116 protein-coding genes and 2 pseudogenes (2 of these 118 running past the window's edge) are annotated in these 110,589 nt (G+C 62.1%); 44 read left to right on the top strand and 74 right to left on the bottom strand.

Annotation, left to right across the window (positions count from 1 at the left end; genetic code table 11):
• From BA011_RS02690 to BA011_RS02680, 3 genes are all read right to left on the bottom strand, one after another.
• On the bottom strand, positions 1–862 hold the 5' portion of the coding sequence (locus BA011_RS02690) for a methyl-accepting chemotaxis protein (protein ID WP_065279354.1). The gene continues 587 nt to the left of window position 1, outside the view; only the first 862 of its 1,449 coding nucleotides appear in the window; its start codon is at positions 860–862; its stop codon lies beyond the left edge, outside the window.
• Between the two features lie 120 nt (positions 863–982).
• Positions 983–1,903 (bottom strand): peptidoglycan-binding protein, encoded by a 921-nt coding sequence (locus tag BA011_RS02685; protein WP_065279353.1) that lies wholly within the window; start codon positions 1,901–1,903, stop codon positions 983–985.
• Positions 1,875–3,455 carry a sensor histidine kinase gene (locus BA011_RS02680; protein WP_237352562.1) on the bottom strand — a complete coding sequence of 527 codons (1,581 nt, stop codon included), beginning with the start codon at positions 3,453–3,455 and terminating at the stop codon, positions 1,875–1,877. The genes BA011_RS02685 and BA011_RS02680 overlap by 29 nt, the downstream gene beginning before the upstream one ends.
• 413 nt (positions 3,456–3,868) lie before the next feature.
• On the opposite strand from BA011_RS02680, the gene BA011_RS02675 reads away from it, so the two are divergent.
• Positions 3,869–4,363: a DUF5330 domain-containing protein gene (locus tag BA011_RS02675; RefSeq protein ID WP_065279351.1), complete on the top strand. Its 495-nt coding sequence runs from the start codon at positions 3,869–3,871 to the stop codon at positions 4,361–4,363.
• Positions 4,364–4,610: 247 nt separating this feature from the next.
• Entirely contained in the window at positions 4,611–5,033 is a 423-nt protein-coding gene (locus BA011_RS02670; protein WP_017959631.1) for a SufE family protein, read from the top strand.
• A 332-nt stretch (positions 5,034–5,365) separates the two neighbouring features.
• Here the strand turns inward: BA011_RS02670 and BA011_RS02665 are convergent, their stop codons facing one another.
• The 9 genes from BA011_RS02665 to BA011_RS02625 all read right to left on the bottom strand — a co-directional run bounded on the left by BA011_RS02665 (position 5,366) and on the right by BA011_RS02625 (position 12,942).
• Positions 5,366–5,797, bottom strand: a complete 432-nt coding sequence (locus tag BA011_RS02665; RefSeq protein WP_003557810.1) for a MucR family transcriptional regulator — start codon at positions 5,795–5,797, stop codon at positions 5,366–5,368.
• Between the two features lie 440 nt (positions 5,798–6,237).
• Positions 6,238–6,570 carry a monovalent cation/H(+) antiporter subunit G gene (gene mnhG / locus BA011_RS02660; protein WP_017959630.1) on the bottom strand — a complete coding sequence of 111 codons (333 nt, stop codon included), beginning with the start codon at positions 6,568–6,570 and terminating at the stop codon, positions 6,238–6,240.
• Positions 6,567–6,920, bottom strand: a complete 354-nt coding sequence (locus BA011_RS02655) for a cation:proton antiporter (protein WP_065279350.1) — start codon at positions 6,918–6,920, stop codon at positions 6,567–6,569. Before BA011_RS02655 ends, mnhG begins: the two co-directional genes overlap by 4 nt.
• On the bottom strand, positions 6,917–7,390 hold the full coding sequence (locus BA011_RS02650) for a Na+/H+ antiporter subunit E (RefSeq protein WP_029875303.1): 474 nt from the start codon (positions 7,388–7,390) through the stop codon (positions 6,917–6,919). Before BA011_RS02650 ends, BA011_RS02655 begins: the two co-directional genes overlap by 4 nt.
• Positions 7,387–8,955: a Na+/H+ antiporter subunit D gene (locus BA011_RS02645; protein WP_065279349.1), complete on the bottom strand. Its 1,569-nt coding sequence runs from the start codon at positions 8,953–8,955 to the stop codon at positions 7,387–7,389. Before BA011_RS02645 ends, BA011_RS02650 begins: the two co-directional genes overlap by 4 nt.
• A 383-nt stretch (positions 8,956–9,338) precedes the next feature.
• Positions 9,339–9,719 carry a Na+/H+ antiporter subunit C gene (locus BA011_RS02640; RefSeq protein ID WP_420493421.1) on the bottom strand — a complete coding sequence of 127 codons (381 nt, stop codon included), beginning with the start codon at positions 9,717–9,719 and terminating at the stop codon, positions 9,339–9,341.
• Complete coding sequence (locus BA011_RS02635; protein ID WP_065279348.1) at positions 9,716–10,135, bottom strand: Na(+)/H(+) antiporter subunit B; 420 nt, start codon at positions 10,133–10,135, stop codon at positions 9,716–9,718. Before BA011_RS02635 ends, BA011_RS02640 begins: the two co-directional genes overlap by 4 nt.
• 4 nt (positions 10,136–10,139) lie before the next feature.
• Positions 10,140–12,497 carry a putative monovalent cation/H+ antiporter subunit A gene (locus BA011_RS02630; protein WP_065279347.1) on the bottom strand — a complete coding sequence of 786 codons (2,358 nt, stop codon included), beginning with the start codon at positions 12,495–12,497 and terminating at the stop codon, positions 10,140–10,142.
• 229 nt (positions 12,498–12,726) lie between these two features.
• Entirely contained in the window at positions 12,727–12,942 is a 216-nt protein-coding gene (locus BA011_RS02625; protein ID WP_065279346.1) for a hypothetical protein, read from the bottom strand.
• 189 nt (positions 12,943–13,131) lie between these two features.
• On the opposite strand from BA011_RS02625, the gene msrB reads away from it, so the two are divergent.
• Complete coding sequence (gene msrB / locus BA011_RS02620) at positions 13,132–13,545, top strand: peptide-methionine (R)-S-oxide reductase MsrB (protein WP_017959622.1); 414 nt, start codon at positions 13,132–13,134, stop codon at positions 13,543–13,545.
• 131 nt (positions 13,546–13,676) lie between these two features.
• Here the strand turns inward: msrB and BA011_RS02615 are convergent.
• Both BA011_RS02615 and BA011_RS02610 read right to left on the bottom strand, forming a co-directional pair.
• A pseudogene (locus BA011_RS02615) lies at positions 13,677–14,183 on the bottom strand (Hsp20/alpha crystallin family protein).
• Positions 14,184–14,224: 41 nt separating this feature from the next.
• A complete protein-coding gene (locus tag BA011_RS02610) occupies positions 14,225–14,701 on the bottom strand; it encodes an Hsp20 family protein (RefSeq protein WP_065279345.1) in 477 nt (158 codons plus the stop codon).
• Positions 14,702–14,910: 209 nt separating this feature from the next.
• Here BA011_RS02610 and BA011_RS02605 point away from each other — a divergent pair, with 209 nt between their 5' ends.
• Complete coding sequence (locus BA011_RS02605; RefSeq protein WP_017959619.1) at positions 14,911–15,132, top strand: hypothetical protein; 222 nt, start codon at positions 14,911–14,913, stop codon at positions 15,130–15,132.
• A 332-nt stretch (positions 15,133–15,464) separates the two neighbouring features.
• On the opposite strand, the gene BA011_RS02600 is transcribed toward BA011_RS02605, so the two are convergent.
• From BA011_RS02600 to BA011_RS02585, 4 genes are all read right to left on the bottom strand, one after another.
• Positions 15,465–16,166, bottom strand: coding sequence for a pentapeptide repeat-containing protein (locus BA011_RS02600; RefSeq protein WP_065279344.1), 702 nt, complete (start codon positions 16,164–16,166; stop codon positions 15,465–15,467).
• A gap of 169 nt (positions 16,167–16,335) precedes the next feature.
• Positions 16,336–16,887 (bottom strand): GNAT family N-acetyltransferase, encoded by a 552-nt coding sequence (locus BA011_RS02595; protein WP_065279343.1) that lies wholly within the window; start codon positions 16,885–16,887, stop codon positions 16,336–16,338.
• A 66-nt stretch (positions 16,888–16,953) separates the two neighbouring features.
• Complete coding sequence (trhA, locus tag BA011_RS02590) at positions 16,954–17,622, bottom strand: PAQR family membrane homeostasis protein TrhA (protein WP_027665105.1); 669 nt, start codon at positions 17,620–17,622, stop codon at positions 16,954–16,956.
• A 186-nt stretch (positions 17,623–17,808) separates the two neighbouring features.
• Positions 17,809–18,228: a universal stress protein gene (locus tag BA011_RS02585; RefSeq protein WP_065279342.1), complete on the bottom strand. Its 420-nt coding sequence runs from the start codon at positions 18,226–18,228 to the stop codon at positions 17,809–17,811.
• Between the two features lie 191 nt (positions 18,229–18,419).
• Here BA011_RS02585 and BA011_RS02580 point away from each other — a divergent pair, with 191 nt between their 5' ends.
• Positions 18,420–19,385: a VOC family protein gene (locus tag BA011_RS02580; protein WP_186806493.1), complete on the top strand. Its 966-nt coding sequence runs from the start codon at positions 18,420–18,422 to the stop codon at positions 19,383–19,385.
• A 10-nt stretch (positions 19,386–19,395) separates the two neighbouring features.
• Here BA011_RS02580 and BA011_RS02575 read toward each other — a convergent pair whose 3' ends face one another.
• Complete coding sequence (locus tag BA011_RS02575; RefSeq protein WP_065282382.1) at positions 19,396–19,779, bottom strand: hypothetical protein; 384 nt, start codon at positions 19,777–19,779, stop codon at positions 19,396–19,398.
• A 251-nt stretch (positions 19,780–20,030) separates the two neighbouring features.
• On the opposite strand from BA011_RS02575, the gene BA011_RS02570 reads away from it, so the two are divergent.
• Positions 20,031–21,197, top strand: coding sequence for an AI-2E family transporter (locus tag BA011_RS02570; protein WP_065279340.1), 1,167 nt, complete (start codon positions 20,031–20,033; stop codon positions 21,195–21,197).
• A 16-nt stretch (positions 21,198–21,213) separates the two neighbouring features.
• A complete protein-coding gene (locus BA011_RS02565) occupies positions 21,214–22,512 on the top strand; it encodes an NAD(P)/FAD-dependent oxidoreductase (RefSeq protein WP_065279339.1) in 1,299 nt (432 codons plus the stop codon).
• Positions 22,513–22,524: 12 nt separating this feature from the next.
• Here the strand turns inward: BA011_RS02565 and BA011_RS02560 are convergent, their stop codons facing one another.
• The 3 genes from BA011_RS02560 to BA011_RS02550 all read right to left on the bottom strand — a co-directional run bounded on the left by BA011_RS02560 (position 22,525) and on the right by BA011_RS02550 (position 24,446).
• Positions 22,525–23,079 (bottom strand): hypothetical protein, encoded by a 555-nt coding sequence (locus BA011_RS02560; protein ID WP_065279338.1) that lies wholly within the window; start codon positions 23,077–23,079, stop codon positions 22,525–22,527.
• A gap of 84 nt (positions 23,080–23,163) precedes the next feature.
• The gene (locus BA011_RS02555) at positions 23,164–23,955 is read right to left on the bottom strand and encodes a polysaccharide deacetylase family protein (protein ID WP_065279337.1); all 792 of its coding nucleotides are present in this window, start codon (positions 23,953–23,955) and stop codon (positions 23,164–23,166) included.
• A gap of 101 nt (positions 23,956–24,056) precedes the next feature.
• Positions 24,057–24,446: a DUF930 domain-containing protein gene (locus tag BA011_RS02550; RefSeq protein ID WP_065279336.1), complete on the bottom strand. Its 390-nt coding sequence runs from the start codon at positions 24,444–24,446 to the stop codon at positions 24,057–24,059.
• 250 nt (positions 24,447–24,696) lie between these two features.
• On the opposite strand from BA011_RS02550, the gene BA011_RS02545 reads away from it, so the two are divergent.
• Positions 24,697–26,805, top strand: coding sequence for a S9 family peptidase (locus tag BA011_RS02545; RefSeq protein ID WP_065279335.1), 2,109 nt, complete (start codon positions 24,697–24,699; stop codon positions 26,803–26,805).
• 88 nt (positions 26,806–26,893) lie between these two features.
• Here BA011_RS02545 and BA011_RS02540 read toward each other — a convergent pair whose 3' ends face one another.
• On the bottom strand, positions 26,894–28,102 hold the full coding sequence (locus BA011_RS02540) for a helix-turn-helix domain-containing protein (RefSeq protein ID WP_065278963.1): 1,209 nt from the start codon (positions 28,100–28,102) through the stop codon (positions 26,894–26,896).
• Between the two features lie 270 nt (positions 28,103–28,372).
• Here BA011_RS02540 and BA011_RS02535 point away from each other — a divergent pair, with 270 nt between their 5' ends.
• Complete coding sequence (locus BA011_RS02535) at positions 28,373–28,897, top strand: DUF1697 domain-containing protein (protein ID WP_065279334.1); 525 nt, start codon at positions 28,373–28,375, stop codon at positions 28,895–28,897.
• A 55-nt stretch (positions 28,898–28,952) separates the two neighbouring features.
• Here the strand turns inward: BA011_RS02535 and BA011_RS02530 are convergent, their stop codons facing one another.
• From BA011_RS02530 to BA011_RS02520, 3 genes are all read right to left on the bottom strand, one after another.
• Positions 28,953–29,582 (bottom strand): TetR/AcrR family transcriptional regulator, encoded by a 630-nt coding sequence (locus BA011_RS02530; protein WP_065279333.1) that lies wholly within the window; start codon positions 29,580–29,582, stop codon positions 28,953–28,955.
• A gap of 305 nt (positions 29,583–29,887) precedes the next feature.
• Positions 29,888–31,315, bottom strand: a complete 1,428-nt coding sequence (locus BA011_RS02525) for an ISNCY family transposase (protein WP_065279332.1) — start codon at positions 31,313–31,315, stop codon at positions 29,888–29,890.
• Positions 31,316–31,479: 164 nt separating this feature from the next.
• A protein-coding gene (locus BA011_RS02520) for an IS630 family transposase (protein WP_420493420.1) occupies positions 31,480–32,594 on the bottom strand; the annotation gives its coding sequence in 2 pieces (ribosomal slippage) (positions 31,480–32,534 and positions 32,534–32,594; 1,116 coding nt in all).
• A 28-nt stretch (positions 32,595–32,622) separates the two neighbouring features.
• Between BA011_RS02520 and BA011_RS02515 the strand changes: the two genes are divergently transcribed.
• The 3 genes from BA011_RS02515 (at position 32,623) to BA011_RS02505 (ending at position 34,225) form a co-directional block, all read left to right on the top strand.
• The gene (locus tag BA011_RS02515) at positions 32,623–32,907 is read left to right on the top strand and encodes a LexA family protein (RefSeq protein ID WP_420493416.1); all 285 of its coding nucleotides are present in this window, start codon (positions 32,623–32,625) and stop codon (positions 32,905–32,907) included.
• A 112-nt stretch (positions 32,908–33,019) separates the two neighbouring features.
• Positions 33,020–33,967, top strand: a complete 948-nt coding sequence (locus tag BA011_RS02510; protein WP_065279331.1) for a homocysteine S-methyltransferase family protein — start codon at positions 33,020–33,022, stop codon at positions 33,965–33,967.
• Positions 33,968–33,991: 24 nt separating this feature from the next.
• Entirely contained in the window at positions 33,992–34,225 is a 234-nt protein-coding gene (locus BA011_RS02505; RefSeq protein ID WP_065279330.1) for a hypothetical protein, read from the top strand.
• A gap of 260 nt (positions 34,226–34,485) precedes the next feature.
• Here the strand turns inward: BA011_RS02505 and BA011_RS02500 are convergent, their stop codons facing one another.
• Positions 34,486–35,937: an MFS transporter gene (locus BA011_RS02500; RefSeq protein ID WP_065279329.1), complete on the bottom strand. Its 1,452-nt coding sequence runs from the start codon at positions 35,935–35,937 to the stop codon at positions 34,486–34,488.
• Between the two features lie 248 nt (positions 35,938–36,185).
• On the opposite strand from BA011_RS02500, the gene BA011_RS02495 reads away from it, so the two are divergent.
• Both BA011_RS02495 and BA011_RS02490 read left to right on the top strand, forming a co-directional pair.
• Positions 36,186–37,688, top strand: a complete 1,503-nt coding sequence (locus BA011_RS02495; RefSeq protein ID WP_065279328.1) for a protein adenylyltransferase SelO — start codon at positions 36,186–36,188, stop codon at positions 37,686–37,688.
• A 197-nt stretch (positions 37,689–37,885) separates the two neighbouring features.
• Positions 37,886–40,225, top strand: coding sequence for a glucose/quinate/shikimate family membrane-bound PQQ-dependent dehydrogenase (locus BA011_RS02490; protein WP_065279327.1), 2,340 nt, complete (start codon positions 37,886–37,888; stop codon positions 40,223–40,225).
• Between the two features lie 221 nt (positions 40,226–40,446).
• Here BA011_RS02490 and bla read toward each other — a convergent pair whose 3' ends face one another.
• The 3 genes from bla to dmeR all read right to left on the bottom strand — a co-directional run bounded on the left by bla (position 40,447) and on the right by dmeR (position 42,881).
• Positions 40,447–41,337: a class A beta-lactamase gene (bla, locus tag BA011_RS02485; RefSeq protein ID WP_065279326.1), complete on the bottom strand. Its 891-nt coding sequence runs from the start codon at positions 41,335–41,337 to the stop codon at positions 40,447–40,449.
• Positions 41,338–41,461: 124 nt separating this feature from the next.
• Entirely contained in the window at positions 41,462–42,460 is a 999-nt protein-coding gene (gene dmeF / locus BA011_RS02480; protein ID WP_065279325.1) for a CDF family Co(II)/Ni(II) efflux transporter DmeF, read from the bottom strand.
• A gap of 148 nt (positions 42,461–42,608) precedes the next feature.
• The gene (dmeR, locus tag BA011_RS02475) at positions 42,609–42,881 is read right to left on the bottom strand and encodes a Ni(II)/Co(II)-sensing transcriptional repressor DmeR (RefSeq protein ID WP_065279324.1); all 273 of its coding nucleotides are present in this window, start codon (positions 42,879–42,881) and stop codon (positions 42,609–42,611) included.
• A gap of 267 nt (positions 42,882–43,148) precedes the next feature.
• On the opposite strand from dmeR, the gene BA011_RS02470 reads away from it, so the two are divergent.
• Complete coding sequence (locus BA011_RS02470; RefSeq protein ID WP_065279323.1) at positions 43,149–43,643, top strand: GNAT family N-acetyltransferase; 495 nt, start codon at positions 43,149–43,151, stop codon at positions 43,641–43,643.
• A 168-nt stretch (positions 43,644–43,811) separates the two neighbouring features.
• On the top strand, positions 43,812–44,441 hold the full coding sequence (locus BA011_RS02465) for a glutathione S-transferase family protein (RefSeq protein WP_065279322.1): 630 nt from the start codon (positions 43,812–43,814) through the stop codon (positions 44,439–44,441).
• A 79-nt stretch (positions 44,442–44,520) separates the two neighbouring features.
• On the opposite strand, the gene BA011_RS02460 is transcribed toward BA011_RS02465, so the two are convergent.
• The 3 genes from BA011_RS02460 to BA011_RS02450 all read right to left on the bottom strand — a co-directional run bounded on the left by BA011_RS02460 (position 44,521) and on the right by BA011_RS02450 (position 46,839).
• Complete coding sequence (locus tag BA011_RS02460; protein WP_065279321.1) at positions 44,521–45,435, bottom strand: cytochrome c; 915 nt, start codon at positions 45,433–45,435, stop codon at positions 44,521–44,523.
• A gap of 136 nt (positions 45,436–45,571) precedes the next feature.
• Positions 45,572–46,012 carry a c-type cytochrome gene (locus tag BA011_RS02455; RefSeq protein WP_017959595.1) on the bottom strand — a complete coding sequence of 147 codons (441 nt, stop codon included), beginning with the start codon at positions 46,010–46,012 and terminating at the stop codon, positions 45,572–45,574.
• 191 nt (positions 46,013–46,203) lie between these two features.
• Complete coding sequence (locus tag BA011_RS02450) at positions 46,204–46,839, bottom strand: LysE family translocator (RefSeq protein ID WP_065279320.1); 636 nt, start codon at positions 46,837–46,839, stop codon at positions 46,204–46,206.
• Positions 46,840–46,967: 128 nt separating this feature from the next.
• Between BA011_RS02450 and BA011_RS02445 the strand changes: the two genes are divergently transcribed.
• A complete protein-coding gene (locus tag BA011_RS02445; RefSeq protein WP_065279319.1) occupies positions 46,968–47,660 on the top strand; it encodes a helix-turn-helix transcriptional regulator in 693 nt (230 codons plus the stop codon).
• Positions 47,661–47,977: 317 nt separating this feature from the next.
• Here the strand turns inward: BA011_RS02445 and BA011_RS02440 are convergent, their stop codons facing one another.
• Together BA011_RS02440 and BA011_RS02435 are read right to left on the bottom strand one after the other, a co-directional pair.
• Positions 47,978–48,577, bottom strand: a complete 600-nt coding sequence (locus BA011_RS02440; protein WP_065279318.1) for a c-type cytochrome — start codon at positions 48,575–48,577, stop codon at positions 47,978–47,980.
• Between the two features lie 159 nt (positions 48,578–48,736).
• On the bottom strand, positions 48,737–49,021 hold the full coding sequence (locus BA011_RS02435; protein WP_420493416.1) for a LexA family protein: 285 nt from the start codon (positions 49,019–49,021) through the stop codon (positions 48,737–48,739).
• 28 nt (positions 49,022–49,049) lie between these two features.
• Here BA011_RS02435 and BA011_RS02430 point away from each other — a divergent pair, with 28 nt between their 5' ends.
• Positions 49,050–50,165, top strand: coding sequence for an IS630 family transposase (locus BA011_RS02430; protein WP_065282351.1), 1,116 nt, complete (start codon positions 49,050–49,052; stop codon positions 50,163–50,165).
• A 297-nt stretch (positions 50,166–50,462) separates the two neighbouring features.
• On the opposite strand, the gene BA011_RS02425 is transcribed toward BA011_RS02430, so the two are convergent.
• Together BA011_RS02425 and BA011_RS02420 are read right to left on the bottom strand one after the other, a co-directional pair.
• Positions 50,463–51,308 (bottom strand): metallophosphoesterase, encoded by an 846-nt coding sequence (locus tag BA011_RS02425; protein ID WP_065279317.1) that lies wholly within the window; start codon positions 51,306–51,308, stop codon positions 50,463–50,465.
• Positions 51,309–51,418: 110 nt separating this feature from the next.
• Positions 51,419–52,021: a superoxide dismutase gene (locus BA011_RS02420; protein WP_008528928.1), complete on the bottom strand. Its 603-nt coding sequence runs from the start codon at positions 52,019–52,021 to the stop codon at positions 51,419–51,421.
• A 225-nt stretch (positions 52,022–52,246) separates the two neighbouring features.
• On the opposite strand from BA011_RS02420, the pseudogene BA011_RS02415 reads away from it, so the two are divergent.
• The 3 genes and pseudogenes from BA011_RS02415 (at position 52,247) to BA011_RS02405 (ending at position 54,249) form a co-directional block, all read left to right on the top strand.
• A pseudogene (locus BA011_RS02415) lies at positions 52,247–52,573 on the top strand (hypothetical protein).
• 229 nt (positions 52,574–52,802) lie between these two features.
• The gene (locus BA011_RS02410) at positions 52,803–53,456 is read left to right on the top strand and encodes a class I SAM-dependent methyltransferase (protein WP_065279316.1); all 654 of its coding nucleotides are present in this window, start codon (positions 52,803–52,805) and stop codon (positions 53,454–53,456) included.
• A gap of 61 nt (positions 53,457–53,517) precedes the next feature.
• Positions 53,518–54,249 (top strand): sulfite exporter TauE/SafE family protein, encoded by a 732-nt coding sequence (locus BA011_RS02405; protein ID WP_065279315.1) that lies wholly within the window; start codon positions 53,518–53,520, stop codon positions 54,247–54,249.
• Between the two features lie 70 nt (positions 54,250–54,319).
• On the opposite strand, the gene BA011_RS02400 is transcribed toward BA011_RS02405, so the two are convergent.
• Positions 54,320–54,664, bottom strand: a complete 345-nt coding sequence (locus BA011_RS02400) for a nuclear transport factor 2 family protein (protein ID WP_065279314.1) — start codon at positions 54,662–54,664, stop codon at positions 54,320–54,322.
• 430 nt (positions 54,665–55,094) lie between these two features.
• Here BA011_RS02400 and BA011_RS02395 point away from each other — a divergent pair, with 430 nt between their 5' ends.
• Positions 55,095–56,327: a multidrug efflux MFS transporter gene (locus BA011_RS02395; RefSeq protein WP_065279313.1), complete on the top strand. Its 1,233-nt coding sequence runs from the start codon at positions 55,095–55,097 to the stop codon at positions 56,325–56,327.
• Here BA011_RS02395 and BA011_RS02390 read toward each other — a convergent pair.
• Positions 56,324–56,938 (bottom strand): TetR/AcrR family transcriptional regulator, encoded by a 615-nt coding sequence (locus tag BA011_RS02390; RefSeq protein WP_065279312.1) that lies wholly within the window; start codon positions 56,936–56,938, stop codon positions 56,324–56,326. The genes BA011_RS02395 and BA011_RS02390 overlap by 4 nt on opposite strands.
• A gap of 115 nt (positions 56,939–57,053) precedes the next feature.
• Between BA011_RS02390 and gstA the strand changes: the two genes are divergently transcribed.
• Positions 57,054–57,737: a glutathione transferase GstA gene (gstA, locus tag BA011_RS02385; RefSeq protein ID WP_065279311.1), complete on the top strand. Its 684-nt coding sequence runs from the start codon at positions 57,054–57,056 to the stop codon at positions 57,735–57,737.
• A gap of 39 nt (positions 57,738–57,776) precedes the next feature.
• Here gstA and nadE read toward each other — a convergent pair whose 3' ends face one another.
• Positions 57,777–58,610 carry an ammonia-dependent NAD(+) synthetase gene (gene nadE, locus BA011_RS02380; RefSeq protein ID WP_065279310.1) on the bottom strand — a complete coding sequence of 278 codons (834 nt, stop codon included), beginning with the start codon at positions 58,608–58,610 and terminating at the stop codon, positions 57,777–57,779.
• A 428-nt stretch (positions 58,611–59,038) separates the two neighbouring features.
• Positions 59,039–59,926 (bottom strand): branched-chain amino acid aminotransferase, encoded by an 888-nt coding sequence (locus BA011_RS02375; protein WP_065279309.1) that lies wholly within the window; start codon positions 59,924–59,926, stop codon positions 59,039–59,041.
• Between the two features lie 247 nt (positions 59,927–60,173).
• On the opposite strand from BA011_RS02375, the gene BA011_RS02370 reads away from it, so the two are divergent.
• Complete coding sequence (locus BA011_RS02370; protein WP_065279308.1) at positions 60,174–61,217, top strand: zinc-dependent alcohol dehydrogenase family protein; 1,044 nt, start codon at positions 60,174–60,176, stop codon at positions 61,215–61,217.
• Between the two features lie 249 nt (positions 61,218–61,466).
• Here BA011_RS02370 and BA011_RS02365 read toward each other — a convergent pair whose 3' ends face one another.
• Complete coding sequence (locus tag BA011_RS02365; protein WP_065279307.1) at positions 61,467–62,285, bottom strand: sugar phosphate isomerase/epimerase family protein; 819 nt, start codon at positions 62,283–62,285, stop codon at positions 61,467–61,469.
• Between the two features lie 446 nt (positions 62,286–62,731).
• Between BA011_RS02365 and BA011_RS02360 the strand changes: the two genes are divergently transcribed.
• Positions 62,732–63,199 carry a cupin domain-containing protein gene (locus tag BA011_RS02360; RefSeq protein ID WP_065279306.1) on the top strand — a complete coding sequence of 156 codons (468 nt, stop codon included), beginning with the start codon at positions 62,732–62,734 and terminating at the stop codon, positions 63,197–63,199.
• Between the two features lie 59 nt (positions 63,200–63,258).
• On the opposite strand, the gene BA011_RS02355 is transcribed toward BA011_RS02360, so the two are convergent.
• From BA011_RS02355 to BA011_RS02340, 4 genes are all read right to left on the bottom strand, one after another.
• Entirely contained in the window at positions 63,259–63,768 is a 510-nt protein-coding gene (locus BA011_RS02355; RefSeq protein WP_065282381.1) for an AAA family ATPase, read from the bottom strand.
• 74 nt (positions 63,769–63,842) lie between these two features.
• Complete coding sequence (locus tag BA011_RS02350) at positions 63,843–64,313, bottom strand: GNAT family N-acetyltransferase (RefSeq protein WP_065279305.1); 471 nt, start codon at positions 64,311–64,313, stop codon at positions 63,843–63,845.
• Positions 64,288–64,851 carry an AAA family ATPase gene (locus BA011_RS02345; protein WP_065279304.1) on the bottom strand — a complete coding sequence of 188 codons (564 nt, stop codon included), beginning with the start codon at positions 64,849–64,851 and terminating at the stop codon, positions 64,288–64,290. Before BA011_RS02345 ends, BA011_RS02350 begins: the two co-directional genes overlap by 26 nt.
• Positions 64,852–65,008: 157 nt before the next feature.
• On the bottom strand, positions 65,009–67,390 hold the full coding sequence (locus tag BA011_RS02340; protein WP_065279303.1) for a methyl-accepting chemotaxis protein: 2,382 nt from the start codon (positions 67,388–67,390) through the stop codon (positions 65,009–65,011).
• 677 nt (positions 67,391–68,067) lie between these two features.
• Here BA011_RS02340 and BA011_RS02335 point away from each other — a divergent pair.
• The 3 genes from BA011_RS02335 to zwf all read left to right on the top strand — a co-directional run bounded on the left by BA011_RS02335 (position 68,068) and on the right by zwf (position 71,846).
• Positions 68,068–69,348, top strand: coding sequence for a hemolysin family protein (locus tag BA011_RS02335; protein WP_065279302.1), 1,281 nt, complete (start codon positions 68,068–68,070; stop codon positions 69,346–69,348).
• A gap of 87 nt (positions 69,349–69,435) precedes the next feature.
• Complete coding sequence (tam, locus tag BA011_RS02330; protein ID WP_065279301.1) at positions 69,436–70,206, top strand: trans-aconitate 2-methyltransferase; 771 nt, start codon at positions 69,436–69,438, stop codon at positions 70,204–70,206.
• A 131-nt stretch (positions 70,207–70,337) separates the two neighbouring features.
• Complete coding sequence (gene zwf / locus BA011_RS02325; RefSeq protein WP_065279300.1) at positions 70,338–71,846, top strand: glucose-6-phosphate dehydrogenase; 1,509 nt, start codon at positions 70,338–70,340, stop codon at positions 71,844–71,846.
• 32 nt (positions 71,847–71,878) lie between these two features.
• Here the strand turns inward: zwf and BA011_RS02320 are convergent, their stop codons facing one another.
• Positions 71,879–72,220, bottom strand: a complete 342-nt coding sequence (locus BA011_RS02320; RefSeq protein WP_065279299.1) for a hypothetical protein — start codon at positions 72,218–72,220, stop codon at positions 71,879–71,881.
• 77 nt (positions 72,221–72,297) lie between these two features.
• On the bottom strand, positions 72,298–72,753 hold the full coding sequence (locus BA011_RS02315) for an NUDIX hydrolase (protein ID WP_065279298.1): 456 nt from the start codon (positions 72,751–72,753) through the stop codon (positions 72,298–72,300).
• A 195-nt stretch (positions 72,754–72,948) separates the two neighbouring features.
• On the opposite strand from BA011_RS02315, the gene BA011_RS02310 reads away from it, so the two are divergent.
• Together BA011_RS02310 and BA011_RS02305 are read left to right on the top strand one after the other, a co-directional pair.
• Positions 72,949–73,215, top strand: coding sequence for a type II toxin-antitoxin system ParD family antitoxin (locus BA011_RS02310; RefSeq protein WP_017959568.1), 267 nt, complete (start codon positions 72,949–72,951; stop codon positions 73,213–73,215).
• Positions 73,216–73,218: 3 nt separating this feature from the next.
• Entirely contained in the window at positions 73,219–73,533 is a 315-nt protein-coding gene (locus BA011_RS02305) for a type II toxin-antitoxin system RelE/ParE family toxin (protein ID WP_065279297.1), read from the top strand.
• Positions 73,534–73,685: 152 nt separating this feature from the next.
• Here BA011_RS02305 and BA011_RS02300 read toward each other — a convergent pair whose 3' ends face one another.
• Positions 73,686–74,078 (bottom strand): hypothetical protein, encoded by a 393-nt coding sequence (locus tag BA011_RS02300; protein WP_017959566.1) that lies wholly within the window; start codon positions 74,076–74,078, stop codon positions 73,686–73,688.
• 223 nt (positions 74,079–74,301) lie between these two features.
• On the opposite strand from BA011_RS02300, the gene BA011_RS02295 reads away from it, so the two are divergent.
• From BA011_RS02295 to BA011_RS02285, 3 genes are all read left to right on the top strand, one after another.
• Positions 74,302–75,867 carry a helicase HerA-like C-terminal domain-containing protein gene (locus BA011_RS02295; protein ID WP_065279296.1) on the top strand — a complete coding sequence of 522 codons (1,566 nt, stop codon included), beginning with the start codon at positions 74,302–74,304 and terminating at the stop codon, positions 75,865–75,867.
• A 327-nt stretch (positions 75,868–76,194) separates the two neighbouring features.
• A complete protein-coding gene (locus tag BA011_RS02290) occupies positions 76,195–77,787 on the top strand; it encodes an ABC-F family ATP-binding cassette domain-containing protein (protein WP_065279295.1) in 1,593 nt (530 codons plus the stop codon).
• A gap of 697 nt (positions 77,788–78,484) precedes the next feature.
• Positions 78,485–80,011 carry an ABC-F family ATP-binding cassette domain-containing protein gene (locus BA011_RS02285; protein WP_065279294.1) on the top strand — a complete coding sequence of 509 codons (1,527 nt, stop codon included), beginning with the start codon at positions 78,485–78,487 and terminating at the stop codon, positions 80,009–80,011.
• A gap of 208 nt (positions 80,012–80,219) precedes the next feature.
• Here BA011_RS02285 and BA011_RS02280 read toward each other — a convergent pair whose 3' ends face one another.
• The 3 genes from BA011_RS02280 to BA011_RS02270 form a co-directional block, all read right to left on the bottom strand.
• Positions 80,220–80,999 carry a VOC family protein gene (locus BA011_RS02280; protein WP_065282380.1) on the bottom strand — a complete coding sequence of 260 codons (780 nt, stop codon included), beginning with the start codon at positions 80,997–80,999 and terminating at the stop codon, positions 80,220–80,222.
• Positions 81,000–81,067: 68 nt separating this feature from the next.
• Positions 81,068–81,535, bottom strand: coding sequence for a DUF1579 domain-containing protein (locus BA011_RS02275; RefSeq protein ID WP_065279293.1), 468 nt, complete (start codon positions 81,533–81,535; stop codon positions 81,068–81,070).
• A 108-nt stretch (positions 81,536–81,643) separates the two neighbouring features.
• Entirely contained in the window at positions 81,644–82,372 is a 729-nt protein-coding gene (locus BA011_RS02270; protein ID WP_065279292.1) for a DUF899 domain-containing protein, read from the bottom strand.
• Positions 82,373–82,460: 88 nt separating this feature from the next.
• On the opposite strand from BA011_RS02270, the gene BA011_RS02265 reads away from it, so the two are divergent.
• Positions 82,461–82,907, top strand: a complete 447-nt coding sequence (locus BA011_RS02265) for a MarR family winged helix-turn-helix transcriptional regulator (protein WP_065279291.1) — start codon at positions 82,461–82,463, stop codon at positions 82,905–82,907.
• A 94-nt stretch (positions 82,908–83,001) separates the two neighbouring features.
• Here the strand turns inward: BA011_RS02265 and BA011_RS02260 are convergent, their stop codons facing one another.
• The gene (locus tag BA011_RS02260) at positions 83,002–83,424 is read right to left on the bottom strand and encodes an organic hydroperoxide resistance protein (protein WP_003546481.1); all 423 of its coding nucleotides are present in this window, start codon (positions 83,422–83,424) and stop codon (positions 83,002–83,004) included.
• A 237-nt stretch (positions 83,425–83,661) separates the two neighbouring features.
• Between BA011_RS02260 and BA011_RS02255 the strand changes: the two genes are divergently transcribed.
• On the top strand, positions 83,662–84,147 hold the full coding sequence (locus BA011_RS02255) for a MarR family winged helix-turn-helix transcriptional regulator (protein WP_065279290.1): 486 nt from the start codon (positions 83,662–83,664) through the stop codon (positions 84,145–84,147).
• 55 nt (positions 84,148–84,202) lie between these two features.
• Here BA011_RS02255 and BA011_RS02250 read toward each other — a convergent pair whose 3' ends face one another.
• The 10 genes from BA011_RS02250 to BA011_RS02205 all read right to left on the bottom strand — a co-directional run bounded on the left by BA011_RS02250 (position 84,203) and on the right by BA011_RS02205 (position 92,626).
• Positions 84,203–84,427, bottom strand: coding sequence for a hypothetical protein (locus tag BA011_RS02250; protein WP_011651017.1), 225 nt, complete (start codon positions 84,425–84,427; stop codon positions 84,203–84,205).
• Between the two features lie 207 nt (positions 84,428–84,634).
• Positions 84,635–84,874: a 30S ribosomal protein S21 gene (gene rpsU / locus BA011_RS02245; RefSeq protein ID WP_003546477.1), complete on the bottom strand. Its 240-nt coding sequence runs from the start codon at positions 84,872–84,874 to the stop codon at positions 84,635–84,637.
• 74 nt (positions 84,875–84,948) lie between these two features.
• The gene (locus tag BA011_RS02240; protein ID WP_027665034.1) at positions 84,949–85,233 is read right to left on the bottom strand and encodes a hypothetical protein; all 285 of its coding nucleotides are present in this window, start codon (positions 85,231–85,233) and stop codon (positions 84,949–84,951) included.
• 206 nt (positions 85,234–85,439) lie between these two features.
• Positions 85,440–85,649: a cold-shock protein gene (locus tag BA011_RS02235; protein ID WP_003546468.1), complete on the bottom strand. Its 210-nt coding sequence runs from the start codon at positions 85,647–85,649 to the stop codon at positions 85,440–85,442.
• Positions 85,650–85,953: 304 nt separating this feature from the next.
• Positions 85,954–86,688: a L,D-transpeptidase gene (locus tag BA011_RS02230; protein WP_003557650.1), complete on the bottom strand. Its 735-nt coding sequence runs from the start codon at positions 86,686–86,688 to the stop codon at positions 85,954–85,956.
• 177 nt (positions 86,689–86,865) lie between these two features.
• Positions 86,866–87,672, bottom strand: a complete 807-nt coding sequence (locus BA011_RS02225; protein WP_065279289.1) for a L,D-transpeptidase — start codon at positions 87,670–87,672, stop codon at positions 86,866–86,868.
• Between the two features lie 106 nt (positions 87,673–87,778).
• Positions 87,779–88,699 carry an alpha/beta hydrolase family protein gene (locus tag BA011_RS02220; protein ID WP_065279288.1) on the bottom strand — a complete coding sequence of 307 codons (921 nt, stop codon included), beginning with the start codon at positions 88,697–88,699 and terminating at the stop codon, positions 87,779–87,781.
• Positions 88,700–88,815: 116 nt separating this feature from the next.
• Entirely contained in the window at positions 88,816–90,441 is a 1,626-nt protein-coding gene (locus tag BA011_RS02215; protein WP_065279287.1) for a cisplatin damage response ATP-dependent DNA ligase, read from the bottom strand.
• 280 nt (positions 90,442–90,721) lie between these two features.
• Entirely contained in the window at positions 90,722–91,732 is a 1,011-nt protein-coding gene (locus BA011_RS02210; protein ID WP_065279286.1) for a ligase-associated DNA damage response exonuclease, read from the bottom strand.
• A gap of 87 nt (positions 91,733–91,819) precedes the next feature.
• A complete protein-coding gene (locus tag BA011_RS02205; RefSeq protein ID WP_065282379.1) occupies positions 91,820–92,626 on the bottom strand; it encodes an alpha/beta fold hydrolase in 807 nt (268 codons plus the stop codon).
• 111 nt (positions 92,627–92,737) lie between these two features.
• Between BA011_RS02205 and BA011_RS02200 the strand changes: the two genes are divergently transcribed.
• Positions 92,738–93,709, top strand: coding sequence for a glycerophosphodiester phosphodiesterase family protein (locus BA011_RS02200; protein WP_065279285.1), 972 nt, complete (start codon positions 92,738–92,740; stop codon positions 93,707–93,709).
• Between the two features lie 3 nt (positions 93,710–93,712).
• On the opposite strand, the gene BA011_RS02195 is transcribed toward BA011_RS02200, so the two are convergent.
• Complete coding sequence (locus BA011_RS02195) at positions 93,713–96,010, bottom strand: EAL domain-containing protein (RefSeq protein WP_065279284.1); 2,298 nt, start codon at positions 96,008–96,010, stop codon at positions 93,713–93,715.
• Between the two features lie 254 nt (positions 96,011–96,264).
• On the opposite strand from BA011_RS02195, the gene BA011_RS02190 reads away from it, so the two are divergent.
• The gene (locus BA011_RS02190; RefSeq protein WP_065279283.1) at positions 96,265–97,632 is read left to right on the top strand and encodes a TIGR03808 family TAT-translocated repetitive protein; all 1,368 of its coding nucleotides are present in this window, start codon (positions 96,265–96,267) and stop codon (positions 97,630–97,632) included.
• A gap of 35 nt (positions 97,633–97,667) precedes the next feature.
• On the opposite strand, the gene BA011_RS02185 is transcribed toward BA011_RS02190, so the two are convergent.
• Positions 97,668–98,132 carry a YbhB/YbcL family Raf kinase inhibitor-like protein gene (locus tag BA011_RS02185; RefSeq protein WP_065279282.1) on the bottom strand — a complete coding sequence of 155 codons (465 nt, stop codon included), beginning with the start codon at positions 98,130–98,132 and terminating at the stop codon, positions 97,668–97,670.
• Between the two features lie 17 nt (positions 98,133–98,149).
• Positions 98,150–98,389 carry a hypothetical protein gene (locus tag BA011_RS02180; protein WP_065279281.1) on the bottom strand — a complete coding sequence of 80 codons (240 nt, stop codon included), beginning with the start codon at positions 98,387–98,389 and terminating at the stop codon, positions 98,150–98,152.
• A gap of 287 nt (positions 98,390–98,676) precedes the next feature.
• Between BA011_RS02180 and BA011_RS02175 the strand changes: the two genes are divergently transcribed.
• Positions 98,677–99,342, top strand: coding sequence for a glutathione S-transferase family protein (locus BA011_RS02175; protein ID WP_065279280.1), 666 nt, complete (start codon positions 98,677–98,679; stop codon positions 99,340–99,342).
• Between the two features lie 3 nt (positions 99,343–99,345).
• Here the strand turns inward: BA011_RS02175 and BA011_RS02170 are convergent, their stop codons facing one another.
• The gene (locus BA011_RS02170; protein WP_065279279.1) at positions 99,346–100,242 is read right to left on the bottom strand and encodes a LysR substrate-binding domain-containing protein; all 897 of its coding nucleotides are present in this window, start codon (positions 100,240–100,242) and stop codon (positions 99,346–99,348) included.
• A gap of 161 nt (positions 100,243–100,403) precedes the next feature.
• Here BA011_RS02170 and BA011_RS02165 point away from each other — a divergent pair, with 161 nt between their 5' ends.
• Together BA011_RS02165 and BA011_RS02160 are read left to right on the top strand one after the other, a co-directional pair.
• Positions 100,404–100,604, top strand: coding sequence for a hypothetical protein (locus tag BA011_RS02165; RefSeq protein ID WP_065279278.1), 201 nt, complete (start codon positions 100,404–100,406; stop codon positions 100,602–100,604).
• Positions 100,605–100,642: 38 nt separating this feature from the next.
• Positions 100,643–101,008: an MmcQ/YjbR family DNA-binding protein gene (locus BA011_RS02160; RefSeq protein ID WP_065279277.1), complete on the top strand. Its 366-nt coding sequence runs from the start codon at positions 100,643–100,645 to the stop codon at positions 101,006–101,008.
• Here the strand turns inward: BA011_RS02160 and BA011_RS02155 are convergent.
• Together BA011_RS02155 and BA011_RS02150 are read right to left on the bottom strand one after the other, a co-directional pair.
• Positions 100,993–101,613 carry a glutathione S-transferase family protein gene (locus BA011_RS02155; protein WP_065279276.1) on the bottom strand — a complete coding sequence of 207 codons (621 nt, stop codon included), beginning with the start codon at positions 101,611–101,613 and terminating at the stop codon, positions 100,993–100,995. The two genes, BA011_RS02160 and BA011_RS02155, sit on opposite strands and share 16 nt — an antisense overlap.
• Before the next feature lie 364 nt (positions 101,614–101,977).
• Positions 101,978–102,334, bottom strand: a complete 357-nt coding sequence (locus tag BA011_RS02150; protein ID WP_003546432.1) for a hypothetical protein — start codon at positions 102,332–102,334, stop codon at positions 101,978–101,980.
• Between the two features lie 143 nt (positions 102,335–102,477).
• Between BA011_RS02150 and BA011_RS02145 the strand changes: the two genes are divergently transcribed.
• A complete protein-coding gene (locus BA011_RS02145) occupies positions 102,478–103,233 on the top strand; it encodes a DeoR/GlpR family DNA-binding transcription regulator (protein ID WP_065279275.1) in 756 nt (251 codons plus the stop codon).
• On the opposite strand, the gene BA011_RS02140 is transcribed toward BA011_RS02145, so the two are convergent.
• Positions 103,208–103,948 (bottom strand): hypothetical protein, encoded by a 741-nt coding sequence (locus BA011_RS02140; RefSeq protein ID WP_065279274.1) that lies wholly within the window; start codon positions 103,946–103,948, stop codon positions 103,208–103,210. The two genes, BA011_RS02145 and BA011_RS02140, sit on opposite strands and share 26 nt — an antisense overlap.
• A 129-nt stretch (positions 103,949–104,077) precedes the next feature.
• Complete coding sequence (locus tag BA011_RS02135) at positions 104,078–105,085, bottom strand: asparaginase (RefSeq protein ID WP_065282378.1); 1,008 nt, start codon at positions 105,083–105,085, stop codon at positions 104,078–104,080.
• 408 nt (positions 105,086–105,493) lie between these two features.
• Between BA011_RS02135 and BA011_RS02130 the strand changes: the two genes are divergently transcribed.
• Both BA011_RS02130 and BA011_RS02125 read left to right on the top strand, forming a co-directional pair.
• Entirely contained in the window at positions 105,494–105,715 is a 222-nt protein-coding gene (locus BA011_RS02130) for a hypothetical protein (protein ID WP_237352554.1), read from the top strand.
• Positions 105,716–105,859: 144 nt separating this feature from the next.
• Complete coding sequence (locus tag BA011_RS02125) at positions 105,860–107,071, top strand: MFS transporter (protein ID WP_065279273.1); 1,212 nt, start codon at positions 105,860–105,862, stop codon at positions 107,069–107,071.
• Between the two features lie 20 nt (positions 107,072–107,091).
• Here BA011_RS02125 and BA011_RS02120 read toward each other — a convergent pair whose 3' ends face one another.
• The gene (locus BA011_RS02120) at positions 107,092–107,715 is read right to left on the bottom strand and encodes a helix-turn-helix transcriptional regulator (RefSeq protein ID WP_065282376.1); all 624 of its coding nucleotides are present in this window, start codon (positions 107,713–107,715) and stop codon (positions 107,092–107,094) included.
• A gap of 101 nt (positions 107,716–107,816) precedes the next feature.
• Here BA011_RS02120 and BA011_RS02115 point away from each other — a divergent pair, with 101 nt between their 5' ends.
• Positions 107,817–109,256, top strand: a complete 1,440-nt coding sequence (locus BA011_RS02115) for an MFS transporter (protein WP_065279272.1) — start codon at positions 107,817–107,819, stop codon at positions 109,254–109,256.
• Positions 109,257–109,349: 93 nt separating this feature from the next.
• On the opposite strand, the gene BA011_RS02110 is transcribed toward BA011_RS02115, so the two are convergent.
• Positions 109,350–110,348 carry an NAD(P)H-quinone oxidoreductase gene (locus BA011_RS02110; protein ID WP_065279271.1) on the bottom strand — a complete coding sequence of 333 codons (999 nt, stop codon included), beginning with the start codon at positions 110,346–110,348 and terminating at the stop codon, positions 109,350–109,352.
• 78 nt (positions 110,349–110,426) lie between these two features.
• Positions 110,427–110,589, bottom strand: the final stretch of a protein-coding gene (locus tag BA011_RS02105) for a GGDEF domain-containing protein (protein WP_065279270.1). Its footprint extends 1,715 nt past the window's final position; the window shows 163 of its 1,878 coding nt (coding positions 1,716–1,878); its start codon lies off the right edge, out of view; its stop codon occupies positions 110,427–110,429.

Here is a 110,589-nt window from a genome sequence, read left to right as displayed (position 1 = left end):
GTTTTGCCGCCTGCTGCAGCCTGACATTCGAGCCGGCGACCTCGGCCGACATCTCGCCGAGTTTCTCGACGAAGCCGGCGCATTGCTGGTCGACCGCCTCGGTGGTGTTGGCCATGACAGTCGAACTGTCGAGGATGCGGGTGATGACATGTTCCATGCTTTCGAAGGCGCCGCGCATCGCCTCCGACTTGTCACGCACGCCGGCGGCGCTTTCGCGCGCATCGCTGCCGACGGCCGACAGACGGTCGATCTTCACGCGCAGTTCGTCCAGCGTCTGCTGGATGGAGCCGGTCGCCTTCGAGGTCTGCAGCGAAAGCGCCCGGACCTCGGTGGCGACGACCGCAAAACCCTTGCCCGCATCGCCGGCGCGCGCCGCCTCGATCGCGGCGTTCAGCGCCAGCAGGTTGGTCTGGCGGGCGATGGTGCTGATCTCCTCGGCGATATTATCGACGTCGGCAAGCGACTTCGAGAAGCCGGCGATCTCAGCGCCGATTTCGTTGGAGGACTGGACCATGTGGCCGATCTCGGCGACGGAGCCCGTCAGACGGTCGGCCGATTCTTTCAGCATGTGGCGGGCCTCGGCCGCCGTGCGGTCGGTCTCGCGCAGCGACATGGCGACCGAGCGGTTGGTCTCGGCAATCGAAAGCGCGGTGCGGGTAACATGATCGAAGGCGGAGGCATGCCGGGCCGACATTCCCGCCATGTCCTGGATGGCGCCGGCGATATCGACGAGATCGATGCCAAGGGTGGAGGCTTCTTCGGCAAGACGCAGCAGGATGTGGCGCAGCGCCTCGCGATCAGGCCCTCCCGCTTCGACCGCCGGTTCTCCGGCCAGATCGTCTATCGCCTTCAGCGCATGCATGTCCGACGCTCCTCCGCCCAATCAGAAAAGCTTCCGTCAACATGGTTAATAAGTTGCAAACAACAGCCGCGCCTTAGACTTAGGTTGTAGGGCGAAGCCAACCGTGCGGCATCATGGCGGCTAGATCGCGCCGATTTCCTTGAGTTTCTTCAGCACCGCCTGGTTCGGCTCGCCGTCTTCGGGCAGGTTGTAGTGCTTCTGAAAATGGCGGATGGCCGCGCGGGTCTGCTCGCCGGCGACGCCGTCGACGCCGACATTGGCATAGGCCATGTTGGAAAGACCCTTCTGGATCTTCAACACCAGGTCGACATTGGTGATTTGGCTTGATGGAACCTGCTTTGCCGCCGATGGAACCGTTTTGACGGTCTTCTCGGCGCTGCGGATCGCCGCTGCCACCGGGTCTTCCGCCGCCGCCTTCGAGCTGACATCCTCGGGCGGCTTTTCGGCGGGCACGGTCGAGGGGCCGGCGGCATCGGTCTTCAGCGCCACCAGCACCTCCGGCGTCGGATCGCCGGTCTGGGTCATACCGACGGTCTCCTCGAAGAAAAGAATGGCCGCACTGGTTCGGGGGCCGATGATGCCGTCGGGTATGCCGTTATAGAGGCCGCGGCGCACCAGCTGCTGCTGGATGTCCATGACGAGCTGGCTCGGCTGCTGGCCGGGTGCGGCAGGCGCCGGTGTCGCGTTCGTGGTGGCGGTATCCTCCGGCCGTTCGATCCGGAAGGTGGTGACGTCGCCCTGTTGCTCCTCGGCCGGGCGGCGGGCGCCGATCACGGTCGGAGACTGCGGATCGCGGGTGCGGAAAATCGGATGCGGATGCAGGCCCGGCTGATACCAGAGCGCATTGGCGGCGACGAAGGAGAAGATGACGGCGAAGGTGATCGTGCCGCCGGCGACCGACGGATTGCGGCCGATGACGCCGCCGAGCACTGATGCGCCTTGCAGGCCGAGACCGCCGAGGGCGGCAGCGCCTGACATCAGAAGGCCCGGCTGCTGCCGTCCTCTTTTTCCCTTAGGCGATTTTCGCTTGCGCGCGGCCATCGAAACGCCCCTCTTCCAATACTGCACCACTACTGACCGCGCCCTTCAGCCGCGGCGGAAACTCGACAGTCGCGCCATGACCGGCGTCTTCGGCGTGCTGTGCACCCGAGCCGTCCGTCGCAATCTCGATGGTGATAATCGTGCCTTCGCCCGGCTGGCTGGCGATGGCGAAATACCCGCCATGCAGCGCCACTAGCCCCTTGACCAGGGAGAGACCGAGGCCGGAGCCTTCGAACCGGCGGGTGTAATCGTTCTGGATCTGGACGAAGGGCTGGCCGAGCAATGCCAGCTTGTCGGCCGGGATGCCGATGCCGGTGTCGCTGACCGTCAGCTTGAGGATGCCGTCACGCGCTGCCGCATCGACCGAGACGACGCCGCCGGCCTCGGTGAACTTTATGGCATTGCCGACGAGGTTGATGAGGATCTGCTGGATGGCGCGCTGATCGGCGACGACCTCGCCGAGGCCGCGCTGGATACGGCTGGTCAGGGTGAGGCCCTTGGTCTTCGCCTGCAATGCCAGCATCGATTCGCAGGATTTGACGGAGCTCGATATGTCGAAGGCTTCGAGGATCAGCTCGTAACGGCCGGCTTCGATCTTGCTCATGTCGAGCATGGTGTTGACGACGGACAGCAGATGCGCCCCGGATTCGCGGACCAGGCCGACATATTCGCGCTGGCGGTCGTTTTCAAACTTGCCGAAATATTCGCCGATCAGGATGTCGGAAAAACCGAGAATGGCGTTCAGCGGCGTGCGCAGCTCATGGCTGACGGCGGCGAGGAAGCGCGATTTGGCATCATTTGCGGATTCGGCATCGGCCGCGCGGTTCTGGGCTTCGTCACGCAGCTGCTGCTCGACGGAGACATCGCGCAGCTGGGCAATGATGGCGGCAAGCTCGCCGTCGGCATCGCGCCGGGCCGTCATGTCCATTCTCAGATAAGCGAACTGGCGCTGATCGCGCGAGACCGAAGGCCGGTCGAGGCGCAGGTCGACGCTCTGAGCATCCTCGCCCCGGCGCAGGCCATCGAGCGCCTGCAGGAAAAGAATGCGGTCGGAGACATGCACCTGCTCGAGGAAGCCCCTGCCCTTCGGATCGCGCATCCAGGCAAGGAAATCGCGCCGGTCGCGACCACCAACGGTCGCCACACTGCCATGCGGGTCGAGGAAGAAGACGATGCCCGGGGTGGCGGCAAGGAAGAAATCCTCGGCCGCCTGCGTGGCGATACCGGCGGACGAACCCTGACGGGCGAGCGCGATGCTGCCGACGGCGGAAAAGAGAAAGGCGGCGCAGACCATGGCGACACCTGCCGGCAGCGCCACGGCCGGACTGGTGACCGCCGAAAGGCCGATAGGAGCGGCAACGAGAGCGGCCGACGAGAACAGCACGAGGCGGCGCAGGATCGCGAGCTCGCGTTGGCGCACGGCCTCACCGCCGCCCGTCCGGGAGAGCCAGCTTGTCGCTGCCCGGTCTACGAGGGCCGTCATCCAGCCGCCAATGTTACTCAATACACGCACGCAATACCCGCCCGAAAGGCTGTCTATCGATCCGGACAATAGGCCTTGGCGACTTAAAGAAAGGATAAGGCAAAAGCGCTGTTCACAGCCTGAAACGGCCGAAATTCTCGTTTTGAAGCATCTGGAAGGCTCTTTGCCTTTTGTGGTTAATAGGGGGTAAGCGACGGATTTTCTTCATATTTCAGCATTGCGTTAACTCCTGTGGCAAGGCGAGCCGGCAAAAGTCCTGCAATTGCAAGCAGGTGCTGCCCTGATGCTTAACGGGGATCGGTCGCATTCGACTAAAATACGGCTCAAATGCCGTTCGCTAAAATTTGAACTAAATTTGCCGCAAATGCGCGTGAGTTTCGAAAAGCGGCATTCGCAACTTGGCGGTAGGGTGAAAACACACCGGACAACCGGCCTGATTCGGCGACAAGAACCGGACAGGGAAAACAGGATGGGCAACGACAATGTGGTTTCTGATCAAAGGATCCTTCTGGTTTGGCCTCGTGCTCGTGCTTCTTTCCGTCTTCAGCACGGAAAGTTCCGACAAGCTCGCCGGCGGTCCGCAATTGCAGCTTTCCGACGCATTCACGGCGGCAAGCGGCGCCTATGACTATCTGACAGGAATGTGCTCGGAAAAGCCCGAGGTCTGCGCCAAGGGCGCCGAGACCTTGACGGCACTCGGTTACCGGGCCCGCGAGGGCGCCCACGTCGCCTACGAACTTCTCGACAGCCAGTTCAAGGATGAGGCGCCGGCAACCGCAAGGCTTGCCGAACCGCAGATGCCGGTGGCGCTCAACATGCCTTCCCTGACCACGCCTGCCATCCAGGAAAAGGTGCGCGAGGCCAAGGCCGCGCTCAACCAGCCGATGCCTTACCGTCCGCCGGTCGAGGATGATGCCTCGCCTGAGGCGGTGGTGACCGGCGCCATTCCGCTGCCGACGCCGAAGCCGGCGACCTGACCCTTAACCAGCTTGCATCGGTGGTCCGCGTGACGCGGAGATGCCCCATGCCTGACGTGCCTGCCCTGTTTAATTCAGCATGTTGCTGCGCCGTGAGGATGCCCATCCCTCACGGCGTTTCTTTTTAACGGTTCAAATCTGCCGGTCTTTCACCTATATGCAGTCTTAGAGCACTTCCTGACGCATTCCGGACGCAAAACCGCTGCGCACTTTTGCTGGAACTGCTTTAATAGTGAAAGGCTTCCGCATGGCATCCCTCGACCAGATCATCGACGACTTCGCTTTCCTCGACGATTGGGAAGACCGCTACCGCTATGTCATCGAACTCGGCAAGGCGCTGCCCGACTTGGCGGAGGAGAAGCGTACCTCCGAGAATAAGGTGATGGGTTGCGCCAGCCAGGTGTGGCTGGTGAGCCATACGGCAGGCGATCCCGACAATCCCGTCATGAGCTTCGAGGGTGATTCCGACGCCCATATCGTGCGCGGCCTCGTCGCCATCGTGCTTGCCACCTATTCCGGCAAGACGGCCTCCGAGATCGCCGGGCTCGATGCCTTCGAGATATTCTCGAAGATCGGCCTGGTGGAGAACCTGTCATCGCAGCGTTCGAACGGACTGCGGTCGATGGTGAACAGGATCCGCGAAGAGGCAAGGGTCCGCGCTGCGGCTTGACCGTGCTCGTGGCTGGCCTGCTTTGAGGGCCACAGGACGGGCGAGCGGGTCGGTGCCGGCTCTGCAATCGAGTATATTAACACTTGCTCATAGTATAGGAATACATTCTAAGCCTGTCGGCAAAGCATAAGATGGGACCGCTTACGCTGGCGTGGCATCCGGCCGAAACGGGCCGGCCGGTCGACCATCCGACTCCGTTTGAGCCAACAGAATGCTGCAATCTAACCCGGAAAGGCTCTAAATACCGGAAAGAGTATTTCTTCGTCTTGAAAAGGCACACAAAAAAGCCGGGCACAAGACCCGGCTTTTGTCGTCGGTGCTTTCGAAAAAGCTCAGCCGCGGCCGCGCTTGCGGCGCTGCCCGAGACCCATTTCCTTTGCCAGGCGCGAACGCGCTTCGGCATAAGCGGGCGCTACCATCGGGTAATCGGTCGGCAGGTCCCACTTCTCGCGGTATTCTTCCGGCGAGAGGCTGTGATGCGTCATCAGGTGACGCTTGAGGGACTTGAAGTTGCCGCCGCATTCCAAACACGTGATCTGCTCGTCCTGTACGGACTTGCGGACAGAAACTGCAGGCTTCTGCTTTTCGACGATCGCCGCAGCAGGCTGCGGTACGGACGTGTTGCTCAGTGCCGAATGCACGTCGGAAATCAGATTGGCCAGGTCGCTGACCGGTACAACATGGTTGCTGACATAGGCCGCGACGATGTCGGCCGTCAGTTCCACAAGCAGCTCCGGCGCATTGCCGGTCGCTATATCCGTCATATTCTTTCTCCTGTTAGCATGCTCAAACGGTCTTTGACTGACACGCCAAAGACCCGCCTCGTAGAAGCGAACAGCAAAAGCACAGGAAGCGACCTTCTGTTTCGAAAAACGCGAAATCCACCCCTAGATTCCGAAGAGCGTGACCTGTTCTTATACTGCCTGACTGGAAACCACTACGTCATGCCCCAGGCGATGGCCTCAGTTTAGACATTAAAAATCAAAACTGAGGGACTTGGGAGCAGTACGATTGCAATCCACAATCAGAACTCTACTTGCATTTTCAAATACCATCGTTTGGTCGAAAGGCCAATTATTATTTGTCGTTTTTCTTGAGAAAAAATGACAGATGAAGAATTGAGGGGCTCTTCGGCAAGCTTTACTCACAGCTTCCTGTGCATAAGTTTTGCATAAATCTGGTAAAGTCGCCGAACAGCATAGGCTCAACGATCCCTGATATCGTCACGGACCGAGAGTGCACCGAGATCATATCCCGAACGATGGGCAGCTCTGGCAAGCAGATGGGCAGACACCGGCGCCGTCAGCAGGAAGAAGACGAAACCGGCAATGGCGCGGGCGAGAATCGCCGGGTCCTCTGAATAGAGGCCGGCGGCAAGGAGCAGCAGCCCGGAGCCGACAGTCCCCGCCTTCGAGGCCGAATGCATGCGCGTATAGAGATCGGGCAGCCTGACCAGGCCGATCGCCGCCGCAAGCGCAAAGAAAGCACCGGCAATCAGCAGCAGGGCGGTGACGGCAGCCACGATATAATCGATCATCGCTTCTTCCCCCCTGCCCGGCGCTTCTGCGTATTGCCGTTTGCCGCAGTGGCGGGCGGCTTCGATTTGATGTTGCCGCGCGACAGCACGAATCGGGCGAAGGCGACGGTCGCCAGGAAACCGACGAGGCCGAGCGAAATGGCGATATCGATATAAAGCGAAAAACCGGTCTTGACCGCGATGACGGCGATGAAGCCGATGGCGATGCCGGTCAGCATGTCGAGGGCGAGGATGCGGTCCGGCAATGTCGGGCCGGCAACGACGCGCCAGACGGTCAGAATCAGCGCCAGGCCGAGGATGACGAGTGCGGCCGAGGATGCGACCGCGACGATGGCAGCAGGCGTAATCACCGGAAGGCCTCCATGATCTTGCGTTCGAAACCGTTGGCGATATCACGCTTGGTCGTCTCGGGATCGGAACAATCGAGCGCGTGCACATAGAGCGTGCGGCGATCGGGCGAGACGTCGACCGAAAGCGTGCCGGGTGTCAGCGTGATGAGGTTTGCGAGCAAAGTGATCTCGAAATCGCTTGTCACCGTCAGCGGGAAGGCGAAGATGCCGGGCTTCAGCTTCATATCGGGCGAGAGGACGGTGACCGTGACCTTCCAGGCCGACAGCGACAATTCCTTCAGGAACAGAGCGGCGAGCGAGAGCACCGGGAGGACGCGGGGGATATGCCCCTTGCCGCCGAATGACTCGCGGATGATGACCAGCGCCAAGGCCCCGAGCAGCAAGCCGAGGACGAGATTGTGCAGCGAGGCGCTGCCGGTAACAGCGACCCAGGCAATGGCAAGCAACAGGTTGAAGAGGAAGAAGATCACGGCGCGCGCCCTTCCGGGAAGACCGAATGAAGATAGGCCCGGGGATCGGCCAGGCCGGCAGCGGCCGATTGCGACAGCGCCAGCAACTGTTCCGGCAGGATGCCAAAACCGACGACCAGCGCTGTCAGTGCCGCGAGCGGCAGGTCAGTGCGCCACCTGGCCCCGGGCGGTCTCAGGGCTATCGGCGTCGGGGCTATCGGCGCCGGGCGCCAATAGGCGAGCAGGAAGAGACGGCCGAAGGCGATCGTCGTCAGAAAACCGCCGAGGAGGATCGAGGCCGCCAGCCACCAGACACCGAGATCGAGCGAGGCCTTGACGAGAATGACCTTCGGCCAGAAGCCGGAAAAGGGCGGCAGGCCGCAGGCGGCAAGGAAGAGCGCGAGGGAGAGCGCGGTGAAGCCGCCGCTCTGCCTGTAGAGCCCGCCGAGGGCCGACAGCGAAAAGCCGCCGCCGCGCCGGGCGATCTCGCCGGCGGCAAGATAAAGCGCCGTCATCAGCACCATGGAATGGAGCGCATAGAAGACCGCACCGCTGATGCCGCCAAGGCCGCCGAGTGCGACGCCCGCCAGCATGTTGCCGATGCCCGATATGACGACATAGCCGAACAGCCTGCGGATATCGTTTTCGGCAAGCGCGCCGAGAGCGCCGACGACAATGGTCGCGGCGGCGGCGAGCGCGATCACCAGGCTCAATTCCTGGCGCTCCATCGGCAACAGCATGACCATCACCCGGATCAGCGCGTAGATGCCGACCTTGGTGAGCAGGCCGGCAAATAGCGCGGAGACCACGATGCGCGGCGTATGGTAGGCGGCGGGCAACCAGAAATTGACGGGGAAGGCTGCCGCCTTCATGCCGAAGGCAAGCAGGAAGAGACTTGCCAGCGTCATCAGCGGCGCCGTGCCGCGCAAATCCCCAGCTTTGGCAGCGATATCGGCCATATTGAGCGTGCCGAAGGCGGCGTAGAGGATGCCGACGCCGACCAGGAACAGGGTTGTGGCGATGAGATTGAGCACCGCATATTTCAGTGCGCCGTCGATCTGCTCACGTTCGGAACCAAGGATGATCAGCCCGAAAGAGGAGATCAGCAGCACCTCGAACCAGACATAAAGATTGAAGATATCGCCGGTGAGAAAGGCGCCGGTGACGCCGGCCATCAGCAGCATGAGCAGCGGAAAGAAACCGTATCGCCGGCCGCTTTCGCCGATATCGGCCAGCGCATAGATGCCGCCGGCGAGCGCGGCAAGGGCTGCGGTGAAGGCCATCAGCGCACCGAGGAGATCGACGGTGAAGGCGATGCCGAAAGGCGGCAGCCAGCGGCCCATGACCATGGTCAGCGGCCCGTCGGCCGCGACCTTGGCAAGCAGGGCGGCATCGATCAGCGCCAGCGCCGCAAGACCCGGAATAGCAAGCCAGGCCTGCAGGCGGGGATAGGCGCGCAGCATCAGCAGGACGGCGCCGAGCGTGATGCAATGGGCGACCGGCAGGATGGCAAGCCAATGACCGATCGGCACCGGAGCGGTGATCAGGGCGGCGGAGAGATCGACGGTGGCGGTGGGGGCGGCCATCAGATGGCGCCTCCGCTATCGCGAGAGAGGGTTTGCCGTGTGATACCCCCCTCTGCCCTGCCGGGCATCTCCCCCACAAGGGGGAGATCGATATGCCGCGAGGGCCTTCCCCAACATCGGCATCGACGCCCGTAGCTCTGTGGCGCCTGTCATTACCCTGCCAACTGATCAAGGCCAATCGGTGTCGACGGAGCTTAGCAACTTGCCGATCTCTCCCCTTGTGGGGGAGATGCCCGGCAGGGCAGAGGGGGGTGTGCATCCGCACAGCGGTGGTGGTCCGGGCAGCGGAGAGATCGATGGAAGAGGTGGGGGCAGCCATCAGATGGTACCTCCGCTATCGCGAGAGAGGGCTTGCCGTGGGGTGAGAATCCGCACCAACATCCTCAATACCCCAATGGTGGCAGCGGCCGGTCGTCGGGCTCGGCGGCGCGCATGTCGCTGGTGTCGTCGGTGCCGAGGTCCTGATAGGCGCGGTAGGTCAGCACCAGCAGGAAGGCGAGAAAGGAGAAGGAGATGACGATCGCCGTCAGGATGAGCGCCTGCGGCAGCGGGTTGGCCGTGTCTGCGGGCAAGCTGTCGAGACCCACCGGGATGATCGGCGGCACTTCGCGCGTCAGCCGGCCGCCGGTAAAGAGCAGCAGATTGACGGCGTTGCCGAGGATGGCGATGCCGAGCATGATACGGATCGAGAATTTCGACAGCATCAGATAGATGGCGGCGGCAAAGAACAGGCCGACGAGGATCGCGAGAAGCGGCTCCATCATTCCACCTCCTTTTCCTCGAGCGCCAGTGCGATCGAGGTGATGGCGCCGAGCACGACGAGATAGACGCCGACATCGAAAAGCAGGACGCTGGACAGCGGCACCTCGGCGCCGAAAAGCGTCGGATAGATCCAGAGGCCGGTCATGAAGGGAACGGCAAACAGGATGGAGAGAAGACCGGCTGCCGTCGACAGGAGCAGGCCGAAGCCGGCAATCGACAGCGGATGGAAAAACAGTGCCCGGCGAACGGCGCCAACGCCGCGGGCAATGCCGTAGATCGCCAGTCCCGAGGCGGCGATCAGCCCGCCGATGAAGCCGCCGCCCGGCTCGTTATGGCCGCGCAGCAGCACGAAGACGGAAAAGAGCAGCATCAGTGCGGTGAGGAACGGGGCAACGGTGCGGAAGATGAGGGTGTTCACGCGATTAGCCCTCCGTCGCGGGATCATTAGCGGCAAGCTTGCGCTCGCTGCCGGCGCGAATGCGGATCAGCGCCAGGATGGCAAGGCCGGTGACCGCAACAACGGCGATCTCGCCGAGTGTGTCGGTGCCGCGAAAATCGACGATGATGACGTTGACGACATTGGCGCCGTGGGCGATCGATTTGGAATAGGCGTTGAAGAAGGCCGTCAGCGCGTCGTTGAACGGCGCCTGCGTCGCCCGCATCAGCAGAAGCGTGAAGCCGAGGCCGCAGGCAAGCGCCAGCGCGCCGTCGAAGAGCCTGCGGCCGAGCGGCCGCCGATCGGCGGGAGAAAGACGAAGCCTGGTCATGACCAGGGCAAGGATGACCACCGAAAGGGTTTCGACCATGAACTGGGTGAAGGACAGATCCGGCGCGCCGAACAGCAAGAAGATGATGGCGACGGCGAAGCCCTGGATGCCGAGCGAGACGATCGCCGTCAGCCGAGCACGGGCAACCAGCACGGCGGCAAGGCCGAAGGCGGCGATCAGGAAGACTGCCCATTCATAGAGCCTGACATCGGCCGGCCAGGCCGGAAGGCGCGGCAGTTCACCATAGACGACGAGCGGGACGATGAGGATGGCGGCAACGCAGAGGAAGGTGCAGGTGACATAGATCTCCAGCCGCCCCGGCTGGAGCACACGCATGAGGCGGCCGGAAAAGCGGACAAGACCCGATATAGCGACATCAAAGCCATGGTCCGGCCCAGGTCCGATCGAACGCAGGAAGACGGCCATCAGGAAACGGGCGCGATCGAGCTGCCAGTAGACGCCGATGCCGAGCAGCACGGTCAGGGCGGAGAGCGCCAAGGGCAGGCCGATATGCGGCGTCAGCGAAATGTCGATGTCGGCAGGTGTCTGGCGGATGGCCGACGCAATCGGCGAGGACAGGACGGTATGCGTGAAGGTCGAAAAGATCGCCGCGAGCAGGCCGAGAACAGCAAGAACGGCCGGACCAAGCCAGAGCAGAACCGGCGCTTCGTGCGGAAGTTTCGGTGTCTCCACCGGCAGGCCGAGAAAGGGTTTCAGCGCCACCGCGAAGGCGACGGCGAACATCAGCGCATTGCCGAAGACGGCGATCGACGTAAAAGTTATCGCGCGGACGCCGCCGCCGAGGAGTGCAGTATAGATCTCCTCCTTGGCGAGAAAGCCGAAGAAGGGCGGCAGGCCAGCCATGGAGAAAGCGGCCGCAAGCGCGATCATCCAGGTGATCGGCATCGCCCGCATAAGGCCACTGAGCCTGGTGATATCGCGCGTGCCGGTCTCATGGTCGATGATGCCGGCGACCATGAAGAGCGCGCCTTTGAAGAGGGAATGCGCCACCAGATAAAGTGCTGCCGCCTCCACCGCATGCTCCGAGCCGAAGCCGATCAGCATGACAAGCAGGCCGAGCGAGGAGACGGTGGTATAGGCGAGCTTGAGCTTCAGGTCGGTCTGGCGGATGGCAAGCGCGGTGCCGACCACCAACGTCAGCCCGCCAAAGAAGGGCAGAAGGATTTCCCAGGCAGGCGTCGCCCCCATGACGGGGTTGAGCCTCATCAGCAGATAGACGCCTGCCTTCACCATGGTGGCCGAATGCAGATAGGCCGAAACCGGCGTCGGCGCCTCCATGGCGTTCGGCAGCCAGAAATGAAAGGGAAACTGCGCCGACTTGGTGAAGGCGCCGCCGAGGACCAGGATGAGCGCTGCGAGATAGAGCGGGCTTTCGCGCACGATATCGCCGGCGCCGATGAGCTGCGACATCTCCGTGACGCCAGAGATGTTCCAGAGCAGCAGCAGGCCGGCCAACAGGCAGAGCCCTCCCCCGCCGGTCACAACAAGCGCCTGCAGGGCGGCGCGGCGAGCCGCCTCACGCTCGTGATCGAAACCGATCAGCAGGAAGGACGTGATCGACGTCAGCTCCCAGAAGACGAAGAGCATCAGGAAACTGTCGGAAACGACGACGCCGAGCATCGCGCCCATGAAGAGGAAGATGAAAGAGAAGAAGCGGCCCTGATCCTTGTGTCCTTTGAGATACCCGCCGGCATAAAGCACGATCAGGGTGCCGATGCCGGTGATCAGCAGCGCGAAAGCCAGCGACAAGCCATCGAGGAACCAGGAGAAAGAGAGATGATAGCTCGGCACCCAGGAATAGCCGCCGGTAACAACCTCGCCGCGCGCGATCTGAGGAATGAACCGCAGGAAATGCAGGAAGGCGAGGAAGGGGGCGATCGCCAGGAGCCAGGCACCGTTTGCGCCGAAGATGCGGATGACGAAGGGAGCAGCAAGAGCGCCGGCAAGCGGCAGACACAGGGCCAGAAATGTCAGAGCCGTGACATCGGCCATGTCTTCTCCTCTACTGGATAACGCCTTAAACCGGAATCGATTCAAGGAATGAAATTATGCAGCAATTCAAAGCGGTACAGCATCCTTTGCGCCTGAAAAGACGCGCGACACCGGAAAGGCAACAGACGAAAGCCGGCGAAAACCGGCCTGTCTTCTGACTTAGGCGAAACGAGGGAGTGTCTCAAGCGATTTCGGCCGGTCCGGCGAAGCGGGCGATCTTCGAAGCCGGTCAGGCTGTCGATCTGGAAAGGCGCGTCAGCAGCCGGGCGATGCAGCCGTGCAGGATGAAGACCAGAAGCGTCAGCGGCCAGAGCAGGCAAGCGAGGAGCCCGGCGAGACGATGGAGCGTCAAGCCGTCATGATTGGCCCAGCCTTCCAACAGTGTGACCGCCATGGCTGCCACGGCCACAAAGCCGTAGAGCAGGACGATTGCTGTTTCAAACACCAGTGATTCTCCAATGCACGCAACATTAACCCTAACAGAAAACCCCTAACGGATGTAAAAGCAAGCCTCTTCCCCCAATTGGGTATGCGGCCAATTTCATGGCGCGCCGCGGGAGACTTGATGAAGTGAACGCGGCGCACCACATTTTCTCGCGAAACGGAACCCGCCCCTCGGCGAAAGGAGCACCTCATGTCCGAAACTGCGACCACCGCCAAGATCCACAAGACCGACGCCGAATGGAAAGAGCAGCTCACCCCTGAGCAATACCGCATCACGCGCCAGCACGGCACCGAACGCGCCTTCACCGGCCCCTACTGGGATTCGTTCGAGACGGGGCTTTACCGCTGCGTCGGCTGCAACGCGCCGCTTTTCCGCTCCGACACGAAATTCGATGCCGGCTGCGGCTGGCCGAGTTATTTCGAAGCGGTGTCGCCCGAAGCGGTGATCGAGCATCGCGACACGACCCACGGCATGGTGCGCACCGAAATCCGCTGCGGCAGCTGCGACGCCCATCTCGGCCACGTCTTTCCGGACGGCCCACCGCCGACCGGCCTGCGCTATTGCATCAACGGCCACTCCATGGTGTTCGAGCCTGGGAAATAGGCCTGAACCTGCGATCGGCATCTGCCGATCCCGCGACCATGAGGAGACTAAGCGCGAAGGAAATTTCCATGCCACCATGGACGACATGATAGCGGCGGCCGCCAGGTGGTCGGCCGCCGCCCTCGTTTCGATCAGCTTCTGATGGCGATGCGCCTGAGCTGTGACTGCGCCTTTTCGGTCTTGGGCAAGGTGACGGTCAGGACGCCGTTCTTGAAGGTAGCGTCGACCTGATCTTCCTTGACCTCGGTGCCGAGCGGGATGCGTCGCTCGAAGCGGCCATAGTAGCGCTCCGAGAACTGCTTCTCCTTGTCTTCCGTCTCCGAACGCTTTCACCCTTCAGCGTCAGAACGCCATCATCGAGAATGACCTCGATGTCCTTTTCCTCAAGGCCGGGGACTTCGGCCGTCACCTTGATCCTTATCGGTGTCGGAGATCTCGACGCTCGGCCAGCCGGCACCGAAACCGCTGGCGCCCCGCAGTGACGGCAGGCCAGAGCCGAAGCTGCGGAAAGCATCGTCGAACAGCCGGTTGACCTCGCGATGGAGCGACAGGAAAGGATCATGGTCGTCCTCGCGGAGGAGACTCGGAACTTGGTGGCCGTTGTTGCGGCCCCAAGGAATCAAATCACGAACACTCATGGCTTACTCCTTTCTGGTGGTTTTCAGGCATTCCTGACGGCTCAGGCTGCCTGCGTCTCGGCCTCGATCTGCTTGGTCTCGGCCTTCGGCATTGCATTCCCAGTTCCGATCTCGATCTGGCGCGGCTTCATCTCTTCAGGAATTTCACGCTTGAGATCGATGGTCAGCAGACCGTTGACGAGGCCGGCATCCACGACCTTGACGTGGTCGGCCAATTCGAACCGACGCTGGAAGCTTCGACCGGCAATGCCGCGATGCAGGTATTGAACATCTTCGCCGTTCGCCTTCTGCCCTGAGACGACGAGCATGTTCTGCTCTTGGATGATCGCCAGTTCGTCCTGCGAGAAGCCCGCCACTGCCATGGCGATGCGGTATTCGTCCTCGCCGGTTTTGACGATATCGTAAGGCGGCCAGTTGTCGATTGTCTCGGCGCGGCGTGCAGCCTCGAGTGCGTTCAACATCCGCTCGAAGCCGACGCTCGACCGGATCAGGGGAGAGAAATCGAGGTTTGTCCTCATAGCCATATCCTCCTTACAAGCAACATGGATACAGGAGACGCCAAGAGCGACAGGCGTCTCCTGGACCTGTCGATCCCTGCTCGGCGATCGACAATACTGATATAATTCAGCAGTTTACCGTTTCAAGAGGAGAGAATTTCTCAGCGAAAAATTGCTTTCTTCGAAGGCACCACCATATCTGGGCTGAGCTTGAGAGAGGAGAAATGGTTATGACAATGACTTCAAAGGACGTCATCGCCGTCCTCGGGCCTGCCGATGAAACGCTCGTGGCCGAGGTCATCGCGACAGGCGCCACCCAGGCTGAACTCGCCGAGGCATTTGCGTGGGCCAGCAACGACGAAGCCTTGATGGGTGAAGGCCGGCCTCTGCCAACAGGCAGGGTTGCTGCGCTTGTTGATCTGCTGAGTTCGGATGAAGAGGAACCGGAATAGGAAAGGCGGATGACCCGCCTACCCCACCGATCCGTCATGCTATCGTGAGCACCTGAACATTGCCGTGGCGATCCATCACATCGACCACGACCTGGCGTCCCGACCGGCGAATGGCGACGTCAGCCGAGCCATTACCGATCAACAGCCCGCTGCACTCCGTTCGCTATAGCCACCAGCGGCTGATCTGACCGAACGAATGGCGTCGCGTCACGGGCGAGTTGCTATTACACTAAATCGAATCCGGCCGTCCCCAGCCAGATCGTTGCGTGCCCGCCAGCCATTGTTGCCCATAGGGCCTTACCAAGCGCTCGGTTATCGCGCGAAAGCCCCAATCAATCGTGATCGGCAGGGCATGGCCAGGTCGAGGGTGCCGAAAGGCCTGCCGGCAGCTTGGTCGAGGCATCGCCGCAGGCAAGGTCGATCTGCGCCTGTTCGAGCCCGGCGGCGCCCGAGAGGTCGAGGCCTTCGATGCGGGTCAGGAACATGAAGGCGCGCTCGAAGGTCGCCGGGCCTTCGAAGGTGGCCTTGGAGAGATCGGCACGGGAGAGATTGGCGAAAGAGAATTTCACCCCCGTCAGCACCGCCTTGTCGAAATCGGCGCGGCCGAGTTCAGCCTTTTCGAAGCTCGCGCCGGAGAGCTGGGCGCCGGCGAAATTGGCGCGCTGCAGCTCGGCGCCAGCAAAGGACGCGCCCTCGGCGGCGACATTGGCGAAGCTGGATCGGTAGGCCTCGATCTTGGCGAAATTGGCGCCTTCGGCGTGTGCGCCCTCAAGAGAGGCGCGCACCAGCGTCGCTTTCTCCAGATTGGCGGATATGACGTTGGCGCCGGCGAGATCGGTCAGCGAAAAATCGGTGCCGACGAGATTGGCGCCTTCGAGATCACTGCCCTGCAGCATCAGGTTTTTCTTGGTGCATTCCTGCCAGTCGAGCTTCGGCGAGGCCAGGCTGCCGCAATCGGCGGCTCGTGCGGCAACCGGCGGAAATGCCAAAAGGACGAGGGCAAGGAGACCGAGCGACGATCCGTGCATTGCCATGAACTGTTCACCCCCATGATGCTTTCAGGCCGCCTCTGGCGAAGCAGGCCGTCCACTTTCTTACACAGCTCAGACTACAATAAAAAGATGGCACGCGCCGTTCACAATGGCTTGCCTGAGCAGTCCGGGCAATTTGGCCGGGCCAGTCCGGATTTGCCAGGCAGGCGGATCAATCCACCTTGCCGGGCAGGCGAAGCTCCATGCAGGTGAGGTCCAGCCAGCGGCCGAACTTGGTGCCGACTTCGGAAAATCTGCCGGCGATGCGGAAGCCAAGTTTTTCGTGCAGCCTGATCGAGGCAGCGTTCTCAGCCTCGATGCCGGCAATCATCACATGGATATTGCCGGCCGCAGCACGCGCGATCAGTTCCCGCATCAGGCGCCGGCCGATGCCCGCACCGCGGCAATCCTTGTCGACGTAGACGGAATGCTCGACCGTGTGGCGGTAGCCGTCGAAAGGCCGCCAGTCGCCATAGGAGGCATAGCCTGCGACCTTGCCCGACATTTCGGCGACGATGACGGGAAAGCCGCGCGCCTTGCGCGCCCTGAACCATTCCAGACGGTTTTCGAGATCGACCAGCGTGTCGTTCCAGATCGCCGTCGTGTGCTCGACGGCGTGATTGTAGATATCGCGGATGGCGGAAAGATCGGCTTCGGTGGCGTCGCGGAAGAGGACAGCGTCTGTCATGATGCTCGGGTTCATATTGTTTGCGAAGGCGGGCATACGCCCCGCCTGCAAAGATGTAAACGGCGGATGCGAAAGACCGACGACCTCCGGCACATCAGTCGTTCAGAGGCCCGGCGCCGACAGGCTGAAACAGGTGAAGACGGCCGAATAATGCACCGCCGCGGCAGTGACGACGAAACCGTGCCAGATGGCGTTCTGGAAGCGCAGCTTCTCCCAGACATGGAAGATGACGCCGAGCGAATAGATGACGCCGCCGATGACGATCAGCAGCATCGAGGCGGCGGGAATGCGCGAGGCGACGGGCTCGGCCACCAGCACGCCGCTCCAGCCCATGGCGAGATAAAGCAGGATGGCAAGACGGTCGAAACGCCCGGGAAAGACGCATTTCAGGAGAATGCCAACGGCGGCAAACAGCCAGATCGCGACCAGCATGAACAAGAGCAGCGGATCGTCGGCGCCACGTTCGAGGAAGGGCGTATAAGTGGCGGCGATCAAGAGGAAGATCGCCGAATGATCGAAGCGGCGCAGATACCATTTCGTGCGCGAGACCGGCCAGGCGTTGTAGGAAAAGGAAATGGCAAGCGTCAGCACCAGCCCGACGCCATAGATCCAGGCGGCGGCGAGCGCGCCGTAGGAGCTCCAGACCGTGGCGTAGAAGATCAGCACGGTAGCCCCGATCAGGGCCAGCACGAGACCGACGCCATGAACGATACCGTCGGCGATCAGTTCGTATCTATCATAAGCCCAGCGAATGCCGTTGAACTCGCCCATGCACGCCAATCCGTTTCATACCCGATTGCAATCGTCGCATCGAACGGACGGGCGCGCAACTGCGGCAAAGCGCACAGGCGGTAAATCTTCGTGACAGGCAGCAGGGCACCCCGCCCTGCCTTCGACAGCGAGCGGAAAGGCCTATCGCGGCTGGCGCGCAACTGAGAAAATGCAGTTGCGCAAGAATCAGACCTTCTGCCGGTCGACCAGCACCGAGCATTTGGCATGGCGCACGACCCGGTCGGCGGTGGCGCCGATGAAGTAGTTGGAAAAGTCGGGAACGTGCGAGGCGACGATAATCAGGTCGGCGCCGTGGCTTTCGGCGGCCGAGATGATCGCTTTGGCGGGCGGGCCGTTGCGGATTTCGACAGTTGCCGCAACACCTGCTGCGGCGACCAGCGCTTCCAGCTGCCCGCGGCTGTCTTTCATGACGTCCTCGACCATATTGGCCGGCAGTTCGATTGCGACATAACTCGGCACATCCTCGACAACATTGAGCGCGATGATCTCACCGCCGTCATCGAGCAAGGACGCGGCCTTGCGGAGGATCTTTTCTCCCTTTTCGATGCCGCCGAGGGCGATCGCTACGATGATCTTCCTGTACATGGCTTCCCTCCATGACTGAGATGCATAAGCTTCCTCTAAAGAAGATATGAACGCATTGACCACGATCAAGTGGGCGCAAGTCATCGTCAACATCTGATCAACGCTTCATCCTCAAAAACAGGTCTTCTGTGAACAATCGGGATGCGCCATATAGAGTTTAAGTACGGCAGCCGAGGGGAGATCAGAGGCGAATGAACCGGCGAAACTTCCTCGGGCTTGCCACGGGCGGCATGTTTGCCGCCACCGCCGGTACGCCTTCTATCTTACGGGCCAATTCAGAGGCGGGAGAACAAGCCATGACGACCGAAACTTCTTATGCGCTGACGCGGCCCGCCTATATCGACCAGTCGCATCTGGTCGTGACCGACCTCGGTCTGGTTTCCGGCTTCTACCAATCGATGCTCGGCCTGAAGGTGATCGAGAAGACGGCGAGCGGCGTAGTGCTGGGTGTCGGCGACCTGCCTTTGCTGACGCTAACGACCGCAAAAGATGCGACCATCGCGCCGCGCAATGCCGCCGGCCTTTTCCACACCGCCTTCCTGATGCCGGACCGGACGGAGCTCGCACGCTGGCTGCGCCATGCGGCACAGAATAACGTCGCGCTCGACGGCGCCTCGGACCATCTCGTCAGCGAGGCGATCTATCTTTCCGATCCCGAAGGCAACGGCATCGAGATCTATGCAGACCGGCCGCACGAACAATGGAAATTCCATGAGGACGGCATGGTGGAGATGGCGACGCTGCGCCTCGACCTTCAGGCGCTCTACAACAGCGCGCCTGATGAGCGCTGGGATGGCATGGCTGCGGGGACAGCGATCGGCCACCTGCATCTGCAGGTCGGCGACATCCCGCAGGCAGACGCCTTTTACCGCGACGTCCTCGGCCTCAAGCTGATGGCGCGCTATCCGGGCGCGAGCTTCTTTGCGAGCGGCGGCTACCACCACCATCTCGGCGCCAATATCTGGAACAGCCGCGGCGCCATGGCACGCGCCGGCAATATGACCGGGCTGTCCGACTACAAGATTCGTTTCAACGACAAGGCCACGCTGGATGCGGCCGTCTCCAAACTGGATAATCTCGAGATCAAAAGCGAGAAGCGCGATGGCGGCATCTTCCTGAAAGATCCGTGGGGCATTGGCCTAACGCTGTCGGCTTGATCTGAAGACGCTATCGGACCTTCTCGGCGCCCGATGGTGTCGTCACCTGCGTCGGCCCACCACCATTTCCGCTTGGCGATGGTGAACGGTCCACAGCTTCCGGAGGCCTTGCCGGGCCGGAGGCAGGATCGTTGTTGAAGGTGCCGGGGCCGGATGGTTGCGCATTGATCGGATCCGGCTTCGTCGAGGCCGTCGTCGTCGGGTCATTGTTGCTGGGATTGGGCCAAATCGCAACACTCACGCCAGCAATGATGAGGACTGCCGCTCCGGCCCAGATGACCGTCCAACTCCACCACCGGCGCTGTTCGGCAGCTTTCAGCGTCGCCTCGTCTGCATAAGGTGGATCGGCCGTATAGGTCTTGACGGCTTTTGTCTGATCGGGATCTTCAATCATGGCCTTCACTCCTTCTCGGGCCGAACGCCTGCGACTGTGACGTTGTTCCGGCGGGACAGCTCGAATTCTACGCTGTTGCCGATGACGGTGGCGGCGCCTTTTCGCTGGCGAGTCACGCTCACCAAGCCGCCGGAAGGTCTGCTCGGCTCAACAACGGGTTGCGCAGCCGCGATGCCATCACACCTCACGGAACCGGAACCGTATCGGCGCGTTTCCGTGAGGAAGCAATGGGGCTTCGGGGACCTCACCGCATGGGCATCGCCAATGGCATCCGCAAACAAGCAAAGAAGATCGCCATCGGCGAACGCCACACCAGCGCATGGGCACAATCGCTGAAGGAAGCTGCGGAAGAACTGCCGCCGCCGCCGCTGCACCGGCTGGAAAAAGACGGGCTCGATGTCAGCATGGCCTGGGCGATCATCGGCATCTTCGGCATTCTCTTCCTTGCCGCCGTCTACCTGATGTCGCTGATCCTCATCCCGATCACACTTGCCGTCGTCGTCGGCATGATCCTCGGCATGGCGGCAGAAAAGCTCAGCCGGATGGGGGTGCCGCGGCTTGCCAACGCCTTCATCCTGTCAAGCAGTGTGGCGCTGGTGATCTTCCTGCTGATCAACTCGCTCGCCGACCCGCTTATGACGCTTGCCAATGAAGGCCCCGCCTTCGCCGAGCGGACCATCAACCGCATCATGCCTTATCTGGAGCGCATCAGATGGCTGCATATCACGCCGGCGACATTCGAAAGCGGTTCGATGTCGATCGGTGCGCTGCTCGAAAACACTGGCAACGTGCTGCACGTGGTGACAAGTAGCCTGACGCCGGCGCTGGTGCAGGGGATGATCTTCTTTGCGGCGCTGCTGTTCTTCCTCGCTGGTCGGGTCAATCTGCGCAAGACGATCATCATGACCTTCCGCACCCGCACGCAGCGTCTGGCGGCCATCCGTGTCATCAATGCCGTCGAGCAGGTGCTCGGCTTCTATTTCGCGACAGCCTCGCTGATCTATGTCGGGCTCGGCGTGCTCATGACTGTCATCGCCTATGCCGGCGGGCTGTCGGCCCCGGTGCTCTGGGGTTTCTTCGCCTTCGTGTCGAGCTTCATCCCCTATCTCGGCATCACGCTGATGACGCTTGCCGTCGCGGTCGCCGGCATCCTGACCCATGATGGCCTCCTCATCGGCCTGATGCCGGCCGCAGCCTTCTTCACCGTGCATCTCCTCATGGAGAACCTGATCTTCCCCGCAGTGATGGGACGGCGGCTGGAAATCAATCCCTTCGTCGTCTTCATCGCCATCCTGTTCTGGACATGGATGTGGGGCGCCGTCGGCGCCATGCTGGCGCTGCCGCTCTCGCTGATCGTCATGACTGTCATCGACGAACTGCTGATCGAGGAAAAGCCGCAGCCGCAATTGCCGAAATGAAACCGGGGGAACGTCAGTGGCATCTGATCTCGATCTTACCGAATCCGATCACGACCAGATGGTGAGCGGCCGTTCTCTCTGGGGGAAGAGCGGCATACGGCCGGAATGGCGGCCGATCGAGCAGAGCTTTTCCACCGACATCGCGGTAGTCGGCGGCGGCATCACCGGTGCCTTGGTTGCCGAACATTTGACGGCGCGCGGTTTTTCCGTGGCGCTCATCGACCGGGAGGAGCCCGGTTTCGGCAGCACCGCGGCGAGCACGGCGATGCTGCAATGGGAAATCGACAGCACGCTCACCGAACTCGAGGATTATTACGGCTTCGAGCGCGCGGCCGGCATCTACCGCCGCAGTGGTGCTGCGGTCGCCGGCCTTTCCAAGCTGATCGCCGCCAACGGGATCGCCTGTGGCTTCCGGCCACGCAACACGCTCTATCTCGCCGCCAACCGCGAAGGCGCGCGCAACCTCATGGAGGAGCGCCAGCTTCGCCGCCGGGCCGGCCTGCCCGGCGTCTATCTCGAACATCCCGATCTCTTCACGCAGTTCGAGCTCGACCGGGATGGCGCGATCTATTCACCGGGTTCGGCGGAGTGCGATCCGCTGCTTCTGACCTGGGCCCTGATCGAGATGGCGGTGCGGCGCGGCGCACGGCTGGTCAACGCTTCCGTGACTGCGCTTCACAGCGAAGGCGATCACGTGGCAGCGGAGACGGACGGAGGTCACCTCATCGAGGCGCGGCACATCGTGCTTGCGACCGGCTATTCGATGCCAGGCCTCGACATGCCGAAGCTGCACCGGTCGAGTTCGAGCTGGGCGCTCGCCACCGTGCCGCAGGACCCGGCAAATTTCTGGCGCGACAGGGCGCTGATCTGGGAGGACAACCACCCCTATCTCTACATGCGCACGACGGCGGACAATCGCATCGTCGCCGGCGGCGAGGATGACGATACCACGGATGCCGAGGTACGGGATCGGAAGCTGCCGGCAAAGACCCTAGCGATCCAGGAGAAGATGAAGCGGCTGTGGCCGAAAGCGGATACGCGCGTTGCCCATGCCTGGTGCGGAACCTTCGGCGAGACGGTCGACGGTCTGCCGCTGATCGGCCCGGTGCCGGAGATACCGCATGTGTTCGCTGCCTATGGCTACGGCGGCAACGGCATTACATTTTCCTATCTCGCCGCGCAGATGATCGGCGCCATGCTCGCCGGCATGCATCGCGACTGGTTCGAGGATTTCGCGCTCGACCGCGACGGACCGGGTTTGGCGCGTTTTCACTCAGGAATCTATCGACGCGAGATGGCAAGCCAAAGCCACTGAAACTTCAGACGTCTAGCTTGCCTGTTCGTTTGCACTCATTCGCAACTCTTTGACGTGTCTGGCCACTTCACGAACATTCGGGATGCCGACGAAGGCAAATTTTTTGACACTATCCCCCTCTTCCTCCCGGCGAAAAGTCAGGGTTCCCGAGTAGTCCCATTTTTCCCTGATCTCCAGAACGTTGATGGCTGTCGGCGCTATCGTCGTCGCTCGTCGCCTGATCAGATTTCGAACGATGAGAAGCCTGCGATCGGTGGCGGCGTAAGCAGTTCGACGCGTGGCGATCATATCGAAAACCACGCTTGCAACGAATGCGACACCGACGAGCGGGAAGGCTCCGAGCAAAATGATGCCCATGATTCCGTCCGGTTTATCGATGGCAGGCGCGTTAGCAACCCTCAATAACAACTCGCAACTGAAGATCAGCAAAATCACGCCGACAATAAAATCAGGGCGCCTAAAAATGAACGTTGCCCACGCACTTGGTTGCCCTGTCCAGACAACAATTTCGGAGGGATCAAGCTCATTTTGAATTTCGCCTTCGACATTCCAAATCGCACGAGCCATGCGCTCCCTTACTTCCCCTCAACCGAAAAACAAAAACAGCATTATTCGTTTTCCTGGGGTGAGCAAGCGAAGAGATCCGAACCCCTACTCCGTCGTCTTGTCGTCGCCGGTGTCCTCGACATCCTCGAGGCGGACGAATTGCGTACCCTTCGCCTTGAGATCGACCAGTGCCTTGGCCACCCCCTCGCCGGCCGCATGGGTCGGCTGGTTGATGTGGGAGATGACGACGTCGCCGTCCTTGGCCGAGGCGATGTGCTTTTCGGTGATGCCAGCCCCGAGCAGCGAGCCGCCGTCGCCATTTACGGAATAACCGGCAATGCGATAGCCCATGGCACGGATCTCACCGATGGCGGAAAGATCATATTTGGCGGTCGAGCCGCGAAACCAGTGCGGCGCCGGGATGCCGGCTGCGACCATGGCGGCAGCGCCGCCTTCGACCTCCTGCCGTACCGCCTGCGGCGAGCCGGCGGACGCGATGCCATAGATTAGCGTCGGCGTGTCGACGGCCGGAATATGGTTTTCGCCGTGGTTTTCGAGTTCGAAGAGATCGGGGTTTTGCAGGAACACGGCAACCGCAGCGGGATTGCGCTTCAGCCAGCGGGCGGTGACGAAGATCGTTGCCGGGATGCGCTCCCGCATCAAGGTGGAAAGGATGCGCTCATCCGCCTGACCCATGCAGGCGTCGAAGGTCAGCGCAATGCGGGCATGGCCGGCGATATTGGAACGGGCGATATGCAGATGCGGCTCGACGAGCTTTGGCGCCGGCGCCTTCGGGGCCGAACCGACTGCGGCCGGCACGGCTGACGGAATTCCGTCCGCGAATGCAGCGGAGATGGTGGTCAGCAAGAACGCCGAAGCGAGCAGTATGCGGTTCATCTAATGGGTTTCTATGGCTCGAACTGCCGATTTTAGCGGCGGCTCTCCCCCGGCGCCATGCGGCCGGATGTCACCGCAGCCGCTTGGACGGACAGGCCGTATCAATCATAGAGATAATACTTGTTCCACTTCTCGCGCGGCACCTTCTCGCCGATCTCGTAATTGAGCTCGCGCACATTGATATGCTGCGGACCGGTGATGCAATTGTAGGAGAGATGGTACCAGTCGCCCTTGCTGCGGAAGACGGCACCCGGCGCCTCCAGCGAATTGTCGCCGGGGATCGGGTCCTTGAAGGTATAGGCGATTACCTTGTCGGGCTTGAAGCCGGTGCTATCCTTGTTGATGCGGCTCATCGCCTCGGTGTCGCAGCTCTGTTCCAGACGGGTCGAGGGATCGAGTTTTTCCAGCTGCTTCTTGATGGCGGGATCGACGGCAAAGGCGGGGGCAGCAAGGCTTGCGAGGGATAGAAACAGGACCAGACGTTTCGGCATTGCGGACAAATCCCTTACTGTTCTGCAATTTTTGCCCTACCCCCGACAGCTTGCCGGGAGCCTGGCACGTGCAAATTCACTGAGATAGCGGACTTTCTTAAATATTGTGGTGACATCAAGGCAAGGTGGCTTGCGTGTCCTCCTTGTCTGTGGAAGGGCAGCTGTACTCTTGCCACACCCTTACCGCTTGATCCGGCGGCGGCGCGCCTCTATCTCTTGCCAACCCGACATTCCGACCCGGAGCCATTCCTTGTCCGTTTTCAAGAGCCTGCCGACCCCGCCTGCCGCACCGAAGAAGCCGATCTCCGATACGCGCCACGGCATCACCCGCACGGACGACTATGCCTGGCTGCGCGCCGACAACTGGCAGGCGATGTTCAAGGATCCATCGATTCTCGACCCTGAGATCCGCCGCCATCTCGAAGCCGAAAACGCCTATATGAACGCGGCGATGGAGGACACCAAGCCGCTTCAGAAGGTGTTGTTTGCCGAAATGCGCGGCCGCATCAAGGAAGATGACAGTTCGGTGCCGATGAAGGACGGGGCATATGCCTACGGCACCTTCTACGTCACCGGCGGCGAACAGCCGCGCTTTTTCCGCATCGCCCGCGACGGCAACGTCGCCGACGAGACGATCCGCACGGTGCTGCTCGACGGCGACAAGGAGGCGGCCGGCAAGGCCTATTTCCGCCTCGCCGGCCTCGACCATTCGAGCGACCACAGCCGCGGCATCTGGGGTTATGACGACAAGGGTTCGGAATTCTTCACGCTGCAGGTGCGCGACCTCCAGACCGGACAAGACCTTGCCGATCGGATCGAGAATACCGGCGGCGGCGGCGTCTGGGCGCCCGACGGCAAGAGCTTCTTCTATTCGGCACTCGACGAGAACCACCGGCCGTCGAAGGTGTTCCACCATATTCTTGGCCAGCCGCAGTCGGAAGACCGGCTGGTCTATGAGGAAGCGGATGCCGGCTTCTTCATGGGCGTCGGTGGCTCGCTGCTCGACGATTTCATCTATATCGACATTCACGACCACGAGACCAGCGAATACCGGCTGCTGTCGACCGCGGACCTGACAGCCGAGCCGAAGCTGGTGGCGGCGCGCGAAGAGGGCATCGAATATTCGCTGACCGAGGGCGGCGACGTCTTCTACATCCTCACCAACGACGACGGCGCCAAGGATTTCAAGATCATGGAAGCGCCGGTCGACAATCCGGTGAAAGAGAACTGGCGCGAGGTCGTGCCGCATAAGCCCGGCACGCTTGTTATCAGCCACATGGCCTATGCCCGCCATCTCCTGTGGCTGGAGCGCAAGGACGGTCTGCCGCAGATCATGATCCGCGATCGGGCGACCGGCGAGGAACATGCGATCGCCTTTGCCGAGGAAGCCTATTCGCTGGGGCTGCAGGGTGCTGCGGAATACGACACGGATATCATCCGCTTCTCCTATTCCTCGATGACGACGCCGTCGCAGCTCTACGATTACAACATGGTGACGCGCGAGCGCACGCTGTTGAAGACGCAGGAAGTGCCGTCCGGCCACAATCCCGACGACTACGTCACCCGCCGCGTCTTTGCCCCGGCATGGGACGGCGAGAAGGTGCCGGTCACCCTGCTCTATCGTAGGGATACCCCACTCGACGGCAGCGCCCCCTGCCTGCTCTATGGCTATGGTGCCTACGGCATCACCATTCCGGCCGGCTTCAACACCAACTGCCTGTCGCTCGCCGACCGCGGCTTCGTCTATGCCATCGCCCATATCCGCGGCGGCAAGGACAAGGGATTTTCCTGGTACGAAGACGGCAAGATGGACAAGAAGACGAATACCTTCAAGGACTTCGTCGCAGCGGCCGATTATCTGAATCAACAGAAGTTCACGTCTTATGCGAAGATCATCGCCGAGGGCGGATCGGCCGGCGGCATGCTGATGGGTGCGGTTGCCAACATGGCGCCGGAGAAGTTCGCCGGCCTCATTGCCGCCGTTCCCTTCGTCGACGTGCTCAACACCATGCTCGACGACACTCTGCCGCTCACCCCGCCGGAATGGCCGGAATGGGGCAACCCGATCGACAGCAGGGAAGAATACGAGCAGATCGCATCCTACTCGCCCTATGACAATGTCGACGCAAAAGCCTACCCGCCGATCCTGGCGCTCGGCGGCCTGACGGACCCGCGCGTTACCTATTGGGAGCCGGCCAAATGGGTGGCGAAGCTGCGCGACAAGACGACGGGCGACGCGCCGATCCTGCTCAAGACCAACATGGACGCCGGCCACGGCGGCGCCTCGGGCCGCTTCCAGCGACTGGAAGAGATTGCCTTTGAGTATGCGTTTGCGATCAAGGTTGCTGGGAAGATGTGAAGGGCTGGATGGGGTGTGCTGTGTGGTACCCCCCCTCTGCCCTGTGTCCAGCCGATAGATGGGTAACAGATTGAACCGGATAGATGGGTTACAGTTCTCCCCCTTGTAAACCAGTGTCCGCCCCTGCGCCGGCTGGTCGGGGTTGCAGGGCGCTGGGGCGGACAAGCCGCTTGGTCTTCCTGTCGATGATGCCGAGCGGATGGGCATGGAAGCGTAGCGTCCAGATGCCCGCTTCATTCTCCTCGATCGCCACGACCTCGCCGGCCAGCGCTGCTGCGACATAGACGAGGTCGCCGTTCCATTTGATCTCGCCATTGGAGCGCACCCGGCGCACCGCCGCCTCGGCCGGATAGTCCGGTTCAGGCAGGCGGTCGGGCAGGCGCCGCAGTGACGGTCGGTAATGATCAGCAGGCACGTCCATAGCGAGCGCCTCGTGTGGACGCTCGGCGTTGTAATTCTGGCGAAATGCGTCAAAGACCGCCTGCTGCGCGGCATGGTCGACCTCCGGCGCCATGGCCAGCGGCAGCATCGTCAGATGGAAGCGTTCGTGGCGGCCGTTCTGCTGCGGTTTGCCCGGCTGGATGCGCTCCAGGCCGATGCCGAGCTTGATGAACCGCACAGCAAGCGTCGTCAGCCCGGTGACGCCAATCGCCGCGAAGGGCGAACCGTTGTCGCTGCGAAAGCGCTCCGGCAGTCCGTGCTCGGCAAACAGCCGCTCGAACACCGGCCAGGCCTCTGCCTCGGCCGGCGTCGCGCAGGCTTGCAGCGCCAGCAGAAAGCGGCTCGCCGTATCCATCACCGTCAGTGGCTCGCAGCGCCGCCCATCGCGGGTCCGGAACCAGCCCTTGTAATCGGCGCTCCACACCGCATTGGGCCCGTTGGCCGGTGCGAACGGGCCGCAACCAGCCGCCCGCCAGCGATGCCGCCGGCGCCCGACCAGCCCGTGGCGCTTCAGGATCTCGCCTATCGTCGAGGCCGCCGGCCAGCAAAGCTGCGGCGCCGACCGCTTCAGCCGCGCCAGCACCTTCTTCGGCCCCCACTGCGGATTCGCCTCCTTCTCCGCCACGATCCGCGCCACCAGCTCCGCCGCCGTTGCCCGCCCGTGCTCAAGCGGCGCCCGCGGCAGGTCGATAAGCCCCGCAGGCCCGAGCGCCCGATACCGCTCCAACCATTTGTAGCCCGTCTTGCGCGATATCCCGTAGGCAGCACACAGCGCCGTCATCGTCTCCTCGCCCGCAAGACATTCCCCAACAAAGCGCAGCCGCTCGTCCATGATGCCAGTCTCTCTCCAAACCATCGCCGGGTCCTCCCGGCTGTCAGAGAACTGTCACCTATGTAAACGGTCCGTTCTGTTACCTATCTATCCGGGTCGGACACCTGCCGGGCATCTCCCCCACAGGTGGGGAGATTGGCCGGGCGCACCGGCTTCCCCAAACAATCGGCGTCCAGCACGGCGAAACGGTAGATCGGCGGGAAGTTCAGGCCACTTGTGATCTCCCCACCTGTGGGGGAGATGCCCGGCAGGGCAGAGGGGGGCCGGCACGGCACGAGGTCAAGGGAGAGAGAAATGCCCGTCTATATCGCCCTCCTCCGCGCGGTGAATGTCGGCGGCACCGGCTCGCTGCCGATGGCCGAGCTGAAGGCGATCTGCGAAGACCTCGGCTTTTCCGACGTGAAGACCTACATCCAGAGCGGCAACGTGCTTTTCCGCGCGGATGAAGCGGAAAAGGTGGTGGAGGAGCGGCTCGACGACGCGCTCGGCAAGAAGATGGGCAAGCGGCCAGGAGTGATGGTGCGCAGCCGGAAAGAACTCGACGGCATTGTCGCCGATGCGCCCTTCCCGGATGCCAAGCCGAATTTTCTACTGGTCTATTTCCTGCCCGAAAAGGCGGCCGGCGATGCGCTGGAGACGATGGTGGCGCCCGACGGCGAGGAGGCCAAGCTCGCCGGTCGGGAAATCTATGTGCACTATCCCAATGGTTCCGGCCGCTCGAAGCTGAAGCTGCCGGCGCTGAAACCGGGAACGTCGCGCAATCTCAACACCGTACGCAAGCTCGCGGAGATGGCGGCGGCGCTGGAGGACGGGGACTGAGGATGTCAGCGCAATTCCCGACGCAAAGCCGCTCCGCACTTTTGCTGGAATTGCTTTAGGCCCTCGGCATCTCCGCTACCGGCAGGAAGAGCATTTTCACGAAGGTGCGGAGCATCAGCACCTGCTCGGCCAGCGTGTTCGGCTCCTTCAGCGTCTTCGACAGAACAATGCCGCCTTCCAGGACCGAAGATACCATGTCGGCGAGTTGGTCGACGTCGACGGGTTCTCGCGGCGGATAGACGGCCATGATCTCCCGGAGCATGCGGCCGAAACGCCTCCGCCAGGCAAGCACCGCATTTCGGTTGGTCTCCTGTATCTCCCGGTCAAACAGCCGCTCGTAATAGCAGACCGTCGCCACCAGGCAGCCGGGATGGCCGTTCGGCAGGTCGGAGAGCAATTCGGACAGCAGCTTCAGGCCGAGCAGGAAGGATTGCAGCGGATCGCCGGTCAGCTCGCGCGCGCGGCTGAAGATCTCGTCGTAGATGCGCTCGTCATTTTCGATGTAGCGGTTGAGCAGCGCCTTGGCGAGCTCGTTCTTGTCCCTGAAGTGATAGAAGAAGCCGCTCTTGGTGATGCCGGTCTCGGCGATCAGCTCCTCGATGGAAGTGCCGCCGAAACCCTTCTGCAAGACTGCCGCTTCCGCCACATCGAGGATGCGGGTCCGCGTTTCCTCGCCCTTTCGCATGTCCCCTCCTGTACCGGCGGTACAGTTTTCAGTGTTGCATGATCAGACTTGCCTCCGCCCCCGGCAAGATCGGTCGAAGCAAGCGATTGAAATCAATCGGCAAAACCCAAAACCGCTTGGAGTATACCGCAAGTCGCCTATGTCAAAGCTGATTAGATGCGCGACGCTGTCAGCCGGTTAGAAACGCGACACTTGCGCTTCGGATTAGCCGCCGATCCGACCGGCTGGACCGGGTTGCAAGGGAGGAGCGGGGGCGGGTGAGGAACACCCTTCGGCTTTAGCTTTGAGACTATGAGTGCAGGCGATCATTCCGCGGCCTCCATGCGCGCCAGCGCCTTCTGCCTTTTTGCGATGACCTCCGGATCATTCATGAAGTCCGTCCGCCGGCCAGGCTTGCGGCCACGCTTCTGATAACCATTGCCCTGGCTGCCATCGGGAATACCGAACATATGATCCGTCTGGCCGGTGCGGCGAGGGCCGCTCTTACTGCGCTGCTGTTCCCGCCCAGCCTGCAGCTCGGCGACGACGGAAAGCATGTCGTCGAGACGCTTGTTCTCGACAACCTCTGCCCGGTGGACCGACCGCAATGTATCGAAGGTTCTGTAGGGCAGGGTGAAGCTCTCGTGCATGATCTCGAGGCGGCCGTCCGGGTAGTCGCAGACAACGACCTTCTTTCCCGCCAGCCCTCTGGCCCGCTCCGTCGGATCGAGAATGAACAAGACCTTGTCGTAACGGAGCGTCAGGGACTGCGACAGTGTGCGGACTTCCTTGCGGCACATGGCGCCATCGAGATTCTCATGCGCGGCAAGCGGCCGGTGCATGTCCTTCGGATTGCGTGGCGGTTTGCCAAAACGGGAATTGAAATCCGCAATGAATTCTGATGCATAGCCGTTGGCCGCCTCGATCGTATCGATGCCGCGAAGCCGCATCTCCTTGACCAGCCGGTCCTGCAGCGTCTGGTTGGCGCGTTCCACACGGCCCTTTGCCTGCGGAGTATTGGCGCAGATGATGTCGATGTTCAGCTCATAAAGCGCACGACCAAACTGCGTCAGGCCGCTCGTGCGGTCTTTCTCCGACGCATGGGTCGAACGAAAGACACCATGCTTGTCGCTGTAGAAGGCCAGAGGTTTACCCCATTGCTGCAGATAAGCCTTTGTCGCATGCAGGTAGTCGAACGTGTTCTCTGACCCAGCGAACCGCAGATGCAGCAACTTGCCGGTGGCGTCATCGATATAGACAAGCAGGGCGCATTTGGGACCACGGTTCTCAAACCACCAGTGATGCGATCCATCGATCTGCACGAGTTCGCCGAAACAGTCGCGCCGGCCGCGCGGCTGGAAAACCCGCTGCTTACGCTCACGCCGCGAGATCCAGATGCCGGCCTCGGTCATCCATTGCCGCAGCGTCTCCTTGGCGACCGAGATCTGATGCAGTTCCATCAGCTTCTCGCGCGCCAGCGTCGGACCGAAATCCAGATAGCGCTCCCGGATCAGATCCAGCGCCGCATTGCGAAACTCCTCGCTGTGGCGCCGGTTGCTCGGCTGTGATCGCTTCTTGGAAACAAGGCCGGCTGGACCATTCCGGTCATAAGCCTGCAGCAGCCGATGGACCTGACTTCGACTGAGGTCGAGCAGTTCGGCGGCCTGGACGACGCTCAGGCGCTCGTCACGAATCTTCTGGATAACTTCGAGGCGATGCAATTCTTTCTGCGACATGGTGATCATAAAGGACATGACGACTCCGACCGCTCATGGTCTCGACCAGGCTGAAGATCGTCATCCTTGCTCCCGACGTTGGCATTGACCAGTGCGTAGAGAGGCGAGACTGTCGCATCTCTAACTGGCCCAACTGTCGCATTACTAAATAGCCGCTACAGCCTAGTACCACGCCACAGAGATTATGACTCTTTGACGGGGTAAGCTTTACGGAGCTTTTTGCGGGCATTTTCGGTTGTGAACATCCATTGGATCTTTGCGCCGTGGGCGTTGCGTTGCTGCTCCCAGGCTGCGACTTCGGCGATTATGGTGTCTTTGTTGTCGATACGACGGTCGAGGCATTGGCTACGCAGGACACCGATCTCGATCTCGACCATGTTGAGCCAACTGGCGTGCTTGGGCGTGTGGTGGAACTCCAGTCGCTTCAGCACCCTTCGAGCTTGCGGGGCGGGAAATGCGTCGTAAAGCGCCCCGGCGGAATGAGTGGAGAGGTTGTCCATCACCACGCGGATGATCGGCGCGTCGGGATAATCGACGTCGACCAGTTCGCGCATGCACTCGGCGAAGTCTTGGTTGGTTCGCCGATCGGTGACCTTCACCCTGCGCCAGGGCCGGTGGGCGTCCATGAAGACAAACAGATTGACCGTGCCGTTTCGGCGATACTCGCAATCGTAGCGTTCAAGCTGGCCAGGCTTGGCCGCAATGGGCTCGCGCACTTCGCCGATGAGTTGGGTCGGGCTCTCGTCGAAGCAGACCACGGGCCTTTGTGGATCAGGCGTTTCTGCGTAGAGGTCGAGAACATCCTCCATGCGCGCGACGTATTCCCCATCGATCTTTGGGATGCACCACATGTCTTTGCGCCAAGGCTTGAGATGGTTCTCAGCCAGCCGGCGACGCACGGTCTCCGAGGACAACTGGTCATGATCGGTGAGCCGGACCATCTCATCTGCCAGAAGCTCCAGGGTCCAGCGGGCTCGCCCGGGCGGCGGCTTTGAGCAGGCGGTCGCTACCAACAGCGCCTCCTCCTTGCTCGATAGCTTGCGCTCAACACCCGGGCGCGGTTCTTCGCTGAGCGCCCCTTCCAGATTGGCTTCCACAAACCGGCGTTTGGTCCGGTAAATCGTCGATCCGCTGACGTTCAAGGTTGCCGCGATCACCTCGTCGCTGAAGCCTTCGTTCGCTGCGACCAGGATCTGGGCGCGCTTGATCTTGCGCGACCTGTGGCACCCCCGCTCAACAAAGCGGCCAGTTGGTCACGTTCCGATTGGCTAAGCTCTATGTGAAACTTTATATTCATCGACACCTCCTTCAGCGTGGAGACGCAGATGAATCCCAAAATGAGTCCCTCACTTGACCCGCAAGCCGCAACGGCAAGACGGGGCCTTACGCAGATCCAAGGCCAGTACCTGGCCTTCATCTACGCCTACAGCCGCATCTTCAAACAGCCTCCGGCCGAAGCCGACATGCGTCGCCACTTCGGCGTTACGGCTCCGTCTGTTCACCAGATGGTGCTGACCCTCGAGAAGGCGGGTTTTATATCTCGCGTGCCAGGCGCCGCACGCAGCATCCAACTTCTCATCCCACCAGAAGCCCTGCCAATTCTACGATAAGACAAACCGTCATAATCTCTGTGGCGTGGTACTAGTTTGGCAGCCAATTAAGCGCCAGAACATCATTCATCGACGGCAGCCAATCGGGTGTCACGAGGGAGAGGCTTCAACAATGGCAAAGTACAGAAACGGGTTGCCGCAGCTCAAAGGCGGCACATTCATTACCGATGGCGGCATGGAAACGACGATGATCTTCCAGGAAGGGATAGAACTTCCGCATTTCGCTGCCTTCATATTGCTGGCTTCCGAAGACGGGCGGCAGCGGATGCGGAATTACTATCGCCGTTATCTCGATGTCGCCCGGCGGCACGGCACGGGCTTCGTGCTCGATACCGCCACATGGCGGGCCAATCCGGACTGGGGGCAGAAGCTCGGCTATACCACCGAAGCCCTGAAAGCAGTCAACGAGGAAGCCGTCGACCTGCTCGTCGGCTTGCGCAGCGCCTACGAGCGGCCGGAGCAGCCGATCGTCATCAGCGGGGCGATCGGCCCGCGCGGCGACGGCTACAAGGCGGGCATCATGGATGCCGCCGAAGCGGAAGACTACCACGCTTTCCAGATCGGGGCTTTCGCCGGCACGGAAGCCGACATGGTGAGCGCCTTCACGCTGACCAACATCGACGAGGCGATCGGCGTGGCGCGGGCGGCACAGTCGCTCGGCATGCCCTCGGCCATCTCCTTCACGCTGGAGACGGATGGCCGGTTGGTGACGGGCCGCAGCCTTCAGGAGGCCATCGAGACGACCGATGCGATGACCGGCGGGGCGCCGGCCTATTACATGATCAATTGCGCCCACCCGACGCATTTCGAAACGGCACTCCATCACGGAAGCGCCTGGGTGAAACGTATATCCGGCATCCGCGCCAATGCCTCGACCATGAGCCATGAGCAGCTCGACAATAGCGAAACGCTGGATGCGGGCGATCCCGAAGATCTCGGCCGCCGCTACCGCAAGCTCATCGACCGCATGCCCGCGCTCAGCGTGCTCGGCGGCTGCTGCGGCACCGACCACCGCCATGTCGCGGCGATCTGCGAGGCATGCCTGCCGCAGGCGGCGTGACGACCTGAGAGGGAGGAAAAGACAATGACGGTAATGGGCGCACTGCCGCGCCGGCGCGGCTGGCACGATCTATGGCTTGCGATCACGGGACGGCAGAGGCGCGCCGCGCCCGAGGCGGCCGTGGAGGTAGCGCTGCGGGATAGTGATCTTGCAGTCTTGGGGGGCTTCGACGGCCCGATGACCTACAGGCTCGAGGCGGAGCGGCGCGAGGGCCGACCACTGCGACGCAGGCGGCTGCGGGAGCCGGTCGGCTTCTGACGAAGGGAACGGCGGGCGGCCCCTTTCGTCTCGTACCCGGCCGGCTAGCTAGGGTGTGCCGTGTGTGCCCCCCTCTGCCCTGCCGGGCATCTCCCCCACAGGTGGGGAGATTGGCTGGGCGCATCAGTTTCCTCAAACAATGAGCGTCCAGCACGGCGAAACGGTAGATGGACAGGAAGTTCAAGCCACTTGCGATCTCCCCACCTGTGGGGGAGATGCCCGGCAGGGCAGAGGGGGGCGACCGCGGCACAAAGCCGACGTCAGCCTTCGGCGGCGCCTTTCCTCTGTTTGGCCTTGTAGCCGGTGATCTCCTCGCCGGCGGTCGGCGAGAAGCGCAGGTTCCAGAAGGTGGCGGTGATCGAGATGATGGTGACGACGACGAAGGCCGCCGAGAAATCGCCGAGGGCCGGCGTTTCGGCTCCTGACATGGCCATGGAGCCGTGCAGCGCCAAGGCGCCGATGCAGATGCCGAGCGACAGCATGAGCTGCTGGAAGGTGGTGTAGAAGCTGGTGGCTGAGCTCATCCGCTCCTTGCTGATCTCGTCATAGGCGATGGTGTTATAGGCGGTGAACTGGAACGACAGGAAGAAGGCGCTGAGCACCAGGACGATAAAGACCAGCGGCATCGGCCAGTCCGGCCGGAAGGCGGCACAGAGGCCATAGCCGATCGTACCGAGGATGCCGTTGAGGATGAGGCTCCTGCGGAAGCCCAGCCGGCGGAAGACAAACTTCGCCATCGGCTTCATGGCGAGAGCGCCAAGCGCGGTCGCGATGATGATCTGGCCGGCCGCCGCCGCAGAAAGGCCGAAGCCGATCTGGAAGAGCAGCGGAAGCAGGAAGGGCTGCGCCCCTTGCGTGATGCGGGTCAGCGATCCGGCGATAACAGACGTGCCGAAGCTCGGCACCTTCATCAGCGAGAAATCCATGATCGGTGACGGGTGCTTGCGGGCATGTCTGAGATAGCCGATGCCGAAAAGCAGGCCGATGGCGATCAGGAAGATCGAAAACGCGCCCTCGCCCTCATGGTTCGACATTTCGAAGCCGAAGAGCAGCGAGCCGAGCGAGATGCCCGAGAGGATGAAGCCGATCGTATCGAACGGACTGCTTGCCTTGCCCTTCACCTCGTCGATGTAGATCGAGACGAAGATCATGCCGATGATGCCGATCGGCACGTTGATATAAAAGATCCAGCGCCAGTCGAGATAGGTGACGATGAAGCCGCCGAGCGGCGGGCCGACGATCGGGCCGATCAGCGCCGGCACGAGCAGCCAGGACATGGCGCTGACCATATCCTTGCGGTCGACGCTGCGCATCAGCACCAGGCGCCCGACCGGCATCATCATCGCGCCGCCGATGCCTTGCAGCAGGCGCGCCAGCACCAGGAAGGACAGCGTCGGCGCCAGGGCGCAGAGGATGGAGCCGACGACGAAGACAGCGATGGCCGAGCGGAAAACGGTGCGGGAGCCGAAACTGTCGGCCATCCGGCCGCTTGCGGGAATGAAAATCGCAAGGCTGAGGAGATAGGAGGTCAGGGCGATCGACATGGCCGGAGCGCCGACGCCGAAATCGCGTGCCATGGTGGGCAGCGCGGTCGCAAGCACGGTCGCATCGATGTTTTCCATCAGCATCGCACTCGCGACAATCATTGCGATCACCCGGAAATTGGGCACGGCGCGCCGAACCATCGGCGCCTGGTAAATCTGATCCGACATCGTCCGGGATCACTCGCGGTGGCGCGGCGGAGCACACAAGGCAGCAAGGCCGCGGGGGATGACATGGCGCAAAGCCAAGGGGAGACGATTTGCTATACGCCCGCGATCATCGCGGCGCTATGTCGTTTATGGCAAAGCTGCTTTGACGAGAGGTAAAGGCAGATCACGATTCCTTGCATGGTCTGTTCTTCGTGAAGGTCTTCATACCCCGGCTTGTGCGGCAGGCATCCCGGCCCTACCTATGAACCATGACCTCCGCCCTGCAGAAAAACCGGCCCGGTGCGGCCTTTCCGTTCGACAACAGCTATGTCGGTTTGCCCCCACGCTTCTTTGCGGCGCAAGCGCCGACCGCGGTGGCGGAGCCCTGGCTGATCAAGCTCAACGAGCCGCTCGCTGCCGAACTCGGGCTCGACGTCGAGGCCTTGCGCCGCGATGGCGCGGCGATCTTCTCCGGCAATCTCGTTCCCGAAGGGGCCGAACCGCTGGCGATGGCCTATGCCGGGCATCAGTTCGGCGGCTTCTCGCCGCAGCTCGGCGATGGACGGGCGATCCTGCTCGGCGAGGTCGTCGACCGCAGCGGCAAGCGCTATGATATCCAGCTGAAGGGCGCAGGGCCGACACCGTTTTCGCGCCGCGGCGACGGGCGGGCGGCAGTCGGGCCGGTTTTGCGGGAATATATCATCAGCGAGGCGATGTTTGCGCTCGGCATTCCGGCCACACGGGCGCTGGCGGCGGTGACGACAGGCGAGCCGGTCTATCGCGAAGAGGTGCTGCCTGGCGCGGTCTTCACCCGCGTCGCGGCCAGCCATATCCGCGTCGGCACCTTCCAGTACTTCGCGGCCAAGGGCGACACCGACGGCGTGCGGGCTCTGGCCGATTATGTGATCGACCGGCATTATCCCGCGCTGAAAGAGGCCGAGAACCCCTATCTCGCGCTGTTCGAAGCGGTCTCAGACCGCCAGGCGGCGCTGATTGCCCGCTGGCTGCATGTCGGCTTCATCCATGGCGTGATGAACACGGATAATATGACCGTCTCCGGCGAGACGATCGATTTCGGCCCCTGCGCCTTCATGGATGCCTATGATCCGGCGACCGTCTTTTCGTCGATCGACCAGCATGGGCGTTACGCCTATGCCAACCAGCCCGGCATCGGCCAATGGAACCTCGCAAGGCTCGGCGAAACACTGCTGCCGCTGATCGACGCCGAGCCTGACAGCGCGGTCGACAAGGCGAATGTCGTGATAAAGAGCTACGGCGAACGGTTCCAGGCGCATTGGCTGGCCGGCATGCGGGATAAGATCGGCCTTGCCGGCGAAGAGGACGGCGATCTCGACCTGGTGCAGGCGCTGCTGTCGCTGATGCAGGCGCAGGGCGCCGATTTCACCCTGACCTTCCGGCGGCTGTCGGATCTTGCCGGCGATGACGCCGCAGAGCCTGAATTTGCGGCGAGTTTCCGCGAGCCGGATGCCTGCGGCACCTGGCTTGCGCAGTGGCGCGAGCGGCTGTCACGCGATCCACAGACGGCCAGTGAGCGTGCTGTTGATATGCGCCGCGTCAATCCGGCCTTCATTCCGCGCAATCACCGGGTCGAACAGGCGATCGAGGCTGCCGTCGAGAACGGCGATTTTTCGCTGTTCGAGGCGCTGCTGAGCGTGCTTTCGAAACCCTATGAGGACCAGCCGGGCTTTGCCGCCTATAGGGAACAGCCGAAGCCGAGCGAACGGGTGCTTGCGACCTTCTGCGGAACGTGACAGGCGCTTCGATCGTTTTCGGTGTGGCAGCTGCGCCACAGCGATCCCCTTCCATTCGGCCCAGCGCCCCGTTCGACGCATCCGCACCCTGCGGCAATTGTGGCCGTTGAAAGGCATCTCCTTCGCGCTATCTGGTTGATCGGCGGGACTTTTCCGCCGATCCCTCAGCCCGGCTAACCTCAGCGGGAGACTGCCTTATGGCGATCATCGTCACCTCCATCTTCTTCATCATCATCGGACTCACACTCGGCGGCGGCGGCCTCTGGCTCGTCACCCTCGGCGGCAGCGTCTTTTATCTATTCGCCGGGCTGATGTTCCTGATCACCGCCGGGCTGCTGTTGATGCGCAAGGCGGTGGCGCTCTGGGTCTATGCGGTTCTCGTCGTTGCAGCACTTGCCTGGGCGATTTGGGAGGTCGGCTTCGACTGGTGGCAGCTCGGCCCGCGCGGCGGCATGATCATCCTGCTCGGGCTCTGGCTGCTGACACCATGGATTCGCCGGCCGCTCGGCCTGCGCAGCCCGACCGGCATCACCTACGCCGCCAACCCCTGGCCGCTTGCCGTGCCCGTCATTCTCGCCGTCCTGGTCGCCCTTTATTCGATGACGACAGACCCGCATGATCTTGCCGGCGAGCTGCCGAAGGATACGGTCGCCGCCCAGCCCGCCTTCGGCGGCGGCGTGCCGGATGGCGAATGGCATCAATACGGCCGCACGCCATTCGGCCAGCGCTACTCGCCACTCGACCAGATCACCGCCGAAAACGTCTCGACGCTGAAGGAAGCCTGGCGATATCAGACCGGCGACGTCAAGCGGCCGGAGGATATCAGCGAGACGACCTATCAGGTGACGCCGCTCAAGGTGAAGGACACGCTTTATCTTTGCACGCCGCATAACTGGGCGATCGCGCTCGACGCCAAGACCGGCAAGGAGAAATGGAAATACGACTCCAACTCCGGCATGAACCCCGACCGTCAGCATCAGACCTGCCGCGGCGTCACCTATTATGCCGATCCTGCCGTTGCCGCCGGCCAGCCCTGCGCCGAGCGTTTCTACCTGCCGACCTCCGACGCCCGGCTGATCGCGCTCGATGCGGCGGACGGGAAGGTCTGCACCAGCTTTGCCAACCAGGGCGTGCTGCATCTGGAAACCGGCATGCGCTTCAATCCGGCCGGCTATTATTATTCCACCTCGCCACCGGTCGCGGTGGCGGGCAAGATCATCGTCGGCGGGGCGGTGAACGACAATTATTCGACCGAGGAACAATCCGGCGTCATCCGCGCCTTCGACATCAATACCGGCGCGCTGGTCTGGAACTGGGATTCCGGCAATCCCGACGTGACGACGCCGATCGCCGAGGGCCAGACCTATACGACCAACTCGCCGAACAGTTGGTCGGTCTTCAGCGTCGACGAGGGGCTTGGCATGGTCTACATCCCGATCGGCAACCAAGTGCCCGACCAGATCGGCATCAATCGCAGCGAGAATGTCGAGAAATTCTCCTCCTCGATTGTCGCGCTCGATATCGCCACCGGCCAGCTGCGCTGGGTGCGCCAGACGGTGCATCACGATCTCTGGGACATGGACGTCCCCGCCCAGCCGGCGCTGATCGACCTGACGAAACAGGACGGCACCGTGGTTCCAGCCCTGGTCGGCCCCACCAAACAGGGTGATATCTATGTGCTCGACCGGCGCAGCGGCGAGCCGATCATCCCAGTCAAGGAAATCCCGGCGCCTGGTGGCGCAGTCACCGGCGATCATACCTCGCCGACGCAGCCGATCTCAGACCTCACCTTCTCGCCCGAGCCGCTTAAGGAGAAGGACACGTGGGGCGTGTCGCTGTTCGATCAGCTCGCCTGCCGCATCGACTTTCACCGCTACCAGTACGAGGGCCGCTATACGCCGCCTTCGCTGAAAGGGACGATCGTCTATCCCGGCAATTTCGGCACGTTCAACTGGGGCTCGGTGGCGGTGGATCCGGAGCGGCAGATCATGTTCGGCATGCCGACCTATCTCGCCTTCACCTCGCGGCTGGTGCCGGCCGCCGACATTCCGCCGAGAGGCCAGGACGAGAAGGGCAGCGAACAGGGGCTGAACCGTAATGACGGCGCGCCCTACGGCGTCTTCATGGGTCCCTTCCTCGGACTGCTGCAGATCCCCTGCCAGGCGCCGCCATGGGGTTATGTCGCGGGCGTCGACCTGCGCACCGGCAAGATCGCCTATATGCACAAGAACGGCACCGTGCACGACATGACGCCATTGCCCCTGCCCTTCAAGGTGGGCGTGCCCGGCATCGGCGGGCCGATGCTGACCAAGGGCGGCGTCGCCTTCCTTGGGGCCGCGGTCGACAACTATCTGCGCGCCTATGACGTGACGAATGGCCAAGAGCTCTGGCAAGCGCGGCTTCCGGCCGGCGGCCAGGCGACGCCGATGACCTATACGACTGATGATAACAAACAATATGTCGTCATGGTCGCCGGCGGCCACGGCTCGGTCGGCACCAAGCCCGGCGATTATGTGATCGCCTATACGTTGCCTTGATGGGGAAGTTGCCGTCCTCTTGCGGGACAAGGCCCCTCCCCAACCCCTCCCCACAAGGGGGAGGGACTAACCCGCGGCGAGTCCCCGCCACCAAATACGTAGCCCACATGCTGCATCGTCAGGAATGAAATGCGATGAGTGCCACACAGCAGCCCCTCCCCCTTGTGGGGAGGGGTTTTCGCGCGCGACAGCTGTCGATCACGCCCTTCGCATTTTCCCACTCAAACCATCTCGACGATCATGCGGCCGACCTCGGCAAAGACCGGGTTGAGTTCCTTCACCGGCACGGTCGTCTCGCTGATATAGACGGCCGCGACGATCGGGCCGCGATCCGGCGGCCAGATCACCGCGATATTGCCGAGTGATCCATTCGGGCCGGTGCCGGTCTTGTCGCCGACCTTCCAATCCGCCGGCAGGCCGGCCCTGAGCCGCTCCTTGCCTGTCGTGCTCGCCACCAGCCAGGCGATCAACCTGTCCGAGGAGGCCTCGGTGAGGACCGAGCCGAGGGTCAGGTTGCCGAGCGTGTCGAGCATCGCATCCGGTGTCGTCGTGTCGCGCGGATCACCCCTTCTGCCCTCGTTCAACGTCGGCTCGGTGCGGTCGAGACGCGTCGTGCCGTCACCGATCGAGCGCAGCCAATTGGTCAGCCCCGCCGGACCGCCGAAACTTTCGAGCAGCAGGTTGCCGGCGGTGTTGTCGCTGACGGTCACCGCCGCCTCGCAGAGTGCGGCAAGGGTCATGCCGTCGGTGTCGGCGTGCTTTTCGCTGATCGGCGAATAGTCGACGAGCTTGTCCTTGCCGTAGCTCACCCGCCGGTCGATGTTTTCCTCGCCCTTGTCGGCACGAGCAAGCACGAAAGCGGCGGCCAGCGCCTTGAAAGTGCTGCACATGGGAAAGGCCTCGCTGCCGCGATAGCCGAAAGAGATGCTCGTCTGGGTATCGAGCACAGAGACGCCGAGGCGGCCGCCGGTGCGTTTTTCCAGCGCAGCAAGGCGGCGGTCAATGTTGTCGTCGCCCTCGCCTGCACTCTCCTCGGCATTGGCGGGAAGCGTCAGCACAGGCAGGCACAATGCCGAGCCTATCAGCATGCGGCGGGTCAGACTGAGATCCATGAAATCCTCCGGCGAATCAGGAGGACAGAGCTAAGCAGCGATTGCGGCGACTTGTCGTCCCCACGGCGATGTTAATCGTCCGTCGAGCGATCTTGTCGTCCGCCGAGCATCTCCGCCCGCCCGCTCATGCGGCGCGCGTGACCTCGACCGTCACATGCGACAGTTCTCCCAGCGCCGAGAGCCTGCCCTTGTAGAAAGCCGGGTCGCGCGGCTGCGAGGTGAGGACGGCGACGATCGCGGCATGATGGCCAGGGCCGACCTGCCAGACATGCAGATCGGTGATCCGATCATCCTCCGTCTCGATGGCGCCGCGGATTTCGGCTGGCAGCGTCTCGCCTTCGGGAACGACGTCGAGAAGGACGCCGCCCGAGGATTTCATCAGGCTCCAGGACCAATTGGCGATCACCAACCCGCCGACGATGCCCATCAAGGGATCGAGCCAGAGCCAGCCGTAGAGACTGCCGAGCGTCAGCGCCGCAATGGCGAGCACGGAGGTCAGGGCATCGGCGATGACATGCAGATAGGCGGCGCGGATATTGTTGTCGCCGGTCTTTGCGTGGTGGGCATGGTCGCCATGTCCATGATGATGATGGCCATGGGCATGGGCATGATTGCCATGCCCGTGATGCGCATGATCGCCATGCGCGACATGACCGCCGCCGGCAAGCAGCCAGGCGCTCACCAGATTGACGGCAAGGCCGATCACCGCCACGGCGATCGCCTGGGTAAAGCCGATCGGCACGGGATTGGAAAGGCGCAGCAGGCTTTCCCAGCCCATCAGCAGGGCGATCAACGCGAGAACGATGGCGCTGGCGAAGCCGGCGAGATCGCCGAGCTTGCCGGTGCCGAAAGTGAAACGCGGATTACGCGCCTGCCGGCGGGCGAAGAGATAGGCGAGTGCGGAAATCAGCAGGGCACTGGCATGGGTCGACATGTGCCAGCCATCGGCGACGAGCGCCATCGAGCCGTAGATGGTGCCGGCAGCGATTTCCGCCACCATCATCACCGCCGTCAGCGCAATCACCAGCCAGATGCGCCGCTCGTTGCGCGCATGGTCAGTGCCGAGGAAGACGTGATCGTGTTCCAGGGCATCAATTCCAGCTTTGTCGATTCCGGCACTCATGACAGACTCCTTCGTCGCCGCGCTTAGAGCGGTTCAGCGTTTCATGAAAACGCATAACCGCTCTAAGCTTTTGTTTTTACGCAATTCTCGGCAAAATCGCTTCGCGCTTTGCCGGGGAAAACCGCTTCACACTTTTCCCGGAATTGCTCTAGCGCATATAGGTTCTCAAGACTTCCGATATTTCCTCCACCGCCTCTGCCCTGGCCGCATCGCCAGCGGCATTCAGCACATGCTCACGCAGGTGATCGTCGAGCACCTCTCCGGTCAGCCCGGTCAGGGCGCCGCGGATCGAGGCGAGCAGTTGCAGGATCTCACCGCAGGGGCGCTCCGCCTCGAGCGCCCGCTCAACCGCCTCCATCTGCCCCTTCAGGCGGCTGATGCGGGCGACGAGCTTCTTTTTCTGCAGGGTGGTGTGGGACATGATGGGCTCTCATATAGCATAGGGGGTATACTATCAAGAGGGCAGCCGGGGCTCAATGCCTGTGATGGGCTCCGATCCCCATTGACAAAGTCTGCGTTTCCGACGATCTATGATCCATGATCAAGAACGCGCACCAGAGCCGCTCGTATTTTTGGCTGTACCTGTAAAGGGCGGCCGGACAAGATCATATTGTCAACAAGCCGCCGTCAGGCGGCTTTGTTGTATCGGCAGCGTCCTGACGGCAGAATATCAAAGGACGCGAAGACCATGACCGAAATCGAAGACAGCGAAATTTCACTGATGCGCCCATCGGTGGTGACCATCCGAGCCGCCAAGCCGCGCGACCTGCCCGAACTCGGCGAGATGATCGCCCTGCTTGCCGCCCATCACGGCGATGCGGCGGCGACAAAGCCGGAGCAGTTGGAGCGCGACCTCTTCGGGCCCGTGCCCTGGATCAATGCGCTGGTCGCCGAGACCGGCGAAGGGCTGATCGGCTACGCCATTCTTGTGCCGCTCTACAGGGCGCAGGAAGGCAAGCGCGGCATGGACCTGCACCATCTCTTCGTGCGCGACGGCCATCGCGGCCACGGCACCGGCCAGCTGCTCGTCGACCGGGCGCGCGAGACCGCCCGCAATGCCGGCTGCGGCTACCTTTCCGTCAGCGCCGCGACCGGAAACGTGCTGGCGCACCGCTTCTACGAACAACTGGATTTCACCCCGCGTCCGGTGACCGGCATGCGCTACATGCAGTCGATCGCCTAAAGCGCGTCGCGTAAAGTGTGAGCGGTGGCGTAAAGGCCTAAAACGCGACGAGCGAATCTGAAAGATTGCGACGCGCTTCAGGGCTGGAAGGCATGAAGCGGCTGCCCGGATTCATGTAAGGACCGGTTTCAGCCAACTGACAATTATCGAATTGCATGAGGAGCTTTCATGCCAGATTTCAAACTACATTGCTTCGCTCTCTCGGGGAACTGTTACAAGGTCGCTCTCTTCCTCACGCTTGCCGGCATCGAATGGGAAAGCATTTTCGTTGATTATCTGGGCGGCGAAACGCGAACTGAAGAATGGCGAAAAACCATCAACGAACAGGGCGAAGCGCCTGTGCTCGAACATGGGCAAACCAAGATCAGCCAATCGGGGATTATCCTGGACTACTTGTCAGAGGTGACAGGCCAGTTTGGCGCGCAGACGGCCGAAGAACGACGCGACGTCATGCGCTGGATCCTTTTCGACAACCATAAATTCACGAGCTATTACGCGACGCTGAGGTTCATGTATGGCCTGCAGAAGAGCGGCGAGACACCAGTCGTCGAGTTTTTGAGACTGAGGGCTAAAGCTGCCTATGCCATTGTTGACGAACACTTGGCCCATCGGGCCTTCATGGTCGGCGACCGGCTGACGATCGCGGACCTCTCTCTGGCGGGCTACGTCTTCATGCCGGAGGAAACCGGGATCGATCACAGCGCCTTTCCGGCAATCGCAGCCTGGAAAGATCGTATCAGCAACATGCCCGGCTGGCGCCATCCCTATGATCTCATGCCTGGTCCTACATCCCTATAAGCAGGATCGAGATCGGCTGTCGGAAAATGCAGCGCCCTTTTATCCCGCAAAACCACTGCACACTTTTGCGCGACATGCTTTAACGCCCCGGCACCGCCTTCAGATAGGCGGCGATCGCCTCGCGATCGGAGGCCGGCAGGCGGGCGATGTTCTGCTGCACATCGACCATCTGGCCGCCGACGGAATCGAAATCGGGCGTGAAGCCGGTTTCGAGGTAGCTCACGATATCGGCCTCGCTCCAGCCGCCGATGCTCTTGGAGGCCGGGGTGATATCGGGTATGCGGCCCTTGCCTTCCGGATTGGGCGCGCCGGCAAGCCACTGATCCGCCTTGAAGCCGCCGAGCGCATCACGCGGCGTATGGCATTCGCCGCAATGGCCGGGGCCTTCGACGAGATATTGCCCGCGCTTGATCTTGTCGTCGCTCTTGGCGAGCGCGACGCGCGGCTGATCGTTGAGATAGAGAAGCTTCCAGCCGCCGAGCGCAAGCCGGATGTTGTAAGGAAAGGGCAGTTCATGCGGGGGCGCGACGTTGGCGCTCTTCGGCAGCGTCTTTAGGAAGGCGAAGAGATCGTTGACGTCCTTGTCGCTCATGCGGGAATAGGAGCCATAGGGGAAGGACGGGTAGAGATGCTGCCCGCCCGGGCCGACGCCGCGCTTCATCGCATTGCCGAACTCAGCAAGCGTCCAGGTGCCGATGCCGGCCTTTTCATCGGGTGAGATGTTCGGCACGTGGAAGGTCCCGAAGGGGCTCTTCAGTGCCAGCCCGCCTGCAAGTGTCAGCTTGGTATCGCCTTCGGAACCGGGCGCGGCATGACAGCTGACACAGCCGCCCGCCCAGAAGACCGCCTGGCCGTTTGCCGGATCCGGTGCGCCGAGACCCGCCCAGTGGCTTTCCGGCAGTGGATCGGGTGCGGTGACGAGATAGAAGGCGCCTCCGCCGAGGATGGCGACGCCGATCAGACAGAGCAGTACCCGGATGAACCTGCGGACCATGCGCCGCCTCCCCTTTTGCCATGATGTCGCCGCCTGCCGATCCGGTGACCAGTCCGCAACGCGCGGAGAATAAGGCGATCCGCGCCGGCGGCAAGGCTGGCGCGGATCCAGTATCCAGATGAAAACGGCCTATCGCTCACTTGCCGAGGCGATAGGCCTTGTGACAGCCGGCGCAATTGGCCCCGAGCGTGTTCATCGTCGCACCAATGGCTGCGGGATCGGCCGGAAGCTGAGCCAGCGCGGTTTCGGCATCAGCAGAGAGTTTGGCGGCGCGCGCCTTGAAGTCGTCCATGTTTTCCCAGATCTTCGGGCTCGCTGCCTCGTCGCCGGTCTCCGTGCCCGGCTTGAACTGGTCGGGGAAGACCTTGGCCGTTGTGGCGATCGTCGTCAGCGCCGCCTTCACCGCTTCGGCGTCATAGGGCTTGGTGCCCTTGGCGATGGCTGCTAAGGCCCCGGCCGAACCGCCGATCTGCTTCATCAACGCAACGCGCGAATCATGGGTGCCGTCGGCCGCGGTCACCGAACCGAAGGCCATTCCCGCCATCGCCACGGCCGCAGCTGCTGCTTTCCAATTCATATTGCTCTCCCTTTTTCCTCGGCCAAGCTGGCCGATGGCCAATCTGCACCGGCAGCATGACAAAATCCATGCGTCCGGGCAGTCACGTTTTGCCGGATCATCATAAAAACAATGTGATAGGCAGTTCTCTGCTTTTATGCATGTCGTTATCCCGGAACCGCTGCACACTTCCGGGCGACATGCAGTGGCGCTCAGGCGCTTTTCCACCCCTGCCAGAGGCTGAAGGCGGAGACCGCAACCAGCAGCAGTCCGGCGAAGCGGCCGACAAAGGCCGTAACGTCAGGGTTGGCGACGAGCAGATCGCGGCTGCGGCCGGCCGTCATCGCCAGCGTGCCGTAGATGGCGAACTGGGTGACGACGGTCATGGCGCCCATGATCAGCCCCTGCATCCAGATCGGACCATATTCCGGCCTCAGGAACTGCGGATAGACGGCGAACATGAAGATATAGGCCTTCGGATTGACCAGACAGGTGACGGCGCCCTGGCGGAAGGCGCGCCAGCCGGAGCATGCGGTTCCCGGCCCGACCGCCTCGACGGTGATCGAACTGCGGATCAGCGAAATACCGATCCAGATCATGTAGGCGACGCCGGCAAAGAGCAGCACGTTGAAAAACTGCGGCAGCATGGTGACGAGCACGCCGACGCCGGCCGCGCCATAGGCCGAATGCACCGCGCCGCCGGCCATGATGCCGCCGGTCGCCGCCAGCCCGCGTTTGACGCCGCCGGTCAGCGAATTGGCGAGCACGAAGAGCATGTCCATGCCCGGCACGATGATGATGCCGAAGAGAAGGGTGAAGAAGAGCCAGAGGTTTTCATGGTAATTCATGTCAGTTACCGCCTTCAGTTCTGCGGGCCGTTTTGAGAGACCCTGATTGATTTCAATCTGATAGGCAGCTCTATACGGGAACCCAACTGACAGTGTATTGTCAGGAGCGTAGCGGATAGGAGAGGTAAATGCGCAAGGCCTCGCGGCTTTTCGAGATCATTCAGATCCTCAGGCTGGCAAGAAAGCCGATGACGGCGGCGGCGATGGCGGAGACGCTCGAAGTGACCGTGCGCTCGATCTATCGCGACATCGCCGCGCTTCAGGCAATGCGGGTGCCGATCGAGGGTGGGCGCGGCATCGGCTACATCATGCGGCCGGGCTTCGACCTGCCGCCGCTGATGTTCTCGATCGAGGAGATGGAGGCGATCGTGCTGTCACTGGCGCTGCTCGAACGGACGGCGGACGAGGAGCTGAAACAGGCCGCGCGCCGGGTCAACCGGAAGATATCAGGCGCCGTGCCGGCGCCGCTGCGCCAGGCAATGGACAACAAGGCGCTTTACGCCTGGGGCTCGATTGCGCAGCCGGCAGGCTTCGACCTTGCGATCGTGCGCCGCGCGATCCGCGACGAACGCAAGCTGATGCTCGGCTACCGCGACGAGCTCGGCCGCGCAAGCGAGCGGACGATCCGGCCGATCGCGCTGATCTATTATTCGCAGACCGCCAATATCGTCGCCTGGTGCGAATTACGCCAGGCGATCCGCAATTTCCGCAGCGACCGGGTGGAGCACTGCGCGACAGCTGAGGATTTCTTCAAGGGCGACGGCGACCGGCTGCGGGAACTCTGGACCAGCGGTTGGACGGAGAAAGCTGTGCCGGTTTGATGTGTGGCGTTTGAGGTACGAGCAGGCGTCAGTGCGGACTTATGGAGCAATTGCCACAAAGGCGGCTTCCTCTCGGATCGCGACCAACTGGCGTCGATCTCGGCCAGTTTCCACTTCAATTCATCGACCACAGAAACCATGAAGGACGCACTCTCGTGATTCAGGAGTGTACAAAATAGGGCGTTAACCCATAAACGGCCAGAAATGACCGGCGCACGGATAGCTTAGTTCGTGGGCAAAGAGGTGCCGATCGCCGTAACGCAGTGATCGCTATTTCGGCGGCCCGATTTGGTGCATCGCCGACCCCGAACTGATCGTCAGAGGCCGGCGAGATAGTAAGCCATGGCAGCGATGTCGTCGGCCGAAAAATTGCGCACCAAGGCCGTCATGCGGGGCACGTGCGGGCGCTTGTTGTCGTGAAAGTCGGAGAGGGTTTTGATCAGGTAGTCCAGCTTCTGATTTGCGACGCGCGGAGTGTTGGCGTATCCGACGAAACCCTCCCGGTGGCACGAGGTGCACTTCTTCCCGGCGTCGAGCGCTTGGAGGCGGGTAATGCTCGCTGCGTCGGCCGGCTCGCGGTAGGCGGGCCAGGGCAGTGCGGAGAAGTAGGCCGCAAGCGCCTTCATGTCGTCGTCGGAAAGATTCTTCGCGATCCGGCCCATGAGGTCGTCGGTGCGCGCTCCATTGCGATATTCCTGCAAAGCTATCAGCAAAGAGGACTCGTGCTGGCCGGCGATGATCGGCGTGTTCTTAACAGTCGGCAGACCTTTCCTACCGTGACACATCTGGCAAAGCTTGGCCTTGTGGGAGATTGCCGCCGGCGGTGGCGCAGCATTGTTCTGCGCTCCAGCCGGCAGCGGACCGAGGGCCGCGAGAGCGGCGATGACGAACGGAGCGAGCGCGCTGCTGCAGGGCATGCGAGGCCTCCAGATCGGGGCTTAAGCTGAAGTGTGATGCTGATCTTATCAGGAGATGCAACCATTGGCGAGCGCGCCCCCGTCGCCTCCTCCGACTATGGCTGCGTTTTTATGAGTTCACGCCCTAGTACCACGCCACAGAGATTATGACGGTTTGTCTTATCGTAGAATTGGCAGGGCTTCTGGTGGGATGAGAAGTTGGATGCTGCGTGCGGCGCCTGGCACGCGAGATATAAAACCCGCCTTCTCGAGGGTCAGCACCATCTGGTGAACAGACGGAGCCGTAACGCCGAAGTGGCGACGCATGTCGGCTTCGGCCGGAGGCTGTTTGAAGATGCGGCTGTAGGCGTAGATGAAGGCCAGGTACTGGCCTTGGATCTGCGTAAGGCCCCGTCTTGCCGTTGCGGCTTGCGGGTCAAGTGAGGGACTCATTTTGGGATTCATCTGCGTCTCCACGCTGAAGGAGGTGTCGATGAATATAAAGTTTCACATAGAGCTTAGCCAATCGGAACGTGACCAACTGGCCGCTTTGTTGAGCGGGGGGTGCCACAGGTCGCGCAAGATCAAGCGCGCCCAGATCCTGGTCGCAGCGAACGAAGGCTTCAGCGACGAGGTGATCGCGGCAACCTTGAACGTCAGCGGATCGACGATTTACCGGACCAAACGCCGGTTTGTGGAAGCCAATCTGGAAGGGGCGCTCAGCGAAGAACCGCGCCCGGGTGTTGAGCGCAAGCTATCGAGCAAGGAGGAGGCGCTGTTGGTAGCGACCGCCTGCTCAAAGCCGCCGCCCGGGCGAGCCCGCTGGACCCTGGAGCTTCTGGCAGATGAGATGGTCCGGCTCACCGATCATGACCAGTTGTCCTCGGAGACCGTGCGTCGCCGGCTGGCTGAGAACCATCTCAAGCCTTGGCGCAAAGACATGTGGTGCATCCCAAAGATCGATGGGGAATACGTCGCGCGCATGGAGGATGTTCTCGACCTCTACGCAGAAACGCCTGATCCACAAAGGCCCGTGGTCTGCTTCGACGAGAGCCCGACCCAACTCATCGGCGAAGTGCGCGAGCCCATTGCGGCCAAGCCTGGCCAGCTTGAACGCTACGATTGCGAGTATCGCCGAAACGGCACGGTCAATCTGTTTGTCTTCATGGACGCCCACCGGCCCTGGCGCAGGGTGAAGGTCACCGATCGGCGAACCAACCAAGACTTCGCCGAGTGCATGCGCGAACTGGTCGACGTCGATTATCCCGACGCGCCGATCATCCGCGTGGTGATGGACAACCTCTCCACTCATTCCGCCGGGGCGCTTTACGACGCATTTCCCGCCCCGCAAGCTCGAAGGGTGCTGAAGCGACTGGAGTTCCACCACACGCCCAAGCACGCCAGTTGGCTCAACATGGTCGAGATCGAGATCGGTGTCCTGCGTAGCCAATGCCTCGACCGTCGTATCGACAACAAAGACACCATAATCGCCGAAGTCGCAGCCTGGGAGCAGCAACGCAACGCCCACGGCGCAAAGATCCAATGGATGTTCACAACCGAAAATGCCCGCAAAAAGCTCCGTAAAGCTTACCCCGTCAAAGAGTCATAATCTCTGTGGCGTGGTACTAGTTGACTTGGAGTCTTGTGGCATTTGCTACATAAGTCCGCGTCAGTGTCACCTAACATCCCAGCCATGAGGTTGGCGAGACCAGCCCCTCATCCGCCTGCCGGCACCTTCTCCCCGCAGGCGGGGCGAAGGGGATATGCCGCACCCTCTCCGTTCCCTGCCACCTCTCGTAGGGCACGTCCCCTCTCCCCATTTTTACGGGGAGAGGGTTAGGGTAAGGGTTAGGGTGAGGGGCAGCCACTCGCGCAAACCAAACAATAGCGAGCAGCCTGTCGCAACCTAATAGGCCAGCGTGCGGCTCACCTCGCGGCCGAAGCCGCGGATTTCGATGCTGGAGGCATGGACCTCGACTATCGCGAAGGCGTTTTGCGTCTCGGTATCGACCACGCCCTTGAAATTGACGAAGTGACAAGGGCCGGCCATGCCGTAATTGCCGACGTGGTCATGGCCGTTGAGATAGGCAACGACATTGCTGCTGGAGGCGAGCAGCGCGACGATGCGCTCGCTATCCCACATGCCGTGCTCGCTGGGCGGATGCACCGGATAGTGATTCATGACAATCACTTTCTCGCCGGCCTCGGCCGCTTTTGCGATTTCATCTCCGAGCCAGGCGAACTGCTCGTCGCTCAGCGCGGCATTCCAGCGATGGGCATTCCTCGCACCTTTGGCCTGCAGCTCCGCCAGCATCTCAGCGGCAAGGGCGCGATGATGATGGCCTTCGGGCGGGGCGAAGATGCTGACCTCGTTGCCGTCGAGCACGATAAAGCGCCAGCCATGGCGCAAAAAGCTGTAATAGGGCGACGGCATGCCGAGACGCGCGGCGACTTCGGACAGGTGCCCCGACGAGACCGAGAAATCGTGATTACCGAGCAGGAAGAGCGCCTCGTGCCTCAGCTTGCCGTAGACCGGCAGGATATCGTCGAAGCTTGAAAAGCTGCGGTCGATGACATCGCCGAGGGTCATGACGAAGCTCAATTCCTCGTCATTGAAGACCTCGATCGCCTCGGTAACCTTGGCAAGGCTGTTGGCGTAATAACGATCCATGGCAACATGCGGCGCGATCGCTCCATATTGCGGGTCGGCGATGATGCCGAAACGGAATGGGGGAGAAGAGGAAGAAGACATGGGGCGTGATTAGGAGCGACCGATGACAGGCATGTGACGGCTTGCCTCTCCAACAAAACACCCGGCGCTTTTGGGGGCGCCGGTGTCAAATTCAAACAGGCTGACGCCGCTTACTTCGTGGCTTCTTCGTAGCGTTCCAGGACGTAGTCCCAGTTGATCAGGCTGTCGACGAAGGCTTCGAGGTACTTCGGGCGGGCGTTGCGATAGTCGATGTAGTAGGAGTGCTCCCAGACGTCGACGCCGAGGATCGGGGTGGCGCCGTGAACGAGCGGGTTTTCGCCGTTCGGGGTCTTGGAGATTTCGAGCTTGCCGTTCTTGACGGAAACCCAGGCCCAGCCGGAGCCGAACTGGGTGGCGCCGGCATTGGCGAAATCGGCCTTGAACTTGTCGTAGCCGCCGAGATCGGACGTAAAGGCCGCTTCGAGCTTGCCCGGCAGCTTGTTGCCGCCGCCGCCCTTCTTCATCCACTTCCAGAAATGGATGTGGTTGTAGTGCTGGGCCGCGTTGTTGAAGAGGCCGGCATTGGTACCGAAGGACTTCTTGACGACGTCTTCGAGCGACAGGTCCGAAAGACCGGCTTCGGCGGCGAGCTTGTTGCCGTTGTCGACATAGGCCTTGTGGTGCTTGTCGTGGTGGAACTCCAGCGTTTCCTTCGACATGAAGGGAGCAAGCGCTTCGTAGTCATAGGGAAGTTCAGGCAATTCGAAAGCCATGTCAGATCTCCTCTTGGCAATAGATTGCGTCTCGGCAGGTGAGGCGGAACATAGGAGGGGAAAGGGGGAGAGGCAACCGGCGAATTATCAAAAAGCGACCGGCCGGAGGAAAATTTGCCTCAGTTGCCGGGTTGGAGTCGTGTGTAGAAATCGCCTGGGCAAATCAATGGGAATACCCGCCCCGAAAACCACTTTGCCTATTATGGAGATCAACGGAGACCCGATATGAACAGGAATATAATCCAGCCTCTCGCTGCCGCCGCACTGCTTTCGCTCTCAGGTGTGGCGCATGCCTCCTCCGATGAGGCCTAGAAGCAGCTCGCCGCCGACGTCGAGGCGAAAAGCAAGAAGGCAGCGGTCACGATCGAGAAGCCCAGCGCCACCGTCGATCCCTTCGGCAGCTCCCATTACGGGCTTGCGCTGGTGACCGGCAAGCCGAAGGGCGCCAAAGGGCTGATCGCCCAGATCTGCGTCTACGACAAGCAAAAGAAAACCATCGAGATCGGCAGTGAACTGGACGCCAAACAGCTTGGGCTGATGCCGGCAAAATAGGCGGCAGCGGACTGCACTCAGGCGCCCCTAAAGTGGTCGCAGGTGAGAATCTGTGCCTTGCGTCACATTTCGTCGGGAACCGGAGTCTACCCTTACGAGTTGAAAGGCTGGGCTTTACGGCGGATCGCGCTATTTCATGAAAGCGCAGAGCCGCTGAAATCTTTTGTTTTATGCAATTCCTGGAAAACCGCTTTTCACTTTTCCTGGAATTTTCTGGGGAGGTGCCGGCATGTCAGAGCTTCGCAGCAGGGCGGAAGATCAGCAGAAAATCTATCAGCGCTGGGCACCGGTCTATGACCGGGTTTATCGCGGCATCCTGCGCGATGGCCACCGCAAGCTTGCAGTCCTGGCCGCTGCGGCTGGCACCGACATCCTGGAGATCGGCGTCGGCACCGGCCTGACGCTCGGGCATTACCCGCGCCACTGCCGGGTGACCGGCATCGACATTTCCGAACACATGATCGCGCGGGCGCGTGAAAAGGCGAAACGCGAAAAGCTTGAGCATGTGCAGGCGCTGGAGGTGATGGATGCGCATGCGCTCACCTTTGCCGACCGGTCTTTCGATGCGGTCTGCCTGCCCTTCGTCATCACGCTCATCCCTGAACCCGAACGGGCGCTGGACGAATGCGCCAGGGTGCTGAGGCCGGGCGGCGAGATCATCCTCGCCAGCAAGCTTGGCGACGGCGCCGGTCTGCAGGGCGCCATCGAGACGGCGGTGGCGCCGCTGGTGCGTCACATCGGCTGGTCCTCCGCCTTCCGCATTCACCGCATCGTCGCCTGGGCCGAGCGCCGCGGCGATTTTGCCGCTGCCGATATCCTGCCGGTCTTTCCCAACGGCTTCTTCAAGATCATCCGGCTGAAGCAGCGCGGACTTGCCGGTTGAGACCGGAAATTTTTTCCCCGCGTCGCTTATTCTGATGCTACCGTTCGCCTGAGGGGACTGCATGACATCGGATATCTTCTTCTTCATCGTCGTGGGTTTCTGCGCGCAGATCGTCGACGGCGCGCTCGGCATGGCCTTCGGCGTGCTGTCGACGACGAGCCTTCTCGCCTTCGGGGTGCCGGCGGCCAATGCCAGCGCCATGACGCATGTGGCGGAAATGTTCACCACCGCCGCCTCGGGCATCTCGCATGCCTATCATCGCAACGTCGACTGGCGTCTGGTGGCGCGGCTCGCACCGGCAGGCATGATCGGCGGCGCGATCGGGGCCTATCTGCTTTCCAATATTGACGGCAAGGCGATCGAGCCCTTCGTATCGGCCTATCTGATCGCGATCGGGCTGGTGATTCTCTACAAGGCATTTCGGCCGCCGCCGAAGCGGGATGTTCGCGACTGGATGGTGCCGCCGGTCGGGCTTTTCGGCGGCGTGCTCGATGCGATCGGCGGCGGCGGCTGGGGGCCGATCGTCACCAGTTCGCTCGTCAGCCGCGGCCACGACCTGAAGCGGGTGATCGGCTCGACCAATTTCACCGAATTCGCGGTGACGCTGACGATTTCCCTGACCTTCATCCTGACGCTCGGCTGGTCGGAGCTCGATTCGGCGATCGGCCTGATCATCGGAGGCGTCATTGCCGCCCCCTTCGGCGCGATCCTCGTCAAACGGCTGCCGGTGCGGCCGCTGATGGTGGCGGTGTCGATGATCATCATCGGCACTTCGGCGATACGGCTCCTGTAAAGATCGCTGCGCTAGCGCATAGTGCTACAGCGTCCTTTGCGCGTCTGAAAAGACGCGCAGCGCTGTAGGGTTACAGATTCCGGCCGAAATAGACATCCACGGAAGCGATCTTGTCGCCGCGGAAGCGAAAGCTCTCGATGTTGCGGAAGCTGGCGCCGTCAAGTTTTTCCGCACGGTAGCGGACGACCGCCTCGTCGCCGTCGATCGCCAGGAATTCGATGTCAAAGCCGCGGAAGACCGGCTCCTTCGGCCAGCAACGCTCGAAATAGGTCGCCCGGTCGATGTGGTCGTCACGCGGACTGGAGAAGGTGAAATCCTCCGTCAACATGGCGCCGACGATATCCTTGCGATCGTCGAGATAGGCGGCGTAGAGATGACGGACGGTCTGCTCTCGGGATGTGCGCATGTCGCTCATGGCAATGTCCTTGGATTAACCGATTGCATCATGCAATCAGTCATGTTCTAGCACTTTTGCCGGAGAGGGTCCAGATTGCGGCTCTCATTTCCAAAGACAGGTCACCGATGCGAAAGCGCCGTCTTGAAGGACGGGCCATAGCGCGGTTATATCAGCGCGTGCCCGCCCTGGAACGGCGAGCGCATGCACCGTTACGGCCTATGCGCTCGACCTCGAAAAGCTCGATCTTCAGGACAGTTTTACCGCGCCGATCTTCTCGCCGCGGCAAAGGGCACATCATTTCATCAGGCGCGGCGGAACCCGCGCTTGCCGCATATTTCCTCAAATCGGAACCGATTTTAGGAAATATGCAGATTTCAAAGTGTTACAGCGTCCTTTGCGCGCCTTAAAAGACGCGCGGCGCTGTAGAATCAATGCCGAGGCCGAGAGAATGACCGATACGCCGTGGGACGCCAGCGCCAGGCCGGGCTCGATCTACTGGAAGCGCAATCTCACCATCTCGCTGATCGGCTCTTTCACCACCATCGTGGCGATGACGCTGCTGCTTCCCTTCCTGCCGCTTTATGTCGAGGAACTCGGCGTCAGCGACCATGCTGACATCGTGCAATGGTCGGGCATCGCCTATGGCGCCACCTTCTTCGCCGCGGCTCTCGTCGCGCCGCTCTGGGGCCGGCTTGGCGATATTTACGGCCGCAAGCTGATGCTGGTGCGCGCCAGCCTCGGCATGACGCTGGCGATCTCGCTGATGGGCATGGCCGGCAATGTCTGGCAGCTGGTGGCGCTGCGCCTCTTCGTCGGGCTTGCCGGCGGTTACGCCTCCGGCTCGATGGTGCTGGTGGCGACGCAGACGCCGAAGGATCGCTCGGCCTGGGCGCTCGGCGTGCTCTCCTCCGGCATCATGGCCGGCAATCTCGTCGGGCCGCTGATCGGCGGGGCGCTGCCGCCTATCATCGGCATCCGTGGCACGTTCCTCGCCGCCGGCGGCATGATCTTCCTCGCCTTCCTCGCCACAGCCTTCCTGATCAAGGAGGAGAAATCGCCGGCCCGCAAAAAGGCGGCCAAGGCCAGCGGCGGCTGGAAATCCGTCGCCGACAAGCGGCCTGTCATCGCCATGCTGGCGACCGGCATGCTCTTGATGTTTGCCAATATGTCGATCGAGCCGATCATCACCGTCTATGTCGCCCAGCTCGTGCCCGTCGAATCGCAGGTGACGATGGTATCCGGCGTCGTCATGTCGGCCGCCGCCCTCGGCAGCATCCTGTCAGCCTCATGGCTCGGCAAGCTCGCCGACAGGATCGGCCATTGGCCGGTGATCGCAGGCGCGCTCGCCGTCGCGGGGCTGCTGCTGATCCCGCAGGCCTTCGTCACCAGCGCCTGGCAGCTGATCATCCTGCGTTTCCTGATGGGTGTGTCGCTCGGCGGGCTGCTGCCCTGTATCGCCGCGGTCATCCGCCACAGCGTACCTGATAGTGCGGCCGGCAGCATTCTCGGTCTTTCCATTTCCTCGCAATATGTCGGTCAGGTTGCCGGCCCCATCCTTGGCGGTTTTATCGGCGGCCATGTCGGCATGCGGGCGGTGTTCCTCGGCACCTCCGTGCTGCTTCTCGCCGGTGCGGCCTATGCCTGGATCGTACGGCCGAAGAATCGTGAGCCATCGAGCTAAGGGGCGCTCCCACAGATCATCTCGACGCCCGACCGGGCGATCGCTTCCAGCGTCTCGCGGCTGTCGCCAGCGCGGGCGCGGACGGCGAGCGAATGCATGACGGCGGAGACGAGCCTGGCAAGCATCTGCGGATCGGCGCTTTCCGGAAGCTCGCCTCTTTCCACGCCAAGGCGCATGCGCTTTTCGATCTCGTGGTCGAAATCATTAAGGCTGCGGCCGAGCACCTCGCGGACGCGCTCATGCTGGACCGCCTCGACCGATGCCGTGCCGATCAGCAGACAGCCGCGGGCGGCGGTTTCACCATGCAGATAGATCGCCAGCGCACCCGCATAGACACGGGCGATATTGTCGCGCAGCGGCAATGACGGGTCGAGCGCTTCGGCGAGCGTATTCATGCCGTCCTGCCGATAGCCCTCCAGCGTATCGAGATAAAGATCCTCCTTGTCGCCGAAGGCGCCGTAAAGGCTTGGGCGATTGAGGTCAGTCGCAGCGCTCAGATTGTCGAGCGAGGCGGCGGCAAACCCCCTGTCCCAGAAGACATCGCGTGCCTTTCCGAGCGCCGCCTTGGCGTCGAAGCCCCTCGGCCGGCCACGCTTCTTCTCGTCTTTCATATTTGTACCGCTTCGCATTAAATTCTTGACGAGAGCCATTTTATGCGAAACAGTACAGATGTTCAACACCATCGACGGGCGGCATCGAACGCCTGCGTGAGAGAGGAAATCCGCAATGAAACTTTATATGCACGCCGCGGCCTGCTCGCTTTCGCCGCACATCATCTGCCGGGAGCTGGGGCTCGATATCGAGCTCGTCAAAGTCGACCGGCAGACCCACAGGACAAGCAACGGCGAGGATTACCTCGCGATCAACGGCAACGGCTATGTTCCGGCGCTGGTGCTCGACGACGGCAAGGTGCTAACCGAGGGGCCGGCGATCGTGCAGTTCCTCGCCGACAGCGTGCCCGAAGGGGCGGCCCTGTTGCCTGAGGTCGGCAACATCCGCCGCAACGAGGTGCAATCCTATCTCAACTTCATCACCGCCGAGCTGCACAAGCCGATGGTGCTGCTCTTTGATCCGACTTATTCCAGTGTTCATGGGGAGGTCCGCACGCTGATATCGAAGCGGCTGGCATGGCTGAACGGTCGTCTTGCCGGCCCTTATCTTACCGGCGAGGCCTTTACGGTGGCGGATGCCTATCTTTTCGTCTGCCTGAACTGGTCGCCCTGGATCGAGATTAATCTCAAGCAATGGCCTGCGCTGCAAGGTTTCGTGGCCCGCGTGGCGACACGACCGAAGGTGCGCGAGGCGCTGCAGGCCGAAGAGCTTGAAGCCTTCGACGCCGATGGCGTCTATTTCGCGCCGCATGCCTATCTCGCTTCATCAGGAAGGACAGGCGAGCCGGTCAGGCCGTAAACCCCTCGCGCCCGCACGCATCCCGCGCCTGGGCGACCGTCAGAGGGCGCTGACAGCCACCGGCAAAGCACGCTTATGAGTGGTCGCACGATAGGCGGCGAGGATGCGGCGGCGGGCGATCTCGCCGACCGGCTTGCCTTCGAGGAAATCGTCGATCTCGTCATAGCTGACGCCATAGGCCTCCTCGTCGGGGCGCAGCGGCCGCTGGTCCTCGAGATCGGCTGTGGGCACCTTGAAGACCAGCTCGTCCGGAGCGCCGAGCCGCTTTGCCAGCAGGCGAACGCGGCGTTTGTTAAGGCCGGCGAGCGGCAGGATATCGGCTGCGCCATCGCCGAACTTGGTGAAGAAGCCCATGACCGCTTCGGCCGCATGATCGGTGCCGATGACGAGGCTGCCAAGCGCCCCGGCAAGGGCGAACTGGGCGATCATGCGCTGGCGCGCCTTGATATTGCCGAGGATGAAATCCTGGCGGCCGGCATCGGCAAAGGCGAGGCCGCCGTCCTGCGCGGCGGCAAGCATCGCATCCGCCGGCGCCTTGATGTTGACCACTATCGAGCGGTCGGCGCCGATCGTTTCCAGCGCCTTCATCGCATCGGCCTCATCCGCCTGGACACCATAGGGAAGGCGCACGGCAATGAATTCGGACGCATAGCCGCTGTCACGCAGCTCGCGCACTGCCTTCTGAGCCAGCAGCGCCGCCGTCAGCGAATCGACACCGCCGCTGATGCCGAGGACGTAGCCGCGCATGCCGGAGGCGACGAGATAATCCTTGAGGAAAGCGGTTCGCCGTTCGATCTCCCACTCAGGGTCGATATCGGCGGCGACACCCAATTCGCGGATGATTTCGCCTTGTTCGTCGCACAGCACAGTCATAAGCTTCTTCCTCCCCGTTTACGGAATTTCGGCGCCACTATGGCGAAAAGATGAGGGAAGACGAAACCGTTTCAGGCAGACCTGCCATGCATTTTATGCAAGTGGGCGTTGAGGCTTGGTATCTCTCGGTAGGGTGTGCGTCCCCCCCCTCTGCCCTGCCGGGCATCTCCCCCACAAGGAGGGAGATTGGCTGGGCGTGATGGCCTCCCCAAACAACTGGCCGTCACATGAATCGTGAATTTAGGGCGAGGCATCGCTTCTTGCCGATCTCCCCTTGTGGGGGAGATGCCCGGCAGGGCAGAGGGGGGTGACGCGGATCTCGATTCTGCCGGGGAACACCCCGGCCCTGCGCTTGCGCTCCGGGCGTTCGTCGCTGCAATCGATTCACTGGATCGATTGCTTCGGCTTCGCCGAACCGCTCCTCACCCTCACTCTTCACTCTCGCTTCTGCCGAAGGCCCAGTCCATGTAGAGTTCCAGCGCCTTGCGGGTGACCGGGCCTTCCTGCAGATCGCGGTCGTCGAGACGGATGACGCCGACGACTTTGGAGTAGTTGCCGGTGGTGAAAATCTCGTCGGCCTGCATGAAATCCTCGACGGAGAGCGTTGCTTCGTGCACGTCGAAACCGGCCTTGCGCAGCAGGCCGATGACGCGGGCGCGGGTGATGCCGGCGAGGAAGGTTCGGTTAGCGGCGGGTGTCATCACTACGCCGTCCTTGACCATGAACACGTTCGAGGAAGCGGTCTCGACGACGTTGCCGTTCAGGTCGCGCACCAGCGCATTGTCGAAGCCGCGGCTGCGCGCTTCGGCGATCATGCGGCCGCTGTTTGGATAGAGCGAGCCGGTCTTCGCCTCGGTCATCGCCGTCTCCGGCGATGGGCGGCGGTAGGGCGAGACGGTGAGGCTGGTGCCGCCATGGCCACCCATCGGCGCCTCGAACAGGCAGAGCGCGAAGCGGGTTGAGTCCCCATCGACGGAGACGACGCTGCCGGGAGAACCGTGTTCGCCCCAATACATCGGCTTGATGTAGATCGGTGTCGCGCCATCGAATTTCGCGACGCCTTCCCAGGCAAGTGCCACAATCTCCTCGGCTGATTTCACCGGCTTCAGGCCCATGGCGAGCGCCGAGCGGTTGATGCGCTGGCAGTGCAGGTCGAGATCCGGCGCGATGCCGTCGAACCAGCGGGCGCCGTCGAACACCGTGGAGCCGAGCCACATGGCATGCGAGGTCGGCCCGATCAGCGGCGGATTGCCGGGAAGCCACTCCCCGTCGACATGAGTCCACGTGGTTGAACGGGGTGATGTGTCGACGGCCATGATGGTTTCCTCCTGAAGCCGGAGAAGGAAAAACCGCCGCGGCAAGCCGGGTCAAGGACAAATCCCGAGCGGAAACACGGAAGCAAGAAAATGCCGGGGAATGCCGCCAGGCCGCAATATTCGTGCGCAGCGATGGCAGCGTCATCGATGGGTGCATCAGCAAAAATGATGGAATGGAATGTTGGAATGGCTGCCTGCCGCATGCGATGATGGGCGCAACAGCGGATGAGCAGGAAGGAAGACGCCGATGAAAGCCATGTTCTACGAAGCCTTCGAACAGGCGCCCGAAATCCGCACCGTTGCCGATCCGACGCCTGCCGAGGACGGTGTCGTCATATCCGTCGGCGCCAGCGGGCTCTGCCGCAGCGACTGGCACGGCTGGATGGGCCACGACCCGGATATCCGGCTGCCGCATGTGCCGGGACATGAGCTTGCCGGGCGGATCGTCGCTACCGGCCGCGGCGTGATGCGCTTCAAGGTGGGCGACCGGGTGACCGTGCCCTTCGTTTCCGGCTGCGGCCATTGCCGGGAGTGCCATTCCGGCAACCAGCAGGTCTGCCCGAACCAGTTCCAGCCAGGTTTCACCCATTGGGGGTCGTTTGCCGAATATGTGGCGATCGATTATGCCGACACCAATCTGGTGCACCTGCCCGATACGATCGACGATGCGACGGCGGCAAGCCTCGGCTGCCGCTTCGCCACCTCGTTTCGCGCCGTCGCCGACCAGGCGCGCACCGGGCCTGGCGAATGGATCGCCGTGCATGGCTGCGGTGGTGTCGGCCTGTCGGCGATCATGATCGCCACAGCGCTCGGGGCGAATGCGATCGGCATCGATATATCCGAGGAGAAACTCGCCTTCGCGCGGGAGTGTGGAGCGGTGGCGACGGTCAATGCATCCGGCGTCGCCGACGTGGCGGAGGCGGTGCGCGAGATCACCAAGGGCGGCGCGCATGTCTCGATCGACGCGCTCGGCCATCCCGTCACCTGCTTCAACTCGATCAAGAACCTGCGCCGGCGCGGCCGGCATGTGCAGGTGGGACTGATGCTCGGCGAGCATGCGACGCCGTCGATTCCGATGGCGCAGGTGATCGGCCACGAGCTGGAAATCTACGGCAGCCACGGCATGCAGGCCTGGCGCTACGATGCCATGCTGTCGATGCTTTCGGCCGGCAAGATCGCGCCGCAGAAGCTGATCGGACGGCGGATCAGCCTCGAGGAGGCCGTGCCGGCGCTGATGGCGCTCGACAAGGCCGAGGCGACGGGGATCAGCGTGATTACGCGGTTTTCGTGAGGCGACTCCGCCTCCCGTCCATAGCGAGCACGGGAGGGAGCAAAGCGCCGCCACTGTCCTCTTCTCCCCAGCGGGGAGAAGTGCCGGAGCGATAGCGAGGCGATGAGGGGGTGAGCGGCAAAGCCGCGAATGCGCTGAGCGCAAGCGAAGGGCAATAATAAATGTTCTGCCGTGCGGCCCCCTCATCCGCCCTACGGGCACCTTCTCCCCGAGGGGAGAAGAGGGAGCCAGGCCGCTTTGCAACGACCCTTATTCAGCCACGCCGATCGAGGCGAGATAGGCAGCAGAGGCCGGGATCTTCGACTTGTCCTTGATCTCGATGATGAGGCGCGGATTGCTTTCGAGTTTGGCAAGGGCTGCGAAGACGGCATGCCAGCGGATCGTGCCTTCGCCGAGGCTCCAGTGGCGGTCGGCATATCCGTCGGCATCCTGCAGGTGGACATGCTGGAGGCGATTGCCGGCGGCCTTGACGTAATAATCGACCGGCGGAGCACCGGTATAGCCGTGGGCATAATGGGCGTGGCCGGTGTCGATCGAGACGGCGACGGCGGGCGAGTTGAAGCTTTCGGCGAGCGCCACGCGAATATGCGGATCCTTGTCCTCGATGTTCTCGATGACCATGGTGCAGCCGATATCCTCGGCCCGCCTGACGGCGTCGCGCAGGGTCATGTGTGTGCGCTCGGTCAAGGCTTCGCGGGCGCCGGAATTGTCGTCGAGATTGTTGTAGGACCAGGACGTATAAGGGCTGTGGATGACCATATGGCTCGCGCCGATGGCGGCGCAGACATCGAGGCCCTGCAGCAGGCGCCGGGTGACGATGGCGCGGATATCCGGATCTTCCGAGGCGATGGTGAAGCCCCAGAACGGGCCGTGAATGCCGAGGCGGCCGCCATGACCGTCGAGAAGCCGCCTGGTGCGGGCGGCAAGCGGCGCCCAATCGCCGTTCAGAACCTCGGCATCGATGAAGCTCTGCAATTCGAGATCGCGGGACCTTTCGAAGAGCCAATCACGGTGAAGTTCAACTTCATCGAGCGTCATGGCGGCGCCGACGACGGGAAGAGAGGACATGGATGCGCTCCATCAATGTGAATGATCAATGTGAATGCCGGGACGGCGTGGAAGGACGGCCCCAAGAACGGCCGCCGCGTTCTATGCGCCCCTTCTGTGTCGGCGGTATTACAGGCGCCGAGTCTTTCGAACCCCTCCGGCCTCAGTCATTTCCGCATAGCTGATGCGGCATTGGCGGGCCTTGCAGAAACGCCCCGAAGTACCGATATCGGCCCCGACAGTCTCGTGACGCAGTGGCGCGCGAGCGGCGTTGAACCCCGGCAACGGAGCCGTTTGTTCACCGCTTCGGCTGATCTAGCGCGCTTCTTTGAAAGCGTTCGGCGATGCTACCCCCAACAACAGGGCGGGTTGTCAAAGGCGCCGCAAAGGTCTAACGGCTGCGCCCGCAAGAAAAGCCCATAAGAAGAAGCCCTGTAAGAAAAAGCCCGTAAGAAAAAGAAAGAGACATGATGTCCAACTCATTTGTGAAAATGCCTGCGAGCGACGAGGCGAAACGGTTTTTCGTCCTCGGCGACCGCGTCGAGCGGCGGCTTAGAATCAGCGGAACCTGGCTCAATATCTTCGACGTCACCGTGCCATCAGGCAGCCGGACGCCGAAACATGCGCATGCGAGCCCCGAAGTGTTCCGCATCATCGAGGGACGCCTGACGATCTGGCGCCTGAGCGACAGCGGCCCCGAAGAGATCGAGGCCAGCGCCGGCGATATCGTCACCATCCCGCCCTTCATGGTGCACGGCTATTCCAACCGCGGAACCATCCCCGTGGTCTTTTCCGCGGTGGTCGATCGGGACATGGCCGAGTTCATCGAAGCTGAAGGCGCAACCGAGCCGCCAAAGACCAGCCCTTCGACGGAGACCATCGCCCGCATGACGGCGGCGGCCAATGCCTACGGGATTACTATTCTCGCGGCGTAACGGCGTGAGTGCATGATGCGGCTTTTCGGACGACATCATGCATTCCTTCATCGATCATCTTAGGCATTTGGCGGGGTCGATTTCAATCGGCTCACCAGCTCATCCAAAACGGCGTCGACCGTTTTCGAAGCCGTATCGATGACGATTGCATTGTGCCATTCGTCATAGGCTCTTTCGGAAGTCTCTTGCCATGTCGGCTTCACCAGACCTTCGACATCGGTGAGGCGCGTTTCAGCACGTTTGCGGTGCTCGGCTTTATCCGAGCAAACGACCTCGACCTCCGCCGCCACCACCCCAGCCGCTTGCGCGACCGAAAGCCACGCTGACCGGGTTATCCGGAGCGGGTTGACGGAGTCGGCGATAACGGTTCTGCCGAGGGTCAGATTGTCTCCGGCGATACCGTAAGCCGCGATATAGCCTGCAGGCCCGGCATCATCGGCTATCCCGGAAGCGCGAATTGCCTGCTCGATGGTATCGACGCGCACATGGACCGCATTCAACCGTTCGGCTAAAGCGCGGGCGATCGTCGTCTTTCCACTGCCAGGCAGACCGCCAAAAATAATGAGCATCGTGACCTCGGCGTTGGTTGCAGAAGCTCCACGAGAACGTCTGAGCAGCTCGCGGTCAGCGCAATACTTCACCATTAAGGCCCGGTTCGCAATTCCTTAGTCAGCACCGGGTTTTCACCACCGGCTTCAACGACGGTCCACCCGAGCGCGCCGTAGAATCCCACGGCGTCTCGCGCCGCATTCACAAGCAATCTCTCGACCCCGTGTTGTGATGCGAATTTTTCGAGACCGGTCATGAGCATCCGCCCGTACCCTTTTCCCTGGCATTCCTCGCTGATTGCGACGGTTCGCACCCATGCTGTCTCGTCGCCCGTCAGATCGAGGCGAGCCGCGCCGACCGGCGTATTTTCAAGCAGAAGAAGCAAAGGGAAATGCCCATCCCTTCGATCATCGGGATGGTTCGCATCATAGTCAATCAACCCGCGGGCCTCGAAAAGGACAGCGCGGCGGATGTCGTGGTAGGCGTTCCAGTGTTCATCCGCAGACACCTGGACGACCATCCAGGCGTCTTTGCCCTCGTCATTCGGAAATATGGGCTCTTTCATCGATGGCCTCGTCGATGCTCGTTGACAACCGGTCAGCAAAATCGGTGACGGCCTCACGGCTCGATAACAGGAATTTCGGACGGGAAAAGACCGAGAACAATCGCGCGTGCGTCTCGAAGGAATTCCAGTTGTTCGTTCTACTTCTGTATTCGGCCACCCAGTTCAACAGGCCATCGAACTGGGTTTGGGACTCGCCGCCCTGGATGCCTCGCTCCTTGATGTTGGCGATGCATTCCTCCTCCGGCAGATCAATCCAGATCAGGATCGTCGTGCAGTTGAAGACCATGTTCGCCAGTTGCCCGTAAACGCCCTCCATGACCCAGACATCGCGTTCGGCCGCTGTCTTGACCATCTCATCCCTCAACGCCCTGTCGCGAGCGATGCCATAGCGCCCCGGCTCCCAATGCATGTCATCAAGGTGGACAACCGGATGGTGAAGCTGCTCACCGACGCGACTGGCGAGCCATGTTTTGCCTGCGCCGCCATTGCCCATGATGAGCATGCGGTCAAAGGCGATTGGCGGATGGGGAAACGTCATCGGCAACTCCGAGGACTTTGCGCTGATGCTGGTTTTGCGTGACCTTAGCGCGAGGTATTGAATGCGTTCAAATCAAAATTGAGCGCGTCTTATCCTTGCAGCTCTGTCCGCTGGAGGAAAACAATGTCTGCCGCCTTCGAGGACGCGTGTGGAGTGTCTAGAACTCTTCCCAGTTGCCCTCGGTCGAAGCCGGTGCGGCTGAGGTGCCGAAGGCGGCTGCGAGCTTACCGCCGAGTGCGCGGGCCGGCGAGGGAGCGGGCCTGGCATGGTCGGTGGCCGAGGCGGGAACCTGTCTGCGCGCCGCAAGCGTCGCCGCGACCGGGCGCGCGAGCGGCTTGGCAGCCGTCCGCGCGAAGGGGGCCGCCTTTGCCATCCGGCCGAGATTGAACTGCGCCAGACGCTCCGAGAGTGCAGACACCTCGGTCACCAGCGTGTGCGAGGCGGCATTCGATTCCTCGACCATTGCGGCGTTCTTCTGGGTCGACTGGTCCATCTGGTTGACTGCCGTGTTGATCTCCAGGAGACCCGTCGACTGTTCGCGGGCGGCCTGGACGACCGCCTGGACATTGCTGTTGATCTGCTGGACTTCGGCGACGATCGCCTGCAGCGCCTTGCCGGTCTGACCGACGAGATCGACGCCACGCTTGACCTGGTCGCCGGACGAGGTGATCAGCGCCTTGATCTCCTTGGCGGCCGTCGCCGAGCGCTGCGCCAGTTCACGCACTTCCTGTGCGACGACGGCGAAGCCCTTGCCGGCCTCCCCCGCACGTGCTGCCTCAACGCCTGCATTGAGGGCCAGCAGGTTCGTCTGGAAGGCAATATCGTCGATCACGCCGATGATGTTGGAGATCGACTGCGAGGATTGTTCGATGCCGGTCATGGCGTCGACGGCATTGCGCACGACCTCTCCAGACTTTTCTGCACCTTCCTTGGTGCGGCTGACGAGCGCGCCCGCTTCCTCGGCGCGAAGGGTGGAGTCCTTGACAGAGGTGGTGATCTGCTCGAGCGCGGCGGCGGTTTCCTCGACGGAAGCGGCCTGCTGTTCGGTGCGGCGGGCGAGATCGTCGGCGCCCGAGCGGATTTCTTCCGAACCGGCCTGGATGACGGCGGCGTTTTCGGAGAAGGAAATCAGGGCCGCCTGGAGCTTTTCGACAGAGGCGTTGAAATCGACGCGGATTTCGTCAAGCGAGTCGGCAAAGGGCTTTTCCAGCCGGACGGTCATGTCTCCATTCGAAAGGCCGGCCAGTCCGTTGCCGAGTTCGCTGACTGCGAACTTGATCGAATCCTCACGCGCGGCATGGTGGACGGAACGCTCCTGCCGTTCGATCTCTTCGCGGGCCCGGGAGGTTTCCGCATCGGCTTCGAGCTTGATCTTCTGGCGATTGCTTTCCAGCAGGATGGCGAGGGAGCGCGAGAGGTCGCCGATTTCGTCCTTTGCACGTCTGTCACTCAATTGCACGTCGAGTTGGCCATGGGCGATACGATCGGTCTCGGCGATCACGCCCTCTATGCGGCGGATGAATTTACGGGCAATGAGCCAGCCTGAAAGACCGAGCAGGAGAGCAGCGATGGCGGTGATCGCAACGGCGCTCCAGGCCATGTTGTTGAGCTGGGCAAAGACGGTGGATTTGGGCACCGAAACGACGGCGTACCAGTTCAGGTCAGTTGTCAGCTTTACCGGATAGGCGACCGAGAAATAGGTCTGGCCATCCCGGCCCGCGATCTCCTCAGCGACGCCGGGCTTGGCGATCAACTGATCCCAGCCGGCGGTCAGATCACCGCCGTCCTTGATATTCTTGCCTGCGAGCTCGGCGGAGGGATGGCTGATGATGCTGCCGGTGCCCGTCACCAGGCTGAGATAGCCGGTCTCCATCGGGTGGACTGCCGAGATCGCCTTGTTGGCGTCGTCGAGCGAAATATCCATGCCGGCGACGCCGAGCGCCTTGCCCTCGACCATGATCGGCTTGGCGACCGAGGTCATCAGCACGTCCTTGCCGTCGACCGCGTAGACATAAGGTTCAACGACCACGGCCTTTTTCTGGGTAAAGGGCAGCTGGTAGTAATCGCCGGCGCCCGATACGGCATAGTCGACCAGGGGTGTGTGCTGGATCTTGTCGCCACTGCGGACCCAGTAAGGCACGTAGCGGCCGGTCGTGTCATGGCCTTCCTTGCCGACGAAATCTTTGTCCTTGCCGTCAAAGGCATTCGGTTCCCAGCCGGTCCAAACACCGAGCGCCATCGGATTATCCTGCAGCATGTTCTTCAGCAGGGCGTCGGCGGCCGCACGATTGGCGTTTCCGCCATCCTTCATCGTCGACAGCGACGTTTCCAACGCATTGACGATGCCGAGCGCCACACCCATGGATTTCTCGACGTTGAGCGCATTGGCAGCAGCGATCTGCAGCATCTCGTCGAGGCTCGATTTGCGCATATCGTTGTAGGCGATGTAAAAAAGAACGCCCGATGCCGCGATCGTGGCGATGACACCGCAGGCTGCCACGGAAAAAATGTTGCGTCCGGTCGCCGATTTGAACTGCATGCGCTTAACCTCCTCGAGCGGGTAGGTCGTCGATCGCGCACCGATCTATTCCGTCCCGGCTTCCCCCTGACCGAGAACTGATTTCAAGACGTGCCTGCACGTCGCGGAAATCGTTCGCAATTTAAAGAAATACGGAGCGGCTGTTAATTTACGGTGTATTGCGCCAGCTTTACTTATGACTGGGTAGCCTGCTGCGCCTCTTTTAAGACGCGCAAATGCGGTGCTGCTGCCGTTGGCGAAACTGTCACATCAAGACGCTATAAGGATTTTCCCCCGGCGCCTCTTGCGTCGGCACTGTTTCACCGTCAAAATTGCGACATGCCTGACAGCGACCCATCCAGTACAAGCTCCGCCCCTTCCAACCGGGATCTCCCGGCCGAGGAAGCAGGCGACCATTGTAGACGGTGCGATGACCTCCGCCTCCCCTCAGGCATGTCAAGGCTCCCGCAGAGAGGGCCGCTTCCCATTGTCAATGACGGGTGGCCGCAGCCTGCCGGTTTTACCGATGTCCCTGACTTTCACTTCAGAGGAGCGGTCTGATGGAACCTCAACTGATGTCAACACGATAATGGAAAGACGATCGGCGATGCGTATATGCGTATATAGAGCGTCCCTTCGAATGCCTCGCCGCTTCGCCTGACGAATGCGGCATTACAACCTCAACGAATAGGGTCCCCGTGTTTCTGGAAATTGGAATTGTGGCGTTTCTCACCATCCTGAATGGTGTGCTCGCCATGTCTGAGCTGGCCGTCGTGTCTTCTCGAACGGCCCGCCTGAAGGTTCTCTCCGACAATGGAAGCAAGGGTGCAGCTCAAGCGATCAAACTTGCCGAAAACCCCGGTCGTTTTCTCTCTACGGTGCAGATCGGCATCACGCTGGTCGGCGTTCTATCCGGCGCTTTCTCAGGGGCCACGCTCGGCGGCCGCCTGAGCGGATGGCTGGAAGCCCAGGGAATGTCATCGACAGCCGCTGATGCCCTTGGCGTAGGTTCAGTCGTGGTGGCAATCACCTATCTTTCGCTGATCATAGGCGAACTTGTTCCAAAGCAGATCGCGTTACGGGAACCCGAAGCGGTTGCGGCCAAGGTCGCACCAGCCATGGCGGTCCTTTCGAAAATCGCGCTGCCACTCGTGTGGCTTCTGAACGCCTCCGGAAATCTTGTGCTCAAGCTCTTGGGCCAGGCAGGAAAAGGTGGCGACAATGTCTCTGACGCAGAGATCAAAACCGTTCTGGCCGAGGCGCAGTCGGCTGGAGTTATCGAAAGCGAAGAGTCCGCGATGATATCAGGTGTCATGCGGCTGGCTGACCGCACCGCCCGAGCGCTTATGACGCCCCGACGCGACGTCGAAATTATCGATATCGACGACAGCCTTGATGAAATTCGGACCCAGTTGCACAGGACGAAGCGGTCGCGGTTGCCGGTTCGAAAAGGCAGTTCGGACGAGGTGATCGGTATCCTTCCGGTCAAGGACTTCTACGACGCGATGTCCGAACACGGCACTGTCGACATCAAGGCTCTGACGCAAGACGTCCCAGTGGTTTCAGACCTTTCAACTGCCATCAATGTGATCGAAGCAATCAGGAAATCGCCCGTTCACATGGTGCTGGTTTTCGACGAGTACGGCCATTTCGAGGGGATTGTCTCGTCGGGTGACATTTTGGAAGCAATCATGGGGGCTCTCCAGGAGGGACCTGTCGATGAGCAAGCCATCGCTCGTCGAGACGACGGGTCTTATCTCGTGTCGGGCTGGACGCCAATTGACGAGTTCGCTGAATTCTTAAACCTCAGGCTCGATGATGATCTGGAATATCAGACTGTCGCTGGCCTGGTGTTGGAAGAGCTGAAACATCTGCCAGAATTGGGGGAGAGCTTCACGAGAGGTGGATGGCGCTTCGAGGTCATCGATCTCGACGGGAGGCGCGTCGACAAAATACTTGTGTCTGAAGATCGAGGGTGACGGCTTGGCCGGTGTCGTCAAGCTCGACGGCAGCAACATCGACACGATGCGCATGGAAGACGTGGCCCGACACCAGGAGGTACCGCCATGGCATGGTCCGCCAGCCAATATGTGAAATTCGAGGACGAGCGCACGCGGCCGGCGCGCGATCTTCTGGCGCAGGTGCCGCTGCAGAGTCTTCGTCGTGCCATCGACCTCGGCTGCGGGCCGGGCAATTCCACCGAACTCATCATCGAGCGTTATGGGGCTGCCGGCGTCTCCGGCCTCGACAGCGACATCAACATGCTGGAGGCGGCACGCAAACGGCTACCGGGCACAGCCTTCGTCGAGGCTGATCTCGCCAGCTGGCACCCGACTGAACCGGCCGATCTGCTCTTTGCCAATGCGGTCTTCCAGTGGCTGCCGGATCACCTCGACATCTTCGAGAGGCTGATGGACGGGCTTTCCGAAGGCGGCGTCCTTGCCGTGCAGATGCCCGATAATCTCGGCGAGCCCTCGCATCTGGCAATGGAAGAGACAGCCCATGCCGGCCCGTGGAAATCCGCCTTCGACGCGAAGAGCGTGCGCCGCAAGCCGCTGCCGTCGTCGTCCACCTATTACTCCAGGCTGATTGCCAAAGCGGCGCGCGTCGATATCTGGCACACCATCTACAATCACCCGATGGCGGATGCTGCAGCGATCGTCGAATGGGTCAAGGGAACCGGGCTGATGCCCTATCTCGCCCATGCCGGCGAAAAGCATCGCGAGGCATTCCTGGCCGATTACCTGGAGCGGTTGGAAAAGGCCTATCCGAAGATGTCGGACCGGCGGGTGCTGCTCAGGTTTCCGAGGATCTTCATGGTGGCGGTGAAAGGGTAATCGGCCGCGCCCGACCAAAGTGACGCGAGGTCAGCCACTCCGCATGTCAAATGACTGTTACCCCTCGCCGCCTATGTTGCGACACAGCCGGCGCGCAGTATAGTCGGCCGCAAATTCCACGGAGATGACACATGGACGCTGCCCCTACCCCGCCGGTCACTCTCGTCATCTTCGGCGCCACGGGAGACCTGACGCGCCGCCTGCTGGTGCCGGCGATCATCAATCTGACGCGCAGCCGCCTGGTGGGCGAGGATCTCCACATTCTCGGTATCGGCATCGAGCCTGGTGACGACGAGTTCCTGCGCGGGCGGCTCGACGCGTTCCTGAGCCATCTGCACGGCGAGGAGCCGACGGTGAAGGACGAAGCCTGGGAAAGCCTGCGGCGGCGCATTTCCTATACGTCCGGCGATTTCACCAGGGACGATATTTTCGTCGAGATCGGCAAGCGGCTGGGGCCGAATGCCAATGCCGCCTTCTATCTCGCGGTGCCGCCATCCTTCTTCGGGACGATCGTCGAGAAACTTGCCGCCCATGGGCTGACCAATGAAAGCGACGGCGTCTTTCGCCGCGTCGCCATCGAAAAGCCGTTCGGCACCGATCTCGCCTCGGCGCAGGCGCTCAATGCACAGATCCTCGCCCAGGTTGGGGAAAGCCAAGTCTACCGGCTCGACCATTTCCTCGGCAAGGAGACGGTGCAGAACCTGATGACAGCGCGTTTCGCCAATATGATGATCGAGTCTTTGTGGAACAGCCGCTACATCGATCATGTGCAGATCACCGCCGCCGAAATCGTCGATGTCGGCAGCCGCGGCAAATTCTACGATGCAACCGGCGCCCTGCGCGACATGGTGCCGAACCATCTCTTCCAACTGCTGGCGATGATCGCCATGGAGCCGCCGAACAGCTTCGATGCCGAAGCGATCCGCAACGAGAAGAGCAAGGTGCTGAAGGCGCTGCGCATCTATACGCCGGAAGAGGCCAAGACGCATGGCGTGCGCGGCGCCTATGGCGCAGGCCCGCTCCACGGTGCTGTGCTTCCGGCCTACCGCGATACCAAGGACGTCTCGCCCGACAGCCGGACCGAGACTTTCGTGGCGCTGAAGCTCTATGCCGATACCTGGCGCTGGGCCGGCGTGCCGTTCTATCTCAGGACCGGCAAGGCGCTGACGGCGCGCGACACCGAAATCGTCATCACCTTCCAGCCGGTGCCCTTCGCGCAGTTTCGCGAGACCGACGTCAAGCGCCGCCTGCCGCCGAACCGGCTGGTGATCCAGGTGCAGCCCGACGAAGGCATGAGCATGGAAATCTCGATCAAATCGCCGGGGCTTTCGGTCGATACCGTGCCGGTCTCGCTCGATTTCCGCTATGCCGACAAATTCGATATTGCCAAGACGACCGGCTATGAATCACTGCTCTACGATCTCTTCATCGGCGACCAGACGCTGTTCCAGCGCGCCGACGGCATCGAGGCCGGATGGGCGGCGGTGCAACCCTTCCTCGATATCTGGGCCATGGATGAGAGCGTGCCTGACGCTTACGCGCCGGGCAGCATGGGACCGATCTGCGCCGACGAACTGATCCAGCGCGACAGACGGCAGTGGCATGAACTCGGCGTCATCCTGCACGGAAACGACAAATAGCCGTTCCTGCTTTCTGATCTGGGCCTATCCCGTCAGCGGCAGGCGTCGCTTAGCGTACCGTCGCGCTCTACCGCGCGGTACTGACGCGTTCCGGGCCGCGGGCAGGTGGTCCGATCGGACGGAATGACGACGGTGATATCACCGGTTTCGACTGGATCGAGCGGAATCATGAGTCCGCCATTGGATTCCGCCCCCGGCACCGTGCCGGGTGGCATGCCGCCGAAGCGGCCGCTAGAGTCCATATCAGCAAGTGCCTGGGAGAAAGCCGGAGCGGCGAAGCCGAGGAGAATGATCGAGGCTGCTGCAAGAAACATACGCATGATGCTATTCCCTATGGTTTCAGCGATGCGACAGAAACAGCAGGATGACCTCATTGTTCCCCCGGAAGCGGGGGCGGACGATCAAAGTTTGGCGATCGGAATCTGGCGCCTCAGGGCGGGCGATCTCCGGTTCAATCGCGCCAGCGCGACAGCAGTCTGTCGAGACCTGTCGGATAGAGATCGATGCCGGCGTCACGCAGGCCGTCGCGGCCGAACCAGCGCGCCGTCGCCGCCGTCTCGTCGAGTTCGGAGTAGCGGATTTCCTCGCGCTGATAGAGCGACGCATCGGCCAGTTCGATATCGGCCGCGAAGATGTATTCGTGACCGATTGCGCCATGATGCTCGTAGATGTTTTCAAGCAGATGCCAGGGACCAACGATGCGGATATCGGTCTCGAGTTCCTCCCTGAATTCGCGGTGCAGAGCCTCCCCGCGGCTCTCGCCGAATTCAATGGCGCCGCCGAGCGGGCGAACGCCCTTGATGCGGCCGCTGTCGTCCTCCACCTCGGCGGCAAGCAACTGGTCTTTCAGCCAGGCGAGGCCGATCACCTTCACCCTGATCTGCTGCGATGGGCGCCAGACGGTCACGAGCTCTCCTTCCATCCAATGGCAGCCGTTAATTAGCGGGCGGAGGCTGCAAGGCAAGGCGATCAGGGCCACCGCGGCCGGATACCGCCGATCACCAGACGACCGGAGGAGGTAGCGACCGTTTAACGTCAAGGATTGACATCTATTGCCATCACGGTGTGACAGCTTCATATTGACGACAACGAAAGGAAAACCATGCCCAACGTTGCGCTCGGGAACCACTATGAAGAATTTGTCCGGAAGCAGCTGGAGTCCGGCCGCTACAATAATGCCAGCGAGGTTGTCCGTGCAGGCCTGCGGCTACTGGAGGATCATGAGGCGGCCCGCGAGCGCTGGCTCAATGAAGAAATTCCGGCGCGCTACGACGACCTAGTGAACAAGCCGGGCCTCGGCATCCCGGCCGAGACAGTGCGCGCCCGCTTTGAAACCAAGCGCCGGAATGACGCGGCGAAAGCCAAGTAGGGCATGGCCTACCGCATTATCTACCATCCGAAGGCAGAAGCCGAACTCGACAAGCTCTATGCCGATATCGCCGTTGAGGCGGGAACCGGCATCGCAGGCGACTTTGTCGACGCGGTGATCACATTCATCGAGGCCCTGGAGACGTTCCCGGAACGGGGCACGGTGCGGGAAAGCCGGATTCCCGGCCTCCGGATCATCGGCTATCGGCGTAGCGTCAGCGTGGCGTTCTCGGTGAGCGGCAATAACGTCACGATATTGGGCGTGTTTGCGCGTGGGCGTGATATCACCGACGAACTCCTCGAAGAGCGACAACGGTGAGCAGACCGGCGAGCCCCTTCCGAATGAACGGCAGGTACGGCTCCCCTCAGGTTCAGCTTGCCGTGCTGCCGACTGGCCACCTCTTCAAGTGGGACCAAGACAAATATGATGAGCCTCGCGGCAACGCCGCGAAGGCTCTTTCTCGTCGTCGCTCAGACGAACTGGCTGAGACCCGGGACGGAAGCTACGACCTCGTCGACGACCTCCTCGCCGGCATATTGCTTGGCGATCGCGATGGTTTCCTTGGCAAGCGAGGTGATCTCGCCCATGCCGAGGCCTTCGCCCATCAGCTGCTGGCCGAGCCCCATGATGCCGCCGCCGCCGAGCGAGCTCATCAGCCCGCCGAGCAGACCGCCGCCGCCGGCGCCCTCGCCATTGAACTGGGCAACGAGATCGGCGCCGCCGGGGATCGCTTCGATCATCTTGGCAACCGGACCATCGGCGGCCTCGCGCTGCAGGAAGCCGAGCATCATGCCGAGCGCCTTTTCGGCCAGATCAGGCGCAATACCCACGCGATCGGCGATCTGGGTCACAATTTCATTCATCGTCAGCCTCCTGTTTTTTTGACGTTAACGTCAACGTTAATCGAGATTCGACCACAACTCAAGCCGGCCCTCCCCGGGCCACACTTTGTCCGGTTTTGCTTTCAATGCAAACAGTTGTCCGCATGCGCATGCCTGCTTATAACAGGGAAACGATAGTTCAATGAAGGCGGCAGAAGCACGCCTTCTCATACAATGGCGGCAGAGCCCCAAGGGAGCATTCCGAATGATCGAGGAAGGCAAGATTTTCATCGGCGCGAGCCGCAATCCCGATGACAGCATCAACAAGCCGGAATATCTCGACCTGAAATTCGGCAATCGCCACGGCCTCGTCACCGGCGCCACCGGCACCGGCAAGACGGTGACTCTGCAGGTGCTGGCCGAAGGCTTTTCGCGGGCCGGCGTTCCGGTGTTTGCGGCCGATATCAAGGGCGACCTTTCCGGCATCGCCGCCAGGGGCGAGCCCAAGGACTTCCTGACGAAGCGCGCCGAGCAGATCGGCTTTGCCGACTATGAATTCGACCAGTTTCCGGTGATCTTCTGGGATCTGTTCGGCGAGAAGGGCCACCGGGTGCGCACCACCATCGCCGAGATGGGACCGCTGCTGCTCGCCCGCCTGATGGATGCCTCCGAACCGCAGGAAGGCGTCATCAACATCGCCTTCAAGATCGCCGACCAGGGCGGGCTGCCATTGCTCGACCTCAAGGATTTCAGCTCGCTGCTCAACTATATGGGCGAGAACGCCAGCCAACTTTCCAACCAATACGGGCTGATCTCCAAGGCTTCGGTCGGCTCGATCCAGCGGGCACTGCTCGTTCTCGAACAGCAGGGTGCGGAGCACTTCTTCGGCGAACCGGCGCTGAAGATCACCGACATCATGCGCACCAACAATAATGGCTACGGCCAGATCTCGGTGCTGGCCGCCGACAAGCTGATGATGAACCCGCGGCTTTACGCCACCTTCCTGCTCTGGCTGCTTTCCGAGCTCTTCGAGGAATTGCCCGAGGTCGGCGACCCCGACAAGCCGAAGCTCGTCTTCTTCTTCGACGAGGCGCACCTGCTCTTCAACGACGCGCCGAAGGTGCTGACCGAACGCGTCGAGCAGGTGGTGCGGCTGATCCGTTCCAAGGGGGTCGGCGTCTACTTCGTGACGCAGAACCCGCTCGACGTGCCGGAAACGGTGCTCGCCCAGCTCGGCAACCGGGCGCAGCATGCGCTTCGCGCCTATTCGCCGCGCGAGCAGAAGGCGGTGAGGACGGCGGCCGATACCTTCCGTGCAAACCCGGCCTTCGATTGCGCCACCGTCATCACCAATCTCGGCACCGGCGAGGCACTGGTCTCGACGCTCGAGGCCAAGGGCGCACCTTCGATCGTCGAGCGCACACTGATCCGCCCACCCTCCGGCCGCGTCGGCCCGGTGACCGATGCAGAGCGCCGGCAGATCATGGACAAAAGCCCGGTCCTCGGCGTCTATGACGAGGATGTCGACCGCGAATCCGCCTTCGAGATGCTGGTGGCGCGGGCAAAGAAGGCGGCCGACGCCGAGGCCGCCAAGCGAGCGCAGGAAGAAGCAGCACAGCAGCAGGGCGGCACGACCTCCGGCTGGAACCTGCCGGGCTTCGGCGGCGGCAATGACGACGACAACCAGGGCCGCGGCCAATCGCGCGGCCGGACGTCCGGCTATCAGCGCGAAACGGTGGTGGAAGCGGCGATGAAGAGCGTGGCGCGCACGGTTGCGACCCAAGTCGGCCGGGCGCTGGTGCGTGGGATCTTGGGGAGCTTGAAGCGGTAAATCGGGGTCTCTTCTCGGGGAGAAGACGCCGGCAGGCAGATAAGGGGGTGAGAAGCGCCAGCGACGAACGCCTTGAGCGGCCAGTGAAAGGCCGTAACGGAGTACCGTGTGGCCCCCTCATCCGACCCTTCGGGCCACCTTCTCCCCGCTGGGGAGAAGAAGGGAGCAGGATCACTGCCTGCAGCCCGATTGGCTGCCTCGCCTTGAACCTTCAGCCCTTATTCCCTAAATTACCTGCCATCGACCATTTCAACAGGATGTGTGCCGCAATGGATTTCAACCCGATCGCAACGCCAGTTCGCCTTGCCAACGGGGACATCCATATCCATGCCTGCATCCATCACTCTCTCCCAAATTTCATGGTCCGCTCCTGACGGGTGGCCGCTTTTTTCCAATCTTGACCTGAGTTTCGGGGCCGAGCGTACCGGTCTCGTCGGGCGCAACGGCGTCGGCAAGACGACGCTGCTCAAACTCGTCTCCGGTGAGATCCAGCCGCATTCCGGGACGGTATCCGTCGGCGGCAGCCTCGGCGTGCTGCGGCAGAACGTTCAGGTGACGCCCAAGAAAACGATCGCCGATCTCTTCGGCGTGACCGATGCGCTCGCTATTCTTCGCCGCGCCGAAGGTGGCGAGGCAACGGCCGACGAGCTTGCATCGGCGGACTGGATGCTGGAGGCGCGCATCGCCGCAGCGCTCAATCGGACGGGGCTCAACGCACCGCCGGAGACGCCACTTGCGGTACTCTCTGGCGGACAGCGTACCCGTGCCGGGCTTGCGGGGCTGATCTTCACAGAATCGGATTTCCTTTTGCTCGACGAACCGACCAACAATCTCGATCGCGAAGGCCGCGAGGCGGTGATCGCGCTGATGTCAGACTGGCGGGCCGGCGCCATCATCATCAGCCATGATCGGGAACTGCTCGAAAGCGTCGATGCGATCGTTGAACTGACGTCGCTCAGTGCCACGCGCTACGGCGGAAACTGGAGCCATTACCGCGAGCGTAAGGCTCTCGAGCTCGCGGCGGCACAGCATGATCTCACTGAAGCCGAAAAACGCATGGCCGAGGTGGCGCGGAAAGCGCAGGCGACGGTGGAGCGTCAGGCGCAGAGGGACAGCACCGGGCGGAAGATGGCCGCCAAGGGCGGCATACCGCGCATCATGCTCGGCGGCATGAAGGAGCGGAGCGAAACGACCGGCGGCGACAATGCCCGCCTCGCCGAACGCCGGCGCGCCCACGCACTGGAAGAGGCAAGGGCAGCGCGCGAGAAGATCGAGATCCTCCAGCCCTTGTCGGTCACCCTGCCGCCGACCGGGCTGCCCGCCAGCAAGATCGTGCTGAGGATGGATGGCGTGACATCGGGCTACCAGCCGGGTGATCCCGTCATCCGCGATCTCTCCTTCGACGTGACGGGACCGGAGCGTATCGCCGTCACCGGCCGCAACGGCTCGGGCAAGACGACCTTGCTGGCGCTTGTTACAGGCGCGCTGAAACCCTGGGCCGGCACGGTCAGCGTCATGACCGCTTTCTCGATGCTCGATCAGAAGGTGAGCCTGCTCGATCCGTCGGCTTCGATCCGCGACAATTTTCGCCGGATCAATCCGCAGGCCGATGAAAATACTTGCCGGGCTGCCCTTGCCCGCTTCATGTTCAGAGCCGATGCGGCGCTACAGACCGTATCGACGCTGAGCGGCGGGCAATTGCTGCGGGCGGGCCTTGCCTGCGTCCTCGGCTCGGCGCCGCCTCCGCTGTTGATCCTCGACGAGCCGACCAATCATCTCGACATCGACTCGATCGCCGCGGTCGAGGCAGGACTGCGCGCCTATGACGGCGCGCTGCTGGTGGTCAGCCACGACGAGACATTCCTCAGGAGTGTCGGGATTACGCGGCGGCTGGAGCTGCTTGGCGACCCGGCCGGGTGATTTTGGGATTGGGTAGCGTGCCCATCCGTCTGCCGCCACCTCTCCGTCCCCCACCCGCCTCCCGCATGGCAAGTCCCCTCGCCCCGTTGTTTGCGAGGGGAGCGCGGCATCCTCCAACGTCCCTCATCCTGAGGCGCGCAGGCCGAAGGCCGAAGCCTCGAAGGACACGCTCGGCGCTGCTCCTTGAATCCATTAACCGCCAGCGCACCCGCCCCGCCCTTCGAGGCCCTTACAGGGCACCTCAGGGTGAGGCTCTCGTGAGCGCAGAGCACCAGCACCATCCTCGCTCAGCCACCAACAACGGCAAATAGGCGATAGCAGAGTTTGGAGGACGCCTTCCGGCCAAGCTCGCCGCCGGCGCGGTGACCGGAAATCGGCGTGCCTGCAGTTCTCTTGCCTCTTTTTGCGGGCAATGTTATTTGGATCGCGCAAGCTTTTGAGAAAGGAGGATCACGCAATGCAATATTATTTTCGGTTTAATCGCCAGCGTGGTCCCGTCAACGCCCTGCAAGTGCGTTTGCAGGGCTGACCAGAGACCGTTTCTCGACATCTCTTCCTGGTCTGCCCTTCGTGGCCAATGCGGCGCCGTAGATGACAGCGCGCATTCCTCTCATTTCCCGGGCTCGAACCGCGCAATCCCGTGATGGCTGAACGCCCCGGGCCGCGCTTGATACCCGGTCAAGACCAGAGAACGATCATGACACTCATCAATATCCGCAATCTCGGCGTGACGCTGGGCAATCCCTTGTTTTCCAAGCTCAATCTCGTCGTCAATGCCGGCGATCGCATCGGCCTGGTCGCCGCCAACGGGCGGGGGAAATCGACGCTGCTTGCCTGCATCACCGGCGCGCTGGAGCCGAGCGAGGGCGAGATCACCAAGGCGCGCGGGCTGACCGTCGGCCATGTCGCGCAGAACGTGCCCCCTGCCCTTTTCGACACGCCATTCTACGATGCGGTGCTGCAGGCCCTGCCGGCCGATCAGGCCGAAAGCGAGAGCTGGCGGGTCGACGTGGTGCTGGAATCGCTCGACGTGCCGGAGGTCATGCGCGGCCGGCCGCTGAAGCAGTTGAGCGGCGGATGGCAGCGGCTTGCCATGCTTGCCCGCACCTGGGTGAGCGAGCCCGACGTGCTTCTGCTCGACGAGCCGACCAACCATCTCGACCTCGAAAAGATCTCGCAGCTGGAGAGCTGGCTGAATGCGCTGCCGCGCGACGTGCCGGTTATCCTGTCCAGCCACGATCGCGCCTTCCTCGATGCGACGACCAACCGGACGCTGTTCCTGCGGCCGGAGCAATCGCCGGTCTTCGCCCTGCCCTATACAAGGGCGCGCGCTGCCCTCGACGACGCCGACGCCTCGGAGGCGCGGCGCTACGAGCGCGACATGAAGGTGGCGGAGCAATTGCGCAAGCAGGCGGCGAAGCTCAACAATATCGGCATCAATTCCGGCAGCGATCTGCTCGTCGTCAAGACGAAGCAGCTCAAGCAGCGGGCGGAGAAGCTGGAGGACGCGGCAAAACCGGCGCATCTGGAACGCTCGGCCGGCGCCATCCGGCTTGCCAATCGCGGCACGCATGCCAAGGTGCTGATGACGCTGGAGGATGCGGCGGTGACGACGCCGGATGGAACCCTGCTGTTCAAGACCGGCCGGCAATTCATCTGCCAGGGCGACCGCATCGTGCTGCTCGGCCTCAACGGCGCCGGCAAGTCACGGCTGGTATCGATGCTGAAGCAGGCGATCGAAAGGCCGGAGACGGCGCGGGACAGCATCAAGGCGACGCCTTCGCTGGTTCTCGGCTATGGCGACCAGGCACTTGCCGATCTTGCCGACACCGACACGCCGATCGGCACGATCATTCGCCGCTTCGATGTCGGCGACCAGCGGGCGCGGGCTTTGCTCGCAGGCGCCGGCATGATGATCGATATGCAGGCAAAACCGATCGGCCAGCTCTCCGGCGGCCAGAAGGCCAGGCTCGGCATGCTGGTGCTGCGGCTGACGGAGCCGAACTTCTACCTGCTCGACGAACCGACCAACCACCTCGACATCGAGGGACAGGAGGCGCTGGAGAGCGAGCTGATGGCGCACGAAGCGAGCTGCCTGCTGGTCTCCCACGACCGCAGTTTCGTGCGGGCGGTGGGAAACCGGTTCTGGCTGATCGAGAGGAAGCGGTTGGTGGAAGTGGAAAGCCCGGAAGGGTTTTTTGCTTCGATAAAAAGTGTGGGGTGATAGATGTTGACGGCATGCCGTGCCGCCCCCTCATCCGCCCTACGGGCACTGGCCGGGGCCGAGCCACTGGTCTCGACCCGTCCTTCGGACCCCCGAGGGGAGAAGAGGGAATCGAGACGCAGCGGCATATCTCTTCTCCCCTCGGGGAGAAGGTGGCGGCAGCCGGATGAGGGGGCCTCACGGCACACCGCCAACGTCGCTCCCAAACCTACCGCTTCGGTGCGACTAGGCAGAAGAAGGCGCCTTGCGGGTCGGTGGCCTGGATGATCCAGCTGCCGCCGGGGACCTCCATCGGGCCGGTGACGACCTTGCCGCCGCCTGAGGTGACGCGTTCGATCGCGGCATCGAGGGTGGGCACGATGAAATAATAGCACCAGAAGGTCATCGGCATGCTTTCCGGCTTAGTCATCATGCCGCCGGTCTGCCTGCCGTTGTGGGCGAAGATGTAGTAGACGCCCATCGGGCCCATGTCCATTTCGCTGTCCTTCGTCCAGCCGAACAGCTTGGAATAGAAAGCCAGCGCGTCAGCGCCATTGCCGGCATAGAGTTCGCGCCAGCCGATATTGCCGGGTGCGTCGAAGGCCAGTTCCGGCATGGGCTTCTCCATCGGCGCCGGCGTCATGATGCAGAGCACCGCGCCATGCGGATCGGCGACGACGGCGAAGCGGCCGATGGTCGGGATGTCTTCCGGCGGACGGCGGACCGAGCCGCCATTGGCGGCGAAATCCTTGGCCGACTGGTCGACGTCGTCGACATCGACATAACCCGTCCAGTTCGGTGGAATGCCCTTGCCTTCGAGTTCGGCCGGAAATTCCATCAGGCCGGCGACGCCGATGCCGTTCGCCTCGAAGATCGTGTAGGTGGGCATGCCCTCCATTTTCATCTCGGAGGTGGTCCAGCCGACGACCGAGCTATAGAATTTCGCGGCAGCCGATGTGTCGGGGGTCATCAACTCGCACCAGATGAACTTTCCATGCGTCTCAGACATCATACTCTCCCTTTTTCGACGCCGCTTTTCCTAGGCCCCGTTTTCGGGGTTGGGGCGCGCCGTGATTGTCAGATCTTGCGGGCGTAATGCGCTTCCATGAACTGCTTCCACGAGCCATCGGGCTGCTTGACGCTGGAGACGAAGGTGCGGTGGTCTGCGTCGACGAAGGTGATCTGCTCACGATAATCGGCAAGGCCTTCGGTGTTGAAGTCGGGACCTGTCGTATAGAGGTCGAGCACATTGCCCGACGCGTCGACCTCGCCCTCATAGACCCACATATAGTCCATCATGCTGCCGATCCAACTGCCGATGTACTTGGCTTTCGAAGCATTGTAGCCGAGCGTCAGGATGCTGGTCGCCTCCTTACCATCGGGCATACGGCCGGTCCCTTCGGCGACGAACCAGATGCCGTGCAGCGAGCGGACGGTCTCCGTCCAGGGCTCTCCGCCACTCATATCGGGTGCGGTGACGGTCCAGTCGCCGACCAGTCTTTCCAGGAAGGAATGTTCCTTCAGCACTTCAGCGGTCTTCATCATCCTCTTCTCCCTTGAATGATGGTGGTGTTAGTTTTTCCGCATCCTGGGAAAGTCACTTCGCGACTTTCCGGGCAAAGCCGCTTACACTTTTCGGCATGATGCTCCGGCTCAGTGACAGCAGGATGGCGCCTTGGCGGCCTCCTCATATTCGTCGTGGCGGCGCACGAAATTCATCGTGCTGTCCTCGTTGCGGCCCTTCGGCGCGCGGTCGAGGATCATCAGGGTGCCGACCAGTTCTTCCGGCCCGCGGGCATAACTCGAATAGGTATGGAAGACCTCGCCCTTGTCGTTGCGGTAGAAAGCGCTGAGGCCCGGCAGTTCGTCGTTGGCGTCAGCCGGCGGTATAGGCGTGAAATTGTAGAAGACCTTGTCTTTGGCAAGATCCTCCGGGCTGAAAGAAACGTGATAATCGAAATTAAAATCGCTGCCGAAGGAAGAGACCCAGGGAAATTGCCAGCCCATGCGCTGCTTGTAGGCGGCGATCTTATCGAGCGGCGCGCGCGAAACGGCGACCCAGGTGACGTCGTGATGGTTCAAATGCGGCAGGGCGCCATCGACATGATCCGACAGGAAGGAGCAGCCGGTGCAGCCGGCCTCCCAATCCGGGCCAAGCATGAAATGGTAGACCAGCAACTGGCTGCGGCCGTCGAAGAGATCGGCGAGCGACTTCCTGCCCTCCGGCGTTTCGAAGACATAATCCTTGTCGACCTTCACCCAGGGCAGCGCCAGACGGGCGGCGTTGACGCTGTCGCGCAGCCGTGTCGCCTCCTTCTCCTTGGCCAGCAAGGCACGGCGGGCTTCAAGCCACTCTTCGCGGGACACAACTTCATTCTGCATGGAATGCGCCCTCCTCCGGCGCTTGCCGGTGAAGCCGGCTCATCTCCTTCTCCTTGACTAAATAGATTGATATCAATAGAAATGGAGCATGTCAAATTCGATCGAGATTCCCTTTTCCACGACGCTGATGGTGCGCGACACCTGCCTCTGCCTGCATGTGCAGCGGGCAGCACGCGCGCTTGCCCGGCTGTTCGACGATGCGCTGAGGCCGGCCGGGCTGACCAACGGGCAGTTTTCGCTGATGATGTCGCTGAACCGGCCCGAGCCACCGCCGATGGGGCCGGTCGCTGCCCTGCTCGCCATGGATCAGACGACGCTGACGGCGGCGCTGAAGCCGCTGCAGCGCAAGGGCTGGGTGACGGTGATGGAAAATCCGCGGGATAGGCGCGGCCGGCTGCTGTGTCTCACCCCTGAGGGCAAGGCGGTGCTGGCAAAGGCCCTGCCGATCTGGAAAAGCACACATGCAATGATAGACGGCAAGCTGCCGGATGGCAGCGCCGAACGGCTGCGGGAGGATCTGCAGGCGCTGTCATGAGTGACGGCAAAAACGCCGAAGCCGGCCGGAAAGTACGCTGCCCGGCCGGCGGATGGCGGCAGCCGATAACGGCTACCAAGTTTTTTAAAATCGATCAGGCGACGGTGACCGGGACCTCGGTCGAGGTGCGCATCGCGTGGCTGTAGGGGCAGACGATGTGGGCTGCGGCTGCGAGCTTTTCAGCGGTTTCACGGTCGAGACCCGGGATGTTGACCGTCAGCGCCACTTCGATGCCGAAGCCGCCGCCATCTTCACGCGGGCCGATGCCGACCTTGGCGGAAACCGTCGTATCTTCCGGAATCTTGACCTTCTGCTGGCCCGCGACAAATTTCAATGCACCGAGGAAGCAGGCGGAGTAGCCGGCAGCAAAGAGCTGTTCGGGATTGGTGCCGGTTGCGCCGTCGCCGCCGAGTTCCTTGGGAACGGTCAGCGTCACGTCCAGAACGCCGTTTTCGGAAACGGCGCGGCCCGCGCGGCCGCCGGTGGCAGAGGCTTTGGTCGTATAGAGAATAGGCATGACAATCTCCTTTGGTTGGCCCTTCGATCGGGTTGGATTTTTACTATCGCACAATTAAATTGTACGCAAGTGAATTTTGCAAATTGCATTTGGGATTCGAAAAGAGGACAATCAGCGTCTTAGAACAGGATGATTTTAGCCGGACCGGACTAAAATCTGAATCCTGTTCTAAATTAAAGAGTTAGAGCATGATGTTGCCCGAAAACCGCGGACACTTTTCGGCATCATGCTCTAGGGATGATGGATATGAAAGCGCAAACGACGAAGACGATGGAGATACCGCAAGAGGAGAAGCGGCTGGAAAAGCAGTTGTGCTTCGCCGTCTACGCGACGGCGCATGCTTTCACCCGCGCCTACAAGCCAATCCTCGACAGGGTCGGCCTGACCTACCCGCAATATCTGGTGATGCTGGTGCTGTGGGAACGCGGCGAACTGCCGGTCAAGACGATCGGCGAGCAGCTGGATCTCGATTCCGGCACGCTGTCGCCGCTGTTGAAACGGCTGGAACAGAGCGGGCTGATCAAGCGCATCCGCGACCTGCGCGACGAACGGCAGGTGATCGTGTCGTTGACCCCTAGAGGTGAGGCAATGAAGGGGGAGATCGATACGATCATGACGGCGATCGGACAAGCCGCCGGCTGCACGCTTGAAGAAATGGCCGAGATGCGCGACATGCTGCATCGGCTGCGGGGCAACCTCGGGCGGGCCGGCACGGGCGGCTGAATGCATTTGCCCGTAAGAGCCGGCACCCGGTAGAGCCGGCGTGCGCGCCGAGAAATCAGGGGCGCGGTTTGGCTGGCGACCGGCGCTTCTTTGCAGGCGCCGCCTTAGGTTCGGCATCGGCCTCCTGCTGCAAACGCAGTGCCTTCAGCTTCTCCGTCTTCTTGTCACGGGCCGATGCCTCGGCGGCAATAATGGCGCGCGCCGTGTGATCGGTCGCTTCCGCCTTGTCGCGAGACGAAAGCTTGGCGGGATTGAAGAATTCTCCCTTGGTGGCGGTCATAGGCCCCTTTCCCAGGTGATGGCGGCGTTACTGCATAGTTCCTCAAATCGGAATCGGTTCAAGGAATTATGCTGAATTCAAGTGTTACAGCCTCCTTGCGCGTCTGGAAAAGACGCGCGGCGCTGTAAGCCATGGCTCAACGGCAGAAACCATGATTCACGGCTGAACCGTGATTGTCACGGTTGGGCCGTGATGCCAAGCCCGGGATTAGCGGGTGGGGCGGAGAACCTTCTTCGGCGCCGGCAGCAGACCTTCGCGCTGCAGCTTCTTGCGAGCGAGCTTGCGCTGGCGGCGAATGGCCTCGGCCTTTTCGCGGGCGCGCTTCTCGGACGGCTTCTCAAAGGCGCTGCGCGCCTTCATTTCCCGGAACAGGCCTTCCCGCTGCATCTTTTTCTTGAGCACGCGGAGCGCCTGATCGACATTGTTATCTCTGACGAGTACCTGCAAAACGATATCCTTCCTGTTGCGGCGGCGAGGCCGCATTGTCCAAAATAAAAAACCCGGGCCAAAAAAACCCGGAACTACTTCCCGATTTTGATGCTCGAAAACTTCAGCCAGGGCTCGGCGCCGTCGGACTTGGCAGCCGCCTCGGGGGAAGCCCTCGACGGAGATTCACCGGTATCGATGTCGGCCTCAGTGATGCGGCGCTCGAAATTCTCCGCGTCGAACTGGACACGATATTGCACATGCCCGTGGTCGTTGGGCAGGATGCTGGAGATCCGGCACCGCTTGTCGGCTTTCGCCGTGCGGGTAAGGCCGGATTTCAGCACGATCATGTCGCCGACTTTATAGTTTTGTCTGCCCATTTCAGCGTCCCTTCGACTCTTCGGCTGCTCAATCGGTCAATCAGAACGACCGGGGTCATTCAGGAACGACCGGGGCATTCGGGAAAAGCCTGCGATCAAAGCAAAAAGGCCGGGCTCGAACCCGACCTCTTCCAGTCACTCAGCCCGCTGCCAGTTTGGTCAGCCCGCTGCCAGTACATCCGTGGTCAGCGTAGGCGAATGACAAATTATGCGGCCTGAAGGTTGTCGGCCGAATTCTTGCCGGACTTCTTGTCGCGGACGAGATCGTAGCGGATCTTCTGACCTTCAACGAGTTCGCGCATTCCGGCGCGTTCGACCGCTGAAATATGGACAAAAACGTCCGTAGAACCATCATCGGGCTGAATGAAGCCAAAACCCTTGGTGCCATTGAACCACTTTACGACGCCTGAATTCATAACGATCTCCTTTTCAACCGTTTGTGTTCGCTTGCGGAAAGATATCCGACAAGCCGTATCGATGTTGAGAGGATATCTGACGGTGCGCTCAAGCGCGTGGACAAAGGTCGCAAGCAATTCGATACGCACCATGTAGGATATTTACCGAATTAAGCAATGGTATTTCGGAAAATAATTCTCTTGCGGGCGCAAAATGAAGCTCCTTTCCAGAGGCAAAGCAGCCGCTTGCCCGAGGCAAAGCGCCGGCTTGCCTGGGAAAAGGGATCGATCCGAGGCGGCCGGATCGCGGCCGCCTCCGTGAAAATTACTGCCAGACGACGATCGGCGCCTTGGTCGGAACACGGTCGTAGAGATCGATGATATCCTGGTTCATCAGCCGCACGCAGCCTGACGAGACGGCCTTGCCGATCGAGCGCCAATCGGGATTTCCGTGCAGGCGATAGAGCGTGTCCTCTCCATTCGAGAAGATATAGAGTGCGCGGGCGCCGAGCGGGTTCTTCAGACCCGGCTCCATGCCGCCGTTCTCGATCGAATATTTGACGAGTTCGGGCTGGCGGGCGACCATCTCGTTCGGCGGCTTCCAGCGCGGCCATCTCTGACGCCACTGGATGACGCCCGACCCCTGCCAGGCGAAACCCTCGCGGCCGATGCCGACGCCGTAACGCATCGCCATGCCGTCGCCCTGGACGAGATAGAGGAAACGCGACGGCGTATCGACAACAATGGTGCCGGGGGGCTGGCCGGTGGGATCGACGACGCGCTGGCGATAATAGCGCGGATCGATCTGCTCGTAGGGAACGGCTGGAATGAGAAAGCCGCCGTCTTCGATGGGGCCATACATCACGGCAAGCTCGGCCCCACTCGGCACGCTCGACGCACCCGGGGACTGGAACAGGCGCATGGGCGAACGGTAAGTGATCGTCGTATCGCCTGATGTCACGGTGTTGGCTGAGGAGGCGCAGCCGGCGAGCGCGGAGGCTGCGGTCAACGCCGAAAAGGAAAGAAAGCTGCGGCGGGAAAGATGTCTATCGAAGCTCATGACGCGAGACTGATTTCCTTTGATACGGGAAGCCGGACAAGACGCCGGTTAAACCGGTGATTCGTCCGATGCCGATAACGACATTAGGAATATCTATCGGCTTGCGCCAAATAAACCATAGCTTCACGCAGACGTGTCCGGCCCGGAGCAGACGATATGGGAAGCGCTGTTGCAGCGCTACATCACAACGATCTCGGCCTTGGCAGGAAGGCGGTCGTAGAGATCGACGACGTCCTGGTTCAGCATGCGCACGCAGCCCGACGAGGTGGCCTTGCCGATCGACTGCCAATCGGGTGTGCCGTGGACACGGTAGAGCGTATCCTGCCCGTCCTTGAAGATATACATGGCGCGGGCGCCGAGCGGGTTCATCAGCCCCGGATTCATGCCGCCATTCTCCGCCCCGAAGGGGCGAACCTCAGGCTGGCGCGAGACCATTTCGACCGACGGCGTCCAGCGCGGCCATTTCTGCTTCCACTGGATGACGCCGCGGCCCGACCAGGCGTAACCGTCGCGGCCGAGGCCGACGCCGTAGCGCATCGCCTTGCCGTTGCCCTCGACGAAATAGAGGAAATGCGCCTTGGTATCGATGACCACGGTGCCGGGACGCTCGGTCGTCTGATAATCGACCTCCTGGCGCAGGAACTGCGGCTGTACGCGGCTGACCGGGATCGCCGGCAGGGTGAAATCCTCGTCACGCAGCTGGCCATACATCGCCATATGCACGGGATTGGTGACCGGCAGGCCATAGGTCTGGTGGAACTGGGTCTTGTAGAGCTCGCGCGTCTGCGGCACCGGCTGATCGGGGATCGGCCGCACCCGGCGCGGATCGACGCCGGGTGGCTGATAGAAGACCGGCGAGGTCTCCTGGACGAAGCGGGCGGGCGAATCAGCGGCGACATCGGGAATGAGGATGTTGCAGCCGCTCAGCGACGCAACCGCAATCACGAGCCCGGCAAGCGGGAAGACCCGGCGCAGAAAATTCATGGAACCACCCTTATCAACGATCGGCGAGACAGCGATATCTGCCGGAACGATGGCATCTGCGGCTGGCGCGAAGCTGGCGTTGGTGTGGGAAAGGCGGCGGCGAAATTCAGGCCGCCACCCCGTGGAAGAAGCGGATGCTCTGTTCGATCTCGGCCGGCAGCGCCGAGGTGTGATTGCCGGCGACGGTTTCCGTTTCGATATGAACGCCGGCGCCCCGGGCGCGGCGGGCCAGCAGATCGGCGCGGTCGTTGAAATGCGGCTCCTCGGTGCCGTGGACGACACGGACCGGGCATTTGAAGCTGTGGGCGTAACACAGCGCCGAACGCACCTCGAATTCATGCGCGTTGCTGTCGTCGAAACGGATGTCCTGGGGATAGCGGTTGAAGAAGCGGAAGGCATCGGGGTTGCCTGAAATCGGTGCAGCGGCGCGGAATTTGTGGGTGCTCATCGCCGTCAGCATGGTCAGCGTACCGCCGATGCTGTGGCCGGCGATGAAGAGCCGTTCGGGATCGACACCCGGCAGATGCGCCAGCCTCTCGGCGGCGGCGAGCACGTCGTCGACCTCGTCGTAGAAGCCGGAGAAATTGCCCATCTGGCCGTTCTCGCCGCGCAGCGACGGCATCATCACGACATAACCGGCATCCATATAGGGCTTCATCAGCTGCCAGTGGCCGATGCCCATGGCATTGCCGCCGTGCAGGAAGAGCACGGCGGGCCTGGCGGCGCGCTCGCGCTTGTATTTCGAGACAAAGGCCACCAGTTCCAACTCGCCGTAGCCCGAGCGGTAGAAAATCTTGTCGGCATCTGCAGGCGCATTCAGCGGTTCGTATTTGTCAGGCGCCGGGCCCTTCTGCAAAAGCTTGGTGCGGAAATGGTGGCGGACTTGGGCATAGTCGCGCTTTGCAAGGCGCGGCTCGTCCGGGACATCGAAAGCGGCCGCCATGCGCGGCAGGATAAATGCACCGGCAAGACCCGCCAGCACGGCACGGCGCTGGAGGAAAAGGGAATTTCGTTCACGCGAGTTCATAACGCAGCACCCATCATTTCCCCGGCATGCAAAATCTGCACCGGAAGATCGTTGCCGCCAATACACATGCTGTTGAAAATATTGCCCTGCGTCATTGTTGCGCAGGGCATGCAACTTCACGCCGGCTTGGCCTCGATCATGGCGATCAGCGTGCGCAGCCGGTCGGCTTCGTAGGAAGGTTTGTCGGGGCGAAGGCGGGCGATGCGGGGGAAGCGCATGGCGACCCCCGATTTATGCCGGGTCGAACGGTTGATGCCCTCGAAGGCCACTTCGACGACGAAGCCGAACTCCTTATCGGCGCGCACGGCCCGCACCGGGCCGAAACGCTCGGTGGTATTGTTGCGCACGAACTTGTCGAGCACTTCGAGCTCTGCATCGGTGAAGCCGAAATAGGCCTTGCCGACGGGCACCAGCTGTTCGCCGTCCTCGTCGTCGGCCCAGACGCCGAAGGTGAAATCGGAATAGTAGCTGGAGCGCTTGCCGTGGCCGCGCTGGGCATACATCAGCACCGCATCGACACTATAGGGGTCGCGCTTCCACTTGAACCAGGGACCCTTCATGCGGCCGGCCTGGTAGATGCTGTCGCGGCGCTTGATCATCACGCCTTCGATGACCGGATCGGGCGGGGCGGCGCGCAGAGTATCGAGCTCTTCCCACGACGAGAACGGCACGAGCGGCGAGATGTCGAAACGGTCGTGCGGGGCGCGATCGATGATCTCGGTCAGCCGGTCGCGACGATCGACATAGGTGCGGCCGCGGACGTCGTCGTCGCCATCGAAGAGCAGGTCATAGGTGCGGATGAAGGCGGGGTAATCGCCAAGCATCTTTGCCGTCACCGTCTTGCGGTTCAGGCGCTGCTGCAGGTCGGAGAAGGTACGGGTCGGGCTATTGGAGCGGGCGGTGCCGCCGACCAGCAGCTCGCCGTCGACGACGCCGGAAAAATTGATCGCGTCGAGAATATCGGGAAAGGCGCCTGATATGTCGTCGCCGGAGCGGGAATAAATCTTGCGCCTGTCGCCGGAGCGGGAGAGCTGGACGCGGATGCCGTCCCATTTCCATTCGGCGGCATAATTCGCCGGATCGAGACTGGTCAGATCCCCCTCCTCCACCGCATTGGCGAGCATGACGGAATGGAAGATCGCCGGTGTGGCCAGCACCGGCTTTTCGCCGCCACCCGCCAGCCATTCGAACAGCGTCTCATAGGGCGGCTGCAGGCCATGCCAAAGGGTTTCGATCTCGGTGACGTCCTTGTCGCCGAGATCGGCGAGCGCCTGCTTGGCAAGGCGGGCGGAAACGCCGATGCGCATGGCGCCGGTGGCAAGCTTGATGAAGGCGAAACGGCCGGACGAATCCAGCCGGTCGAGAAGATCGCGGACGTAGCTGCGCACTTCGGTTCGGCCGAGGGCATTCATGCCGGTGACGATCTCGCTGAGACGCGGCTGGGCAAGGGCCGAGCGGTCGATATCCCTCTCATTGTCCCAGACGAGCGAGATGGTTTCGGCAAGATCGCCGACATAGTCGTAGGAATAGCGAAACAGCACCTCGTCCATACGCTCCAGCACCAGCTCGCGCAGCATGGCGGGCTTGACGTTGCGCACCTCCAGCGTGCCGGCGATGGCGGCAAGGCCGTAACCGCGGTCGGGGTCCGGCGTGTCGCGGAAATAGTCGGTGAGAAGCTTCAGCTTGCCGTTGCGGCTGGGGGTCAGCACCAGGCGGTCGAGGAGGTCGGCGAAGGCTTTCATGGGTGCCTCCTGCCCGCGCGAAGGGCCCCCACGAGTGCTCCCTCATTCCTGTCCTCGGGCTTGACCCGAGGGATGTCACAGGAATCCAGTGCGTCCAAGTCCTTGGACGCGGGAGGCTCTTTTCCGTTGCATGAGTCTTTCACCGCGCCGACGCGCGGTGGCTGGATTCCTGTGACAAGCACAGGAATGAGGGAGCGAGAAATGCGACGGGCGCGGCACGAAAGCCCCTCCCCCTTGTGGGGAGGGGTTGGGGAGGGGTTTTCAACAACAAACTCCACGCTCAATCCCCCTCATCCTCATAACCCACCAGATGCAGCGGCTTCGCCTTGATGCCCTGCAATTGGCACCAGCGCACCAGGGCCTCCTCGCGGCCATGCGTCACCCAGACCTCGGCCGGGTGCAGTTCCCGGATCGTTTCCGTCAGTTCCGGCCAGTCGCAATGATCGGAGATGACGAGGGGCAGCTCGACGCCGTGCTGTTTGGCGCGCTGGCGCACCATCATCCAGCCGGAGGCGAAGGCCGGCAGCGGCTCGTTGAAGCGCCGAGCCCAGCGGTCGGCGAAGGCCGATGACGGGCCGATGACGACCGCACCCCTGAAGGCGGATTTGTCGCGGCTTTCGATTGTCGCCGGCAGCAGTTCCCCGAGATCGATGCCCTGCCCGATGTAATAGTCGCAGAGAGTTTCCATGGCGCCGTGGATATAGATCGGTTCAGCATAACCGGCATCGCGCAGCAGCCGGATGACGCGCTGGGCCTTGCCGAGCGCATAGGCGCCGACGAGATGGGTCCGCTCGGGAAATTGCCGCAGCGATGCCAAAAGCTTGCCAATCTCGTCCATCGGATCGGGATGATGGAAGACCGGCAGGCCGAAGGTCGCCTCGGTGATGAAGACATCGCAGGCAACCGGCACGTAGGCGGCGCAGGTCGGGTCGGGGCGGCGCTTGTAGTCGCCGGAGACGACGATGCGGGTGCCGTTCTTCTCGATGGCGATCTGGGCGGAGCCGAGCACATGGCCGGCCGGGTGAAAACTTACCTTGACGCCGTTGACCAGCAGTTCCTCGCCGAAGGCTGCCGCCTGCTCGCTGGCGCAGAAACCGTCGCCGTAACGCAAGCGCATGATGTCGAGCGTCTGGCGGGTGGCAAGCACGTTCACATGGCCGGGGCGGGCATGGTCCGAATGGCCGTGGGTGACGAGCGCCTGCTCGACGGGCCGCACCGGATCGACATAAAAGCCGCCTTCCGGGCAATAGAGCCCCTCGGGGGCGGGATAAAGCAGCGCATCAGGTCTCATGAAACGAGAGATAGCGGGAAATGGGCGCGAGGCCAGAGGGCGGAAGAAGGGACTGGGGAATGCGCCGTGGCTCAACGCCGGCGATCGTCACGACCCTATTCCACCAAGGAAGGATTCCACGGCGGCATTGAATTGCGACGGCCGCTGCAGCGGCGCGAAATGGCTGACGCCCGTGAGATAGATCATCTCAGCGTTCGGAATGCTGCGGGCAAGATATTCGGCATGGTCTGGCTTGATGAATTCGTCGTGCTCGGCAAGCACGATCGCAACCGGCACGCGGATCAGGCCCAAGTCGGCGGCCTGATAATTCGGCTCCGTCCGCATCATCAGGCTGACCGCCTCGACGAAGGGATTAAAATCATCCGGCGTGGTGGACAATGCGGCATAGTCCTTGGCGTGCCGGCTGAAGCATCGGTCGATGAGCGGGGTCGCGACGAATTCCCGCGTGCCGCTCGGATCCATGTTGCAGCCGAAGAAAAAGACGCCCTCGACCCGCGACGGCGCCGCCATGGCGAGGATCAGAGCGATGCAGGCGCCGTCGCTCCAGCCGATGATGGCCGCCTTGTCGAGATGCAGTTCGTCCATGACGGCGAGCACATCGGCAGCCATCAGCTCATAGCTATAAGGACGGGAATCGCGGGTGCTTCGTCCATGGCCGCGGCTGTCGATCAGTACGACGCGGCGGCCGCGGCGCAAGAGTGCCGGGACCTGATAACCCCAGTTGCCGCTGTGGCCGAGGCCGCCATGCAGCAAAATGACGGGCGGGCCAGAGCCATAGCTCGCATACCAGATACGGGCGCCGTCATGCGCGACATGACCGTCGACTGCTGCCGGCGGCAACGGGGCAGCGCCGTGCGCTTCGAAATGGACAAGCTCGTCGTCGTCAAATTCCATAGCGATCAGACTCATTGTTGTCGCAGCATAGAAAAGCCAGAAAACAGCCCAAGAACAACCGGAATCGCTTTCTAGCACTTGCTCGTCGATGCAACCAGAGGGGGATCAACTTTGGGCGGGAAGCTTTTTTATTGCGCCGCGGCGATCGCGGTTGCAGTCGCCGGCATCTATCTCAACAATACCAACCTGCTCGCCGAACATCGGCCGGGAAAGCCGGTGCTGCTCGCCCATCGCGGCATAGCCCAACGGTTCGACGAAACCGATCTCAAGAACGACACCTGTACGGCGAGCCGCATGCTCGCGCCGAAACACGATTATCTGGAAAACACCATTCCGTCGATGCAGGCAGGTTTTGCGGCCGGCGCGGATATCGTCGAGATCGACGTGCATCCGACGACCGACAGCGAATTCGCGGTTTTTCACGACTGGACGCTCAACTGCCGCACCAATGGGCATGGCGTCACGCGCGAGCATTCGATGGCTGACATGAAGAGGCTCGACATCGGCTATGGCTATACCGCCGATAGCGGCAAGACCTTTCCCTTTCGCGGCCGGGGCATCGGCATGATGCCGACGCTTGCCGAGGTGCTGTCCACCTTTCCGGATCGGCGCTTCCTGATCAACGTCAAGAGCCGCGATCCGTCCGAGGGCGAAAAGCTCGCCGCCGTGCTCAACGGGCTTTCCACTGAGCGGCGGGCGGAGATCATCGTCTATGGCGGTGACGAGCCGATCGACGTGCTCCGCCGGCTCGTGCCCGATATCAAGACCGCCTCGCGCAAGAGCCTGAAGGGCTGCCTCACCGGTTATATCGGCTATGGCTGGACCGGCCTGCTGCCGAACGAGTGCAAACATGCGATGATGCTGGTGCCGATCAATATCGCGCCTTGGCTCTGGGGCTGGCCGGATCGTTTTCTCAACCGGATGGCGGATGCCGGGACCGAGGTTTTCGTTCTCGGCCCCTATCGCGGCAGCGATTTTTCCACCGGCATCGACGACCCCGCGCAACTGGCGCGGCTGCCGCCAAACTATGCAGGGGGCATATGGACGAATGAAATCGAGGCGATCGGCAGGCTTGTCAAGTAGGGTTCAGAGACTACGCGCCCGCAGCAATGCCGGGATCTCCTCCGGGGAGACCGGCTTGGAGAAGCGGAAGCCTTGCGCCTCCTCGCAATGGGCCTGGCGCAGGAAATCCATCTGGGCGTCGGTTTCGACGCCTTCGGCGAGTACCGAAAGCTTCAGCGTCTGCGCCAGCGAAATGACCGCCGAGGCGATGGCGACGGCGGTCTTGTCGCCCGGCAGAGCCTCGACCAGCGAGCGGTCCATCTTCAGGCGGTCGAAAGGGAAGGTCTTCAGCGCCGCAAGGCTGGAATAACCGGAGCCGAAATCGTCGATCGACAGGCGCACGCCCAGCCCCCGCAGCGTTTCCATCATGGCAAGCGCGCGTTCGGCATTCTGCATCACCACGCTTTCGGTAACTTCAAGCTCCAGCCAGCGGGACTGCAGGCGGTGGCGCTCCAGCGCCTCGGCGACGTGGGTTGCGAAATCCGGATCGGCGAACTGCTTGGCCGAGACGTTGACGGCGATCGTCAGAGGCGGCAGGCCCATGTCTTGCCAAAGACTCGCCTGGCGGCAGGCCTCGTTCAGCACCCAGAGGCCGAGGGGGACGATGAGGCCGGTCTCTTCGGCGAGCGGAATGAAATTAACCGGCGGCACCCTGCCCTTTGCCGGATGGTTCCAGCGCACCAGCGCCTCGAGCCCGGTGATGCGGCCGGTGGCGACATCGACCTGCGGCTGGTATTGCAGGAACAACTGCTGGCCAGTGATCGCCTGGTGCAGCTCCTCCTGCTCGCCGAGCGGCATTCCCACAGGCGTGCTGCCGCCATCGTGATGCTGCAATGTGTTGCGGCCGAGTTCCTTGGCGCGGTACATGGCGCGGTCGGCATTGGCGAGGAGCTCTTCCGAGGTCGCGCCATCGAAGGGGAAGGCCGCAACGCCGATGCTCGAGGTGACGGTGATTTCGCCGTCCGCGCCGCGGATCGGCCGGTTGATCGCCTTCTGCAGATCGCGAAGGCGGCGCGTGATGCCGGCATCGTGGCTCGACTGGTGGACGAGCACGACGAGGAATTCGTCGCCGCCGAGACGCACCACCATATCGGACGCCCTGACGCTGTTGGCCATGCGGGCGGCGATCTCTTTCAGCACCTCGTCGCCGGCGGCGTGGCCGCGGCCGTCGTTGATGTCCTTGAAATTGTCGAGATCGATATAGGCGACGGTCACCTTTCGGTTGTTGCGCCGGGCCTGGTCGAGGATGCTCGCCAGCCGTTCCTTGAGGAAGGCGCGGTTCGGCAGGCCCGTCAGATCGTCATGATGGGCCATGAAATGGATGCGGTCATCGACGCGCTTGCGCTCGATGGCGATGCCGGCGATATGGGTGGCGAGCGCCACCAGCGTCATCTCGTGCTCGGTGGGACGGCGGACTTCCCGGGAATAGAGCGCAAACGTGCCGAGCATATTGTTCTGCGAGGTGGCGATCGGCGTCGACCAGCAGGAGCGGAAGCCGAACGGGGCGATCATCGCGCGGAAATCCTCCCAGAGCGGATCGATCGTCACGTCCTCGACGATCACCGTCTGGCCGCGCCACACCGCGGTGCCGCAGGAGCCGACCTTGGGACCGATCGTGACACCATCGATCAGGCGGCTGTAGCCGCCGGGCAGATTGGGGGACGCGCCGTGATAGAGCCTGGTGCCCTCGCCGTCGAGCAGCAGCACCGATCCGTCAATCCCATCCAGCTGCGCCTCGATCATCAGCACGAGCGCCTCGAGGATCATCGGCAACGGCTCGTTGCGGGCAATCATTTCGAGCAGGCTCGCCTGGCCGCGATGCAGATCCTCCTGGCGCTTGCGTTCGGTGATATCACGGGAAACACCGATCAGGCCGATGATTTCGCCGCGATCGTTGCGCAGCGGTATCTTCGAGGTCAGCCGGCATATCGGTCTTCTGCTGCCGGGAAGGACGTAGGATTCCTCCATGTCGATGCGGGCTTCACCCGTCGCCATGATCTGCTGTTCGATATCGAAATGGCGGCACGCCGTCTCGAAATCGAACAGGTCGAAATCGCGCTTGCCGGTGATCAGCGCGGCGCTCTGCAGGCCGAGGCTGCTGGCGGTGACGGCATTGGCAAAAACGAAGCGGCTGTCACGATCCTTGACGTAGAGAAAATCCGGAAGTTCGTGAACGATTTCCTTGAGGCGCAGATTCTCGATGCCCTCGGAAAGGTGGTGGGCGGTCGATGCCATCATTGCCTCCGTCGCGGCGACGATACGCCGCGTTTCGGCCGTCAGGGCATCGGCTGATTCCCATCGCCCGGCACTCGGTTTGTGCATGCCGCCATTCTCCCCGCCGGCCGAAGGCCGTATCCCGCACCCGTCATCGTAGAAATTCCCTTAAAAGTAGTCCTCATTTCCTTCGGCTTGCTTAAATGAAAGGGTGAACAAGACGACAATATAAGCGGCGATATCCTGCCGTCGGCCTCGGCCATAACGGCAATTTCGCCCGCCGTTGCCAAGCTTGTCCCAAAAGAATACTGCGCGCTTGGCACATTTCCTGCTACGGGCGCGTTATGACAAGTGATCCCCGGATGCCTTCACGCCGCGACATGCTTCTATTCCTCGCTGCCTCGGCCGTTGCGGGAGGGGCATCGCGCACGCTTGCCTCGCCGCTGACGGCGGCCGCTCAGCCCGATCTGCGCGGGGCGATCGACGCGGTGGAATATCGCGCCATTCCCGAAAGCGGCAACCGCAAGACCCGCAACCTGCAGCAGATGATCGAACAGGCGGCACGCGAGAACCTGCCGGTCTTCCTGCCGCCCGGCACCTATCGGGTCTCCAATCTCAATTTGCCGGACAATACGCGTATCACCGGCGTTCCCGGCGCCTCGCGGATCGTCTATACCGGCGAAGGCCACCTGTTTGCGGCCGAGAACGTGCGGCGGATCGAGCTTTCCAATCTCGTCATCGACGGCGGCAACCGCTGGCTCGGCGACTATGCCGGCGGACTTTTACAATTTACCGGCGTGGACGAGGTGCTGATCGACAATTGCCAGATCGGCGGCAGCCGCAAGCACGGGCTGCAACTGGAGCGCTGCGGCGGGCGGATCGAGCGCAGCCGTATTTCAGGGGCTGTCCAATCCGGGCTTTACGCGGTGGATTCCACCACCCTCTCGGTCACCGGCAACACGGTCTCGGATTGCGGCAATGGCGGCATCCTGGTGCACCGCTGGAAGAAGGCGGAGGACGGCACTGTCGTCTCCGGCAACCGCATCTCCAATATCCGCGCCAATGACGGCGGCACCGGGCAAAACGGCAACGGCATCAACATCTTCCGCGCCGACGGCGTGATGGTGGTGAACAACCAGATCTCCGATTGCGCCTTTACAGCGATCCGCGCCAATTCTGCCTCGAACATCCAGATCAGCAGCAATCAGTGCCGGCGTTCCGGCGAGACGGCAATCTACGTCGAATTCGCATTCGAGGGCGCCGTCGTTTCCGCCAATATGATCGACGGGGCGGCAAACGGCATCTCGATCGCCAATTTCGACGAGGGCGGCCGGCTGGCGAGCGTCACCGGCAACGTCGTGCGCAACCTGACGCTAAAAGGCCCCTATCAACACGAGGTCGGTTTCGGCATCGGCATCGCGGCGGAGGCCGATACGCTGATTTCAGGCAATGTGATCGAGGGCGCGCCGCGCTGGGGCCTGCAGATCGGCTGGGGTCCTTATCTGCGCAACGTCGTTGTGACAGGCAATGTGGTGCGCAAGGCGCCTGTGGGATGCGCGGTCTCGGTCGCCGATGGCGCAGGAACCGCCGTCATCACCGACAACATCTTCCAGGAGACCGCCGAAGGGGCGGTTTTAGGATTCCAATGGGAGAAGAAGGTCTCCGGCGAGATGGCGGGCGGCGGCACGCCCTATGCGCAGCTCACCGTCGAGCGGAACCGCGTCTCCTGAGGAGCACGTCGTCATCCACGGTCAATTTCCATCGGTTATCGCGCCTGATAGGTGCCGGTGACGGTCGCTTCCTCCAATGTGTGTTTCTTTGCCTCTGCCCACATCACGCCTATGCCGGCGGCATCGGGAATCGAAAGTGTCGGCACGTCGAGAGCAGCGAGGCGGAAGATATAGCGATGCGGGGGATCGCCGGGCGGCGGTTGCGGGCCGTCATAACGGGCGTGGCCGAAATCATTCTGATAGAATCGCGGCGCATGCTCCGGCGCCGTATCGGCACTTTCGTCAAGAGCAGTCCACTCAGCCGGGATGTTGGCGATCCCGCAATGGCGGAACGTGCCATGAGGGGCGTCCGGATCCTCGACCACCAGAGCGAAGCTCCTGGTTTTGTCAGGAGCTTCGCTCCAGGCCAGCGGCGGGAAGAGGTTCTCGCCCGTTCGCGCATATTTCGCAGGAATCGGCTGGTCTTGGGCAAAAGCTTTGCTGATCAATGTCAAAGCCATGACGTTCTCCTTCCCTCTCAGGGGCGACCGCTTCCCTTTTTATGCCCGCTTTCCTGATTGCGGCCGCGCACAATGCTCCGATCCTCGTTTCCGGAATCGGTGCCGGTCTTCAGATCGCTTCCTTTTCGATAAGCTTCTTTCGCCTGTTCATTGCGGTGCAGATCCGCCGCCGCGTCGAAGGCCTCGTCGGCATTGGCGGTTTTCTCGCGTTTTTCGATGATGCGAAGCTGCTGTTCATGCGTCTTCTTCCCCGTCATGACATTCTCCTTTTGTTGCAGGTGTATGTTTTGGGGTGCGGTTGATCGCTGTGGACACCTTGGGGGTTCCAATCTCCGAGTCGAACCCGCTGGCGTTGCCATTGTTCCTTCGAAACGGCAGCAATTGTGCTTCGATCTTTGCGGGCGGGGAAGTGCATCCGAACTGAGCCCTGGTCGGTCCAAGCACTCGCATCAAAAGCTTTCATCATCCCATTAGCGGCAGGGACTTTTCGCAACCCGATCCAGCATTTACGCTCTCCTGGACAAATATCGAGGGGATATCCATCATGCTGACAGTCTACGGGGTCTATCGCTCGCGCGCTTCGCGTGTCTACTGGATGGCCGAGGAGCTTGGGCTCGAATTCCGGTCGGTGCCAGTGCTGCAGGCAAGGCGGCTCGCAGATCCGCTGGCGCCGGAGGCGGCGCTTAACACGCACTCGCCTGACTTCGCTGCCGTCAATCCGATGGCGCAGATTCCCAGCATCAGGGACGGCGAGTTCGTTATGCACGAGTCGCTCGCCATCAACCTCTACCTCGCGCGCAAATATGGCGGACCGCTTGGCGGGCAAACCGTCGAAGAAGACGGATTGCTGACAATGTGGACGGTCTGGGCGGCGTCGCAGGTCGAACCGCAGACGGTGAAGATCGTGCTCACTTACGATGACGGGCTCGAAAACAGCGAAGACGGCAAGCAGACGATCGCCGTCGCCTGTCGCCTGCTGCGCAGGCCGCTGGCGGCTCTCGAAAGCCACCTTCACGGCCGGCAATGGATCGTCGGCGACCGCTTCACCGTCGCCGATCTCAACATCGCCGAGGTGCTGCGCTACGCCCAGAGCGAAGAGGCCCTGTTCGACGCGCATCCGAATATCAAAGCCTGGATCGAGCGCTGCCAGTCCCGCCCGGCCTACAAGGCGATGCAAGCAACGCGTGCCAAGGAGCCGGTCGAGGTTTGAAAACTACGTGAAAAGCGCCAGCGTGCCGGCCATTTCCTCACGGATCCAGGCCTTGAAATCCTTGACCTTCTTCGGCTCGCGCGTGCCTTCGGCGGTGACGAAATAGTGACCGAAGCCGGTGCGGGCGCGAATGCCGAATGGGGCGACGAGCCGGCCCTCGACGAGCGCGAAGCCGGCAAGGGTCTGCCAGGCCAGCATGACGCCCTGGCCGGCGATCGCCGCATCGAGGCAGAGCGAGGCATCGTTGAAGACGTGGCGGGTCGAAAGGGTGGCGCCGGATAGTCCGGCCTCGCGCATCCAGACCTCCCAGGTAAACATGGCGCGGCCATCGATGATGGCAGGCAGTGCGAGGATATCGGCGGGCTCCTTCAATGTCGCCGCCATCTCGGGGGAACAGACGGGAAAGACCTCCTGCTCCAACAGCAGCTCGGCCTTCACGTCAGGCCACTTGCCGCTGCCGACGCGGATGCCGATATCGACGTCGCAAAGCGCCGGATTGACGAGATTGGTGGTCGCATCCAGCCGCAGCTTGATGTCGGGATGACGCTCGGCGAAGCGATCGAGCCGGCAGACGAGCCAGCGTGCGGCGAAAACCGGCGCTACCGAGATCGTCAGGATCGTATCGTCCTTGCGGCTGGCGATCGACACCGCCGCCGAAAGACGGGCAAAACCCTCGTCGAGCGCCAGAAGAACCGGCCGGCCGGCTTCAGTGGCGATCATTCCCCTGGCGGTGCGCTCGAAGATCACCTGACCGAGCTGGGCTTCGGCCTTGATCACCTGCTGGCTGACGGCGCCGACCGAGACGCCGAGCTCGTCGGCGGCGGCCTGCAGCGAGCCGAGACGGCCGACGGCTTCCAGCGCCCGCAGGCCGTTGAGATGGACCATATTCAGGTTCTTCATATAGTTTTTCTATACCGCCTCAGCGTTATTCTCAATTGAAAATCTGCCTGGCGGGGCCGACATTGCAAGCATAGGCAATCTAGAGCGTTGGCCGGTAGGATGGCTCGGAGGCCGAGCGCCGATGGGCGATCACCGCGCCACGGAAGAAAGCGAGGCAGGCCATGTCGTTGCTGAAGTTCTTCTTGAGGCCCGTCCTTCATCTGGGCAATGCGGAAATTGCCGATGCCCCAGCCTGGAAGGACGATCCGTTGCGGCATCCCGAGGTCGAGCGCATGTCGATGCGCGAAATCGCCGATCTGCCGCTCGGGATGCCGGTTGGCTTTCAAGCGGAGGCCAAGCCGCCGCTGGCGAAATGCGCATGAAAATATGATAGCTTCGCCCTGGCAGAAAGGGTGGAACCATGGCCTGTCATGTCGATGCGATCTTCGAACGCCTGAAGCGGCTGGCGGCGGAAGCCGGGCTGCCTGATGTCGAGGAGAGCACCTCCTACGGCAATCCGGCGCTGAAGGTCGGCGGCAAGGGCTTCGTCGCGGTGAAGAATGCAGAGACGATCGTGATCTCGATTTCGCTCGACGACAAGGATCACCTGCTGGAGATGGCGCCCGACGTCTATTTTCAAACCGATCATTATGTCGGCTGGCCGCATCTGCCGGTGCGCGCCGCCGTGATCGGCGACGAGGAATTGCGGCTGCGGCTGATCGGCGCCTGGCTGTTCCGGGCGCCGAAAAAACTTGCCGCCGGATTTAAGGATCAGGCCCGGTCGTAGGCCAGCGCCCGCTGGACGGCGGGACGCTGCAGCATGCGGGCGTGATGGTCGCTCGCCTTTTCGAACCGGGCGGGATCGACGCCGTCCGACGGCAGCCAGTCGGTCATGACGAAGAGGTAGGGATCGGCGAGCGAATAGGCCTCGCCCATCACCCATGGGCCTTCGAACATCGTCTGCTCGATCAGCGTAAAACAATCGGCCATATTCTCAGGCACCTTGGCCTTCATCGCCTCGATTGCCGCCGGCTCGTCGGCCCAGCGCGAGCCGCGCGGGCGATGGGCATGGTTCACATGCACGGTCGAGCAGATATAGCTGTTGAAGGACTGGAGCCTGGCAAATTCGAAGGCATCGTCAAGCGGCGCCAGCTTGGCGGCCGGCGCGCTCTGGGCGATATAAGTCAGGATCGCCGGCGTTTCCGTCAGCACGCCGCGCTCGGTGACAAGTGCCGGCACACGGCCTTTCGGGTTGATCTGCAGATAATCCGGCGAGCGCTGCTCGCCGTCGCGGAGACTAATCTTCCTGACAACGAAGGCCAGGCCGGATTCTTCCAGGGCAATAAGGCTTGCGAGCGCGCAGCTTCCCGGCGCGTAGTAGAGTGTCAGCATTGGTTTCGACTCCCTTTCGGCAAGGGTTATAGCGCAGCGGTGCGCGCGTCGGAACTGGTGAGATTGGGTTTTGACGTCCATCGGGACAAGTGAGGTGCGTTGAGCGCGAGCGAAGGGCAATGAATGGTGTGCCGTGCAGCCCCTCAACCGCCTGCCGGCACCTTCTCCCCGCTGGGGAGAAGAGATTCGTGGCAGCGCCTCACTTCCAAGCGTCTGTTGAAACGAGGGCAATCGGCTTGCTCCCTCTTCTCCCCAGCGGGGAGAAGGTGGCCCGAAGGGTCGGTTGAGGGGGTGAGCGGCAAAGCCGCGAATGGCCTGAGCGCAAGCGAAGGGCAATGTAGAGGCGCGCGGGTGAGCAATCCGCTCAGCCGCAGCCCGGCACATCCTCCAGCCTGTGCCAGACCGGGATGCCGCGTTCCCGGGCGATGCGGACGTCGTTGTCCGCTCCCTTGGAATCGCCGGGCAGGCGCAGCACGCCCTCGCAGAGCTGCAGCAGCCGGCCGGCGACCGGGTGGAAGATCTCTTCGTAGAGCGCGTCGCCGACCGACCGGCCGCCGGCGGCGTGCCAGATCGGCAGGGCCACCCATTCGCCGATCATCGGCACATGGCCGGCCTCAAACAGCGCGTGCGAAGGCGCTTCCAGCCGCTTCAGGTTGGCGGCCATCTTTTCCGGGTCGTCGCCCGTTCCGGACCGATAAGGCCCGGCAATCAAAATCAACATGATCCACTCCTTCGCTCCGCTTTATGCGTGAGCACTTTCCCGGCCTCATGCACGGGATTTCATGAAAATGCACGATATTTCTTGAATGTCGAGTCATTTCGTGCAATATCGGGCTATTATGTTTAATTTCGTGCAGAGATCCGATGCTGACAACGCAACGCAAGACCCTCATTCTCGACATCCTGCGCCATGACGGCCAGGTGATCGCCAAGCGCGTCGCCGAGGATTTCGCGCTTTCGGAGGACACGATCCGCCGCGACCTCAGGGAAATGGCGGCGGAGGGGCTGCTGAAACGGGTGCATGGCGGGGCAATGCCGCTGGCGCCTGACTTGCCTGATTTCACCGCGCGGCGCGGCGTCTCGTCGCAGATCAAGGCGCGGCTTGGCGCGGCGGCGGCGGCGATGGTGAAGCCCGGACAGATGATCTTCCTCGACGGCGGCACGACGACGGCGGAGATCGCCAGGCACTTGCCGCACGACATGCCGCTGACGGTTGCAACCCACAGCCCGACGATCGCCGCCGAACTCGAACACCATCCGACGGCCGAGGTGATCCTCACCGGCGGACGGCTCTACAAACATTCGATGGTGGCAACGGGAGCGGCAGCGGCGGCAGCGATCTCGCAGCTTCGCCCCGACCTCTTCTTCCTCGGGGTGACTGCAGCGCATCCGGTGCACGGGCTTTCCACCGGCGATTTCGAGGAAGCGGCGATCAAGCGGCATATCGCCCGCTGCTCGGCTGAAACGCATGTGCTGCTGACCGAAGAGAAATTCGACCTCGTCTCGCCCTGCCCGGTGCTTGGCATTTCCGAGGTGGCGGGGCTGATCGTGCCCGTGGAGATGACGGCGGAAAAGCTGAAACCCTATCGCGATCTCAACGGCGCAATCGCCGCAGCATGATGGTGCTGCGAGAGGGCTGTGGTGCTGCAGCATGCGGCAGGAGGCTTGCGGCAAGGGCCGCGATGAAGGCCGCCAGCACGGCATAGGCCGGCGCCATGCTGCCGGTTCCAAGGGTGAGCACAGTCTGCAGATAGGGTTGCGCCAGCGCGATGATGACGGAAAGTGCCGGCATGTCGAGCAGGGTCCCGGCGATCCGCGACAGTTCCGGCATAAAGGCCGCACCGGCAAGCGCGCCGTAGACCGCCGTCAGGCGGAGTGTGAGGCGCAACGGCACGGAGGCTGCAAGCGGCAGCCTGTCGCCATCCTCGACGGCAATCACGAGATAGGCTGCGAAAGCCGCCAGAAACAGCAAGGCGACGGGCAGTGCCGCCAGGGTAGCGGGTTGCGTCAGAGCCGCCGCATCCGCCGCCAGGAAGAGCAGGATCGGCGTGGAGGCGACGAACCAGACAGCGGCGACCGGTCCCCAGAACCAGATGAGCGAGAGAGCGTGAAGACGGAGCAGTGTCGCCATGAAGAGCATGCCGATCGCAGCCCAGATGCAGGCGGGTTTCAACATGCCCGATATCAGCCGGAGAACCGGCTCGCAGGCGCCGGCCATATCGCCGCAGCCGGACAGCTGGATCGTGAGCCAGGTGATATAATCGAGGCTCAGCGCGGCGAACATGAAGATGCCGATCCCCATCAGCATCCACCAGAGATAGCGGCCTGCAAACATGCCCTGCCCTCACGGCTTCCAGGACTGTGCTCACGTCGCCGCGAAAGGGTGCATCCGCGATCGCAGGACGTACTCCTTTATATTAGGCAATTCTTATTTTTCTAATAACTTATATATGAAAGCTCGCACTCACCCGGCCAAGGCGGAGGTGACCCTGATATCGCCGACATGGATACCGTTCCAATTGCGCATCGGCGTTGCGGCATAGGCCATCAGGGCCGCGTGCACCTCATCTCCCGTCTCGAAGAAACGGGCGAGTGTCGCGGCCACCATGGCTTCGGCGGCGCGGGTCATGCCATCCTCGCATTTGAGCGCGATGGCGATGCCCTTTTCCGGAATCGCGGCACAGAAGACGCCCTCAGCACCTGTCTTGACGAAGATGCGGCCTGGGGCGATCTGCATCAGCTTGGTGCAGGCGCGGCCCGAACCCGCGACATAGAAAGGTTCGGCGATGCAAGCCTCGATCACCCTGCGGGATGCCTTGGCGCGCAAAGGTTCCAGGCCGATGCCGGTCGCCATCTTGGCGAAACCGTGGGCAAGGCTCCTGAGCGGCACGGCATAGGTCGGAATCGAGCAGCCATCCGTGCCGCAGCTTTCCGCGCCGAGCACGGCGCCGGTCAGGCTTTCCATCGCCGCGCGGATCTCGACCTGCAGCGGGTGCTGATAGCCGACATAGCCCGTCGGATCGATGTCCTGATGGCAGCAGGCGCAGATGAAGCCGGCATGTTTTCCCGAGCAATTGTTGTGCAGCGCGGTTGGCGCATCGAGCGTGCGGGCCTGATGGATCAGGACTTTCTGGTTCATCGACCAATGGGCACCGCATTCCAGCATTTCAATATCGCGGCCGGCGCGCGACAGCATAGAGGCGGCAAGCGCCACATGCTCGTCCTCGCCATTATGCGAGGCGCAGGCCAGCGCCAATTCCTTGTCGCCGAAGCCATAGGCATCGGCCGCACCGCTCTCGACCAGCGGCAGCGCCTGCATCGCCTTGCAGGACGAGCGCGGGAAGACCGCAGCTTCGATGTCGCCCAGCGAGAAGACAAGCTTGCCATCGCCATCGACCACAGCCACCGCGCCGCGATGGCGACTTTCGACGAGCAGGCCGCGGGTGACTTCGACGGTGACGGGATTGGTCATGAGCTTTTGTCCGGATGCTGGCGGGATGAGGCAGCCATAACGCGTCACGCGGGGAAAGCCAACGGGGTTGACGTGACGTCGGGGCTCGGGCGGCTGCGCGGGTGCCTGGTGATAGTGCACCGGCTCTATCGGTGGCTGGGCGTCACCGCATATTCCGTCATCCTCGGCCTTGAGCCGAGGATCCATGCCCGCTGCCGGTGGAGGCCGGCGTAGATCCTCGGGTCAAGCCCGAGGAAGACGGAGGGTGGGGTGAGCCTCTGGAGCAAGTACAGCCAAGTCGACCGAATTGCGCCTCCTGCGGGTCGCGCCGCAACCTCCGCCATCCCAGGCCTTGAGTTTGGACCCATCGGGACGCTATCGTGCAGTCGGGTTCACATCCCAAAGGGATTGTTGCAAGCAGGCCTGTCTATGACCGAATCCATATTGTTGGCATTTTTGACGATTGTCTCTTTGGGTCTGGCGTCTTGGCTGGCACGCCGGCCGGCAAAGGCGAGCGTTGGAATAATCCTCGGAACACTTCTGGGGCTAGCGCTGATCGTCAGCACGTCAGCTCTGGTCGGATTTTTGGGAAAGGTGCTTCCCTTCGGGCAAATCGACTTCTGGCTGTCTAATTTGGTCGCGACATTCTGAGCTAGGCGCTCAGCCCGCTGTGGGGTCGGATCGCGATCACATCGTCCAAATATTCATCACATAAATTGACCGAGGCGATCGAAAACTATCGTTTCTCTGATGGGTCCGATGCGACTAAGAGTGGTGCATCAGGAACCGCTCCCCATGCCATCCACCTTTTCCTTGATCCTTCGTGACAACAGGATCCGCATCCCAACCGTGACCCTCGTCGCGCTCGCCTTCACCTATGCGTCGACCGCGCCCTATCAGTCGATCATCGGGATCAACGAACTGGGCTTGAGCAACGGCGCCTATTCGGCGCTGGTGTTTTTCTCGGCGATCGTCAACGTTACCACGAGCCTGACGTTCGGCATCTGGTCGGACAGGCTGAAGGAGCGCCGGCCGCTGGTGCTAGGGCTTTCCGTCGCCGGCATGCTCGGCTTCGGGTCGATCGCGCTCATTCATTGCCCCGCGGTCTTCATCTTCTCCACGCTGTTGCTGGTGCCGATGAGCAATTCCACCTATTCGCTGCTGTTCGCCAGCCTGCGCGCCAGGACCAACCAGATGGACCGCGGCCAGGGGGCGGCGATCACCGCAATGGTGCGGGCGCTCTTTTCCGGCTCGTGGGCGCTGGCGCCGGGGTTGATCGGCCTCTATCTCGTCAGTTCGCCGTCGATGACACCTGCCTATGGGATCGCGGCATTGGCAAGCTGCACCTGCTTCTGCCTGTATTTCTTCTTCGCACCCGGAAATGGCTCCGGCGGCCCTGCCCCCGATCCAGTCGGCTTCTTTGCTTCGCTGAAACGGATTTTCGTGCCGCATGTGCTGTCGCGGGTCATCGTCATGGCGATGCTGTTCGGGCTGCAGCGGCTGAACGCCATGCTCCTGCCGCTGATCATCACCCATGCGGCCGGCGGCACCGTGGTCGATGTCGGCTTCATTGCCGGCTTGACCGCCTTGCTCGAGATGCCGTTCATGATGATGTGGGGCTTTGCGCAGCGCCGCTTCCGAAGCGCACATGTGCTCGCCTTCGGCGCGCTGATCTATTGCGTCTATCTGCTGCTGCTCGGTTTTGCTTCCGCACCCTGGCACGTCTACGCACTCCTCCTCTTCAATGCCTGCGGGGCGGCAGCGATCCTCAGCGTGCCAATCACCTATCTGCAGGACCTGATCGCAGACCGGCCGGGGCTCGGAACCTCGCTGATCTCGCTGAACACGTTCATTGGGGTTGGCGTCAGCGCCGGCCTCTTCGCCTTCGGCACCGCGATCACCGATTATTCCGGCACCGCCTTCGTCGGCGCGGCCGCGGGTCTCGCATCGATCGGAGTGCTGCTCTATCTCGAAAGCGGCAGGCGGCAGGCGCGGCAGCCCGCGTGAAGTGCGACGATCTACAGACGTCAACCGGGCGTGATGCGATAGGCGCAGCGGCGGGCGCCGGCGAGGATGTGTTCGCTGCGTTCGACCTTAGCACTGAGGACCGCGCGGAAGGTTTCGAGTTCGGAGCGGCAGAAGCCGGCGCAGGCGGTGGCGGCGGCGCAGATCGGGCAGTGATTTTCCACCAGCATGAAGGAGCCGTCCGCTTGCTGCCAGCAATCGGCCATATAACCCTCCCGGGTGCGGATGCCGGCAAGGGCCTCGACGCGCGCGGCAAGATCATGCGCCGGGCTGAGCTCCTCCCGATAGCGCTTCAGCGTCGCGGTCTCGCGGGCGGAAATGACGGTGTCGAGGGCTGCGGGGCCGAGCTGTTCGACGAGCGTGCCGAGGAGATTTGCCGTCAGCTCGGCGTGGCCGTCAGGGAACTGGCGGTTGCCGCTCACTGTGAGATGCCAGAGCTGACGCGGCCGGCCGCGGCCCGCGCCGGCAACGGCGACCGGTTCCACCAGCCCCTCCTCCGCCATCTTCGAAAGCTGTTGGCGGGCGGCCTCGCCCGATATGCCGAGCGCGTCGCCGATCGCGGCGGCGAGCTGCGGGCCGTCGGTCTTTATCAGGATCAGGATCCGGTTGGCTGGGGACTGGCGCATATTTTCCAAGTCAAGTCTTGTTTTAATCAAGGCGGCATGTAATTTTCCAATTTATAACTTGGAATATAAACCTTCGCCAGTAAAAATCTCGGGGTCCTCCCATGTCGAATATCGACCAGACTGCAGCCATCCCCAGCGCCAGCTCCGTCTTCCGCCTCTTCCTGCCCGAGCACCTGCCGGCAACCTTGATGCTGGCGGGCGGCGTGACGCTTTATGCGGTGGAGAGTTACATCATGGCGACGATCGCGCCTTCGATCGTGCGCGATATCGGTGGCCTTGCGCTTTTTTCCTGGGTCACCAGCCTGTTCGTCGCCGCCGCCGTGCTCGGCTCGATCTTCGTCGCCATGCGGCCGCGCGGCATCGGGCTTCGATCCGTCTATGTGATCGCAGCACTGGTCTTCGGCGCCGGCAGCCTGATTGCCGCAGCCGCACCGTCGATGCCGGTGGTGCTGATCGGACGCGCAGTGCAAGGTCTCGGAACCGGCGCACTTGCCGCACTCGGCTATGCCTTCATTCGCTTCGTTTATCCCGAGCCGCTGTGGCCGAAGGCCTCGACGCTCTATGCGGCAATCTGGGGGGTCTCGACCGTCATCGGGCCGACACTCGGCAGCTTCTTTTCTGCGGGCCACGCCTGGCGCTATGCTTTCGTCGTGCTCGTGCCGCTCGGCCTGCTGATGGCGTTCCTGGCGCCGCGGCTGTTGCCCGACGTCGATGACGACCGCGAGCAGGCAAAAACCCCGGTTGCGCAGATCGGGCTGCTGCTTGCCGCCGTGCTGATGGTGAGTGCGGCCGGCGCGATCGAGGCGACAGCCACGAAGGTCGCGCTGATCGCGGCTTCGGTCGTCGCTGTCGCCGGCATGCTCTTCATCGAGGGCCGAAGCCCGAACCGGCTGCTGCCCTCCGGCGCCGTCAGCCTTTCCCAACCGATTTCACGGGTCTACCTGGCGATGCTCGCCATGACCGTCGTTCTCGTCAGCGACATCTTCATTCCCTATTTCCTGCAAACCTTGCATGGGGTGCCGGCGATCGTCTCGGGTTATCTCGTAGCGCTCGTCGCCCTCGGCTGGACCTTCGCGGCCTTCCTCAACGGCTCGTGGGCCGGCGGCCGAGCCTATTGGGCAATCGTCATTGGCGCCCTCATCGAGGCGGCGGCGACTGCTTGCCTCGCCGTCTTCCTCGCCAAGGACAATCCCGAGGGGCATATGCTCCTCATCGTGCCGGCGGCGATCGGCATGTTCATGATGGGCTTCGGTATCGGTCTCGGCTGGGCGCATCTGGTCGCCATGGTTTTGAGGCTCGTCGCCGACAACGAGAAGGACAAGGCTTCTGCCGCGATCCCGACAATGAGTTCGCTCGGCGGGGCGTTCGGGGCCGCCTTTGCCGGCGTCATCGCCAATGGCGCCGGCCTCGTTCATCCCGGCGGCATATCAGGCGCGCTGTCGGCGGCGCACTGGCTCTATCTGCTGATGGCGCTGCCCGGTGTTCTCGCCGTCGGCATCTCGCTAACGCTAGAGCGCCGCGCGTCCGACGGGACGCGCTAAGGACGCTCTATCTCTTTGTTTTGGCGGAATTCCCGGCAAAAGCGCTTCGCGCTTTGCCTGGCAAAACCGCTGCACACTTTTGCTGGAATTGCTCTAGCCGACGCGCAGCATGACCTTGCCGACATGGCTGCCCTCTTCCAGCAGCCGGTGGGCTTCGACGACCTCTTCGAAGGCAAAGAGCTTGTGGATGACCGGGGCGACGGTGCCGGCTTCCAGCAGCGGCCAGACCTCGGAGAGCAGGTCGTCGCGGATGGCGCGTTTTTCTTCCGCCGTGCGCGGCCGCATGGTGGAGCCGGTGACCGTCAGGCGCTTGACCATGATCGGCGAGAGATTGACCTTTTCGGTGACAGCGCCGCCGAGGAAGGCGATGATCGACAGGCAGCCATCCCTTGCCAGCGAGGCGATGTTGCGCTCGAAATAGGAGGCGCCGATCATATCGAGGATGATATCGACGCCATGGCCGGTCTCGGCCTTGATCACCTCGGCGAAATCCTCGGTCCTGTAGTTGATCGCGCGCTTGGCGCCGAGCCTCTCGCAGGCCTCGCATTTCTCCTTCGAGCCCGCCGTCGCGTAGACCTCGGCGCCGAAGGCGCGGGCGAGCTGGATCGCCGTCGTGCCGATGCCGCTTGAACCGCCATGGATCAGCACCGTCTCGCCTTCCGTCAACCCGGCCATCTGGAAGAGATTGGCCCAGACGGTGAAGAAGGTCTCAGGCAAAGCTGCCGCCTTCACCGCGTCATAGCCCTTGGGAAAGGGCAGGATCTGGCCTGCCGGCAGCAGGCAATATTCGGCGTAGGCGCCACCATTGGCGAGGCCGCAGACTTTGTCGCCGACGGCATGGCCGCTGACGCCCGAGCCGACGGCAACGATTTCGCCCGACAATTCCAGGCCGAGGATCGGGCTCGCATCCTTAGGCGGGGGATAGCTGCCCAGGCGCTGGGCTATATCGGGGCGGTTGACACCGATCGCCTCGGCGCGCACCAGGACCTCTCCGTCGCCGGGCACAGGAAGCGGACGCCTGCCAATCGCCATCACCTCCGGTCCGCCGAAGGACGGCAGATCGACGAAACGCATATCCTGAGGCAAAGGCATGACCGGCTCCTCCCTAATCGAAAGCAACCGGAATAAATCAGCCCCGCAGGCTTGGGAAGGCACGATGTGGCAAAGGCGTCAATTCGCCTCGCCCAGCAAATGGAAGACGAGACCTTCCTCGCTGTCCTTGGCGGCCGACTTGATGATGGCGATTTCGGCGCTGACGCGGTTGATATCGTCGACGACGAGGCCTTGTGGCAGTTCGATGACGCCGATCGAGCAGCGCATCAGCGGGAACAAA

The organism is Rhizobium leguminosarum, from assembly GCF_001679785.1.
Lineage (GTDB): Bacteria > Pseudomonadota > Alphaproteobacteria > Rhizobiales > Rhizobiaceae > Rhizobium > Rhizobium leguminosarum_R.
Note: the sequence above shows the minus strand (reverse complement) of the source record. Positions and strands in the feature narration are given on the sequence as shown.

Coding starts and splice junctions, on each gene's coding strand:
- BA011_RS02685 (WP_065279353.1), bottom strand. CDS start 1,903: ATGGCCGCGCGCAAGCGAAAATCGCCTAAGGGAAAAAGAGGACGGCAG.
- BA011_RS02675 (WP_065279351.1), top strand. CDS start 3,869: ATGTGGTTTCTGATCAAAGGATCCTTCTGGTTTGGCCTCGTGCTCGTG.
- BA011_RS02670 (WP_017959631.1), top strand. CDS start 4,611: ATGGCATCCCTCGACCAGATCATCGACGACTTCGCTTTCCTCGACGAT.
- BA011_RS02665 (WP_003557810.1), bottom strand. CDS start 5,797: ATGACGGATATAGCGACCGGCAATGCGCCGGAGCTGCTTGTGGAACTG.
- mnhG (WP_017959630.1), bottom strand. CDS start 6,570: ATGATCGATTATATCGTGGCTGCCGTCACCGCCCTGCTGCTGATTGCC.
- BA011_RS02645 (WP_065279349.1), bottom strand. CDS start 8,955: ATGGCCGCCCCCACCGCCACCGTCGATCTCTCCGCCGCCCTGATCACC.
- BA011_RS02640 (WP_420493421.1), bottom strand. CDS start 9,719: ATGATGGAGCCGCTTCTCGCGATCCTCGTCGGCCTGTTCTTTGCCGCC.
- BA011_RS02630 (WP_065279347.1), bottom strand. CDS start 12,497: ATGGCCGATGTCACGGCTCTGACATTTCTGGCCCTGTGTCTGCCGCTT.
- msrB (WP_017959622.1), top strand. CDS start 13,132: ATGTCCGAAACTGCGACCACCGCCAAGATCCACAAGACCGACGCCGAA.
- BA011_RS02610 (WP_065279345.1), bottom strand. CDS start 14,701: ATGAGGACAAACCTCGATTTCTCTCCCCTGATCCGGTCGAGCGTCGGC.
- BA011_RS02605 (WP_017959619.1), top strand. CDS start 14,911: ATGACAATGACTTCAAAGGACGTCATCGCCGTCCTCGGGCCTGCCGAT.
- BA011_RS02600 (WP_065279344.1), bottom strand. CDS start 16,166: ATGGCAATGCACGGATCGTCGCTCGGTCTCCTTGCCCTCGTCCTTTTG.
- BA011_RS02595 (WP_065279343.1), bottom strand. CDS start 16,887: ATGCCCGCCTTCGCAAACAATATGAACCCGAGCATCATGACAGACGCT.
- trhA (WP_027665105.1), bottom strand. CDS start 17,622: ATGGGCGAGTTCAACGGCATTCGCTGGGCTTATGATAGATACGAACTG.
- BA011_RS02585 (WP_065279342.1), bottom strand. CDS start 18,228: ATGTACAGGAAGATCATCGTAGCGATCGCCCTCGGCGGCATCGAAAAG.
- BA011_RS02580 (WP_186806493.1), top strand. CDS start 18,420: ATGAACCGGCGAAACTTCCTCGGGCTTGCCACGGGCGGCATGTTTGCC.
- BA011_RS02575 (WP_065282382.1), bottom strand. CDS start 19,779: ATGATTGAAGATCCCGATCAGACAAAAGCCGTCAAGACCTATACGGCC.
- BA011_RS02570 (WP_065279340.1), top strand. CDS start 20,031: ATGGGCATCGCCAATGGCATCCGCAAACAAGCAAAGAAGATCGCCATC.
- BA011_RS02560 (WP_065279338.1), bottom strand. CDS start 23,079: ATGGCTCGTGCGATTTGGAATGTCGAAGGCGAAATTCAAAATGAGCTT.
- BA011_RS02555 (WP_065279337.1), bottom strand. CDS start 23,955: ATGAACCGCATACTGCTCGCTTCGGCGTTCTTGCTGACCACCATCTCC.
- BA011_RS02550 (WP_065279336.1), bottom strand. CDS start 24,446: ATGCCGAAACGTCTGGTCCTGTTTCTATCCCTCGCAAGCCTTGCTGCC.
- BA011_RS02540 (WP_065278963.1), bottom strand. CDS start 28,102: ATGGTTTGGAGAGAGACTGGCATCATGGACGAGCGGCTGCGCTTTGTT.
- BA011_RS02535 (WP_065279334.1), top strand. CDS start 28,373: ATGCCCGTCTATATCGCCCTCCTCCGCGCGGTGAATGTCGGCGGCACC.
- BA011_RS02530 (WP_065279333.1), bottom strand. CDS start 29,582: ATGCGAAAGGGCGAGGAAACGCGGACCCGCATCCTCGATGTGGCGGAA.
- BA011_RS02525 (WP_065279332.1), bottom strand. CDS start 31,315: ATGTCCTTTATGATCACCATGTCGCAGAAAGAATTGCATCGCCTCGAA.
- BA011_RS02515 (WP_420493416.1), top strand. CDS start 32,623: ATGAATCCCAAAATGAGTCCCTCACTTGACCCGCAAGCCGCAACGGCA.
- BA011_RS02510 (WP_065279331.1), top strand. CDS start 33,020: ATGGCAAAGTACAGAAACGGGTTGCCGCAGCTCAAAGGCGGCACATTC.
- BA011_RS02505 (WP_065279330.1), top strand. CDS start 33,992: ATGACGGTAATGGGCGCACTGCCGCGCCGGCGCGGCTGGCACGATCTA.
- BA011_RS02500 (WP_065279329.1), bottom strand. CDS start 35,937: ATGTCGGATCAGATTTACCAGGCGCCGATGGTTCGGCGCGCCGTGCCC.
- BA011_RS02495 (WP_065279328.1), top strand. CDS start 36,186: ATGACCTCCGCCCTGCAGAAAAACCGGCCCGGTGCGGCCTTTCCGTTC.
- BA011_RS02490 (WP_065279327.1), top strand. CDS start 37,886: ATGGCGATCATCGTCACCTCCATCTTCTTCATCATCATCGGACTCACA.
- bla (WP_065279326.1), bottom strand. CDS start 41,337: ATGGATCTCAGTCTGACCCGCCGCATGCTGATAGGCTCGGCATTGTGC.
- dmeF (WP_065279325.1), bottom strand. CDS start 42,460: ATGAGTGCCGGAATCGACAAAGCTGGAATTGATGCCCTGGAACACGAT.
- dmeR (WP_065279324.1), bottom strand. CDS start 42,881: ATGTCCCACACCACCCTGCAGAAAAAGAAGCTCGTCGCCCGCATCAGC.
- BA011_RS02470 (WP_065279323.1), top strand. CDS start 43,149: ATGACCGAAATCGAAGACAGCGAAATTTCACTGATGCGCCCATCGGTG.
- BA011_RS02465 (WP_065279322.1), top strand. CDS start 43,812: ATGCCAGATTTCAAACTACATTGCTTCGCTCTCTCGGGGAACTGTTAC.
- BA011_RS02460 (WP_065279321.1), bottom strand. CDS start 45,435: ATGGTCCGCAGGTTCATCCGGGTACTGCTCTGTCTGATCGGCGTCGCC.
- BA011_RS02455 (WP_017959595.1), bottom strand. CDS start 46,012: ATGAATTGGAAAGCAGCAGCTGCGGCCGTGGCGATGGCGGGAATGGCC.
- BA011_RS02450 (WP_065279320.1), bottom strand. CDS start 46,839: ATGAATTACCATGAAAACCTCTGGCTCTTCTTCACCCTTCTCTTCGGC.
- BA011_RS02445 (WP_065279319.1), top strand. CDS start 46,968: ATGCGCAAGGCCTCGCGGCTTTTCGAGATCATTCAGATCCTCAGGCTG.
- BA011_RS02440 (WP_065279318.1), bottom strand. CDS start 48,577: ATGCCCTGCAGCAGCGCGCTCGCTCCGTTCGTCATCGCCGCTCTCGCG.
- BA011_RS02435 (WP_420493416.1), bottom strand. CDS start 49,021: ATGAATCCCAAAATGAGTCCCTCACTTGACCCGCAAGCCGCAACGGCA.
- BA011_RS02430 (WP_065282351.1), top strand. CDS start 49,050: ATGAATATAAAGTTTCACATAGAGCTTAGCCAATCGGAACGTGACCAA.
- BA011_RS02425 (WP_065279317.1), bottom strand. CDS start 51,308: ATGTCTTCTTCCTCTTCTCCCCCATTCCGTTTCGGCATCATCGCCGAC.
- BA011_RS02420 (WP_008528928.1), bottom strand. CDS start 52,021: ATGGCTTTCGAATTGCCTGAACTTCCCTATGACTACGAAGCGCTTGCT.
- BA011_RS02410 (WP_065279316.1), top strand. CDS start 52,803: ATGTCAGAGCTTCGCAGCAGGGCGGAAGATCAGCAGAAAATCTATCAG.
- BA011_RS02405 (WP_065279315.1), top strand. CDS start 53,518: ATGACATCGGATATCTTCTTCTTCATCGTCGTGGGTTTCTGCGCGCAG.
- BA011_RS02400 (WP_065279314.1), bottom strand. CDS start 54,664: ATGAGCGACATGCGCACATCCCGAGAGCAGACCGTCCGTCATCTCTAC.
- BA011_RS02395 (WP_065279313.1), top strand. CDS start 55,095: ATGACCGATACGCCGTGGGACGCCAGCGCCAGGCCGGGCTCGATCTAC.
- BA011_RS02390 (WP_065279312.1), bottom strand. CDS start 56,938: ATGAAAGACGAGAAGAAGCGTGGCCGGCCGAGGGGCTTCGACGCCAAG.
- gstA (WP_065279311.1), top strand. CDS start 57,054: ATGAAACTTTATATGCACGCCGCGGCCTGCTCGCTTTCGCCGCACATC.
- nadE (WP_065279310.1), bottom strand. CDS start 58,610: ATGACTGTGCTGTGCGACGAACAAGGCGAAATCATCCGCGAATTGGGT.
- BA011_RS02375 (WP_065279309.1), bottom strand. CDS start 59,926: ATGGCCGTCGACACATCACCCCGTTCAACCACGTGGACTCATGTCGAC.
- BA011_RS02370 (WP_065279308.1), top strand. CDS start 60,174: ATGAAAGCCATGTTCTACGAAGCCTTCGAACAGGCGCCCGAAATCCGC.
- BA011_RS02365 (WP_065279307.1), bottom strand. CDS start 62,285: ATGTCCTCTCTTCCCGTCGTCGGCGCCGCCATGACGCTCGATGAAGTT.
- BA011_RS02360 (WP_065279306.1), top strand. CDS start 62,732: ATGATGTCCAACTCATTTGTGAAAATGCCTGCGAGCGACGAGGCGAAA.
- BA011_RS02355 (WP_065282381.1), bottom strand. CDS start 63,768: ATGCTCATTATTTTTGGCGGTCTGCCTGGCAGTGGAAAGACGACGATC.
- BA011_RS02350 (WP_065279305.1), bottom strand. CDS start 64,313: ATGAAAGAGCCCATATTTCCGAATGACGAGGGCAAAGACGCCTGGATG.
- BA011_RS02345 (WP_065279304.1), bottom strand. CDS start 64,851: ATGACGTTTCCCCATCCGCCAATCGCCTTTGACCGCATGCTCATCATG.
- BA011_RS02340 (WP_065279303.1), bottom strand. CDS start 67,390: ATGCAGTTCAAATCGGCGACCGGACGCAACATTTTTTCCGTGGCAGCC.
- tam (WP_065279301.1), top strand. CDS start 69,436: ATGGCATGGTCCGCCAGCCAATATGTGAAATTCGAGGACGAGCGCACG.
- zwf (WP_065279300.1), top strand. CDS start 70,338: ATGGACGCTGCCCCTACCCCGCCGGTCACTCTCGTCATCTTCGGCGCC.
- BA011_RS02320 (WP_065279299.1), bottom strand. CDS start 72,220: ATGAGGTCATCCTGCTGTTTCTGTCGCATCGCTGAAACCATAGGGAAT.
- BA011_RS02310 (WP_017959568.1), top strand. CDS start 72,949: ATGCCCAACGTTGCGCTCGGGAACCACTATGAAGAATTTGTCCGGAAG.
- BA011_RS02305 (WP_065279297.1), top strand. CDS start 73,219: ATGGCCTACCGCATTATCTACCATCCGAAGGCAGAAGCCGAACTCGAC.
- BA011_RS02300 (WP_017959566.1), bottom strand. CDS start 74,078: ATGAATGAAATTGTGACCCAGATCGCCGATCGCGTGGGTATTGCGCCT.
- BA011_RS02295 (WP_065279296.1), top strand. CDS start 74,302: ATGATCGAGGAAGGCAAGATTTTCATCGGCGCGAGCCGCAATCCCGAT.
- BA011_RS02290 (WP_065279295.1), top strand. CDS start 76,195: ATGCCTGCATCCATCACTCTCTCCCAAATTTCATGGTCCGCTCCTGAC.
- BA011_RS02285 (WP_065279294.1), top strand. CDS start 78,485: ATGACACTCATCAATATCCGCAATCTCGGCGTGACGCTGGGCAATCCC.
- BA011_RS02280 (WP_065282380.1), bottom strand. CDS start 80,999: ATGTCTGAGACGCATGGAAAGTTCATCTGGTGCGAGTTGATGACCCCC.
- BA011_RS02275 (WP_065279293.1), bottom strand. CDS start 81,535: ATGATGAAGACCGCTGAAGTGCTGAAGGAACATTCCTTCCTGGAAAGA.
- BA011_RS02270 (WP_065279292.1), bottom strand. CDS start 82,372: ATGCAGAATGAAGTTGTGTCCCGCGAAGAGTGGCTTGAAGCCCGCCGT.
- BA011_RS02265 (WP_065279291.1), top strand. CDS start 82,461: ATGTCAAATTCGATCGAGATTCCCTTTTCCACGACGCTGATGGTGCGC.
- BA011_RS02260 (WP_003546481.1), bottom strand. CDS start 83,424: ATGCCTATTCTCTATACGACCAAAGCCTCTGCCACCGGCGGCCGCGCG.
- BA011_RS02255 (WP_065279290.1), top strand. CDS start 83,662: ATGATGGATATGAAAGCGCAAACGACGAAGACGATGGAGATACCGCAA.
- BA011_RS02250 (WP_011651017.1), bottom strand. CDS start 84,427: ATGACCGCCACCAAGGGAGAATTCTTCAATCCCGCCAAGCTTTCGTCT.
- BA011_RS02240 (WP_027665034.1), bottom strand. CDS start 85,233: ATGGGCAGACAAAACTATAAAGTCGGCGACATGATCGTGCTGAAATCC.
- BA011_RS02235 (WP_003546468.1), bottom strand. CDS start 85,649: ATGAATTCAGGCGTCGTAAAGTGGTTCAATGGCACCAAGGGTTTTGGC.
- BA011_RS02230 (WP_003557650.1), bottom strand. CDS start 86,688: ATGAGCTTCGATAGACATCTTTCCCGCCGCAGCTTTCTTTCCTTTTCG.
- BA011_RS02225 (WP_065279289.1), bottom strand. CDS start 87,672: ATGAATTTTCTGCGCCGGGTCTTCCCGCTTGCCGGGCTCGTGATTGCG.
- BA011_RS02220 (WP_065279288.1), bottom strand. CDS start 88,699: ATGAACTCGCGTGAACGAAATTCCCTTTTCCTCCAGCGCCGTGCCGTG.
- BA011_RS02215 (WP_065279287.1), bottom strand. CDS start 90,441: ATGAAAGCCTTCGCCGACCTCCTCGACCGCCTGGTGCTGACCCCCAGC.
- BA011_RS02210 (WP_065279286.1), bottom strand. CDS start 91,732: ATGAGACCTGATGCGCTGCTTTATCCCGCCCCCGAGGGGCTCTATTGC.
- BA011_RS02205 (WP_065282379.1), bottom strand. CDS start 92,626: ATGGAATTTGACGACGACGAGCTTGTCCATTTCGAAGCGCACGGCGCT.
- BA011_RS02195 (WP_065279284.1), bottom strand. CDS start 96,010: ATGCACAAACCGAGTGCCGGGCGATGGGAATCAGCCGATGCCCTGACG.
- BA011_RS02190 (WP_065279283.1), top strand. CDS start 96,265: ATGCCTTCACGCCGCGACATGCTTCTATTCCTCGCTGCCTCGGCCGTT.
- BA011_RS02185 (WP_065279282.1), bottom strand. CDS start 98,132: ATGGCTTTGACATTGATCAGCAAAGCTTTTGCCCAAGACCAGCCGATT.
- BA011_RS02180 (WP_065279281.1), bottom strand. CDS start 98,389: ATGACGGGGAAGAAGACGCATGAACAGCAGCTTCGCATCATCGAAAAA.
- BA011_RS02175 (WP_065279280.1), top strand. CDS start 98,677: ATGCTGACAGTCTACGGGGTCTATCGCTCGCGCGCTTCGCGTGTCTAC.
- BA011_RS02170 (WP_065279279.1), bottom strand. CDS start 100,242: ATGAAGAACCTGAATATGGTCCATCTCAACGGCCTGCGGGCGCTGGAA.
- BA011_RS02165 (WP_065279278.1), top strand. CDS start 100,404: ATGTCGTTGCTGAAGTTCTTCTTGAGGCCCGTCCTTCATCTGGGCAAT.
- BA011_RS02160 (WP_065279277.1), top strand. CDS start 100,643: ATGGCCTGTCATGTCGATGCGATCTTCGAACGCCTGAAGCGGCTGGCG.
- BA011_RS02155 (WP_065279276.1), bottom strand. CDS start 101,613: ATGCTGACACTCTACTACGCGCCGGGAAGCTGCGCGCTCGCAAGCCTT.
- BA011_RS02150 (WP_003546432.1), bottom strand. CDS start 102,334: ATGTTGATTTTGATTGCCGGGCCTTATCGGTCCGGAACGGGCGACGAC.
- BA011_RS02145 (WP_065279275.1), top strand. CDS start 102,478: ATGCTGACAACGCAACGCAAGACCCTCATTCTCGACATCCTGCGCCAT.
- BA011_RS02140 (WP_065279274.1), bottom strand. CDS start 103,948: ATGTTTGCAGGCCGCTATCTCTGGTGGATGCTGATGGGGATCGGCATC.
- BA011_RS02135 (WP_065282378.1), bottom strand. CDS start 105,085: ATGACCAATCCCGTCACCGTCGAAGTCACCCGCGGCCTGCTCGTCGAA.
- BA011_RS02130 (WP_237352554.1), top strand. CDS start 105,494: ATGACCGAATCCATATTGTTGGCATTTTTGACGATTGTCTCTTTGGGT.
- BA011_RS02125 (WP_065279273.1), top strand. CDS start 105,860: ATGCCATCCACCTTTTCCTTGATCCTTCGTGACAACAGGATCCGCATC.
- BA011_RS02120 (WP_065282376.1), bottom strand. CDS start 107,715: ATGCGCCAGTCCCCAGCCAACCGGATCCTGATCCTGATAAAGACCGAC.
- BA011_RS02115 (WP_065279272.1), top strand. CDS start 107,817: ATGTCGAATATCGACCAGACTGCAGCCATCCCCAGCGCCAGCTCCGTC.
- BA011_RS02110 (WP_065279271.1), bottom strand. CDS start 110,348: ATGCCTTTGCCTCAGGATATGCGTTTCGTCGATCTGCCGTCCTTCGGC.